88 protein-coding genes and 1 tRNA gene are annotated in these 94221 nt (G+C 33.9%); 50 read left to right on the forward strand and 39 right to left on the reverse strand.

All coding sequences use genetic code 11. The features are described 5' to 3' along the window. Positions 1-135: 135 nt before the first annotated feature. From yajC to nusB, 3 genes are read right to left on the reverse strand one after another with little or no spacing between them, the layout of a single operon-like run. Positions 136-507: a preprotein translocase subunit YajC gene (gene yajC / locus ASG22_RS04275; RefSeq protein WP_055981100.1), complete on the reverse strand. Its 372-nt coding sequence runs from the start codon at positions 505-507 to the stop codon at positions 136-138. Between the two features lie 4 nt (positions 508-511). Further along, positions 512-1027, reverse strand: coding sequence for a DUF1573 domain-containing protein (locus tag ASG22_RS04280; protein WP_055981103.1), 516 nt, complete (start codon positions 1025-1027; stop codon positions 512-514). An 11-nt stretch (positions 1028-1038) separates the two neighbouring features. Beyond that, the gene (gene nusB, locus ASG22_RS04285) at positions 1039-1944 is read right to left on the reverse strand and encodes a transcription antitermination factor NusB (protein WP_055981106.1); all 906 of its coding nucleotides are present in this window, start codon (positions 1942-1944) and stop codon (positions 1039-1041) included. A 90-nt stretch (positions 1945-2034) separates the two neighbouring features. Here nusB and ASG22_RS04290 point away from each other — a divergent pair, with 90 nt between their 5' ends. Together ASG22_RS04290 and ASG22_RS04295 are read left to right on the forward strand one after the other, a co-directional pair. Next, complete coding sequence (locus ASG22_RS04290) at positions 2035-3696, forward strand: ABC transporter ATP-binding protein (protein ID WP_055981109.1); 1662 nt, start codon at positions 2035-2037, stop codon at positions 3694-3696. A gap of 101 nt (positions 3697-3797) precedes the next feature. Continuing rightward, positions 3798-4133 (forward strand): DUF3276 family protein, encoded by a 336-nt coding sequence (locus tag ASG22_RS04295; RefSeq protein WP_034701927.1) that lies wholly within the window; start codon positions 3798-3800, stop codon positions 4131-4133. Positions 4134-4274: 141 nt separating this feature from the next. Here the strand turns inward: ASG22_RS04295 and ASG22_RS04300 are convergent. From ASG22_RS04300 to ASG22_RS04350, 11 genes are all read right to left on the reverse strand, one after another. Next, positions 4275-4350, reverse strand: a tRNA-His gene (locus tag ASG22_RS04300). Positions 4351-4386: 36 nt separating this feature from the next. Then, positions 4387-5106: a bacillithiol biosynthesis deacetylase BshB1 gene (bshB1, locus tag ASG22_RS04305; RefSeq protein ID WP_055981112.1), complete on the reverse strand. Its 720-nt coding sequence runs from the start codon at positions 5104-5106 to the stop codon at positions 4387-4389. Positions 5107-5188: 82 nt separating this feature from the next. Next, the gene (locus tag ASG22_RS04310) at positions 5189-6838 is read right to left on the reverse strand and encodes a tetratricopeptide repeat protein (RefSeq protein ID WP_055981116.1); all 1650 of its coding nucleotides are present in this window, start codon (positions 6836-6838) and stop codon (positions 5189-5191) included. Between the two features lie 95 nt (positions 6839-6933). Next, positions 6934-7806, reverse strand: a complete 873-nt coding sequence (locus tag ASG22_RS04315) for a PstS family phosphate ABC transporter substrate-binding protein (RefSeq protein WP_055981118.1) — start codon at positions 7804-7806, stop codon at positions 6934-6936. Further along, a complete protein-coding gene (locus ASG22_RS04320; RefSeq protein ID WP_055981122.1) occupies positions 7796-7984 on the reverse strand; it encodes a hypothetical protein in 189 nt (62 codons plus the stop codon). Before ASG22_RS04320 ends, ASG22_RS04315 begins: the two co-directional genes overlap by 11 nt. Before the next feature lie 78 nt (positions 7985-8062). Further along, entirely contained in the window at positions 8063-8902 is an 840-nt protein-coding gene (locus ASG22_RS04325) for an energy transducer TonB (protein WP_055981125.1), read from the reverse strand. Positions 8903-8926: 24 nt separating this feature from the next. Then, positions 8927-9496: an ExbD/TolR family protein gene (locus tag ASG22_RS04330; protein WP_055981128.1), complete on the reverse strand. Its 570-nt coding sequence runs from the start codon at positions 9494-9496 to the stop codon at positions 8927-8929. Positions 9497-9507: 11 nt separating this feature from the next. Next, positions 9508-10116: an ExbD/TolR family protein gene (locus ASG22_RS04335; protein ID WP_055981131.1), complete on the reverse strand. Its 609-nt coding sequence runs from the start codon at positions 10114-10116 to the stop codon at positions 9508-9510. 63 nt (positions 10117-10179) lie between these two features. Next, positions 10180-11043 (reverse strand): MotA/TolQ/ExbB proton channel family protein, encoded by an 864-nt coding sequence (locus ASG22_RS04340; RefSeq protein WP_055981134.1) that lies wholly within the window; start codon positions 11041-11043, stop codon positions 10180-10182. A gap of 240 nt (positions 11044-11283) precedes the next feature. Continuing rightward, entirely contained in the window at positions 11284-14097 is a 2814-nt protein-coding gene (gene leuS / locus ASG22_RS04345; protein ID WP_055981137.1) for a leucine--tRNA ligase, read from the reverse strand. A 170-nt stretch (positions 14098-14267) separates the two neighbouring features. Continuing rightward, positions 14268-14738 carry a lipocalin family protein gene (locus ASG22_RS04350; protein ID WP_055981140.1) on the reverse strand — a complete coding sequence of 157 codons (471 nt, stop codon included), beginning with the start codon at positions 14736-14738 and terminating at the stop codon, positions 14268-14270. Between the two features lie 199 nt (positions 14739-14937). Between ASG22_RS04350 and ASG22_RS04355 the strand changes: the two genes are divergently transcribed. The 3 genes from ASG22_RS04355 to ASG22_RS04365 are packed head-to-tail and all read left to right on the forward strand — an operon-like array spanning position 14938 to position 17321. Continuing rightward, positions 14938-15915: an acyltransferase family protein gene (locus ASG22_RS04355; protein ID WP_157844700.1), complete on the forward strand. Its 978-nt coding sequence runs from the start codon at positions 14938-14940 to the stop codon at positions 15913-15915. Positions 15916-15936: 21 nt separating this feature from the next. After that, the gene (locus ASG22_RS04360; RefSeq protein WP_055981146.1) at positions 15937-16695 is read left to right on the forward strand and encodes a glycosyltransferase family 2 protein; all 759 of its coding nucleotides are present in this window, start codon (positions 15937-15939) and stop codon (positions 16693-16695) included. After that, entirely contained in the window at positions 16695-17321 is a 627-nt protein-coding gene (locus ASG22_RS04365; protein ID WP_055981149.1) for a hypothetical protein, read from the forward strand. The genes ASG22_RS04360 and ASG22_RS04365 overlap by 1 nt, the downstream gene beginning before the upstream one ends. Here ASG22_RS04365 and ASG22_RS04370 read toward each other — a convergent pair. The 6 genes from ASG22_RS04370 to ASG22_RS04395 form a co-directional block, all read right to left on the reverse strand. Continuing rightward, the gene (locus tag ASG22_RS04370) at positions 17313-18545 is read right to left on the reverse strand and encodes a 3-deoxy-D-manno-octulosonic acid transferase (RefSeq protein WP_055981152.1); all 1233 of its coding nucleotides are present in this window, start codon (positions 18543-18545) and stop codon (positions 17313-17315) included. The genes ASG22_RS04365 and ASG22_RS04370 overlap by 9 nt on opposite strands. Before the next feature lie 3 nt (positions 18546-18548). After that, entirely contained in the window at positions 18549-19058 is a 510-nt protein-coding gene (locus ASG22_RS04375; protein WP_055981155.1) for a hypothetical protein, read from the reverse strand. A gap of 50 nt (positions 19059-19108) precedes the next feature. Continuing rightward, positions 19109-19576 carry a DUF1648 domain-containing protein gene (locus ASG22_RS04380; RefSeq protein WP_055981159.1) on the reverse strand — a complete coding sequence of 156 codons (468 nt, stop codon included), beginning with the start codon at positions 19574-19576 and terminating at the stop codon, positions 19109-19111. A gap of 18 nt (positions 19577-19594) precedes the next feature. Then, positions 19595-20311 carry a C40 family peptidase gene (locus tag ASG22_RS04385; protein WP_055981163.1) on the reverse strand — a complete coding sequence of 239 codons (717 nt, stop codon included), beginning with the start codon at positions 20309-20311 and terminating at the stop codon, positions 19595-19597. An 88-nt stretch (positions 20312-20399) separates the two neighbouring features. Continuing rightward, the gene (locus tag ASG22_RS04390) at positions 20400-21047 is read right to left on the reverse strand and encodes an O-methyltransferase (RefSeq protein ID WP_055981167.1); all 648 of its coding nucleotides are present in this window, start codon (positions 21045-21047) and stop codon (positions 20400-20402) included. 385 nt (positions 21048-21432) lie between these two features. Further along, positions 21433-22266 (reverse strand): OmpA family protein, encoded by an 834-nt coding sequence (locus ASG22_RS04395; RefSeq protein WP_055981170.1) that lies wholly within the window; start codon positions 22264-22266, stop codon positions 21433-21435. An 85-nt stretch (positions 22267-22351) separates the two neighbouring features. On the opposite strand from ASG22_RS04395, the gene tilS reads away from it, so the two are divergent. The 7 genes from tilS to ASG22_RS04430 all read left to right on the forward strand — a co-directional run bounded on the left by tilS (position 22352) and on the right by ASG22_RS04430 (position 29590). Continuing rightward, positions 22352-23683: a tRNA lysidine(34) synthetase TilS gene (gene tilS, locus ASG22_RS04400; protein WP_055981173.1), complete on the forward strand. Its 1332-nt coding sequence runs from the start codon at positions 22352-22354 to the stop codon at positions 23681-23683. A 1-nt stretch (position 23684) separates the two neighbouring features. Continuing rightward, positions 23685-25751, forward strand: coding sequence for a protein-disulfide reductase DsbD family protein (locus ASG22_RS04405; RefSeq protein WP_055981175.1), 2067 nt, complete (start codon positions 23685-23687; stop codon positions 25749-25751). A 288-nt stretch (positions 25752-26039) separates the two neighbouring features. Further along, positions 26040-26558 carry an ExbD/TolR family protein gene (locus ASG22_RS04410; protein ID WP_055981178.1) on the forward strand — a complete coding sequence of 173 codons (519 nt, stop codon included), beginning with the start codon at positions 26040-26042 and terminating at the stop codon, positions 26556-26558. Between the two features lie 60 nt (positions 26559-26618). Beyond that, positions 26619-27128, forward strand: coding sequence for a hypothetical protein (locus tag ASG22_RS04415; RefSeq protein ID WP_055981181.1), 510 nt, complete (start codon positions 26619-26621; stop codon positions 27126-27128). A gap of 10 nt (positions 27129-27138) precedes the next feature. Further along, positions 27139-27921 carry an alpha/beta fold hydrolase gene (locus ASG22_RS04420; RefSeq protein WP_055981184.1) on the forward strand — a complete coding sequence of 261 codons (783 nt, stop codon included), beginning with the start codon at positions 27139-27141 and terminating at the stop codon, positions 27919-27921. 3 nt (positions 27922-27924) lie between these two features. Further along, positions 27925-28749 carry a hypothetical protein gene (locus ASG22_RS04425; protein ID WP_055981187.1) on the forward strand — a complete coding sequence of 275 codons (825 nt, stop codon included), beginning with the start codon at positions 27925-27927 and terminating at the stop codon, positions 28747-28749. A gap of 46 nt (positions 28750-28795) precedes the next feature. Beyond that, a complete protein-coding gene (locus tag ASG22_RS04430) occupies positions 28796-29590 on the forward strand; it encodes a patatin-like phospholipase family protein (protein WP_055981189.1) in 795 nt (264 codons plus the stop codon). 4 nt (positions 29591-29594) lie between these two features. On the opposite strand, the gene ASG22_RS04435 is transcribed toward ASG22_RS04430, so the two are convergent. Further along, positions 29595-30602, reverse strand: coding sequence for a DHH family phosphoesterase (locus tag ASG22_RS04435; RefSeq protein ID WP_055981192.1), 1008 nt, complete (start codon positions 30600-30602; stop codon positions 29595-29597). A 233-nt stretch (positions 30603-30835) separates the two neighbouring features. Here ASG22_RS04435 and rpmH point away from each other — a divergent pair, with 233 nt between their 5' ends. After that, entirely contained in the window at positions 30836-30994 is a 159-nt protein-coding gene (rpmH, locus tag ASG22_RS04440; protein ID WP_039365072.1) for a 50S ribosomal protein L34, read from the forward strand. A gap of 154 nt (positions 30995-31148) precedes the next feature. After that, the gene (locus tag ASG22_RS04445; protein ID WP_055981195.1) at positions 31149-31859 is read left to right on the forward strand and encodes a cell division ATP-binding protein FtsE; all 711 of its coding nucleotides are present in this window, start codon (positions 31149-31151) and stop codon (positions 31857-31859) included. Between the two features lie 45 nt (positions 31860-31904). Here ASG22_RS04445 and ASG22_RS04450 read toward each other — a convergent pair whose 3' ends face one another. The 3 genes from ASG22_RS04450 to ASG22_RS04460 are packed head-to-tail and all read right to left on the reverse strand — an operon-like array spanning position 31905 to position 34643. Continuing rightward, complete coding sequence (locus ASG22_RS04450; protein WP_055981200.1) at positions 31905-32603, reverse strand: tRNA1(Val) (adenine(37)-N6)-methyltransferase; 699 nt, start codon at positions 32601-32603, stop codon at positions 31905-31907. Next, the gene (locus tag ASG22_RS04455) at positions 32603-34057 is read right to left on the reverse strand and encodes a sensor histidine kinase (protein WP_055981203.1); all 1455 of its coding nucleotides are present in this window, start codon (positions 34055-34057) and stop codon (positions 32603-32605) included. The genes ASG22_RS04450 and ASG22_RS04455 overlap by 1 nt, the downstream gene beginning before the upstream one ends. Beyond that, positions 34047-34643: a riboflavin synthase gene (locus tag ASG22_RS04460; RefSeq protein ID WP_055981337.1), complete on the reverse strand. Its 597-nt coding sequence runs from the start codon at positions 34641-34643 to the stop codon at positions 34047-34049. Before ASG22_RS04460 ends, ASG22_RS04455 begins: the two co-directional genes overlap by 11 nt. A gap of 49 nt (positions 34644-34692) precedes the next feature. Here ASG22_RS04460 and pdxA point away from each other — a divergent pair, with 49 nt between their 5' ends. The 12 genes from pdxA (at position 34693) to ASG22_RS04520 (ending at position 44396) form a co-directional block, all read left to right on the forward strand. Next, positions 34693-35784: a 4-hydroxythreonine-4-phosphate dehydrogenase PdxA gene (pdxA, locus tag ASG22_RS04465; RefSeq protein ID WP_055981206.1), complete on the forward strand. Its 1092-nt coding sequence runs from the start codon at positions 34693-34695 to the stop codon at positions 35782-35784. Positions 35785-35868: 84 nt separating this feature from the next. Then, on the forward strand, positions 35869-36393 hold the full coding sequence (locus ASG22_RS04470; protein WP_055981210.1) for a YceD family protein: 525 nt from the start codon (positions 35869-35871) through the stop codon (positions 36391-36393). A gap of 59 nt (positions 36394-36452) precedes the next feature. After that, positions 36453-36656 (forward strand): 50S ribosomal protein L32, encoded by a 204-nt coding sequence (rpmF, locus tag ASG22_RS04475; protein WP_055981212.1) that lies wholly within the window; start codon positions 36453-36455, stop codon positions 36654-36656. Between the two features lie 126 nt (positions 36657-36782). Beyond that, entirely contained in the window at positions 36783-37265 is a 483-nt protein-coding gene (gene accB, locus ASG22_RS04480; RefSeq protein WP_055981340.1) for an acetyl-CoA carboxylase biotin carboxyl carrier protein, read from the forward strand. 98 nt (positions 37266-37363) lie between these two features. Further along, positions 37364-38719, forward strand: a complete 1356-nt coding sequence (gene accC / locus ASG22_RS04485; protein WP_055981215.1) for an acetyl-CoA carboxylase biotin carboxylase subunit — start codon at positions 37364-37366, stop codon at positions 38717-38719. Positions 38720-38880: 161 nt separating this feature from the next. Then, on the forward strand, positions 38881-39360 hold the full coding sequence (locus ASG22_RS04490) for a hypothetical protein (RefSeq protein ID WP_055981219.1): 480 nt from the start codon (positions 38881-38883) through the stop codon (positions 39358-39360). Positions 39361-39447: 87 nt separating this feature from the next. Then, the gene (locus ASG22_RS04495; protein ID WP_131726144.1) at positions 39448-39951 is read left to right on the forward strand and encodes a hypothetical protein; all 504 of its coding nucleotides are present in this window, start codon (positions 39448-39450) and stop codon (positions 39949-39951) included. A gap of 16 nt (positions 39952-39967) precedes the next feature. Continuing rightward, positions 39968-40486 carry a hypothetical protein gene (locus ASG22_RS04500; protein WP_055981223.1) on the forward strand — a complete coding sequence of 173 codons (519 nt, stop codon included), beginning with the start codon at positions 39968-39970 and terminating at the stop codon, positions 40484-40486. 200 nt (positions 40487-40686) lie between these two features. Continuing rightward, a complete protein-coding gene (gene rocD / locus ASG22_RS04505; RefSeq protein ID WP_055981225.1) occupies positions 40687-41934 on the forward strand; it encodes an ornithine--oxo-acid transaminase in 1248 nt (415 codons plus the stop codon). Between the two features lie 132 nt (positions 41935-42066). Then, complete coding sequence (locus ASG22_RS04510) at positions 42067-42825, forward strand: glycosyltransferase family 2 protein (protein ID WP_055981228.1); 759 nt, start codon at positions 42067-42069, stop codon at positions 42823-42825. A gap of 69 nt (positions 42826-42894) precedes the next feature. After that, complete coding sequence (locus ASG22_RS04515) at positions 42895-43662, forward strand: glycosyltransferase family 2 protein (protein ID WP_055981231.1); 768 nt, start codon at positions 42895-42897, stop codon at positions 43660-43662. Continuing rightward, positions 43653-44396 (forward strand): polysaccharide deacetylase family protein, encoded by a 744-nt coding sequence (locus tag ASG22_RS04520; RefSeq protein ID WP_055981234.1) that lies wholly within the window; start codon positions 43653-43655, stop codon positions 44394-44396. Before ASG22_RS04515 ends, ASG22_RS04520 begins: the two co-directional genes overlap by 10 nt. On the opposite strand, the gene ASG22_RS04525 is transcribed toward ASG22_RS04520, so the two are convergent. Then, positions 44393-45472: a glycosyltransferase family 4 protein gene (locus ASG22_RS04525; protein WP_055981237.1), complete on the reverse strand. Its 1080-nt coding sequence runs from the start codon at positions 45470-45472 to the stop codon at positions 44393-44395. The two genes, ASG22_RS04520 and ASG22_RS04525, sit on opposite strands and share 4 nt — an antisense overlap. 62 nt (positions 45473-45534) lie before the next feature. Here ASG22_RS04525 and ASG22_RS04530 point away from each other — a divergent pair, with 62 nt between their 5' ends. From ASG22_RS04530 to ASG22_RS04550, 5 genes are read left to right on the forward strand one after another with little or no spacing between them, the layout of a single operon-like run. Then, a complete protein-coding gene (locus ASG22_RS04530; protein ID WP_055981240.1) occupies positions 45535-46515 on the forward strand; it encodes a hypothetical protein in 981 nt (326 codons plus the stop codon). Beyond that, positions 46512-47480, forward strand: a complete 969-nt coding sequence (locus tag ASG22_RS04535) for a glycosyltransferase family 2 protein (RefSeq protein ID WP_055981243.1) — start codon at positions 46512-46514, stop codon at positions 47478-47480. Before ASG22_RS04530 ends, ASG22_RS04535 begins: the two co-directional genes overlap by 4 nt. Further along, positions 47481-48521 (forward strand): hypothetical protein, encoded by a 1041-nt coding sequence (locus tag ASG22_RS04540; protein ID WP_055981246.1) that lies wholly within the window; start codon positions 47481-47483, stop codon positions 48519-48521. A 3-nt stretch (positions 48522-48524) separates the two neighbouring features. After that, positions 48525-49484, forward strand: a complete 960-nt coding sequence (locus ASG22_RS04545; RefSeq protein WP_055981249.1) for a glycosyltransferase family 2 protein — start codon at positions 48525-48527, stop codon at positions 49482-49484. Continuing rightward, positions 49481-50770, forward strand: a complete 1290-nt coding sequence (locus tag ASG22_RS04550; protein WP_055981252.1) for a glycosyltransferase — start codon at positions 49481-49483, stop codon at positions 50768-50770. The genes ASG22_RS04545 and ASG22_RS04550 overlap by 4 nt, the downstream gene beginning before the upstream one ends. On the opposite strand, the gene ASG22_RS04555 is transcribed toward ASG22_RS04550, so the two are convergent. Genes ASG22_RS04555 through ASG22_RS04565 form a run of 3 tightly spaced genes read right to left on the reverse strand, consistent with a single transcriptional unit; the run spans position 50767 to position 52927 of the window. Next, positions 50767-51411: a glycosyltransferase gene (locus ASG22_RS04555; RefSeq protein WP_055981255.1), complete on the reverse strand. Its 645-nt coding sequence runs from the start codon at positions 51409-51411 to the stop codon at positions 50767-50769. The genes ASG22_RS04550 and ASG22_RS04555 overlap by 4 nt on opposite strands. Beyond that, on the reverse strand, positions 51411-52574 hold the full coding sequence (locus tag ASG22_RS04560; protein ID WP_055981258.1) for a glycosyltransferase family 2 protein: 1164 nt from the start codon (positions 52572-52574) through the stop codon (positions 51411-51413). Before ASG22_RS04560 ends, ASG22_RS04555 begins: the two co-directional genes overlap by 1 nt. A gap of 8 nt (positions 52575-52582) precedes the next feature. Then, positions 52583-52927, reverse strand: a complete 345-nt coding sequence (locus tag ASG22_RS04565; protein ID WP_055981262.1) for a phosphomannose isomerase type II C-terminal cupin domain — start codon at positions 52925-52927, stop codon at positions 52583-52585. 121 nt (positions 52928-53048) lie between these two features. Here ASG22_RS04565 and gltX point away from each other — a divergent pair, with 121 nt between their 5' ends. Beyond that, entirely contained in the window at positions 53049-54773 is a 1725-nt protein-coding gene (gene gltX / locus ASG22_RS04570; protein WP_055981265.1) for a glutamate--tRNA ligase, read from the forward strand. A 48-nt stretch (positions 54774-54821) separates the two neighbouring features. Next, positions 54822-55778 carry an acetyl-CoA carboxylase carboxyltransferase subunit alpha gene (locus ASG22_RS04575; RefSeq protein ID WP_055981269.1) on the forward strand — a complete coding sequence of 319 codons (957 nt, stop codon included), beginning with the start codon at positions 54822-54824 and terminating at the stop codon, positions 55776-55778. 70 nt (positions 55779-55848) lie between these two features. Here the strand turns inward: ASG22_RS04575 and ASG22_RS04580 are convergent, their stop codons facing one another. Next, positions 55849-56565: a DUF6759 domain-containing protein gene (locus ASG22_RS04580; RefSeq protein WP_055981274.1), complete on the reverse strand. Its 717-nt coding sequence runs from the start codon at positions 56563-56565 to the stop codon at positions 55849-55851. Between the two features lie 146 nt (positions 56566-56711). Here ASG22_RS04580 and tsf point away from each other — a divergent pair, with 146 nt between their 5' ends. The 10 genes from tsf (at position 56712) to ASG22_RS04630 (ending at position 78161) form a co-directional block, all read left to right on the forward strand. Continuing rightward, entirely contained in the window at positions 56712-57536 is an 825-nt protein-coding gene (gene tsf, locus ASG22_RS04585) for a translation elongation factor Ts (RefSeq protein ID WP_055981277.1), read from the forward strand. A gap of 191 nt (positions 57537-57727) precedes the next feature. Next, positions 57728-61309, forward strand: a complete 3582-nt coding sequence (locus tag ASG22_RS04590) for a T9SS type B sorting domain-containing protein (RefSeq protein ID WP_055981279.1) — start codon at positions 57728-57730, stop codon at positions 61307-61309. 202 nt (positions 61310-61511) lie between these two features. Continuing rightward, positions 61512-64868, forward strand: coding sequence for a T9SS type B sorting domain-containing protein (locus ASG22_RS04595; RefSeq protein WP_055981282.1), 3357 nt, complete (start codon positions 61512-61514; stop codon positions 64866-64868). 78 nt (positions 64869-64946) lie between these two features. After that, positions 64947-68087 (forward strand): gliding motility-associated C-terminal domain-containing protein, encoded by a 3141-nt coding sequence (locus ASG22_RS04600; RefSeq protein WP_055981285.1) that lies wholly within the window; start codon positions 64947-64949, stop codon positions 68085-68087. Positions 68088-68312: 225 nt separating this feature from the next. Beyond that, on the forward strand, positions 68313-71156 hold the full coding sequence (locus ASG22_RS04605) for a T9SS type B sorting domain-containing protein (RefSeq protein WP_055981288.1): 2844 nt from the start codon (positions 68313-68315) through the stop codon (positions 71154-71156). Positions 71157-71269: 113 nt separating this feature from the next. Next, entirely contained in the window at positions 71270-74671 is a 3402-nt protein-coding gene (locus tag ASG22_RS04610) for a T9SS type B sorting domain-containing protein (RefSeq protein WP_055981291.1), read from the forward strand. A gap of 159 nt (positions 74672-74830) precedes the next feature. Continuing rightward, a complete protein-coding gene (locus ASG22_RS04615; protein ID WP_082504940.1) occupies positions 74831-75619 on the forward strand; it encodes a hypothetical protein in 789 nt (262 codons plus the stop codon). A gap of 204 nt (positions 75620-75823) precedes the next feature. Continuing rightward, positions 75824-76615 (forward strand): DUF6759 domain-containing protein, encoded by a 792-nt coding sequence (locus ASG22_RS04620; protein WP_055981293.1) that lies wholly within the window; start codon positions 75824-75826, stop codon positions 76613-76615. A gap of 62 nt (positions 76616-76677) precedes the next feature. Continuing rightward, complete coding sequence (trmB, locus tag ASG22_RS04625; protein WP_055981296.1) at positions 76678-77355, forward strand: tRNA (guanosine(46)-N7)-methyltransferase TrmB; 678 nt, start codon at positions 76678-76680, stop codon at positions 77353-77355. Between the two features lie 182 nt (positions 77356-77537). Further along, entirely contained in the window at positions 77538-78161 is a 624-nt protein-coding gene (locus ASG22_RS04630) for a DUF6759 domain-containing protein (RefSeq protein WP_055981299.1), read from the forward strand. Positions 78162-78239: 78 nt separating this feature from the next. Here ASG22_RS04630 and rpsB read toward each other — a convergent pair whose 3' ends face one another. From rpsB to ASG22_RS04650, 4 genes are all read right to left on the reverse strand, one after another. Further along, complete coding sequence (gene rpsB, locus ASG22_RS04635) at positions 78240-79004, reverse strand: 30S ribosomal protein S2 (RefSeq protein WP_055981301.1); 765 nt, start codon at positions 79002-79004, stop codon at positions 78240-78242. 183 nt (positions 79005-79187) lie between these two features. Continuing rightward, positions 79188-79574, reverse strand: coding sequence for a 30S ribosomal protein S9 (gene rpsI, locus ASG22_RS04640; RefSeq protein ID WP_045501218.1), 387 nt, complete (start codon positions 79572-79574; stop codon positions 79188-79190). 6 nt (positions 79575-79580) lie between these two features. Next, the gene (gene rplM / locus ASG22_RS04645) at positions 79581-80036 is read right to left on the reverse strand and encodes a 50S ribosomal protein L13 (RefSeq protein ID WP_047397369.1); all 456 of its coding nucleotides are present in this window, start codon (positions 80034-80036) and stop codon (positions 79581-79583) included. Between the two features lie 199 nt (positions 80037-80235). Next, on the reverse strand, positions 80236-80568 hold the full coding sequence (locus ASG22_RS04650; RefSeq protein ID WP_055981304.1) for a hypothetical protein: 333 nt from the start codon (positions 80566-80568) through the stop codon (positions 80236-80238). A 247-nt stretch (positions 80569-80815) separates the two neighbouring features. On the opposite strand from ASG22_RS04650, the gene ASG22_RS04655 reads away from it, so the two are divergent. From ASG22_RS04655 to ASG22_RS04665, 3 genes are all read left to right on the forward strand, one after another. Next, on the forward strand, positions 80816-84163 hold the full coding sequence (locus tag ASG22_RS04655; protein ID WP_055981307.1) for a methylmalonyl-CoA mutase family protein: 3348 nt from the start codon (positions 80816-80818) through the stop codon (positions 84161-84163). Between the two features lie 239 nt (positions 84164-84402). Further along, on the forward strand, positions 84403-85119 hold the full coding sequence (locus ASG22_RS04660) for a hypothetical protein (RefSeq protein ID WP_055981310.1): 717 nt from the start codon (positions 84403-84405) through the stop codon (positions 85117-85119). 94 nt (positions 85120-85213) lie between these two features. Continuing rightward, positions 85214-85927: a diphthine--ammonia ligase gene (locus ASG22_RS04665; protein ID WP_055981312.1), complete on the forward strand. Its 714-nt coding sequence runs from the start codon at positions 85214-85216 to the stop codon at positions 85925-85927. Between the two features lie 33 nt (positions 85928-85960). Here the strand turns inward: ASG22_RS04665 and ASG22_RS04670 are convergent, their stop codons facing one another. From ASG22_RS04670 to ASG22_RS04680, 3 genes are read right to left on the reverse strand one after another with little or no spacing between them, the layout of a single operon-like run. Then, on the reverse strand, positions 85961-86686 hold the full coding sequence (locus ASG22_RS04670) for a hypothetical protein (protein WP_055981315.1): 726 nt from the start codon (positions 86684-86686) through the stop codon (positions 85961-85963). Then, positions 86683-87303: a hypothetical protein gene (locus tag ASG22_RS04675; RefSeq protein ID WP_055981317.1), complete on the reverse strand. Its 621-nt coding sequence runs from the start codon at positions 87301-87303 to the stop codon at positions 86683-86685. Before ASG22_RS04675 ends, ASG22_RS04670 begins: the two co-directional genes overlap by 4 nt. Further along, positions 87300-87623 (reverse strand): PadR family transcriptional regulator, encoded by a 324-nt coding sequence (locus ASG22_RS04680; protein ID WP_055981319.1) that lies wholly within the window; start codon positions 87621-87623, stop codon positions 87300-87302. The genes ASG22_RS04675 and ASG22_RS04680 overlap by 4 nt, the downstream gene beginning before the upstream one ends. Before the next feature lie 80 nt (positions 87624-87703). Here ASG22_RS04680 and ASG22_RS04685 point away from each other — a divergent pair, with 80 nt between their 5' ends. Then, a complete protein-coding gene (locus tag ASG22_RS04685; RefSeq protein WP_055981320.1) occupies positions 87704-88231 on the forward strand; it encodes a 2'-5' RNA ligase family protein in 528 nt (175 codons plus the stop codon). A gap of 61 nt (positions 88232-88292) precedes the next feature. Here the strand turns inward: ASG22_RS04685 and ASG22_RS04690 are convergent, their stop codons facing one another. After that, positions 88293-89651 (reverse strand): M64 family metallopeptidase, encoded by a 1359-nt coding sequence (locus ASG22_RS04690; RefSeq protein ID WP_055981323.1) that lies wholly within the window; start codon positions 89649-89651, stop codon positions 88293-88295. A 2-nt stretch (positions 89652-89653) separates the two neighbouring features. Then, complete coding sequence (locus tag ASG22_RS04695; RefSeq protein WP_055981326.1) at positions 89654-90142, reverse strand: hypothetical protein; 489 nt, start codon at positions 90140-90142, stop codon at positions 89654-89656. Positions 90143-90244: 102 nt separating this feature from the next. Between ASG22_RS04695 and ruvC the strand changes: the two genes are divergently transcribed. Beyond that, complete coding sequence (gene ruvC, locus ASG22_RS04700) at positions 90245-90799, forward strand: crossover junction endodeoxyribonuclease RuvC (protein ID WP_055981345.1); 555 nt, start codon at positions 90245-90247, stop codon at positions 90797-90799. A gap of 1 nt (position 90800) precedes the next feature. Here the strand turns inward: ruvC and ASG22_RS04705 are convergent, their stop codons facing one another. Then, a complete protein-coding gene (locus tag ASG22_RS04705) occupies positions 90801-91205 on the reverse strand; it encodes a hypothetical protein (RefSeq protein WP_055981328.1) in 405 nt (134 codons plus the stop codon). Positions 91206-91374: 169 nt separating this feature from the next. Between ASG22_RS04705 and ASG22_RS04710 the strand changes: the two genes are divergently transcribed. Both ASG22_RS04710 and ASG22_RS04720 read left to right on the forward strand, forming a co-directional pair. After that, entirely contained in the window at positions 91375-92445 is a 1071-nt protein-coding gene (locus ASG22_RS04710; protein ID WP_055981331.1) for a DUF4407 domain-containing protein, read from the forward strand. A gap of 262 nt (positions 92446-92707) precedes the next feature. After that, on the forward strand, positions 92708-94221 hold a 1514-nt coding region (locus tag ASG22_RS04720; protein WP_055981336.1), incomplete at its 3' end, for a T9SS type A sorting domain-containing protein.

Raw genomic sequence — 94221 nt, forward strand, 5'->3', positions numbered from 1 at the left:
AATAACAATCATTCCTTTACGATATTGAGAATTGTTTTTATTTATAAAATAAAATTCATAATTCCTGTTTGGTTCAGATAACGGGGTGAGCTTTGCTCACCCCGCCGAAACGAAATATTTTAAAAACTGAAAAAATTATTTTTTCTCAGTTTCGATCTCTTTTTTGTCTTCTGTTTTTTCAGTAGTTTTAGCTTTATCACCAAAACGGCTTTCAGTAAATTCTCTTGAAACAGCAGCCTTCTCGAATTTCAATTTCCCTGATAATGTTTCAATTACGAAGCCATCCTCCTGAACCTGAGCAATTCTCCCGTGAAGACCTGAAGTAAGCACAACTCTTGTTCCTACTTTTAAGCTTTCCACAAATGCTTTTTCTTTTTTCTGCTTTTTCTGTTGAGGTAAAATCATTAAAAAATAAAAACCTACCAACATTACTCCCATCATGATCAACATCATAGGAGACGAACCTCCGCCCGGAGTTGCTTGTAAAAAAATTGATAATAAATTCATGATACTATGGTTGAATATTAGCAGTGAATGTTAATTTAACAGGAGCTTTTTCTACGTTAGCAAAAACGTCTGCAAATTTGCTTACGTTTCCGTCGAAATTTGAAGAATCGAAGTGTAATATAATTTTTCCTTTTTTACCTGGTAAAATTGGTTCTTTAGTAAAATCCGGCGCTGTACATCCGCATCCTGGCTTTACTTCAGAAATTACCAAAGGATTAGTTCCTGTATTCGTTACTTCATATACGTGCTGTACTTTATCTCCTTTTTTAATGTTTCCAAAATCAAAGTTGCTTTCAGAAAGAGCAATTGTTGTTAAAGGTTGGTTTGAAACTGGAGCAGCAGCCGGTTCTTCAGAAACACCACCACTAGTATTAGCAGGAGCCAAGTTTGTAGCTCCGGCAGTAGAATCTGTAATATTAGCAACTTCTGCACCCGCAGCAGCTTCCTTATTTTCTTTTTTACAAGAAACCAGACCTAAGCCTATAATTGATAAAGCGATAATTGATAACGTCTTTTTCATATTAAAATATTTTATATTCTGTTTAAATCTTTACAGTATTTATCTAAAATCCCGTTAATGAAAATATTGGAACGATCTGTCGCAAATACTTTTGCAATCTCGATATATTCATTAATAATAACTCTTGAAGGGGTAAAAGGAAAATTGTCCAGCTCAGCAATAGCAGATGATAAAATAACTTTATCCATTAGAGAAACTCTATCTAGATCCCAGTTTTCTAATCTCTCCTGCAGTTTCTTTTCGTTACTTTCCCAGCTGTCCAGCGTATTTCTCAATAATTTCATGGCGAAAGATTTATCTTCTTCATCTTTCAGCATTTTTATTAAAGTTCTGCTTTCTTCATCTTCTTTTAAGAAACCGATTGTTTTCTGAACCATAGAATTGGCAATGTGAATATCATCCGACCAGGAAAGTTCTTTATCACTAAGATAATCATGGAAATCATCATTTTCAGCAATATATCTTAAAAATAATTTACCAATGAATTTCTGATCTTCCTCAAAAGAATATCCTTCTTCTTTCATAAAATCCTGATAACGCTTCCCGGCAGACATTCTCTGGAAAGTTTTCACCAACAAATCATCATGAAGATCCCATTTCAATTCTTTGTGCTGACCTGTAAAGAATAATCTCTCAGGATTTTCTTCCAGCTTAATTAAAACTTGATTATTGATGAATTTTTGGTTAGGATTAATATCAGAATCAGACTTAAGATATTTGTTTTTCCCTATCTCGATCTGGTTTTCTGCCAGTTGTTTAAGAGAAACCAAGAAATTAATCTGATACATATACAGATGATAGATTTTCTCTATCCCGGCAAACATATTTTTCTCTAAAACATCAAACTTTATGGGATTCTGTTCGTAAGAATACACAGTTTGTACTACTTTTTCACGGATTTGTCGTCTTCCTAACATTCAAAGAGCTTTTTATGGGCGCAAAGATACAAAATTTAAAATTGATGAAATTCTATATGTGATCACATTTTTGTAATTTTGTAAAACTTTATGAAAGCGCTAAAAACCCTAAACCCCTATTTCTGGAAGCACAAAATATTATTATTTTGGGGGGTACTATTCATCATCACGAGTAATTTTTTCAATATATTTAAAGTTCAGTTTGTCGGAAAATCTGTAGACGAACTTACCAAAAATGGAAATCTGGGTTTTAACAATCAGGTTTTAATTTATGTTGCTATTATTGTTGGCTGCTCTTTATTAACCGGATTTTTCACCTTTATGATGCGACAGACCATTATTGTGGCATCAAGAAGAATTGAATATGAATTAAAAAATAAAATCTACAGACATTATCAGGATTTATCTTTAACAGATTATAAGCAGACAACAATCGGAGATTTAATGAACAGGCTAAGCGAAGATGTCGTAGCAGTAAGAATGTATTTAGGGCCTGGCGTGATGTATGTTGCCAATTTGATCGTCTTAGTGGTGATCACCGCAATTTATATGATAAAAACCGATGCATCGATGACACTTTGGACATTATTGCCACTTCCGATTTTATCATATGCCATTTATAAAGTAAGTTCGATTATTAATCAAAAATCGAAGATTATGCAAAAAAGCCAATCTGCGATTTCAACTTTTGTACAGGATAGTTTCTCAGGAATTCGTGTGGTGAAATTTTTTGCAAGAGAAAATTATATTAAAAAAAATTACAGCGTAAAAGTCACCGATTACCAGAACAAAGCTCTTGATTTGGCAAAAACTGAAGCGTACTTCTTCACGATTATTATATTCGTAATCGGATTATTGAATGTTGCTGTGATTCTAATTGGCGGACAAAAATATATTAACGGAGAATTAAGCATCGGTAAAATTGCAGATTTCTTCATGTATATCAATACACTGATTTTCCCTTTTTCAATGGTAGGTTGGGTAACTTCTGTTAATCAAAGAGCGGAAGCTTCTATGCAGAGGATTAATGAATTCATGGATAAGAAATCTGATATTGTGAACAAAAACTTTGATACATATGAGATTAAAGGTGATATCGAATTCAGAAATGTATCATACGTTTATCCAAATACGGGAATCAAAGCTTTAGATAATTTAAGTTTTAAACTGAAAGCAGGAGAATCTTTAGCCATTATGGGAAAAACCGGAAGTGGAAAGTCTACGATTGCTTTATTATTATGTCGATTAATTGATCCGACTGAAGGTGAAATTTTAATTGACGGTAAAAATCTTAAAGAACATAATTTAACAAATTACAGAAATTTTATCGGATATATCCCACAGGAAAGCTATCTTTTCTCAGATTCTATTGAAAATAATATTGGTTTTGCCATCGATAATCCTTCCCACTCAAAAGTTGTTGAATATTCTAAAATTGCAGACGTCGATAAAAACATTGTTGAGTTTAAAGAACAGTACAATACCATGGTGGGCGAACGCGGGGTGATGCTTTCGGGAGGTCAGAAGCAGCGAATTTGTATTGCCAGAGCTTTAATAAAGAACCCAAATATTATCATTTTTGATGATTCTTTGTCTGCTCTGGATACTGAAACCGAACAAAATATTCTGGAAAATATCGATCGTAAAATACGTAATGCGACATCCGTAATCATCACACATAGAGAGTCTAGCGCTCAGAGAGCAGATAAGATAATTAATCTAACCGAAATTGCCAATTCTGTAACTGCATAGCAAATTTATTCACAAATGTTAAATAAATCATAAAAAAAATTTTGTGATTAAAAGAAAACTTTTATATTTGTTCTTAACAAGATTAAAAAAAATATCTAACAATGAGTGAATACAAGGAACGCCATGAAAATGAAATTTTCACTAAGGTGTTAAAAGCAGGGAGAAGAACTTATTTCTTTGATGTGCGCGAGACGAAAGCAGGAGATTATTATCTTACGATTACAGAAAGTAAGAAAAATTTCGGAGAGAATGGAGAAGCTACATTTGAGAAACACAAAATTTATCTTTACAAGGAAGATTTTAAGAGTTTTCAGGAGATGTTTAATGAATCCACAGATTTCATCATTAACGAAAAGGGTGAGGATGTAATATCCGAAAAGCATGACAAAGACTTCAAAAGCAAATCATTTACAATTGATTCTGACGACGAAGTTTAATCAAAAAGAATATCTAAAAACACAAGCATCTGAAAAAAGGTGCTTTTTTTATGCCTGATTATTATTAATAATTTGCTTCAAATCTTGAATTAAAACAAATAAAAAAACACATTCTCAATATATGAAAATGTGTTTAAATGTGGGTGAATGAGGGGTCTCGAACCCCCGACCTCCGGAACCACAATCCGGCGCTCTAACCAACTGAGCTACAATCACCGTTTTTGGTGGTGCAAATATAGGAAAGAATTTTTAATTACCAAACAATTCCATCAAAATTTTTCAAAGCAATTAATTTTTCTGATGTAAACCCCTCAGCATAAGCAACTCCTGATAAACGACCTAAATCTTGCGCTCTGTACGTTAAGCTCTCATAAAAGTCTTTTGAGGTAATTGGGGTTTCAGGCTCTTTAGAAGTCGGATCATAAAACTGAGTTTTGAATGCCATACAAGCTTCGAGTTTTTTATCAAGGTGTTCTGATATATCAATTACAAATTCCGGCTCGATATTTTTCCATTGGATATAATGAAAAACTTGCTTCGGTCTCCACACTTCCTGATTTTCTCCATCCAAAACTGTTTCAATTTTTCTCAGTCCGGCCAAAAAGCACGCATCTGATACTAATTTCGCTCCTTTTGCATGATCTGGATGTCTATCATCAATGGCGTTCGCTAAGACAATTTCCGGGCGGTATCTGCGAATCATTTTTACAATCCTCATTTGATATTCTTCAGAATTTTCAAGAAAGCCGTCTTTCATTTCAAGATTTTCTCTGGAGGCTACTCCAAGAATTTTTGCAGAATTACCTGCTTCCACTCTTCTTGTTTCATCGGTTCCTCTTGTCCCAAGTTCCCCTTTGGTAAGATCAACAATAACACATGTTTTTCCTTCTGAAATTAATTTGGCAATTGTTCCGCCACATCCGAGCTCTACATCGTCAGGATGAGCTCCAAAAGCTAATACATCTGTTTTCATATTTCCAAAGATAAGATTTAAAACAAAAACTTCCCAAACATTACGAATGGGAAGTTTTAATATCTATAATTTAAATTTTAAATTACTTATTGATTTCTGCATTTAATTTTACAGCATCCTGGTAAGTAGGATCTAACTGAACAGATTTTGCAACATAATCTTTAGCTTTAGCAGCATCAGAATCTTTCGATAAATAGGCTACTGCAAAATATGCGTACGCCAATGTCTGTTTGTTTGCCTCCACTTCAGCAGGTTTTACCGTACTGATATATTTTTCGTAAGCAATTTTAGCAGCATCGTTATTTCCACCTTGTTGGTAAGAATATCCTAAACTATAATAAGCAGGTGCCCAATCAGGAAGAATTGTACTCATTTTCTGCCATGTAGCAATTGCCCCATTCCAGTTCTTAGCATCCTGATATGCAGTTGCCAGCTTGAATAATGCATCTGTATCCTGAGCATTTGCAGCCACTTGCTTCTTCAATCCCTCGATTGTAGGGTTAGTCGGTCCTGCATCAACATCAGCCTGAGAAGCTCCTCCACCAGCGATTTTTGCCAATTCCATATCCCATTTCATCGTTTCGTCTTTCGCACTTTTAGCAATCGCTATTTTTTGTTGTGCTTCAGCCATTAGAGCCGCTTTTTTAGCAGCATCTTTTTCAGTTTTAGCTAAACCTGCAGCGATCAGACCTTGTAAACCTTGGTCAGCAGGCAATAATCTTGTCTGCTCTGCTTTAGAAGTAAAGCTATCCAAATTTTGTTTTGCTTCGGCATAATTTCCATCAGCATAAGCTTGGTAAGCTCTTAATTTGAATTTAATCGGATCATTAATTTTATCAAAGATCTTATCTAAAACCTGCTTAGAGTTTGCATAATCTTCGTTGGTAAAATATAATTTAGAAATTTCTAATTGTGTATATGGATCTTCATCAGCATATTTTGTATAGTTGATAAGATCTTGAGTTGCCTTGGCATTTTGTTGATATCTGATGTCATAAGCAGCCATTGCTTTATAAGCCGGTGCATAAGAAGGATCTGTAGCAATTGCTTTTTCTATGCTCGTTTTGGCTTGTTGCCATTGTTGAGCAGCCATCCACAAAGTACCAATTCTTGTATATACCGAAGCTTTATTTTTAGCTAAAGGAAGTGCTTTGTCATATGCTGACATTGCATCTCCGGGAATTCTTTTTAGTCTGTAAGCATCCCCAAGAGTATAATAGTAATAAGCAGGAACACCTTTTCTCTCAGCTCTTTCAATGGCTTTATTTAAAAATTGAATCGCCAAATCAGGTGAATTATTTTTTTCAAATAATGTTAAAGCTTCTGCAGCTCTGAACAAAACTTCTGCATCTTTTTCTCTAGAATCAGTTACAATCTTCTGAATTTCCGCAACTGCATTTTTATCTCCTTTTCCAAGTTTTACAGCAGCTAAACCAATCTGGTTCAAATAACTTTTTTTATCAGCAGCGAGACCTTTGTTAAAATTATCTGTTGCTGAAGCAAAATCAGGCTCACTTTGTTTTAAAAATGTATTTCCTAAGTAAAAATAATTTTCAGCCGTAGGCGCTGAAGCAATCATGTTCGTAAAATTGGTTTTTGCCTGAGCAAATTTGTCACTGTCAATACTGTTAATACCATCCTGTACCGTTTGCGCAAAGGCAAAGTTGGTAAAAAATACCACTGCCGCTCCAAAAGCAATCTTCTTTACATTCATATTCATTATATCTTTCATTTTATATTTTCTTAATCTAAATTCGAGTATATTATAGACAATTATCAGACCAAAATACTATATTTATTTTGGTTAAAGGATTAATTTAATATATTTTAACGCATTTCAACTTCTCTTCCATAGATGTTGTAAGGCTGTAAACCTTCTTTCTGTACAATCTTCTGCCCCAAGTGAGTACATGAGTATCTTATAAAACCACTAGCAATATTGAAATTGCCTTCATTGGCTAAGAAATACAGAACTCTTGTAAAAGGATATTTCATTTCTCTTAGACCATCAGAGTCAGGTAAATAAGATTTACCATTACTTATAATCGGAAGAATTTTGATCATGTCTCTTAATTTCTCCGTTTCTTTATCGTATGGTCGGCTAATTGTATTTAAACCTATGACACCGATTTTATTCGGATATTTATTTAGTTCCTCAATAACGTTTGTACTGCCGGAAATAACTGAAAACTTAAGAACTTTAGGTTGTTTTTTAAGCTTTTGAGCAACAAAATTTAAGTTACTAGAATTAGTACCGTCAAAGACAAAATTTTTATCTTCAGATTGTAATCCTTCCTTAATTTCTTCCATCGTAATACTGGATTTTTCAGAATCTTTAGGAACAAAGAAAACCACTGCATCAGCTGCAAATTTTGCTGGAATAAATTTTAAATCTACTTTAGATTCGTAGGCTTTAATTTCTTCAGGAGACAGTTCTTTAGACATCACGACAAGTCTTGCTTTATTGTTAAGCAAATCAAGAAATCCTAAATCTTCTTTTTTAGTTTGAACATTAATTTTAGTTTCAGGATAACTGATCATATAGCCTTCTGCTAAAGCCTCAGTGACACTTTTAAATGATTCATCGGTCAAAATGGTCATTTCTCCTTTATTATAAGAATCTTTTGATTCTGTCTTTTTTGAACAGTTTACCATAAGTAAAGCCAGGAAAAATAATAGGAGATTGTTACTATTCTTCATCTTCTTCAGTATTTCTAAATTTAAAAATAACTCTCCATATTCTAAAAATACCATAAAGAATTAATACAGTTCCTAATGAGTAAGCGTAGATAGGTTCGATGAATTTATAAATCATCATTACGATACCTAAAACAACGTAACAAATTCCTGCAACCAGGGATAACCAATTGAACATCATATAACAAAAATACCAAAAAAAATAAAAAGAGAAGCATAAGCTTCTCTTTTTTAATTATTATTTAAAGATAAAATATTATTATCCTTCAAAATTCATTGTTAAAGGTAATCTGAATCGGTAACGTACAGATTGTCCGTTAATTTTAGCCGGAGTCCATTTATTTTTAATAGACTTGATAGTTCTCATCGCTTCAGAATTGAAGTCTGCATTCTTTCCGTTTGCCTTAACGTCAGTAATACTTCCATCTCTTTCAACTACGAAAGTGATTTCTGTTTTTACTGTACCTTCATCACCATTCATCGCAGAACCATCAAAGTTACTAGATACTTTGTTTCTAAATGCATTGATACCTCCCGGGAATTCAGCAGTTTGCTCTACCTCCGTATATACCTGAGTATCACTTACCTGAGGTTTAAGTTCAACAGCAGTACCTTTACCACTTGATGGCGGTGGCGGCGGCGGTGTGTAAGCCGGAGCTTTTACACCTTCCTGGTTCACTACACCTGTTGTTGTTTCTAATTGCTTAGAAATTGGTGGTGGCGGAGTTTCAATTTTCGGAGCCTTTACCGGTTCTGGAACCACATTTTGAATAATTTCAATTTTCTCTTCCACTTTTGGTGGCGGTGGTGGTGGCGGTTCTTCTTCTTTAGGTGGTTCTACAATTTTATCTTCCTGAATAATATCAACCAGATCTGCCTTAACTTCTACTTGCTTTTCAGCATTAAGATTTTTAATCGTTAAGTAAATAAGAGGAGATAAAGCCAGCAATAAAAATATAGAAGTACCAATGATAAAAGACTTGGTCAGTAATCTAGGATACTGATGTCTGATATCATATGCACCATATTCTTTATTTCTATTTTCAAATACAATCTCATCTAATGTAAGATTTCGACTGTAAACATTTTCATCTGCCATTGTATTGCAAATTTAATAATTAAATTACTTTGTTGCAGGTGCGGCAGCAGCCGAATTCCCTATTTTTCTTTCATAGATTGCTTTTTCCCAAGGCTTAACATCGGTAACACCGTATCTTTCGCTTTTGGTAATAGCCATCTCATCAAGAATATCTACAAAGTTTTTATATACTGCATCGTCAGTAGGCTTGATAATAACAGTAAACTTGTCTTTATCTGCCGCACCTGCTTTTGCTTGCTCAATAATCTTTCTTATTCCTTCTCTATCAAAAGATGTTTCTTTCAAATTTTCGTCATTTAAAGATGTATTATCTTCTTGATGCCAAAAAATTCTATTGTTTTTTCCTAATAATAGAGAAATTGAATTAGAAAGCTTGATTTCTGTCTTTTCAGGAATCGGGTCATTCGGTTTTGGTTTTCCCGGAAGACCTAAATCCATCACATTCGGTTTGCTAAACGTTGACGTAAACATAAAGAACATCAATAGCAAGAAATTCAAATCCACCATCGGAGTCATATCAACTCGGGGATTATTCTTCTTGGACCGTACCTTGCCGCCTTTGCCGCCTTTTTCCTGTACCTGTACTTCTGCCATTTCTTCTCTTGTTATTCGTTAGGTTTACCTTCTTGTGACGTTATCAACCAAAATTTAAGAAAATCAATATCTCTTAAACCCTCAAATAAGCTTTTAACCTTCGGATATTCAGTTGTAACGTCTCCTTTAATCGCTAACTTGTATTCAGGATTTACGTTTAAACTTTCTTTTACCCAGTCTACTAACTGCTTATCTGTACTGTCCATAGGAATACCTTTTGGACTTTTAAAATTCTTCTGCTCATCTTCAGACATAGAAAGATAGCTTCTAAGTTGATTCATAGGAACCCCAATTGTCTGAACTCTTTGAAAAGCAGCTTTTTGATTATTGTCAAAAGTAATACCATACTTTTTTCCCATATTATCTAAAAGCTCTAATCTTTCTGTTGCGTTTTCTACCGGCTGGAAATAAAATTTTCCATCTGGTGTAGCATTAATAGTCATTAAGCTCGCATCAGGAAGTAATTTCTCTGAGATTGAAGATGGCGGTTTGATCTGCTCCACATCAGGCTTCTTGAACTGAGTGGTCATGATAAAGAATGTAAGCAGTAGGAACGTAACGTCGCACATTGCGGTCATATCCGTAACTACCCCATGTCTTTTTGGTTTTATTCTCGCCATTATTTATTATCTAATTAATTTATAAACTTCTTTTTGTGTAAAAACACAGATTCACTTTAATTCTTAGTGAAATTCTGCAAAAGACTGCTGAATGCTCATTGCGATCTCATCGATCTTATAAGTCAATCCGTCAATTTTAGAAGTAAAGAAGTTATAAAGGATAATTGCTACAGCTGAAGTACCAATACCTAATGCAGTATTAATCAATGCTTCAGAAATACCGATTGATAATGCAGCAGCATCAGGTGTACCACCACTAGCTCCTAAAGCGAAGAACGCTCTAATCATACCAATTACAGTACCTAATAGTGCTACCAATGTTGCAACTGTACCTAATGTAGAAAGAATCATCATGTTTTTCTCTAACATTGGCATCTCAAGAGTAGTAGCCTCTTCAATCGCTTTGTTAAGCGCTACCATTTTTTGCTCTTTGTTAAGAGTTGTATCGTGAGATAAAGCTTTGTATGTAGTAAGACCTTCTTTTACTACGTTACCAACAGAACCTTGTTGTCTGTCGCATTCTTCTAAAGCCTCATCAACTTTGTTTTGATTTAACAAACCTCTGATAGTTACAACGAAGTTGTCAACGTTTCCTGCCCCTGATGCTTTCCCTAAAACGAAATATCTTTCAATTGAGAAAACGATTACAGTAATCATGAATGTTACCAATAATGGTACAATAATACCTCCCATGTAGATCATTCCCATGAAACCTTCAGGATGTAAATCTTTTCCTTCTACATCTGCAAAAGCTACTGAACCTCCTGTTAGCCTAGGATCAGCTTTAAAATTACCTGGGTTACCCAATACGAATAACCAAATACAAATTCCTATAACTAATAGAATAGGAATAATTATAGCAGGGTTTAGACCTCCCGCCTTTCTAGCAATTACTTGCTCATCATTTTTTGAAACATTCATTTCCATATTTAACTAAATTATATTGTTTTAAAATTTTACAGGGTGTAAATTAAAGGCAAAATTAATTAAAATGCAAGAGTCTTAAATAAACATTTTGCTTTTTTTTGGTAAAGAAAATTTAATACAATTTCGATATTATAATTATTTTTCAAATTTTTAAAAATTTTCTTCAATTTTACCAATTACGTTAAAAAATCAAAAAAATTACCCGTTGATTTTTTTAAAATTACCAATGTTAATTTTTATTTAAATTACTATATTCACGATTCTGTGAGGCACTACAATGATTTTTTTCGGTGCGTTCCCTTCTAAAATCTGTACCATTTTCTCATCCTGAAGCACTAATTCTTCCACTTCTTTTGCAGAAAACTGTGCAGAAAGCGAAATCTTAAACTTCATTTTACCATTTACGCTTACAGGATACAATATTTCGTCTTCTACCAGATAATCCTCGTTCAATAAAGGGAATTTCTCGAATTCAATAGACATATTATGTCCTAATAAACTCCACAGCTCTTCACAGATGTGTGGCGCATATGGAGAAATGATAACGGCTAACGGTTCTAAAATATTGCGTTTGTTACATTTTATTTTTTGTAATTCATTTACAGCAATCATAAATGATGATACAGATGTATTAAAAGAAAAGTTTTCGATGTCATAAACTACTTTCTTTATTAAAGTATGCAACACTTTATATTCTGCTTTCGTCGGCTCTTCTTCTGACACTTCAAAAACCTCACCATTGAAATATAAATTCCAGAATTTTTTCAGGAAACCGTAAACTCCACTCAAACCTTGAGTGTTCCAAGGCTTTGATTGTTCTAATGGACCTAAGAACATTTCATACAATCTCAACCCATCAGCTCCGTATTCTTCACAGATATCATCAGGATTTACAACATTGTATTTAGACTTAGACATTTTTTCTACTTCACGGTCTGTTATGTATTTTCCGTCTTCCAAAATAAATTCTGCGTTTGCATAATCTGGTCTCCAAGATTTGAAAGCTTCAGTATCCAATTCATCTGATGTTCCTTTTAATAATGATACATCAATATGAATTTGCTGAGTCTTATATTCACTTGCTAAATTTTTAGACACATATTGATTAGTCCCATCAATTCTATATACATAAGCACTCATCCCCAGAATCATCCCCTGATTGATCAACTTTTGGAAAGGTTCATCATGAGTAATATATCCTCTGTCTTTTAAGAACATATTCCAAAAACGGGAATATAATAAATGACCGGTTGCGTGCTCGCTTCCTCCGATATATAAATCTACCTGTCCCCAATAATCTGACAATTTTTTATCAGCAAAAACCTCACCATTATTAGGATCCATGTATCTAAGGAAATACCATGAGCTTCCCGCCCAACCCGGCATTGTAGATAATTCTAAAGGAAATACCGTTTTATCATTAATTAAATCTGTCGCAACAACTTTTTGATTCGCCTCGTCCCAAGCAAACGTTTTAGAGTTTCCCAATGGCGGATCTCCATCTTCGGTTGGCAAATATTTTTCAACTTCAGGAAGTTCCAATGGCAAAGCGGAAGTTGGCAACGTGTATGGCATTCCATCCTTATAATATATAGGAACCGGCTCGCCCCAATAACGTTGTCTTGAAAAAATCGCATCACGCTGTCTGTAATTTGTTGTTCCCTGACCAATTCCTTTTTTCTCAATCGCAGTAATAATTAATGCTTTCGCTTCATCGTAAGTAAATCCGTTTAAGAAATCAGAATTTACGCAAGTACTTGTTTTAGAATCAAAAGATTTTTCCTGAACGTCTTCTTCTGTTTCTACAACTTTTTTAATTTCTAAATTAAATTTCTTCGCAAACCTGTGATCACGCTCATCATGTGCAGGAACAGCCATTACAGCTCCCGTTCCGTAACCCATCAATACATAATCTGAAATATAAATCGGCATCTTTTCATTGCTGAAAGGATTAACCGCATAACTCCCTGTGAAAGCACCTGAAACGTTTTTCACGTCAGACATTCTGTCTCTTTCGGTTTTCTTGGAAGTTTCTTCAATATAGCTGTCTACCTCAGCTTTTTGTTCGGCTGTAGTAATTGTTTCCACTAAAGGATTTTCCGGAGCTAGTACCATAAAAGTTGCCCCAAAAATAGTGTCAGGTCTCGTTGTGAAAACCTCAACGATTTCGTTATGACCATCCACATTAAATTTCACCTGCGCTCCCTGAGATTTTCCAATCCAATACTCCTGAGAATCTTTCAAAGGCTGAGGCCAGTCCAATGTTTTTAAACCTTGCAATAATCTTTCGGAATATGCAGAAATTCTCATGCTCCACTGCATCATTTTCTTCTGAAAAACAGGGAAACCTCCTCTTTCAGATTTTCCGTCTTTTACTTCGTCGTTTGCCAGAACTGTTCCTAAAGCAGGACACCAGTTCACCGTTGTTTCCGCTCTGTATGCTAAGCGGTAATTTAAAAGAATATCTTCCTTATCCATTTCAGAAGCAGTTTTCCATTCTTCTGAAGTAAAATGTAATTCGTCATTTTGATTGGCATTTAATCCTTCTGTTCCTTTTTCTTCAAAGTGCTGAATTAAAGTTGAAATAGATTCTGCCTTGTCTGTATTTTTATTATACCAGGAATGAAACAATTCAATGAAAATCCATTGTGTCCATTTATAATAAGAAGCATCGGAAGTTCTTACTTCTCTGCTCCAGTCGAAAGAGAAACCAATTTTTCTTAGCTGCTCTTCGTATCTTGTAATGTTTTGCTCAGTTGTAATCGCAGGATGTGTTCCTGTCTGAATTGCATACTGCTCAGCAGGAAGTCCGAAACTGTCGTAGCCAACCGGATGAAGCACATTGAAACCCTGATGTCTTTTGTATCTCGCATAAATATCTGATGCAATATATCCCAGCGGGTGACCTACGTGAAGCCCTGCACCTGAAGGATACGGAAACATATCGAGAACATAAAATTTCGGTTTGTCTGTGTTATTGGAAGTTTTATACGTTTGATTGTCTTCCCAGTATTTCTGCCACTTTTTTTCTATCTGCTGATGATCGTAAAACACTTTTTTATAGATATTAGATGTTAGATGTTAGAATTTTTAATTTCAATTCTAATTTTCACAAAAATAATGAATTTAAAAGAAATGGAAATTTAATTTTAAATTAAATATATGAAATAAAAAATCCCATCCTAAGATGAGATTTATATATTGTATTGATTATTCAGAATGTGTTACTGAATTCTTTTAAGTGTAAAAGTTTCAGAATGAAATTCGGTAGGATCTGTTTTATCTTCAAACATAATATTCAATGAAGTTTCACTAACCGAGATTACTTTTCCTGTTGCCGGCTCTACTATTCCCTGATATTTTACCTGAATCGCTTTGCTTGTTTTATCATATGTATATGTAAAATTTCGGTCGAAAGTCGGAGTACAAGTTCCTGGTGTAGAACCATCCCCCACGTCTGTTCTTTTTCCAGTGGTTTCATTAATGAACGTCCATCTTGAAGTTTTCTGACAGTCTGTATCAAAAGAAATTCCATCTGAAACAGGGTCTTCGTCTATTGCAACTACTGTTACCACTTTTTTAATCGGCTGCCAAACACCTACAATTGGTGCTTCTACAACTACTTCATCGTCGTCATTACATCCCGTCGCCACAAATAATGATAAACCTGCAAATAATAATGCTAATTTCTTCATATATCAAATTTTTCAAGCGCTAAAATTATGATTTATTTATATTATTCTACAATTTTTTTAAAAAAATATTATTAAAATTTAATATTTACTGCTTATTGACTATATCCGATTCCGTATTTACCTTTATTTAACAAACATTCATGAACGTAAATAACCGCTATTCTGCGAAAAAAACTATTTTTGCACAAACAAAATGCAAATGCAAGACATTACGAAAAATAATTTTGACTTTTTACGTGTTCTCCTCGCCTTTATTGTTTTCGTGGGACATTTAGGAGCCTTAAGTGCTTCAAAAGATCTTAAAATCTTTGAAAAGAGTCCCATAGAAATTGCAGTTTTTGGCTTTTTTGTTGTCAGTGGATTTCTTATCGCAAGAAGTTACGACCGATCTTCCAGCTTAAAAAGTTATTTAAAAAAAAGAATCAAAAGAATTGTTCCTGCTTATCTTTTAGTGGTTTTTCTTTGCGCTATTTTATTAAGCTTGGTAAGCACATTTTCTTTTTCTGAATATTTCCAAAATACTCAGGTCTACAAATATCTTTTCTGGAATTCTATATTTTTAAATTTCAAAGCACCATGGCTTCCCGGAGTTTTTGGAAATCAGGCGGTAAATGGAGCTCTTTGGACATTAAAGATAGAAATGTGCTATTATTTCTGCGTTCCTTTATTATTCTTACTTTTTGGGAAGAACAATAAATACAGAAATATCAGTTTAATTATCCTGTATTTTTTATCGCTTGCCTATCTTAATTATTTCGAATTGCAAAATAAAATTTCACTTGCAAAACAGCTTCCCGGTACATTATCCTATTTTATTCCCGGAATGCTTATTTATTTTAACTTTGATCAATTTATAAAACATAAGCACCTTCTTTTCATCGTTGCCATCGCTACCGTTTGGATTGATTTAGTAATCAATATTCAATTATTTTCTCCCATGATGATCGGCATCATTACATTGTACATCGCTTATTCTTTCAAGTTTTTGAATAATTTCGGAAAATACGGAGATTTCACGTACGGAATTTACATCTTCCATTTCCCTATTATCCGGACTTTTCAGACATTAGGATTGTTTGAAGATTACAACCCTTTTGTTATGACATTTGTCTGCATGCTGGTAGTGATTGCTGTCGGTGTCAGTTCGTGGCATTTATATGAAAAAAAGTTTTTATAATTTTGAAAAAAGTAAACACGAATGAAAGACCTTGTTTCTATTATCACTCCTTCTTACAACTCCGCAGAATTTATCGAGGAAACAATACAGTCTGTTTTAAACCAAACCTACGAAAACTGGGAATGGCTGATTTCCGACGACCGTTCCAAAGACAATACTGCTGAAATCATTAAGAAATACAATGATCCTAGAATAAAATTACAGATTCTCGAGCAAAACGGAGGCGCGGGAAACGCCCGAAACAAAAGTCTTGAAAGATCTCAGGGCAGATATATTGCTTTCCTTGATTCTGATGATCTTTGGTATCCGGAATATTTGGAAACGATGGTTAACTTCTTACAGGAAAATAATGCAGAATTAGCTTATTGCAATTATTCAAGATGTGATGAACATACAATGGAACCAATTTTAAAAGATTTTGAAGCCGATAAAATCGTTACTTTTTCTAATTTGCTTAAAACCTGCAGGCTTGCTCCGGTTTCTACCATTTACGATACAAAAAGAGTCGGAAAATTTTTATTTCCCGTAAAAAGCAAGCGTGAGGATCACGTCATGTGGCTGAATCTCTTGAAGGTAATTCCTAAAGGATATCCTGTAAAAAAGACGATGGCAAAATACAGAATGCGGGAAAACAGTGTTTCCAGAAACAAAAAAAATATTATTAAAGACCAATATTTAGTTTATAAAGATTTCATGAATTTTTCTACCGTAAAATCTTTATATTACACGGCAAACTGGGCATTGAATGGATTTTTAAAATATTCAAAAATATTTAATTAATGGAGTACTCGAAAGAATTTAAGGCAGCTTTAAGCAATTTTTCTTCCATAGAAAAAGACCGTCTGATTTTCCGTTTGCTGAAAAAGGATAAGCTTTTATCAAAAAAACTGTATTTTGAATTAATTGATCCTGAAACAACAGATAATAAAAGAGATTCAATGGAAGAAATTGTATCTGAAAAAGTTTTGCTTGCTTCAAAATATATTGGAAATCAAAAATATTATCTGGGAATTATCCGAAAAATAAGTGCTGAAATTACAGAACATGTAAAAATTACAACAGACAAATTCGGGGAAGTTTCACTTAATATATTGCTGATTAATAAAATTTTAGAGTTTAATGATGATCTTTCCAGACAAAGATTTGACAATGTGTATAAACTGTATCTTTATCTAATCAACAAAACCGTAAAATCTTTACTATTAACTAAAAAATTAGATGTAGATTATTGGATGGAAATTGATGAACACTTAGAAAGCCTGGAAGAAAAAATTCATCAAAATCATTATCTTGAAAAACTTTTCATCAATAACGGAATTGATTTCAACTGGCTTACAAGCGATAAAATTCCCGATCACTTTGATTTAATCATAAAAGACATAAAGAATCAGGGGTTTTTACGATAACATTTTTCTGATAATCAGTTCTGTAGAATTTGGTTTATTGGACACAAATTTCTCCGCATTCTCAGACATTGACTGTAAAGTTTCGTTATTATTTAAAAGAAACAGAATAAAGTCTGTTGCAATTCCTTCTTTCTCAAACGATCTTCCTCCGTCAGCCAAAATTAACTCATCAGCTTCCGGGTTTTTTCTGTAATGGTTCCCGAAAATAACAGGCACTCCAAAAGTCGCAGCTTCCAGAATATTATGCAATCCGGCATCATGAAAACCTCCGCCTACAACCGCAATATCTGCATAAGAATATAGTTTCGACAGCAAGCCAATACTGTCAATAATTAACATCTGATATTGTTCAAGTGGCTTTTCTACACTTTGAATTTCACTATACAAAACGGCATCAGGAAACATTTCTTTTAATCCATTGACTCTTTTTAAATCGTGGGGAGCAACGATCAGTTTTGCGTAGGGATTTGCTGCAAAAATTTCATTTAAAATAATCTCTTCCGACTTCCAGGAACTCCCAAATACAACCGTTTGTTTTCCGTCTACAAAATCACTGATAAAATCTATATGATTATTACGATTTCTTAATTGTTTTACCCGATCAAATCTTGTATCTCCGGTTACAGAAGATTTCGTTAAACCGACACTTTTAGCCAAAGCAAAAGACATTTCAGTCTGATGAAAAAACCAGTCGACATTATTCTGCAATTGTTTTACAAACCATTTTCCGTAAGAAGTAAAGAAAGATTGCCTTTCATAAAACAAGGCCGAAATCACATACGTTTTGGCTCCTTTATTTTTTAATTCCTTCAAAAGATGATACCAATAATCATACTTCACCGTAAAAAATAGTTCAACCGTAAAGTGCGACACAAATTCTTTTACAATTGATTTTTTATCGAAAGATAAATAACAGATTACATCTGCTATATTTTTCTTTTTAACAACATTCTCATACCCCGAGGGAGAAAAGAAAGTAATCAAAATTTTATGGGTAGGAAATCTCTCTTTTAACTGCTCTAAAACCGGTGATCCCTGTTCATATTCACCCAAACTTGCAGCATGCATCCAAATCACTTTATCAGATGTAGAGAAAGCAGATTTTACTTTTTGTAAAGATTCTTTTCGTCCTTCAACGCCTTTTTTAGTTTTATCATTAAACAGCGAGAAAACCTTCATCCCGAAGATAAGCAAACTGACGAATATGTTATACAGGAAAGACATATGTTAGCTTTTCATTATACCTCTAAAAAACTGAATTCCGCCAAAAATTACAGCACCATAAGCGATAACACCACCACTGCCGCTGCTTAAAGAAACCAAAGTAACAATTAAGCCACCAGCAAACCATAACCCGCCATATAAAACATCTTTGCTAGCTTGTTTTTTATCCATTTGCTCTAACATGGCAATAGCGTTTCTTCTTTGTCTTTCTGCATGTAATTTGTCTTCATCGCTTTTTTCTAAAATATTAATCTTAGAATTATAATATTCGGTGTAATCTTTTACTCCTTTGCTTTGAAAAAAACCATTTTCAATTTCTGAGATCGTTTTTCCTTTACTTTGAGTAAATTCAGAAAGAATATTTTCCATCTGTTCGTTAATTGGAACATTTCTCTTTTTTAATTCAGACAACGAAAGAATGACTTCTTCTTCATCATAATTTTTCCAGTTGACTAATACTTCGGACAAGTTTCCATTTTTTGTTTGTGTAATTTCTAGTAGAGTTTTTTTCATTGGTTATTAATTGAAATATTATTTTTTATCATTAATGATTTTCGCTTTAATCATTTAAATTGTGCAGTAATTATAAAAACAGCCATTACACTTACTAAAACTGATAAAATTGCTGTTGTCATTTTAATCTTTGGTTTTACATTTTCATCAAATGAATATCTGAACATATAATCCTGAGTATTCAGGAAAATCATCATCAGTAAAGTATAAATCCATCTGATAAAGATATTCATGATAAGAAACTGTATCCATTTGTTTTCAGGTATAATTTTTACGGGAAAATTAGCAGATTCAGGATCTCGTACGACATAAGCAAAAAGTATAAAAAATGCAGTTCCCAAAACAGGCATCAGAAAAAAATATTTCTTACTTCCGAAATTGTCTGCTTTGCCGTCAAAATCAAAATGAACAGGAATGGTCTGAGGCAGAGTTTTATAATGTTTTACTGTAAACCACCACAAAAAAACAAGCAATCCAAAATTAAAAATATCAAAAATTGCAAAGAGAATATTTTCCATTTCAAATTGGGTTTTTATTTAAATTATACTTTTAATAACTCTTAATTTATGTGTGTGTTTATTCAGTTCTTTATTAAAAATTCCTGTAGAATCGAGTGTGTCAATTCTTACTTTCCCGGAAGCATGAATGATCTTTTGGTTGTCAAGCATAATTCCAACATGGATAATTTTGCCTTCAGGATTTTCAAAAAAAGCCAAATCACCCAGCTGACTTTCTTCCACAAAACTTAAAGATTCACCGACCTCAATTTGTTGAGATGTATCTCTTGGTAATTTTATATTATGAACTTTGTAAACCAATTGTGTAAACCCCGAGCAGTCGACTGCAAAGAAACTTTTTCCGCCCCACAAATAAGGGACATTTAAAAACTCTTTTGCTGTCATAGCGATACTTTCACGCACATCGTGACTTCTTCGTGAAGCCACCACAGGAAATTCTACTTCCGAACCCATCGAAAGCAGTGTTTTTCCATCATTCATTATTACAGAAGCGAAATCTTCCGTGACAACCGTAACTTTTCGCTTTGCCAGATCTTCGTCTGTTACAGGTTTTAATTGTTTCGTATCCATCCAACCTTCATAGCCATCGTAATGCATTTTTATTTTGGTCCAGTTTTTATTCACTTCCAAAATATCTGCACTTTCGCCGAACAATATTTCCGTAACAATTTCTGCTCTGTCAGAACCTTCTGCACGCACGGGAGCCACTGTAACAATACAAATTCCTTTATTCATCTTATAAATTTAGAGATTAAGAAATTTAGGAATTAAGAAAATCACATGCTTTTTAATTTCTAAATCTCTGAATTCTTTAATCTTTTACTTACTTTCTTCTCAGAAAATTCAGTCCGTCACGCAAAGGTAAAATAAGATTTTCAAAATCAGCGTCTTTGGCGATCAAATCATTGAGCCCCTTAATAACCTGTGTAGACTTCTGCTTTGGGTTTTCTTCCAACACTTTTCCATACCAGAGAACATTATCAAACATCACTACTGAACCCGATTTTGTTCTTGGTTTTATTAATTTGAAATATTCTGCATAATTTTCTTTATCAGCATCGATGAAAACCAAATCAAAAAATTCATCTGTTTCCTTCAAAAACTCTTTAGCATCCTGAAGTTTAAAATCAATCTGATTTGAATATTCACTTTCAGCAAAATATTTTTTAGGAAGATACGCTAAATCTTCATTTACATCTAACGTAGTAATTTTTCCGTCCTTTGCTAAACCTGCACTCAGACAAAGTGTAGCATATCCTGTAAAAGTTCCTATTTCCAGGATATTTTTCGGCTGCATCATTTGAGAAATTATGGTTAATAATCTTCCCTGCTGATACCCGGAAATCATGTGTGGCTGCGTTGTTTTCTGGTAAGTTTCCCTTCTCAGTTTTCTAAGAATTTCAGGCTCCGAGGAAGCGTGTGTTTCCAAATACCTGTCCATTTCGGGATTCTTCTCTTCAAAAAAGCTCATTCTTCAAATTTTAATCGTTCAAATTTACTTAAATATAAGCAAATAGAGCGGAAAAATCATTACTCCAACTGATAAAAAATCTGCATGGTAATTACCGTAAAAATACGGATGTTTTCGCACTCCATATAGTTATACATTTGCAAAGAAGGGTAAGAACACTAAACAAAAATAAAATGAATGCCGGGGAAAAACAAATTAAAAAAGAGTATCAAAAGAGCATCTCACCGAAAGATAAGCTCAGTTCTTCTTTGAAAAAAACTAAGCCAGGAATATCCAATTCATTTTTTCAGCGAATTATTTCATTATTGAAAAAAGAAGAATTAATTTGATTAAAAAAAATCCCGAATCGCTTCGGGATTTTATATATATAGAAAAAGAGTTTTCCTTATTTCTTGGGAGTAATATCCATTAATTTCATGAACTCATCCAATTTAGGCATAATGATGATTTCTGTTCTTCTGTTTTCAGCTCTTCCGGAAACACTCATGTTTGTCGCTTTAGGATTGTATTCAGAACGTCCACCCGCTGTAATTCTTGCAGGATCTACACCGAATTGAGACTGTAAAACCTTAGCCACCGCAGTACCTCTCAATGCAGAAAGATCCCAGTTGTCTTTTGGTAAAGTGGCAGAAGCCAATGCTACGTTATCTGTATTACCTTCAATCAATACAGAATATTTATCGTAATCGTTAATTACTTTAGCAACTTTTCCTAGCACTTCCTGAGCTGCAGGTAAAACGTTATAATCGCCTGTTTTGTACAACATTTTGTCTGAAAGAGAAATCATTACCACTCCTTTCAATACTTTTACCTGAACATCACCGTCAGCTACGTTATCCAAAGATCTTTTTAGTTTGTTTGATAAAGCCAAGTTCAAGCTGTCGTTTTTAGCATTGCTTGAAATTAACTGCTTGATATAAGAATTAGAAGAATTGATCTCTCCCACTAACTTATCAATATTTGCAGAACTTTTCCCTGTGTTTGATAAACAAGCATCAAGTGAAGATTTTAAAGCATCATGTTGACTTTTAAGTAAATTATTCTCACTTGTTAAAGATGAATTCTGAGATCTCAGATCCTGAATTTCTCTTTGTCTTTCGCCCACATTTTCAATACATTGCTTGTAGTTTGAGCTCAATGCGTCATATTGCTTTTTGCTGATACAAGACGTCATTCCCAGCGCCATTGCAGAAACTGCTAACATTTTTAAAAATTTCATAAATAATCATTTTTAGACGACCAAAGGTAACAAAATTCATTTTAATTATATGGATTATCTTTGCACAAAGAAATTCTCAACATAGATGTTGAAAAAATTAAGTTTTAAAAATCAATTACAGAATCTTATTCACCAAACAGAAAATGAAACCTTTCTTTTGGCGGTGAGCGGCGGTGCCGATTCTATGGTTTTGGCGTATCTGTTTAATGAATTACGAGATTCGGGATATAAATTTCAGGTTGCGCATATCAATTATCATCTTCGTGAGGAAGATTCTGATTTAGATCAAAAAGTAGTTCAGGATTTTTGCAAAAAGAATGATATTAAATTTCATTTATATGAAGTTTCCGAAAAAGATCAAAAACCGGAAAATTCCATTCAGCTTTGGGCGAGAGAACTACGATATAATTTCTTTAAACAAATTCAGGAACAGGAAAATCTGGAATTTTTAGTAACTGCTCACCATTTGAATGATCAGTTGGAAACATTTATCATTAATCTTTCCAAAGCGGCCGGAATTAACGGTTTGAGTGGAATTCCTGCGAATGACAATAATATTCTGAGACCTTTGTTAAATTTTACAAAAGAAGAAATCTACGAATTAGCAAAAGAAAATGAAATTGAATATCGAGAAGATCTTTCCAACAAAAAAAGTGATTATTTAAGAAATAAAATCAGAAATGAAATCGTTCCGAAGTTATTGGAAACGAATGAACATTTCTTAGATAATTTTAAAAAAAGCAGTTCTTATCTCAATCAAACTAAAGATTTTGTTCAGCAACAGATTCAGGAAATAGAAAATCGATCGACCACATTTAACAAGTACCACAAAATTTTATCAAAAAAACAACTCAATCAGGAAAGCGATTTTGTCAAATTTGAGATCTTGAAAAAGTATGGTTTTAACCAAGAAGAGGAAATTTCGAAAATTTTTAAAGCTGAAAAAGGAAGTTCTTTTTTTTCAAAAGATTATCAATTGATTATTGATCGAGATGAATTGATTTTAAAAACAAAAACCGAAGATGAAGAGCAAAATTGGGAGAAAGAAATCCTTTTAATTGAAAATTTTAACTTTTCGGAAAACCAAATCACAATTAATCTCGAAGATAATATTGAAGACATTGAAGAAATCAATAAGGACTTTGAATGGGATTTTGATGCCGAAAAACTTCATTTCCCACTGCGATTGAGAAGGCAAACAGATGGTGACGAATTTTATCCGATTGGATTTTCAGGTAAAAAGAAAGTTTCTAAGTTTTTTAGGGACGAAAAATTATCTATTTTAGCGAGGCAAAAAATCTGGCTCCTGACTGACAGCGAAAATTCTGTACTAGGAATTGTTCCTTACAGACAAGACAGAAGAAATTCTAAGGATGAGAATACGCAAAAGATTCTCAAAATTTATAATAAAAAGTAAAATGAAATTTAGAAACTGGTTTTTATTAATTCTGCTATTTTTAACAACGGCAATTAATGCACAAATCAAAAATCCTGTAAAATTTAAATTTACAATCAACGAATTAGGCGATAATCAATACGAAGCCGTTTTGAATGCCACAATGGAAAGTGGTTGGCATATTTATTCCAAAGATATTCCGGAAGATACAGGAATTCCTACTGACTATAAAGTTTCAGGAAAAAATATCGAACTGATCGGAAAATTTACAGAAACAGGAAAAAAACATGAAGAATTTTCTGAAGCTTTTGGCGGAAAGATTATTTTTTACTCCAATTCTGCAGGTTTCAAGCAAAAATTCAAGCTAAAAGATGGAACAAAGCCGAGCGATGTTGTTGCTGAAATTACCTATCAGACTTGCGACGACAGAGTTTGTTTGGCCCCCAATACACTAGAATTTAACAAACAAGTCACTCCAAAAGGTACGGCCGAAGAAATAAAAACAGAGACTGCAAAAGATTCTGTAATAACTCCGGCTACGACTGAACCCATTGTTGCAAATCCTGCAAAAGGAGAAGTTATTGTAAAAGCAACGACGAAACTTGATCCAAAAAACTTAAAAATAGAGTCTATTAATTTCCAGAAACCATTGACTGATTGCGGAACAGGTTCTACAAAAGTTGAGGAAAATTACTGGACGTATTTATTCTTAGGATTTATCGGTGGATTAATTGCATTGTTGACTCCATGCGTGTTCCCAATGATCCCATTAACGGTTTCGTTTTTCACAAAAGGAAATAAAAACAAAGCAAAAGGAAAGAGAGATGCATTAATTTACGGATTTTTCATCCTATTAATTTTTGTACTTTTAAGCGTTCCTTTCCATATTATCGATGGAATTGCAGGAAATATTTTTAACGAAATTTCTACAAGTGTTTGGCTGAATATTGCATTCTTTATTATATTCATTTTCTTCGCAGGAAGCTTCTTCGGATACTACGACATTACGTTACCAAGTTCTATTGCCAATAAATCTTCAAAAGCAGAAGAAGCTGGTGGAATCATAGGAATTTTCTTCATGGCATTAACGCTGGTAATTGTTTCTTTCTCTTGTACAGGTCCGATTTTAGGGAGTTTATTGGGAAGTGCAGTAACAGGCTCGGCAAACGTACCGATGTTGTTGACATTTGCTTTGGCCGGTTTCGGGTTGGCTTGGGCGATTATTTTCGGATTGTTGGCTCTATTCCCGCAAGCTTTACAAAGTCTTCCAAAATCAGGAGGTTGGATGAATACAGTGAAAGTAGTTTTAGGTTTTGTGGAATTGGCTTTAGCCTTAAAATTCTTATCAAAAGCAGATTTGGTTTCTAAAACTTTCTTAATTAAAAGAGAGCTTTTCATCGCCATATGGATTGTGGTTGCGATTGGATTGGCTATTTATTTATTTGGATTAATTAAATTTCCTCACGACGATAAAAAACCAAAAATTTCTATTACGAGAAAAATTCTAGGAGTATTGGGAATTGGTTTTGTTATTTATTTGATTCAGGGATTAATTCCTGCTGAACGTCCGAAACTGCAATTATTAAGCGGAATTTTACCTCCGTTAAATGTTAGTTATTTCCACGACGAAAAAGACGGAATTTTAGGAATGCATCCCGAGCACGATTTCTTTACAGCGATTGAATTAGCAAAAAAAGAAAATAAGCCTGTCTTAATTGACTTCACAGGTTATGGTTGCGAAAACTGTAGAAAAATGGAAGAATTTGTTTGGAGCGAACCGGATATTTTACCAATTCTACAAAACGATATTGTATTAGCCTCTCTTTATGTTGATGACAAAGAAGAACTTCCCGAAGATCAAAAAACGAAGATTGATTTAGGAGAAGGACAAGTAAAAAAAGTTAAAACAATTGGCGACCGATGGAGTTTGTTCCAACAGGTGAATTTCAATAATAATTCTCAGCCGCACTATGTTTTAATTACACCAGACGGAAAAGTAATTAACAGCCCGGTTTCCGGTTATATGCCAAAAGCCGATTTCAAGAAATTTCTGGAATGTGGCGTAAATTATTACAAAAAAAATAAATAAAACTTTAAAAATATTATTATAAAACTCATGTCGAAAGGCGTGAGTTTTTTTATTCTCCAACCATTTTTTAAAACAGAAAATCATGATTTTAAAAATTTATTATTAAAAAATCACAAAACCTTGTCGTTTTAGAAATGCTAAGTTCCTTTTTATATTAAAAGCGAAATAATTTTAAAAAATTATTATCATTTTTAATTTTTAGGTATAAACTTTGATGTGCTTTTTAAACAGAGTTAGTAAATTCTTAATATTTACAAAAAAAGCCTTTAAAATTTAAAAAACTAAGAGATGGCAGAAGTTATTACACAAGAGAAATCCGGAGGTAAACAAAAAAAGAAAAACATTAAAGTTGATATGACACCTATGGTCGATTTAAACTTTTTATTGCTCATGTTTTTCATGTTTACATCAAGCTTCTCAAAACCTAATGTGATGGATTTGGGATTGCCGGCGAAAGATCCAATTCATAAACATGATAAAATAATTGATGTAAAAAACCAGGTAACATTTATCCTGGGCAAAGACAATAGAATATTTTATCACCAGCAAGCCGCAGGCGATTTAAATAAAACCAACTTAAAAGAAACCAATTTCAGCGGAATCAATATAACTAAAGTTATTTCTGAAGCTTATAACAATGCTCCAATAAAAGAAAATTTCACGATTATCATTGAACCGACGGATGATGCCAACTACAAAAATTTCGTAGATGTGCTGGATAATATTGCAATTTCCAAACAAGAACGCTACGGAGTAACCGACATTAAACCATGGGAAAAGAAAGTTTACGAAGAATTAACCAAATAACATCAAAGGGCATTTTCAAAATGCTCTTTTTTTATTTATTTTTGGGTATAATTTTATTAAATGAAAAACTTTTTAGCCGCTATTGCAGTTTCCATTTTGATCGTTTCATGTTCCAAAAAAGAAACAACTTCTACTTTAAACAGGATTGACAGCACAAAAATTGTAGATTCCATTAATGCTGCAAGAACAGAAATTAATGACAGCATTAAATCTAAAAATCATTTCAAAGATTTTAGCGGAAATCATAAATTCACTCATAATGGCATTGAAAGTACAGGAACGGTTGAATTTCAGAAAATCAACGGAGAAGGTGACCATTATAATGTTTCGGGAAATATTAAATCCGGGAAAAATTCTGCTACAATAAAAGGTTTTATGGCCGTAGTTTCCGACAAACATATGAATTTCACAGGAGAGATCACCCAAAATATTTCTGCCAATAATAACGGAAAACCTTATACCAGAAAAGGTACCAAAACATTCATGTCTAAAGACGGCGGAAAAACGTACCGACTTCAGGATATGGTAAACGGTTCGGGATTTGTTGATTATATTGATATTCATTTTTAATTTTATCATTATGCTGAACTTTGAACGAAAAGGAAACGGAAAAGAAACTTTGGTTTTGCTTCATGGTTTCATGGAAAACCTAACGATTTGGAATGATATGGAACCTTATCTTTCTGACAATTTCTCCTTATTAAAAATCGATCTTCCGGGTCACGGGCAATCTGAAATTTTAGCAGAAGTTCAGACGATGGAAATAATGGCTGAAGAAGTAAAAAAAGTCTTGGATAATCAGAATTTAACACAAGTTCATTTGCTCGGACACTCAATGGGAGGTTATGTTTCTTTAGGTTTTGCCGAAAAACATCCTGAATATCTGAAAAGTTTAACCTTATTTTTTTCTACCTTTTTTCCGGATGATGCTGAGAAAAAAGAACAGCGTAAAAAAAGCTACAGAATTATCCAGGATGCCTTTGCTCATTATGTGAGAGCAGGAATTCCAAATTTATTCAACCCAAATGAAAGAGATATTCTCGAAGGAAAAATAGAAATCGCCTTGGAAATTGCTCTTTCTACCAACAATTTAGGAGCTTTGGCTTCGGTAAAAGGGATGGTAGACAGAACCGATAAAAAGCAGGTTTTGGAAAATTTGGATGCGAAAATTTTAGTCATTGCAGGAAAACATGATAATGCCGTGAAAACCGAAATGCTGATCGAAAATCTGCCTGACAAAACTAATATAAAATCTTATGTTTTGGATTGCGGACACAACGGACACTGGGAAAAACCAGCCATTTGCGCAGCGATTATCAACACAGAACTCCTTCACAATTTACCCAAACATTTAGTTTTTTAATGCATGAAGAATGTAATTTTCTCTATCCTGTTTCTTGCAATTTTCAGTTGTAAAAAAGAAAATACAGTTTTAGGTAATCCTCAGAATGATTCTATAAAAGTTGTTTCTGAAATTAACAAAAAAGATTCTACAGTTTTGCCACAAAATAAAGAGGAAATATTTAATTTTTCGACTGAGCTTTGTGACAATAAAGGATATTTTGATTCAAGCAAATATTCAAAAGTAGAACTTGAGGGCACTTACAAACTTTGGTTTCAGATGGGAGGCGTTTTATTAAGCACACCTTCTGTTTTTAATTTGAAAGGTCTACAGAAAGTACGAGCAGAAAAAGATGAAATTTTAGCTCAACTTAATCGGGATTTTACCAATCAGAAAAAAGTATTGGAAAATATAAAAGTTGTTCAAGATCCTTATTGGGAAAATGTAAGAAAACAAAAATTACTAGAACTTGCCGATGAATATGAGTTCAGAAAAACTGAAATTATGGCTTTTTCCGACCCATCAATTCTGGTGAATCATAAACTTTCCAAAGGCTGTGAAAATTTTGCAAGAGCTCTGAATTCAGACGATGCTCAAATGACGGAAGAATGGAGAAAACTCCGTGAAGTAATGAGTAAAAGAAACAGTGACCCACAAAGAATTATGAACGAATTTGAAGAACGTTTACATTCATCTGATAAAAAAGATTTTGCAACTATTGACTTAATTACTTTCGGATGGGGAAACTGTGCCAACGATCATATCAACAAAACGCTGCACGACGAAAAAATGACCGAAAAATTCAATTCGCTTTTCATCAAAATAGATTCTGAATGCGACGAGCCTTAATTGCTTTATAAAAATTCTCGTATCTTAGTAATCATTAAAATTCTCAATGGGTCTATTCTCTTTCAGTAAAAAGAAACCGATTATAGGTTTAACACTTTCGGGCGGTGGAATGCGCGGAATTGCCCATATTGCGGTATTAAAAGCATTGGAAGAATATAATCTAAAACCTGATATTATCTCAGGAACAAGCGCTGGATCTATTGTCGCCGCATTTTACTCTTTCGGGAAAACACCCGATGAAATGATGGAGATTGTAAGAGAAACCACTTTTTTTTCCAGATCATATTTAAGACTTTCAAAAAACGGTATATTCAGTTCAAATTTTATCTTAAAACTTTTTAAAGATCATTTTCCTGAAGATAATTTTAATATTCTTAAAATCCCCGTCTTTGTAGCTGCTACAGAAATGACACATGGTATTGTTGATTTCTTTTCGGAAGGCGAACTTTTCACACCTTTACTGGCTTCTTCAAGTGTTCCTTTTGTTCTTCCTCCTGTTAGAACCAGTGAAAAAATTTATGTAGACGGTGGCGTTTTAGATAATCTTCCCATTGAACCTATTGTTGACAAATGTGATTTTTTAATTGCTTCACACGTTAATTCCATCAGTTACGACAGTCTTGAAAATATGAGCTTAATGAAGGAATTTGACAGGATTTTACATCTTGCCATTGCAAAATCTGTTTATTCCAAAGCAAAATTCTGCGACATATTCTTAGATCCTCCAAAAATGACCAAATTCAGTTTATTCAACAAAAAATCGCTTGAGACGATGTTTCAGGAAGTATACGAATATACCTGTAAAGAATTGGAAAATAAAGGATATAAAAAATCTTTATAATTTATTACAGATTATCCTCTTGTTCTACTTTAGCTTTAAAAATTTCTATCGTTGCCTGTAATGATTCATCCGATTTTCCACCTGCTGCATTGATGTGCCCCCCTCCACTGAAATATTTTCTCGAGAATTGATTTACATCCATATCATCTTTACTTCTGAAAGAAATTTTGATAAAATCTTCATATAAATCTTCCATAAAGAAAGCAGCCATTTTTACGCCAAGAATACTTAATCCGTAATTTACAAAACCTTCGGTATCGCCTTTCTGGAAACCATATTCTTTCAGTTCTTTTCTCGTAAGATATAAAACTGCTACTTTACCGTCTTTTACCACTTCAATTCTCCCTAAAATTAAAGCTAATAAATGAAGACGAGAAACTGTATTTGTATCCCAGGTACTAGAAGTAATCATTGCAGGATCTGCTCCTTTTTCTATAAGATTGGCAACAATTCTATGTGTCGTTGCGCTGGTAGAACGGAAACGGAAACCGCCTGTATCTGTCATAATCCCGGTGTAAAGACATTCCGCAATATCTTGATTTACCAAATCTTCATCACCCATCGCTTCAATGAAATGATAAACCATTTGGCAGGTTGCCGGAATTACCGTATCAGAATATACGTAATCAAACTTTTCCGGCTGCTGATGATGATCGATAAGAATTTTCTTCGCTTTTGCTTTCGTCAGCCAGTCACCCAACAGACCGATTCTTGACGGAGAATTAAAATCAAGACAAAAGATTACATCTGCTTCATGTATTAAATCGGAAGCAACTTTTCTTTTGTACTCGGCGATCAAAGCTTTTTTCGCTTCAGGCATCCACTTCAGAAATTTCGGAAAATCGTTTGGAACGATCAACTCTGCATAAATTCCTTTTGCTTTAAGATAATGTTTCAACCCAAGACCAGAACCTATAGCATCACCATCCGGATTGTAATGGGTAAGGATTACTATTTTATTTTCAGGTGTCAGTAAGGTATTGATTTCTAAAAGTTCTGCCGGTGTAAACATTATCGTTTATTTTCTTTAAATTTGGGTTTCCAAAGATAGAGCTTTTAAATAAACCAATCCTATTATTTTTGAAGACAGAAAAATTCTGTCTGGTAATCGGCTTTTATAAATAGTTGATTATAAATCTGAATTAAATTCAAAAAAAAGATAGCTAATATTTGTATCTTATAAAAAAATCTATATCTTTGCAACCTGAAAAATTAATAGATTAATTACGATTTAAACATATAGTAATGAGTAAAAGAACATTCCAGCCATCAGAAAGAAAGAGAAGAAACAAACACGGTTTCAGAGAAAGAATGTCTACGCCAAATGGAAGAAGAGTTTTGGCTGCGAGAAGAGCTAAAGGCAGAAAGAGTTTAACTGTAAGTGCTGCGCGCGCTAAGAGATAATCTTTTTATTATCATATACAAATCATGCTTGAAAAGAAGTTTTTCAGGCATTTTTTGTTGTTAAAATTTCCTAAAAATTACTTTCTTTAAAGTTCTTTTTACTATTTTTAAAAGCTGAAAATATTTTTTAGAAACAGCACTTTAAAATTGAAATATGCCACATACAAATATCTCCGGAGATAACATCATAAGTTTGCAGCACGCAAAGATTGCGCAAAAAAACTTCACGGTTCTTTCTGATGTTAATTTGAACATCAAAAAAGGCAGATTCTGCTATCTTATCGGAAAAACAGGTTCCGGAAAAAGTTCACTTTTAAAGACACTGTACGGACATATTCCTTTGGCTTCTGGGCATGGATCTGTTGTTGGTTTTGATTTAGAAAAAATGAGAGCTTCAGACGTTCCCAACCTGAGAAGAAAGTTAGGAATTGTTTTCCAGGATTTCCAGTTACTTTCAGACAGAACGGTTGAAAAAAACCTGATATTCGTTCTTCAGGCAACAGGATGGAATGATAAAACAAAAATGGAAGACCGCATCAATGAAGTGTTAAGCAGCGTGAATATGAAGAGTAAAAAACACAAAATGCCTCATGAACTTTCAGGTGGTGAACAGCAGCGTATTGCGATTGCAAGAGCTCTTTTAAATCATCCTGATCTGATTTTGGCGGATGAGCCTACCGGAAACCTTGACCCGGAAACTTCTAATGAAATTATGACCTTATTAAAGCAAGTTGCATTGGAAAATGGAGCTGCGGTGGTAATGGCAACACACGATTATCACATGATTCAGAATTTCCCTGGAGAAGCGATCCGATGCGAAGATGGAAAAGTTTCTGTGCTTGATACAGCGGAATTATTTGAATAATAATTAAAAGATTTAGAGATTAAGAAATTAGTAAACTTCTAAAGTCTAACTTCTTTTGAAAACATGAAACTCTTTGGTGAGTTCAATATATTGGTCCGAGTATTGTCTCGGACTTTTTTCTATAATAAATCCCTGTTCTTCTAATGATTTTTCAGTTAAAGAAAATTCTAAAACTAATCTTTTCGTTTTTGAGTTTTCAATTCCTTTGATATTGATTCTTTTAATTAAAAACAGTTGATTTTCTTTAGCAATTTCAATAAAATCATTACCGACTTCAACAGGAATTATGACTGAAAAAATTCCGTTTTCAGAAAGTAAAGTTGATGATTTTGAAATTAATTGTTTGAAATTCAATTCAACAGTTTGTCTGGCAATTTTATCTTTTTTGGAATCAGAAGCTTCAAAATATGGCGGATTGGAAACAATCAAATCAAATTTATCTTCCGTTTTGAATTCTTTAAAATCCTGATAAATATTGTGTAATCTTGTACTAAATGGAGAATTCTGAAAGTTTAATTGAGTAAAATTTACTGCTTCTTCATTAATATCAATACCTAAAAATGCTGCGTCTGAATTTCGTTGAGCTAACATTAATGAAATTAATCCAGTACCAGTTCCCACTTCTAAAACTTTCGAAAAGCCATTAACGGTAGCCAAAGCGCCCAACAGAACACCGTCTGTTCCGACACGGAAGACATCTTTTGATTGTTGAATTTCAAACTGTTTAAATGTAAAAGGTTTCACTATAAATTAGTAGGTAATGTAATGGTAAATGTTGAGCCTTTTCCGACCTCAGATTTTACAATAATTTCACCTTTATAATCTTCTACCATTTTCCTTACCATTGACAAGCCAAGTCCCATTCCGCTGTTTTTGGAAGTAAAATTAGGTTCAAAAATTCTTTCGTACATACTTTCATCAATTCCAACTCCATTGTCTTGAATAGAAATCATCACTCTTCTCTGATGCTGCTCGACATCAACATTAATAATTAATTTTCTCTCATCACTTTCCGCTTGTTTTGCGTTGGTAACAAGATTGGTAATAATTCTTGACAGATAAATCCTATCCATCGTAATCATGATATTACTCTTGTTGGAATGCATGAAAATACTATCATCATTGAAAACCCGAAGAATATCATCAAATTCAGTATTCAGATTGATTATTTCATTATTTTTTTCGGGCAATTTTGCAAATTCTGAAAAAGCTGAGGCAACGGTTGCGATCAAATCAATCTGATCTACCATTGTTTTACTCATTTGCTTTACTCTTTCTCTGATATTCGGATCTTCGGGATCAAATTTTCTTTCAAAATTCTGAATCGTCAATTTCATTGGAGTTAGAGGATTTTTAACTTCATGTGCCACTTGTTTTGCCATTTCCCTCCATGCTTCTTCAGAAGCTTTGAAACGGAGCCTTTCTTTCTGATCCTGAATCTGAAGAATCATTCTGTTATAAGCTCTTGCCAAAGCATTTAACTCATCATTTTTATAATATCTGATGGGTCTCATTTCATTTTCAAACAATGTGATTCTTGTAATCATATCTGAAAATTTAGTGATATTTTTTGCCAGACTGTTAGACATCACCCAACTGATCCAGACACTGAACAAGATTAAAAAAACATCAACTAAAACAATGTATTTTACATAAACATTAAGAACTCCAAAATAAGCAGACTCGTCGTGATACAAAGGAATATAGACAATTGCAATCGGCTCAAGATCATTATTTTTCAATAATAAATAAGAAGAAGTAAGAACTGCATCTTTAGAAGCATCATATCCTTTAATATCGTACCTCGCTTTGGAAGAAAGAACTTTATTCACTATACTAATCGGAATACTTTTCTGTTCTGCTAGATTTTCTTCATTATTAGAAAGAAGGTAATTTCCTTTAAGATCATATAAAACAATATCGTGTTTATTGATGTCGGCAATTTCGAAAATTTTATTATCTAAAAGTTCCGGAAGATCTTTAGTTTGCGAGCGCTTCATGCTTACTGCATAATCCAGATACCGCATGACAGCACCTGTTTTATTCTGCATATCAATCTCACTTTGCCTGGTAGAATTTTCCCTCAGTACAAAATAAGGAACCAGAGAAGAAGCAACTACACTTAAAAGACATACCAGCAAGAAACCGAAAAATACACGGTTTCTCAAGCTATATCCTTTGTACATACTAATTGCCATTCTGTTTATTAATTAACCTAGCAATATACTTACCAATTATATCAAATTCCAGATTAACTTTATCTCCTATTTTTAAATTTTTCATATTGGTAAATTCCCAAGTGTAGGGAATGATCGCCACAGAAAATTGTTTGTCTTCGCTTTTTGCAACCGTTAAACTAATCCCGTTTACTGTAATTGAACCTTGAGGAACTGTAACAAAACTTCCGTTATCTTCATATTTCATGGTAATAAAATAACTTCCGTCTTTATTTTCAATACTTACTACTTCACCCGTCTTATCTACATGACCTTGTACGATGTGCCCGTCTAATCTTCCGTCCATTTTCATGCAACGTTCCAGATTTACAACAGAGCCCACTTCCCACTTTCCAAGATTTGTTTTTTCTAAGGTTTCATTAATGGCAGTTACAACGTATTTGTCACCTTCAATTTTCACAACCGTTAAACAACAGCCGTTATGTGCTAAACTTTGATCTATTTTTAATTCATTAGTGAACGGGCAGGTTAAAGTAAAATCAATATTACTTCCATTTTCTTCAATCTTCTCAATAACTCCTACTGCTTCAATAATTCCTGTGAACATATTTATTTTTGCTAAATTTGTAAAATTATAATCTTCAAAGATAATCAAAATGAACCCAAAAAACCATAAAGTACGAGTAGGAATTTCAATCGGAGATTTCAATGGCATAGGTCCCGAAATCATCATGAAATCGCTTGCAGACAAAACCATTACAGATTTTTTTACCCCTGTGATTTTTGGTTCGGGAAAATTGTTTACCTATCAGAAAAATATTTTTAAATTAAATTTAAATTTCAATTATATCAACGAAGCTTCACAAGCCCAAGCAGGAAAACTGAATATGGTAAATCTTGTGAAAGAAAACTCAACTGTAGAATTAGGAACTCCGACTGAGGAATCCACAAAAATGGCAATTGATTCTTTGGAAGCTGCAACAGAAGCTTTATTAAAAGGAGAAATTGATGTTTTGGTAACCGCTCCTATCAACAAAGACGAGATGATGAAGATGGGTTTCAAACATGCAGGTCATACGGGATATCTTGAAGAAAAATTCAACAAAAAAGGACTGATGTTTTTGGTAACGGACGATCTAAAGGTTGCCGTTTTAACGCATCATATTCCAATTTCTCAGGTTGCTGAAAATATTTCCAAAGAGAAAATTAAAAAGCAGATCAGAGTTTTAAACCAAACTTTAATTGAAGATTTTAACATTACAAGACCAAAAATTGCAGTTTTAGGATTAAATCCACACTCTGGCGACGGCGGCGTAATCGGAAATGAAGAAATTGAAATCATTTCTCCGGCAATCAAAGAACTTTCAGACAATGGGATCCTGGCTTTCGGACCTTTCCCGGCTGACAGTTTTTTCCAACCTAATAAATACAGAAGTTTTGATGCGGTTTTGGCAATGTATCACGATCAGGGATTGGCTCCGTTTAAAACATTAGCTTATGAAGAAGGAGTAAATTATACTGCAGGACTTCCTTTTATCAGAACTTCTCCCGATCACGGAGTTGCCTATGATATTGCGGGAAAAAATATTGCTGATGAGCAGAGTTTTACGGAAGCTATTTTCACAGCTATTAAAATATTTAAGAACAGAAGCGAATATAATGATCTGATGAGCAACCGTATGCAACCCCGAAGAATGGCAGTAGACAATGGTGTAGATGAAGATTTGCCGGATGAAACTGAAGGATAAATCTTTGGTGAAGATTTTAAATTAATTTGTTAGAAATTTTATTTGTTATTATAAAAAAATTGCATATTTTTGCACACTCATTTTATGGACAAGTTAAGAAACTACGACGTAAGCTTTTCCGGATTAAATACCGGGAAACACGAGTTCAGGTTTGAGATAGATAAAGAGTTCTTTCAATTATTTGACACTGAACAGGAATTTACAAATCCTAAAATAACAGCAGAAGTTTTCCTTGAGAAACATTCTACATTTTTAGAATTTGAGATAAAAGTAAATGGAACGGTAGAATTGGTTTGTGATATTACGAACGAAAATTTTGATCATCCTATTGAAAACCAAATCAAGGTCTTGGTAAAGTTTGGAGAAGAATATGATGACAGCGAAGAAGACGTAATCACCATCCCAACCAGCGACCATGCTTTTAATATAGCACAATTGACTTACGAGAACGTGGCACTTTCAATTCCAATGAAAAAAATATCACCGAACGTAAGCCAGGAAGATCTGGAAATTCTTGAAAAATTCAGTCCGAAAGAAACTGAAAAAGAGGAAGAACACGAAAGCGACCCGAGATGGGACGCGCTAAAAAATTTAAAGAATAAAAATTAAATAGTTTAATGATGGGATGATGAATCTCATCGCTCATCAATTAAAAAAGTTATTACAAAATGGCACATCCAAAGAGAAGACAATCGTCTACAAGAAGAGATAAGAGAAGAACTCACTACAAAGCTGTAGTTCCTCAATTAGCAAAAGATGCAACATCAGGAGAGCTTCACCTATACCACAGAGCTCACTGGCACGAAGGAAAACTATACTACAGAGGAAAAGTAGTATTGGAAAAAGAAGTAGCAACTACTGAAGAAAACTAAGAGTCGCTTTTCACTGAAAAACACTCATTTTAATACAAAAACCGCCCGATTTTCATAAAATTTGGCGGTTTTTTGTTGTTTTTTACGTTTTTTTGGTATCTTTGGCAAAAATCAAATATCAAATTTATGGACATTAAAGACATACAAAATCTTATCAAGTTTGTATCTAAAGCAGAGGTTTCTGAAGTGAAATACAAAACTAAAGATTTCGAAATCACTATTAAAACTCCATTAGCTGGAAGCGAAGTTGCGTATGCTCAACCTGCAGTTTACCATACTGCTCCTCAACAAGTAGCTGCTCAGGCTCCAATTGCAACTCCAGCTGCTGCACCTGCTGAAAAAGCTGAAGCTGCATCTGATGACAGTAAATACATCACAATTAAATCTCCAATGATCGGTACTTTCTACAGAAAGCCATCTCCTGATAAAGACGTATTTGTAAACGTAGGTGACGAAGTTTCTGTTGGTAAAGTTGTTTGTGTAATTGAAGCGATGAAATTATTCAACCAGATTGATTCTGAAGTAAGCGGAAAAATCGTTAAAATTTTAGTTGACGATGCTACTCCTGTAGAATACGACCAACCTTTATTCTTAGTAGACCCATCTTAATTAAGAAGTTAGATGTTAGACATTAGATGTTAGATTAAATTCTACATTAAAATAACATTATCTAATTTTCAAATTATCTAATTTTCAAACTGAAGAAGATGTTCAAAAAAATATTAATTGCCAATCGTGGCGAGATTGCAATGCGTATCTTACGTACTTGTAAAGAAATGGGAATCAAAACTGTTGCGGTATACTCTACTGCCGACAAAGACAGTCTTCACGTAAGATTTGCCGATGAAGCTGTTTGTATTGGTCCTGCAATGAGTAAAGACTCATATTTAAAAATTCCTAATATCATTGCTGCTGCAGAAATTACAAATGCAGACGCTATTCACCCAGGTTACGGTTTCTTATCTGAAAACGCTAACTTTTCAAGAATCTGCGAAAAGAACGGTATCAAATTTATCGGTGCTTCTCCTGAGCAAATTGAAAAAATGGGAGACAAAGCAAACGCTAAAGCGACCATGAAAGCTGCAGGAGTGCCTTGTGTACCTGGTTCTGACGGTTTGATCGAATCTTACGAACATGCTTTAAAGATTGCAGAAGAAACAGGGTATCCTGTTATGATTAAAGCGACTGCCGGTGGTGGTGGTAAAGGAATGAGAGCTGTTTGGAAAGCTGAAGACCTTAAAGATCACTGGGAATCTGCAATTCAAGAAGCTGTGGCTGCATTCGGAAACGGAGGTATGTACATGGAAAAACTGATTGAAGAGCCTAGACATATCGAAATTCAGGTTGCTGGTGACCAATTTGGTAAAGCTTGTCACCTTTCTGAAAGAGATTGTTCAGTTCAAAGAAGAAATCAGAAATTAACGGAAGAAACTCCTTCTCCGTTTATGACGGACGAGCTTCGTGAGAAAATGGGTGAAGCTGCTGTAAAAGCTGCCGAATTTATCTCTTATGAAGGTGTTGGAACGATCGAATTTTTGGTAGACAAACACAGAAATTTCTATTTCATGGAAATGAATACGAGAATTCAGGTTGAACACCCTATTACTGAACAGGTTATTGATTATGACTTGATCAGAGAGCAAATTCTTTTAGCTGCAGGAACTCCAATTTCAGGAATCAATTATTATCCTAAATTACATTCAATCGAGTGTAGAATTAATGCGGAAGATCCTTACGCAGATTTCAGACCATCTCCAGGGAAAATCACCGGATTAAACATTCCCGGAGGACACGGAATCAGAGTAGATACTCACGTTTATTCTGGATATACCATTCCTTCAAACTATGACTCAATGATTGCTAAATTGATCACAACGGCTCAAACCCGTGAAGAAGCAATTGCAAAAATGAGAAGAGCATTGGAAGAATTCTATATTGAGGGTGTAAAAACTACTATTCCTTTCCACAGACAACTGATGGATAATGAAGATTATCTTGCAGGAAACTATACAACAAAATTCATGGAAGATTTTGTTATGGATAGAAAATATGATAATCACTAAGATTATTTAAAAATAGATTTCAAACCGTCTCATTTCGAGACGGTTTTTTTATGCCTTCAAATTAAAAATCACCTTTTCGGGTGATTGCGGAACTCTCATCCTTATACTAACTTTGATACAAACCTCTTATCAAACATTTATAAACCTAAAAACTGTTACTCATGAAAAACTTAACTTTAATTCTATTTTGCCTGCTGGCAAATCTATTTTTTGGTCAGAAAAAATTTGACGATGAAAAGCTTATGGCTGTTCAGGATATTTTTTACAACTCTACGAAGAAAAATATCAATAATTTTATGACGGGTAAAGGCTATACTGTAGGAGAAGTCGAAAAAGGAGAAGGAGAAGATGGTGATGCTCATAGCTTCAAATCAGAATTCACCCGCGTACAAGTACAATATAATACAGATGGATCAAACGCCGGGGTGGTAATGTTATATGCAGGAGCAATAAACAATGCTTTTATCGAGATGAAAATTAAAGACGCTGGATATACTTTTGTTGAACATGAAAATGTAATTGACGGTGTGGATTTTAAAAGAAAGCAATGGTCTAAAAAAGGTGAAAAATATTCTTTTATAACCTATGCTGATGATACAGACAAAGTGGGATTTCTTGCCTTTGGAAAATTTCAGGAATAAAGAAATTACCTCATTAAAAAATTCAGAATCTCACAATTTCTTCGGTTGTGAGATTTATTATTTATATACCAAACAAAAAATATGGAAATGAAAAATACAGAAAGGTTTGTGCTAATTATCTTAATGTTAGGATTTTGGAATTTCAGTTTTGCTCAGGAAAAAGAAATTTTGAAAATTTTAAACCGTGAATTGAAAAGAGAAGTAAAAAGCCAATTTAAATCATCAAACTTTAATGGAGATACAATTAAAATTATTGAAGGATTTTCTATTACCAAAGATAAAATATTGACTTTTACAATTAGAAAAACAAGTCCGTATTTCAATGGTTACCAAATTATCAAACAACAAGTTCCGTTGAATAAAATAAAAAAAATTGGAAAAGACATCCAAATCATTTTGGAGACAGAAAAAAACGCAGTCGAGACACATTTTACAACATTCGATGAAAACCCAAAAGAACAAATCATCCATGAAAGTCTATTTTTCCTGTACTTTTCCAGCAAAAAAGAAAACGACGATCTTGGAATCGAATTGCAGGAAGCTTTTCGGAAAGCAGGTTATGAAGTTCAAAAAGGAAATTGGTATGATTGATTTTAATTACTAAAAAATGAAACTAAAAGGCAAAGAAAAAAATTTCTGGTGGGATTTTGCCAGAATTAAAGACTCAAAAAATATTCCGAATGAAATTTCGGGATTTTCAAGTATTGATTCTGTTGATGATGATGAATATTTCGCTGCACTTTTCGACAGAGTAAAAATCATCCATTCTATTTATTTTAAAGAAACCAAAATTACTGATGAAACGGTTCGTATGATTTCCAACATTCAACAATTGACAAGTCTGACTTTAATGAAACATCGCGACATTACAACAAAAAGCCTTCCTTATCTCAACAAATTAACTGATCTGGAATATCTCGACATCTGGAAAACAGAAATTACCATAAAAGATATTCATCACTTAAACCAGCTTCAAAATTTAAAAGAATTATATGTCGCTTCTTTGGGCTACGAATTTAGCAGCCATTCTCAAATGGAAAAAGATCTTATTTTAGAGGAAGTCATTACTTTAGAAACGATTTTACCCAATTGCAAAATTTATGTAGATCATCATCTTTATCATTAATTTTTATAGTTGATAAATTTATTCTCATTTATAATTCTTTGTGGAAAGATATTATAACTGCAACGCAATATTAATATCGATAATATTCTTAAATACTGAGATTTTAACCTTAAAATGAACTTAAATTAAGCTATTCTACAGTGTCTTTTCTGTTTATTCATCTCATTAATAATGTTTACATTTGCAGCAAACGTAAATTTATGTCAACAGAAACAGCAAAAAATTCTCAATATTTTATTGACCTTGAAGATAAACACGGCGCTCACAACTACCACCCTCTTCCTGTCGTTTTAGACAAAGGAGAAGGCGTTTTCGTTTGGGACGTGGAAGGCAAAAAATATTATGATTTTCTTTCAGCGTATTCTGCTGTTAACCAAGGACATTCTCACCCAAAAATTGTTGATGCTTTAGTAAAACAGGCTAAAAAATTAGCTTTAACATCAAGAGCATTTTACAACTCGAACTTAGGAGAATACGAACAAAAAATCACAACCCTTTTTGGTTTTGATAAAGTGTTACCAATGAATTCCGGAGCTGAAGCTGTAGAAACTGCAGTAAAATTAGCCCGAAAATGGAGTTATGAAATAAAAGGTATTGCTGAAAATGCAGCAAAAATTATTGTTTGTGAAAATAATTTCCACGGAAGAACAACAACAATTGTTTCTTTTTCTAACGATCCCGATGCTAACCAAAACTACGGACCTTTCACCCCAGGATTTATTAAAATTCCTTACAATGACCTTTCAGCTTTAGAAGATATTTTGAAAAATGATGCAGAAAATATTGCTGCATTCTTGGTTGAACCGATTCAAGGTGAAGCTGGTGTTTACGTTCCTAATGATGGTTTCTTGAAGAGTGCATCTGAGCTTTGTAAAAAATACAATGTTCTTTTCATTGCTGATGAAGTTCAGACAGGAATTGCAAGAACAGGAAAACTGATTGCCTGTCACCACGAAGATGTTCAGCCTGATATTTTAATCTTAGGAAAAGCACTTTCCGGAGGAATGTATCCTGTATCGGCTGTTTTAGCAGACAATGAGATCATGAATGTGATTAAGCCCGGACAACACGGTTCTACTTTTGGTGGAAACCCAATTGCATGTGCTGTTGCCATTGCCGCATTAGATGTTGTTGAGGAAGAAAAACTTTCTGAAAGAGCTGAAGAACTAGGAAAATTATTCAGAAGCGAGATTGAGAAATTAATTGAAAAATCTGATCTCATTACAAAAGTAAGAGGAAAAGGATTGCTTAATGCTATCCTGATCAATGATACTCCTGAAAGTTCAACCGCTTGGAATCTTTGTTTACAATTAAAAGAAAACGGGCTTCTTGCAAAACCAACACATGGTAATATTATCCGATTGGCACCGCCATTGGTAATCACTGAAGAGCAATTGTTAGATTGTGTTAAAATCATCGAAAAAACTATTCTTGATTATAAAAAATAAAGTAATTCCTATCAAATTATAAAAAAATAGCACTCACAATCAGAGTGTTATTTTTTTATTACAAAATTAAGCAATCGATTGATTAACTTTTTACGAAATTTGTCATCTAAGTTGTTTAATACGAAGTGAAAGATGAAAGATCAGAAAATAAGCGCATTATTAATTGTCTTTAATGAAGAAAAAAATATTGAGGAAGCATTAGAATCTGTAGAATTTGCAGACGAAATTATTGTACTTGATTCATTCAGTACCGATAAAACAGTGGAAATTATTAAAACCAAGTTTCCAAAAGTACAATTGTATCAAAATAAATTTGAAGACTTTACCAAACAGAGAAATTTGTGTATTTCGTATGCAAAAAATGAATGGATTTTATTTTTAGATGCTGATGAAAGGATAACACCCGAACTTAAAAAAGAGATACTGAAAGAAATTAAAAAGCCCGTAACTAAAAAAGCTTACTTTTTCAAGAGAAAATTCTTTTTTATGGGCGAGCAGGTTAATTATTCCGGAACACAGAATGATAAAAACATTCGTCTCTTTAAAAAAGAAGTTGCCCATTATGACGAAAACAAACGTGTGCATGAAGGCTTAGCAAATGTAGAAAACCCAGGAACACTTCAAAACTATCTTTTACACTTCTCTTTCGACTCTTACGAAGCCTATTATACAAAAGTTATCCATTATTCACGGCTTAAAGCAAAAGATCTTTACGAGAAAAAAACTCCTTACGGATTGATAAAACAACTATCTAAAAGCATCTTTAACTTTTTTAAAATGTATTTCCTTAAATTGGGTATTCTTGATGGTAAAAAAGGGATTATACTTTCCTATTTAAGTGCTCTCAGCTCATTTAAGACGTATGAATTTTTAAAGGAAGAGTATGCATAACGAATCTTATTTATTAGATATCAGATTCTAAAAATAAACTGTATTTTTGCAGCAGTAAGTCACCGTTTTATGAAGCTTTCTGTAGCAATAATAACCTTTAACGAAGAAAGAATAATCGAAAAAAACCTGAATGCTGTTCAGAATTTGGCTGATGAGATTATTATTGTTGACAGTTTTTCAACGGACTGTACCGAGGAAATCTGCAAAAAATTCTCTAAAGTAAAATTCATTCAACATCAATTTGAAGGGTTCGGAAAACAGAAAAATTTTGCAATCACTGAATGTTCTGGCAATTGGATACTATTTTTGGATGCCGATGAAATTCCTGACGAAACTGCAAAAGTTTCCATAAAAAATATTGTTTCTCAAGAAAACTCTGAATTTTTAGTTTATAATATTCAATTCAATAATATTTTCCTTGGAAAATCTTTAAAATACGGAGGCTGGGGCAACATAAAAAGAGAAAGACTTTTCAAGAAAGGCTTTGGAAAATATTCTGAAGATATTGTTCATGAATGTTTTATCACTTCAGAAAAAGTGGGCAAACTTAACGGCAAACTTAATCATTATACCTACAAAGATATTTATCATCACATTGAAAAATCAAACAAGTACACTTCAATGATGGCGGAGAAAATGTACAAAAATGGAAAAAGATCAACAATTTTTAAAATTCTGTTTAATCCTTTTTATCAATTTATAAAATCTTACTTTATAAGATTAGGCTTTCTGGATGGTTTGGTAGGATATTACGCAGCAAGTACAGCAGCTTTCTACACCTTTCTTAAATATAAAAAGCTTCATGAGATCACCAATGTAACCAAATCATGTTCATAAGTTTTTTTAAAAGAATATTCGGATTTTCAAAATCGGAAAGTATCCGCATTTTGATGTATCACAGTGTTTATCCGAAAAGTATGGACATCCAGAATGTTCTTACCGTAACATCTGAAAATCTTGAAGAACAGCTAAAATACATTAAAAAAAAATACAATACATTATTTTTCAAAGAGTTAGAAAATAATAAATCTTTGAAAAACAAACTTATTTTGACTTTTGATGATGGATATTATAACAATTTACAATATTTAATTCCGTTACTTGAAAAATACCAATTAAAAGCAACAATTTGTATTCCTACTGATTATATTCAAAAAAATGAAGGGAATACTGAGCGAAATTTTATGAGTTTCAATGAAATAAAATCTTTGAATCCTGAGTTTGTTGAAATTGCCTTGCACAGTCATTTTCATAAAAATTATTCTCAATTAACATTGGCTGAAGCTGAAGCTGATATCAGACAAAACATCGAAATTTTGGAGCAAAAACAAATCGATTTCACCAAAATATTGGTATATCCTTACGGTAAATTTCCAAAAGAAAATCAAAAGAAAAAGGAGTTCTTCAAAATTCTTGAAAGCTTAGGAATTATTGCCGCTTTAAGAATCGGAAACGCAGTAGAATCTTACCCCTGGAAAAACAAATTTGAGGTAAAAAGAATTGATATTAAAGGCGGTGACAGTTTTAAAATGTTTAAAATGAAACTGAAATTAGGGAAAATTAAACTTTAACTTAGAACTTTTTTGTATAGTTTTTCATAAGAATCTGCCATTTCTTTATACCCAAATTTCAATGCTCTTTCTTTTAACTTTTCAGCATATTGAATTGGATTTGAATTATAGGTTTCTATTCCTTCTTCATACACTTTCTGCATAGAATCTCCTTTGAAATCTTCAAAATAAAAAGCAAGCTCCCCTCCTATTTCCGGAAGACTTGTAAGTTTACTTAAAAATACCGGCTTTCCAAAATACATCGCTTCCACAGGCGGAATTCCAAACCCTTCGGCTAATGAAGGATGACAATAAGATTCACAATGTTGAAGCAGAAAATATTTCTTATTATTATCTATATTCTCAAGAATATGAACTCTGTTTTCCAGCCCTAGATATTTAACTTTTTGCAAAAATTTCTCTTTATATTCTGATTTGGCAGATGACGTAACCAGAACAAGATCTCTGTCATTATTTGCGATTAATTCCAGCAAAACTTCCTGATTTTTCTTGGGGAAAAGCACTCCGATATTCAGAATATATTTTTTATCCAAAAACTCATATTTAACTTCAGAATTAAAAATAATTTTTTCAGGAAATAGTAATCCGTTATAGATAACTTCAATTTTTACATCCGCCTTTAAAGTAAAAAGATGTTTGTTTTTAAGGAAATCTTCCTTTACAAACTGCGAAATACAAACGATGGCATCAGACTTGCCTATATTTTTCTGCACCAATTTGGTGCTTTTTAAGATTTTTTTTTCCGAACTGTTATCGTGAAGAAAATTAAGATCATGAAGAGTGGTTATTTTTCTCTGATTTTTAGAAATCTTATGAAAATAATCTGATAATTGGTGTGTTGTATGAATTAATGAAAAAGAGAAGGTGTTGATTGATATTTTTTTTTGCCAGAAATTCCAGTTGATAATATTAAAATTTGAATTAGTAACCGGAATATTTTTCTTTGGACCGTACAGAGTATAGTCAAAATCATGATTTTTTTCGTCAAGTCCTTTTATAAGAGAAATACATACGTTGGCAATCCCAGATTTGGGATATTTTAATCTTTCAACATCAATAAGAATTTTCTTTTTCATGAAAAACAGTGGCTTTTCGCCAAAAATATAAATTTAAATACTAATTTCTTTATTTTTGTTGGATGAAAATTTGTTTGATCAGCTTTGACTTTTGGCATTACGATGAACATATTGTTGAAAAACTTAATGAGAAGGGCATTCAGGCCTATCATATCAATATCGGAGCTTTTACCCACAAAAATTTGGGTGCACGACTAAAAAATACTTTTAGTAAAATATTTTTGGGAACAAACCCAAAATTTCACAAGAGACAAAATTTCATTATAGAGTCTTTAGAAAAAATAGGAAAACAGGATCAGATTCTGGTAATAAATCCCGAAGAGATTGAAGAAAGAGTGCATGAAAAAATAAGAGAATATACCGATAGAAATATTGCTTATTTATATGATAGTGTAGCCAGAAACCCTACAACTCATATTCTCCATTATTTCGACAAAGTTTTTTCTTTCGATGATGAAGATGTAAATACTTTTGGATTTGAAAAAATCACGAATTATAATTATCTTAAATATGTGCCTGCAGAAAGTCAAAAACCCAGACTTGATCTCTTTTATATCACTTCTTATGATAAGAGCAGGCTGGCTATATTAAATACCTTAGCAACAAAGCTTAAATCTTTAGGTGTAAAATTCAAAGCTACTATAGCAGGAAAAAAAGGGTGGAAAAACAAGGTAAAACAGATCGTTGACAAAACGAATGTTGATGTTTTAAGATTCAGGACTAAAAATATTCCTCATCATGAAGTGCAAAAATATTATAAGAACACCAAAGTAATTCTTGATCTGATGCGTGAGAACCAAACAGGTTTAAGTTTCAGAATTTTTGAGGCTATGGCTTTAGAGAAAAAAATAATCGCTGATAATCCGAATATAATACATTACGATTTTTATAATCCAAATAATATTTTGATATTAGATGAAAATTACGATAATATCAAAAAAGATTTTTTCGAAACACCATATGAAAAACTTCCTAAGGACATTTATGATAAATATACTTTGGATAATTGGGTGAATACTGTTTTTAATTTGAATTTGGAATGAAAATTTCTGTCGCATTATGTACTTATAACGGTGAAAAATTTCTTCGCCAACAATTAGATTCCATTTTAAATCAAACGGTAAAAGTTGATGAAATAGTAGTCTGTGATGATAGATCAAAAGATCAGACACAAAAAATTTTATCCGAATATAAAATTCAATTTCCGGATATTTTCAAAATACATATCAACGAAAAAAACTTACGCAGTGTAAAGAATTTTGAAAAAGCAATTTCACTTTGTACAGGCGATATTATTTTTCTGAGTGATCAGGATGATATTTGGGAGAAAAGTAAAGTAATCATTTTTCTGAGTTATTTTGATAAACATCCTAATGTAAATGCTATTTGTAGTAATGGCATTGCAATAGATGAGGACGGAAGCCCATTAAATAATTTAACAATTTGGGATGTTCCGAAATTATTACAAGATCAGGATATTAAAATTGATTATTTCAACCTTATTGCATTCATAGAAAATATTGCAACTGGTGCTGGAATAGCTTTTAGAAATACGATTAGAAAAGAAATTCTTCCTATTCCTCTTAAAGATGGATTTCATCATGATGAATGGATTGCATTATTAACATCATATGAGCAGAGTTTTATCATGATTAATGAAAAACTATTTCAATACAGAATTCATGCAAATCAGCAAGTAGGTGGTGTAATTTATAGAAATGATGATTCTACCAAGAAAAGACTTGTTAATCATTTTAACCTGTTTTCAGAAGAAAAAACATTTTCACAATACAAGAAATTTCTAAAAAGATTGAGTCAAAGCTATAAAAAGCATACTCATCTTTTAAATAAAGCAGGAAACGGAAATTCTGAAATTTCTCATGAAATTGTAAAAAGATGCAAACAGCTGTTTATCATTCACAGAAAAAATATGAAAAAGAAATATCCTTTGAAATTTTTTATTCTAAGTATAGCCGACAGTCTTAATGATAAAAGAAAGATAAAATAAATGCCAGAAAATCAATTTCTAAGAGATAAAACGATAATTATTGCTATTCCAAATGATTTTGGTCTTCCTGAAATGTTTAAAAAAAATCTTGAATTTTTGGGAATGATTGTTTATTTACTTCCCCATTCTGAAAACCATCATAAAATTTCGATTATTGACGAGTTAAAACATATTGGTCGGAAAATCTTTAAGAAAGATCGATCTTATAAAAATATAGCAAAAGAACAAAACCGTCTGAGGATAGAGCAACAAATACATCACAATTTATTAGATTCTATTTCTGAAGAAATAGATTTTGCACTTATAATACGTCCGGATCTGCTTAATAATGATATTATCGAAAAAATAAAAGGAAAGGCAAAAAAAATGGTCGGTTATCAATGGGATGGATTGGAAAGATATCCAAATATCTACAGAAAAATAAAATATTTTGATAGTTTTTTTGTTTTTGACCAGAAAGACTTAGCTTTCGACCCAAACTTTAAACTTATAACTAATTTTTATTTTGATTTTAATATAGAGGAACATTTATATCCAAAAAATGACGTATTTTTTATTGGTAGCCATATAGAAAGCAGAATGCCCAAATTGATAGAAATTTCTTCATTTTTAAAAAAAAATGGTTTTAAGATTGATATAAATGTTATTGGAAGCTCACGAAAATACATAGAAAAAAATTCAGAATCGGGAATAACTCATATCACGGAAATTTTTGATTTTGAAAAAAACTACAATAAGATTAAAAATGCAAAAGCTATTTTAGATTTATTAAATAATGTACATAATGGGTTATCTTTACGCACATTTGAATCTATCGGATTGAAGAAAAAACTAATCACAAATAATCTGGAAGTAAAAAATTATGACTTTTATAATAAGGATAATATTTTTATTATTGGGGAAAATAAAACAGATGATATCTCAACATTTTTGTCAACACCATATAATGACCTTAATTTCGAAATTTATAAAAAATATGGCTTTACAAACTGGATCTGCAATATTTTAGAAACTTCGGAATATTTGCCTATAATCAATTAAATAATGAAGATTTCTGTAGCACTTTGTACTTTCAATGGCGCAAAATATATAAAAGAACAATTAAATTCAATTTTAGATCAAACTCTTCCAGTAGATGAGATTATCATTTGTGATGATCTTTCTACAGATGGCACCTTTGAAATTCTTTCTGATTATCAGAAAAATAACCCGGAAATTTTAAGAATTTTTCAAAATGAGAAAACTCTTAAAAGCGTAAAAAACTTCGAAAAAACAATATCACTTTGTACAGGGGAAGTTACCTTTCTAAGTGATCAAGATGACTATTGGTATCCTGAAAAAGTAGAGATTTTTATAAATAAATTCAAAGAAGACACCGCAATGCTGGCTTTCTGTTCCAACGGATTCTTAATGGATGAAAATTCTAAAATAATGAATGATTATTTTACAAAATGGGATGTTTATGAAAAATATTCAGAGAGCAAACCTAATTTTGAGATGTTTAACTTTATTACTCAAAAAGGTAATTTTTCTACAGGAGCAACAATGGCTATAAAAACTGAATTTGCAAAATCTGTTTTCCCAATTCCCCAACTTCAAGATTTTCATCATGATGAATGGCTTACTCTTTTAGCAACTGTTGACGGAAAAATGGGATTTATTCCACAAAAACTTATCAATTATAGAGTACATTCTTCTCAACAGGTTGGAGGAATTGCATTTCATAATGACAGTAATTATTTTAAAGAAATATTATCATATTTTAATTTCAATAATGATACTGATGATTTTAAAAGTATAAAAAGCAGAATAAAAGCACAGGTTCAATGGCATAATAAATTCCTAATTAATTTTAAAAGCAATACTACACAATTTAAATTTCTACGAAATAAGTTTTTAGATGAATATAACAAAAATATTATACTGATGAAACAAAAATTTGGAATAAAATATTTTTTAGTATCCATAATAGATAAACTAACTAATAAAAGGCAATTGAAATGAATAAAAACATTGGTATAAATATTTCAGGATATATAAATAAAGTTTTTGGTCTGGGTGTAGCTGTAAGGGCAAATATTGAGGCAATAAGACAAGCAAATATTCCCTATAGCATTAATGATTTTAATCTCCAATTTTCAGATAATGTCAAAGAAACTCATCTAGAAGAGAGTTTCTCTTTAGAAAATCCTTATCCAATAAATCTAGTTCAAATAAATATAGATAGGTTAGATGAAGTTTTTAAAAATATTGACCATAATTATTTTAAAGGAAAATATAATATCGCATTTTGGGCTTGGGAGCTAGAGAACTTTCCAGATGCCGCAAAACCTTATTTCAATTTTTTTCAGGAAATATGGGTTCCCAGTAATTTTTGTGCGGAAGCAATTTCAAAAATATCTCCTATTCCTGTATTAAAATTTATGCATCCTATTTCTCTTGCAAAACCAAGTTATATTCGCAGTGAATTTAATATTTCCGAAGACAAATTTGTAATTCTTACGATGTTTGACTATTACAGTTCTATCTATCGTAAAAATCCTCTCGCAACTATAGATGCTTATGAGAAGGCTTTTGGTAAAAACCATACTGAAGCAATTTTAATAATTAAAACTTCTAAAAGCACGGATTTTCCAATGGAAAAACAAATGTTAATAGATAGAATAGCTGATAATAAGAGTATCACTATATTAGAGGAAATTTTAGATGAAGATAGGCTTTATAGTTTAATTAATTGCTGTAACTGTTTTATATCATTACATAGATCAGAAGGCTTTGGACTTACCATGGCAGAAGCAATGTACCTTGAAAAACCTGTAATTGCCACTGCTTATTCTGCCAATACTGAGTTTATGAATATCAACAACTCATTTCCTGTGAAATACTCCATGGTCAGTGCAGAAAATCAGTATTACTACAGCACAGAGAAAGATTATTGGGCAGACGCAGATACAGATCATGCCGCACAGCATCTTACATTTATTTATCAAAATCCAGATGAAACGAAGAAGATAGCTTTAAAAGGAAAAAAGCATATTGAGTTGTACTTATCACCTAAAACAATTGGCGAAAAAATCAAAGATAGAATTTCATATATTGATGAAACATTTTTAAACAAGGGAGAAAACAAAATATCTTCAGAGATTACTTTACTTGAATTCGAGAAAAAACAACTTCAGGAAAAAATTAATAGACTTAAAAACTATTTTCCAATCAGAATGAAACTTGCTTTTAAAAACCTACAAAACAAAATTACAGGAAAAGATAGAAAGTATTTCTGGGAAGATTAGTTAATTGTATCATAGAAAGCATTTTGTTGCTTTTGTTTTGTAATACTTTTCTTATGAATTAGGCAATAGGTATAATCTTTAGGAAGTTCTGTGGATCTTGTATTTCCATAGAAAACTTCGTGTACTTTATTTTTCCAGAATATTTTCTTATTATTTTTTATAATTCTTGGCTGATAATCTGGAAAATTGATATACCCATCCTCATTGACATTCCAGTTCATTTCTTTAATATACTCCTCAGAAATATCATCTACAATGTTAATTCTTGGAATAAGAAAACAATCAGATTTTTTTTCTTTGCGAAGATATGGTTTTATATTTTTCAGCAGTTTCTCAGCAGGATATTCATCTGCATCTATCTGAAACAGATAATCTCCTTTTGCATTATGAATAAGGATATTTTTGAATGTAGCAAAATCACCGTTCAATTTAGATTCCAATCTCACGACAGAAGAACCATAACTACTGATCAGCTCAGAAACTTTTTGATTTTGATTGGTAACATCTTGAAGAATAATAATTTCATCATTCTTATCAATTTGTGGCAGTAAAATATCTAGCAGTACTTTTAATTCATCGTACTCATTACATACTGTAATTCCATAAGTAATTGCAATTGGTTTTAATAAAAAATCAAACATTATTTCCTTATTATTAATTGTTGTTCGTAGGACTTTTCTTTCAGTACATTTATTTTCAATTGATTACTTTTAAACCAATTTTTGCTTTTAAAAAGTCTTTTCCAAAGACTTTTTTTTGATTTTTTTTCATTTTCAATAATATCTACAAGATTTCTAAAACTATGCATATTTTTTTCATTAAGTTTATTCGAATTAAATTTTATTATGACATCATCAATAAACTCTGAATCTTTAGTTTTAAACTTTTCTCGCAAATTAAATATCGTGTTTTTTTGCTCATCTGAAATATACTTTTCAGGTTTAAAATCGGAATAAATATGATCGACAAAGATTTCAAGTGCTCTAACCGAATCTTCGGTCGGGTTCTCCAGATAAAGACCATATTTTAGTTTCTTTTTGCTTTTAGATTGATTATTGAACCCCCATTTTCTTACAAAATTCCTCAAAGAATTTTCTTCGATATTTTGCGTTTTATATTTAAATTCATCAGAAAATCTTGAGGTTTTGCTCACAAAATGATATACTATCGCATTTGGGCATACAAAAATTTTTTCTCCAGATATTTTCAATCTCAAAATTAGATCATCATCTTCGCAAAACATCGGTTTAAAAATCGGATCTAAACCATTTATTTTAACTAAAATATCTTTTCTAGCTGCCAAAAAAAAGCTCACGTCTTCTGTAAATTCTCCCTTTTGGCTCGTTTGATTATTCTCAAATTGGAAAAAATCATCAAACCGAAACGTTTCAAAATCATCTCCGAAATCCTGAATCTCTTTCCAAAGCCTTTTATCTCCAGCAAAAATAGGAGGTTCTATTACTTTGTAATAAACAACATTGTGTATTGAAAGAGTATTTTCAATTTCTGATAAAAAGTTTTTACCAATTACCATATCATTGTGAAGAAAACAGATATAGTCTTTGGTTGCTATTTCTATTGCTTTATTGTAAGTATCAGAAAGAGTTTTCTCTTCTTTACTAAAAAAATAAATGCAATTTTCATCCTTTAAAGAATAGAGCCAATCATTTGTGCCATCCGTACTTCCATAACTTACAAAAACAATTTCCGTTTCAGGATAGTTTTCTCTTATAAACTCATAACAACGTTTAGAATATTCTAAGTTATTTTTTAATCCTATTAAAAACGAAATATTATTAATCATACAAGCAATTAATTTCGATCATACTCATCCTCAATCCTCACAATATCATCCTCACCAAAATAAGTTCCTGTCTGCACTTCAATGAAAACAACAGGTTTATCAGAAAGATTCATCATTCTGTGTTTGGCGCCTAATGGGATAAAAATACTTTCTCCGTATTTCAGGTTGATTTCTTTGTCATCTAAAACTACTGTTGCATCACCTTCAATGATCGTCCATTGTTCCTGTCTTTTGTAGTGATATTGGTAAGATAATTTCTGACCTGGGTTTACTTCGATCCTTTTCAATTTATAATTCGGTTCGTCTGCCAAAACAAAATATTTCCCCCAAGGTCTTTCGCCTATTTCTAACATGATGTATTTCTATTAATTTGTACAAATGTAGATATTCAAATCAAAAAAGGCAACAACCAAAATATTAATCATTCTTAAAACATATAATTTTAAGTAAATTTGCACCAAAATTTTAATTGATATGGAGAAAGTAAGAGTTCGTTTCGCTCCGAGTCCTACCGGACCTTTGCATTTGGGAGGTGTAAGAACCGCATTATATGATTATCTTTTTGCTAAAAATATGGGTGGAGAATTTGTATTGAGAATTGAAGATACAGATACCGCAAGATATGTAGAAGGAGCAGAAGATTACATTGAAGAGGCATTGGAATGGTGCGGAATCATTGCGGATGAAAGTCCTAAAAAAGGAGGAAAATTCGCTCCATACAGACAGTCTGAAAGAAGAGACATTTATGACCGATATACAGAGCAAATCTTAAAAACAGATTATGCATACATCGCTTTTGATACCGCTGAAGAATTAGACACAGTACGGGCAGAATACGAATCGAAAGGTGAAGTTTTCTCTTATGATAACAGAACGAGAAACCAGTTAAAAAACAGCATTGCGCTTTCAGAAGAGGACGTTCAGAAATTGCTGGATGAAAAGACACCTTATGTCGTAAGATTCAAAATGCCGATTGACAGAACTTTAAATCTTGTAGATATTATCAGAGGAAATTCTTCAGTAAATACGAATACTTTAGACGATAAAGTTTTGGTAAAAAATGACGGAATGCCTACTTACCATTTCGCCAACATTATTGATGATCATGAAATGGAAATTTCTCACGTTATTCGTGGTGAAGAATGGTTGCCATCTTTAGGTTTACACACATTACTCTATGAAGCAATGGGTTGGGAAGCGCCTCAGTTTGCCCACCTTTCTTTGATTTTAAAACCGGATATTTCTACATTAATCAACAAAGAAAATATTGACAGTATTACGAAATCTTTTGCGGAAGAATTTGTAACGAAAAATGATCAGTTTTCTTTTGATGAATCTGCAACAATTATTAAATCTTTCTTTTCAGAGGTGAAAAGCCCAAGATTTAAATCTATGTTGAATGAAAATGATAAGGATAACGAAATCACCGCTTCTGTAAAACAGTTTTTAAAGAAAGGTATTTCAGGAAAGTTGAGCAAAAGAGACGGTGATAAATTCGGATTCCCGGTTTTCCCATTAAACTTTACAGATCCTAAGACCGGAAATGTATCAAAAGGCTACAGAGAAAGCGGCTATCTTCCTGATGCATTCATCAACATGGTGGCACTTTTGGGTTGGTCGCCTGCGGATGATAAAGAAATTTTATCCCTTGATGAAATGGCAAAAGAATTTGATCTCAATAAAGTTCACAAAGCCGGAGCAAGATTCAGTAAAGAAAAATCGGAATGGTTCAATCATCAGTATATTCAGAAAACTTCGGATGAAGAATTGCTTTCGATCTTAAAAAATTCAGATTTAAATTTAAATATCGAAGTTGAAAAATTAGTAAAGATTATTCATCTGATGAAAGAAAGAGCAACGTTCCCGAAAGACATCTACGAAAACGGAAAATTTTTCTTCGAAGCACCTACTTCTTATGATGAAAAAGCATCAAAAAAGGCTTGGAATGAGGAAACTTCCGTAATTTTAGGTGAATTAGCGCAAAATTTAAACAGTACAGATTTCAACGCTGAAAACTTAAAGCAGATTGTTCATGATTTTGCCGAAAACAAAGGCTTGGGAATGGGTAAAGTGATGATGCCGCTACGTTTATCGTTGGTTGGAGAACTGAAAGGTCCAGACGTTCCCGACATCATGGAACTTATTGGTAAAGAGGAAACTACCTCAAGAATCAACAATGCGATCAATAATATTAAATAGATTTTCATAATTTTTCATACATTTGAAAGATTTAATTTACTTCAAGAAATGGAATATTTAAGTTTCGAACTCCCTATCAAAGAATTAATGGATCAGTACCAAACCTGTTCTTTAGTAGGAGAAGAAAGTGGTGTTGATGTAAAATTAGCATGCAGCCAGATCGAGGATAAGATTTTGGAAAAGAAAAAAGAAATCTACGGAAATCTTACCCCTTGGCAAAGAGTACAACTATCCCGTCATCCGGATCGTCCTTATACATTAGATTATATTAACGGCATGGCAGACAAAGGAAGTTTCCTTGAACTTCACGGAGACAGAAATTTTGCCGACGATCCTGCAATGATTGGAGGTTTAATCACTCTGGACGGTCAAAGAGTAATGATTATCGGAACTCAAAAAGGGAGAACAACTAAAGAAAGACAATACAGAAGATTCGGAATGCCGAATCCTGAAGGATACAGAAAAGCTTTAAGACTGATGAAGCTGGCTGAAAAATTCAAAATTCCTGTAGTAACTTTGGTTGATACACCGGGAGCATATCCGGGATTGGAAGCTGAAGAAAGAGGACAGGGTGAAGCCATTGCAAGAAATATTTTTGAAATGACAATGCTTAAAACTCCGATCTTCACTTATATTATCGGTGAAGGAGCAAGTGGTGGTGCATTAGGAATCGGTGTTGGTAACAAAGTGTATATGTTGGAAAACACATGGTACACGGTAATTGCACCGGAAAGCTGCTCATCAATTCTTTGGAGAAACTGGGATCATAAGGAAGATGCAGCCAACGCATTGAATCTTACTCCAAAAGATGCTTTACGAGAAAAATTCATCGATGGAATTATTGAAGAACCACTTGGGGGAGCACAATATGATAAGGAAACTACTTTTATTAATTTGAAAAGTTCGATTTTACAGAATATTAAAGCATTCTCAAAATTCACAGGACAGGAGCTTGAAACCCAAAGGCAAGATAAATTCATTGCAATGGGACAGTTTAAAGGATAAAAAATTAAAACGGTTAAGAAAAATTTCTTAACCGTTTTTTTATGACTTCTTCAAATATTTAGTTATGTTTTTACTCACCCAAATTCAATTCGATCTCAATATCTTTAACGATTTTCTTTACGGAAGTATATTTAGCATCACAAACCATCGTTGTTAAAATGTATTCACCTTTTTCTACCAATACAAAGTTTTGACTTTTTGACGGAACATCGAGATTATAATATTTTTTTCCGCTGATTTTCACAATCAGATTACATTTTGATCTGTTCTTAATATTAATATACGCTTCTTTATCCATAGGATCGTTGTTGAACATATGTGTCAATAAAGCCGCCGTCCTCTTTCCCTGTTCGCTCGGTTCCGCTTTCTTGCTTGCTGTTCCTGCAACACTTGCATAGTTTACTTTTCTTTCAGATCCTGCCGAATTTTTCGTAGTTGATGCATTTGATGCAATAGCTTTGGGATTATTCAGACTGTTATTATAAACAAGCTGTTTTAATTTATCTTCTTCGCTCAAAGGTTTTATAGTTGGTTTGGCTTCTGGAGAATTGTTCGCCATAATAAGCTGGATCAATTTCTTTTTAAAGTACTCCGTTTTTGCGTGTCCCGGATTTTGTTTTAGAAATCCTGCAATTATTCTGGCTTCGGAACTTGCTTCTGCATCATTTTCTGTATAAATGATTATCGTTTCTTTTTCTACAATGGCTTTGGATTTCGTCTTTTTCTTTTTCTGAGAAAATCCTAGCGCAAAAACTGATAAAAATAGGAGAAGAAATATTTTTTTCATTCATTAAGTATTTAAAAATTTCATTAAATATACAAATAACGCAAAAACTCATTTTTTAGTTTATCATTAAAATCATTATCTTTGCATCGCTTTAAAAATAAGCTAAAAATTAATACTAATCTTAAATAAAATAAATAATAGATATTATGTCTTACACACCAGCTGCTGCAGACGTAGCAAAATTGAGAAACCAGACAGGTGCAGGAATGATGGACTGCAAAAAAGCTTTAGTTGAAGCTGAAGGAGATTTCGAAAAAGCAGTAGATATCCTTAGAAAAAAAGGACAGAAAGTTGCGGCTAACAGAGCAGACAGAGATTCTTCTGAAGGTGCAGTTATCGCTAGAGTAAACGAAGACAACACATTGGGAGTTGTTATTTCTTTGAACTGTGAAACTGATTTCGTTGCTAAAAACGAAGCATTTATCGAGTTGGCTTACGAATTGGCTGAAATGGCAATTTTTGCTGCTACTAAAGAAGAATTATTGGCTACAGATTTCCACGGATTAACTGTTGCTGAAAAATTAATCGAGCAAACAGGTGTTATCGGTGAAAAAATCGAGATCGGTGCATTCGAAAGAATTACAGGACCTTATTTAGGAGCTTACATCCACGCTGGAAACAAAATCGCTGCAATCACTGCTCTTTCTGCTAAAGTAGAAGGTGCTGACGAAGCTGCTAAATCTGTTTCTATGCAGGCTGCTGCTATGAACCCGATCGCTCTTGACGAAACTGCTGTTTCTCAGGAAACTATCGACAAAGAATTAGAAATCGAAAGACATAAACTTACTGAAGAAGGTAAGCCTGCAAACATTATCGACAATATCTTGAAAGGTAAAATGCAGAGATTCTACAAAGACAATACTTTGGTACACCAGGATTTCATCAAAGACAGCTCTATTTCAGTTGCTGACTATGTAAAATCTGTAAATGCTGATCTTAAAGTAACAGGATTTGTAAGAGTAAGCTTATAATCTTTTAGATTTTAAAATATTGATCCCGATGATTCTTTCATCGGGATTTTTTTATGCCTGAATATGAAATTCGTCAAATATTAACTCATTATTAAATATTTAGTAATTACTGTTTCTATACAAATCCGTAACATAAAACACCGTAAAAATTAGTCATTAATACTTAGATTTGCAGCCCTTTATTATTAGACATGAAAAAATTTTTACTAATTATTTGTACCTTTTATTGCATAATTATTAATGCTCAGTTAGATACGGAACACTGGTTTGCACCAATGTCTGCAAGTTCTCTTCAGGGCACTCCGGAATGTTACCTCTATCTTTCTACCAATGAAACAACTCCTTTTTCTGTACAGATTTACAACAACAATACAGTATATTCTACCGTACAGGTAAGCAAAGGGAATCCCGTACAGGTGACGATCCCAAATAATTTTATGATCGCTTCTACGCTAACCAATCTTTTTACACAAAGAACGATGGGATTAAACGTAAAAGGCAATAAAAAGTTCTTTGCTAATTTTAGATTTGCAGTTCCCAATCAGGCTGAAATCATTACTTCAAAAGGATTGGCAGGCGTTGGTAAAAACTTTTTCGTAGGCTTAGCTCCCAACACGACAGCAAAACCTTACGTAAACTCAACCATCGGATTTATCGCCACTGAAGATAATACGACAGTAACTTTATCAGGGTACAATCCAGGAGTTGTTTTCTCTGATGGTGTTTCCGCTCCGTCAAGAACGTTTACCATTAACAGAGGAAAATCATATATTATTGAAGCTCAAAGTAATTTATCAACCAATAATTTAGCCGGATTGGTTGGCGCAAAAATTACTGCTAACAAGCCAATTTCTGTAACCAATGGAAATTTCAACAGTATTTATACCACACAAAATAACAGCAATGTTGATGTACTGATGGATCAGGCTGTCCCCGTGGAAAGATTAGGAAAAGAGTTTGTGATGGTAAAAGGAAACGGCCCCGCCAATTCCGGAATGGAAGCCGCTTTGGTCATCGCTACAGAAAACAATACAAAATTAACTGTAAATGGAAATCTTTTAGGAGGCGTTACTTTGAATGAAGGACAATATTATGTGGTACAGGGCACAAATTACATCAATCAAGGGAACGGGCATTACAATATGAGTATTTCTGCCACAAATAATGTTTATATTTATCAGCTTCTTGCCGGAACTTCGGGAAGCACAGTGTATGCAACCGGCGGAATGAACTTCATCCCACCATTAAGCTGTTTTTTACCTAAAGAAATCAACGAGATCGGATTCATCAACAGAATTGGAAGCGATACGTTCAATACAAAACTGAATATCATTACTCAGACAGGAGCTACAGTAACTCTTAACAACAACACTATTGCCGCAGGAAACGGTCCTTATCCGGTAAACGGAAATCCGGGATGGGTATCCTATTCAATTCCGAATGTAACAGGAAATATTACGGTCAACTCTACTCTACCTGTAACCGCAGGGATTGCAGCTGGAAATGGCGCCGTAGGTTATGGTGGATATTTTGCGGGATTTTCTTCTGTCCCAGCTATTACAAAGACCGGAGACTGCTATGCCGGAATTCTTTTGCAGGTTGATAATAATTATGATGCGTATCAATGGTTTTTAAACGGAACTGCGATTCCGGGAGCCAATTCTTTTTCTATTAATCCTGAATTGTACGGAGCCGGAGATTATACATGTTTAATTACAAAAAATAACTGTGAGACGAGATTAACAACCCCTTACAATTATACATTATGCCCACCGATTTCTACAACAACCTATAATATCGGATCTTGTAATACAAAAGTAATTACCCCCGCATTTACAAGTTCTGCACAGACAATTGTCCCTTCTATTACCAATATTATTGCTGCTCCAACATCAGGAACGGCAACAGTAAATTCGACGACAGGGCAAATCACTTATACGCCAAATCCGACAACAGTAAATGCAACAGATTCATTTACCTATTATATTCAGGGAAACGGAAATCCGTTTGACTTTGAATATTTTAAAATCATCATTAATACAAATGTTCTACAGGTAAACAATGGAACTTTAGTATCTTGCGCAGGAACAACTTACGATCTTACTTCAGTAAGTCTTTCACCAGATTCAGGAATCACGGTTACTTATTTCACAAATTCAAATTTAACTGGACAAATTACATCTCCTTCAACGTATTCAGGACCTGCGGGTAGTATTTATGCAAATGTAACTTCACAATATGGATGTTCAAAACCGGCTCAGATTACATTAACGACAACTCCAGCACCCAATATTACGAATGCGACTTTAGCATCTTGTACAGTAACAAGCGGAAATGGAACTTACGACCTTACTTCCGTGAGTGTTTCTCCTGATTCAGGAATCACGGTTACTTATTTTACCAATTCAAACTTGACGGGACAAATTACAAGTCCTGCAACGTATTCGGGACCTGCAGGAATTATTTATGCAAATGTAACCTCATCATCAGGATGTTCAAAAACAGCTCAGATCACATTAACAACAACTCCGGCACCGAATATTAACACAAGTGCTTACAACGCTAATCTTTGTGATGATAATTTAGATGGAATTATTAATGTAAATTTTTCAAGCATTACTCCTCAGATTGTTATTAATTCAGCCAACTTTATCGTTAGATATTATCTAAATCAGACAGATGCAAATGCAGGAAACAGCAATACTTTGCCAACCAACTGGACGTATTCTGCAAACACAACGGTTTACGTAAAAGTAGATGCAATTTCCGGAAGTTGTCCAGCTGCGGTTGGACAGATCAATTTTAAGATCGGAAACAAGATTACTTTATTGACTAATTCTGTCAATATGGAAGTGTGTGATAATGATCTTGACGGTTCTGAAAACGTAAATCTTAATGATTATAAAAACTTATTTATCACCAATCCTGCTATTACGATAACATTTCATTCGACGTTAGCTGAGGCTCAGAACGGAACGAATTCAATTTCACCAAACCAAACGATTAATACTCCAAAAACATTCTATGTAAGATTCACAAGCGCAACAGAATGTCCGAACACAGGAATTATTACTATAAAGATAAAGACTCCTAAAAAATCAACCACCCTAACTGATAAAGCTGTCTGTTCTACAGAGCAGGTTATATTAGATGCAGGAACAGGATTTACCTCTTATACATGGAGTACGGGAGTAACGACACAAACGATTACTGCAGGTGCGGGAAGTTATTGGGTTGATCTTGGCTTCAACGGTTGTGTTTATCGTCAAAATGTAAATGTAACGACATCGCAGGCTCCTGTTATTACAGGTATCAGCGTTACCGGATCAAATGCAACTGTAAATGTGACAGGAGGAACCGCTCCTTATCAATATTCATTAAACGGAGTTGATTATCAGACCTCAAATACCTTTACAGGTTTGACAAGAGGGCTTCATCATGTATATGTTTTGGGGAGAGATGGCTGTTCTCCTGTAATTAAAGAATTTTTAATTGTAAATCTTGTCAATGCAATCACACCCAACGGTGACGGAATAAATGATGTTTTAAATTACTCAGAGCTAAGAATAAAGCAAGAAGTATCTATTCAAATTTCTGACAGATATGGCGCTGTAGTTTATCAGTCTGAAGGCAAAAATTATACCTGGGACGGTAAACAAAACGGAAGAACTCTCCCTACCGGAACGTATTGGTATATTTTAAAATGGATAGAACCCGACACCAAATTGCCGGTTTCATATTCCGGATGGATTTTGATTAAAAACAGAGAGTAATTTTTAGCAATTTTAATAATTCAAAATAATAGTCCCGGGATTTTTTTACCGGGATTTTTCATACCACATGATTACGAAATTACCTCTCTTATTAAAAAAAGATTAAATATTCAACAATTTAAACCATTATAGAAATTCATTATCAACATTTATATAAAAAATTGATTATTAATACTTACATTTGCATCCCTTATTGAGAAAAATGAAAAAACTTTTACTAACCATTTGCACTTTTCTTTGTCTATTATTCAATGCACAGCTTGATACCGATCATTGGTTTGCTCCGATGGCGGCAAAAGCGGGAAATGTTAATCTTGAAGGATATTTATATTTATCCACCAATGAAACGACTCCGTTTAGTGTTCAGGTTTTTAATAATAACACATTGTACACAACGGTACAGGTTAGTAAAGGAAATCCCGTTCAGGTTAGTATTCCAAATTATTTTTTAATTACAACCAATCAGGCTGATCTTTTTACACCCAATTCTATGGGAATGTATGTAAAAGGAACGAAAAAGTTTTTTGCCAATTATCGATTTTCACTTCAGAATCATGCTGAAATCATTACCTCTAAAGGATTAGCCGGCTTGGGAACAAATTTCTATGCAGGAACGGTTCCTATAACCGGCAGTGCCTTTTATGTAAATGCGACAATAGGAATTACAGCAACGGAAGATAATACATCTGTTGTCGTTTCAGGCTATAATCCGGGTGTTGTTTTTTCTGATGGAAGCTCAAGCCCTACGAAAACTTTCACATTAAACAGAGGGCAATCCTATATCTTAGACGCTACAAGTACAGACTCCGGATATAATCTCGATGGATTGGTTGGGGCAAAAATAGAATCTACAAAGCCTATTTCTGTAACCAACGGAAATTTTAATGGAATTTATACCGATTTCAATTATACCAACAATGATGTTTTAATGGATCAGGCAGTTCCTGTAGATAGATTAGGAAAAGATTTCGTTTTAGTAAAAGGAAATGGTACGGCAACCTCCGGAATGGAAACAGCATTAATTATCGCAACAGAAAACAATACACAATTAACTTTCAACGGAGTTGCGTCGGGTATTACGCTGAATGCAGGTCAATATTTTAGAGTACCGAGCTTAAATTATATCAATCAGGGAGCAGGAAATTACAATATGGGAATTTCCTCCAATAAAAACATTTATGTTTATCAGTTATTAGCCGGAGTTTCCGGTACAACCGGAGCTAATGAATATGCGACCGGTGGAATGAATTTTATACCGCCTTTAAGCTGTTTTATGCCTAATAAAGTGGATGAGATTGGATTCATTAACAGAATTGGTAATCAAACCTTTACAACAAGGTTAAACATCATCACCCAAACCGGAGCAACTGTTACTTTAAACGGAAATTCAATTGCTGCAGCAAACGGTCCTTATCCCGTTAATGGAAATCCGAATTGGGTAACCTATACGATTCCAAACGTAACGGGCACAGTGGTTGTTAACTCCACAAAATCTGTGACAGCAGGAATTGCCGCAGGAAGTGGCGCTGTTGGCTATGGAGGATATTTTGCCGGATTCTCATCAATTCCTGTTATTTCAAAAACGGGAGACTGTTATGCAGGAATTTTATTACAGGTTGATAATTCTTATGATTCCTACCAATGGTATCTTAACGGAAACATTATTCCCGGAGCAACATCTTATTCAATCAATCCTGAATTATACGGAGCCGGGACATATACCTGTTTAATTATTAAAAACAATTGCGAATCCAGGCTTACGACGGGTTACAACTATACCCTATGTCCGCCGATTACAACAACAACTTACAATATAGGATCTTGTAATACGAAAGTGATTTCACCGGTATTCACAACTTCTACACAAGCTATTGTACCTTCGAATACCAATATCATTTCTGCACCAACTTCAGGAACAGCAACGGTAAATCCTACAACAGGAGAAATTACCTATACTCCGAATCCTGGATTGACTGCTGATACTACAGATTCATTTATTTATTATGTAGACGGAAACGGAACTCCTGCCGATTTCGAATATTTTAAAATAATAATCAATGTTGATGTTTTGCAAACAACAAATGCAGCTTTAACATCTTGTGCTGATGCCGCAGGAAACGGAACTTTCAATCTTTCTTCTGTCAGCCTTTCTCCTGATACAGGAACTACAGTTCAATATTACACGAATTCGGCGATGACAGGAACAGCGATTGCTGCTCCGGCGACATACAGTGGTCCTGCGGGAACAATCTATGCCAATGTTTCTTCCCAATATGGTTGCACAAAACAGGCTCAGATTACTTTGACAACGACTCCATCTCCCACTATCAATACAAGTAATTATAACGCTACGCTTTGTGATGATAATTTTGATGGAATTGTAAACGTCAATTTCGCTTCTATTTCTCCTTTGATTGTGACCGGCTCTGCTAGTTTTACCATAAGATATTATTTGGTTCAATCTGATGCAACTGCAGGAAACAACAATAATTTACCAGCAAACTGGACGTACACCACAGCCACAACTGTTTATGTAAGAGTGGATGCTACTACAGGAACCTGTCCTCCGGCTTTCGGACAAATTAATTTTAAAGTCGGCAACAGAATTACTTTAATTACTAATACTGTCAATAGTGAGGTTTGTGATAATGACATTAATGGTTCAGAAAATGTAAACCTTAATGATTTTAAAAATTTAATTACTACTAATACCGGAGTTACTGCAACATTCTATTCCACGTTAGCCAATGCTCAAGCAGGAACAAGTGCAATTTCACCGAATCAGACCATTACAACGACAAGCACATTCTATGTTAGATTTACAAGTGCTACAGAATGCCCTAATACAGGAACTTTAACAGTAACCTTAAAAACACCTAAAAAATCTATCATATTAAAAGATACCGTAGTTTGTGCCGATGATAGAGCTATTTTAGATGCTGGAGCCGGATTCACTTCTTATTCCTGGAGCAACGGCGCTACGACACAAACTATTACAGTTGGAGAAGGAAGTTATTATGTAGATTTAGGATTTAACGGTTGTATATATCGCCAAACGGCTAATGTGACAACGGCTCAGGCTCCGACTATTACAAAAATTGAAGTAACAGCATCCAATGCCACTGTTTCCGTTGCGGGCGGAACTACACCTTATCAATATTCATTAAACGGAATCGATTATCAGACATCAAATGTATTCGTAGGTTTATCAAGAGGAATTCATAAGATTTATGTGTTGGGATCAGACGGATGTTCTCCGGTAACTCAGGAATTTTTAGTGTTAAATCTTATTAACGCAATTACACCGAATGGTGACGGAATTAATGATGTCTTAAACTATTCAGATTTGAGAATAAAACAGAATGTTTCCATTGAGGTTGTAGACCGATACGGAGCTCCTGTCTACAGGTCTTCAGACAAAAATTATATCTGGAACGGAAAAATGAACGGAAGCCCTCTTCCTACCGGAACATATTGGTATTTATTGAAATGGACAGAGCCGGATACAAAATTACCAGTTTCGTATTCAGGATGGCTTTTAATTAAAAATCGTGATTAAAATTTTAACTTTATTTACAATTAATTAACAATATCTCAAATATTATGCTAATTTTGTAGAAATCCTAATTCCCAATATATGAAAAGATTTCTACTTAGCCTAGTATTGGTTTTTCTAACAATTAATACTGTTTTTGCACAGAGAGATACTGAACATTGGTTTGCACCGATGATGTCCCGCGCATCGATGACTTCGCAGGGTCAGGCGATATATTTTTCTACAGATTCTACTACACCGTTTCCTGTAGATATATACAATAACAATGTTATTATTGGTACTGTTACAATTTCCAAAGGACTACCGGCGACTTTCAATCTTTTGGCGGCTACTACCAATCCTGCAGGAAATGCCAATCTTGTTACCACTACGCAGTCCCAGGTTTTTACACCTATTACAAAAGGTATTTACACGAAAGGGACTAAACCATACTACGCCAACCTTAGGCTTTCAATTACCAGTCACGGTGAAATTTTGGTATCTAAAGGAAAAGCAGGTCTTGGTAAAAAGTTTTATGCTGCGTATGCACCCATTACTGAAGCTGGCAATAGTCTCTATAATTTTACAACAGGAATTTTAGCTACTGAAGACAATACTGTCGTTACTGTTTCAGGATATTCTCCTACCGTTGTTTTTTCTAACGGAGCTACAGGAGCTACCACTCCATCTCTATCATTTACTTTACAAAAAGGACAATCTTATATCATAGAAGGACAGGGAACACAGCCTGGAAACCAAACAGGATTTATCGGGGCTAAAATTGAATCCGACAAACCAATTTCTGTAACGAACGGTAACTTCAACGGCCAATTCTCATGGGGACCAGTAGGTAGTAGCTCTGATATTATTATGGATCAGGCCGTGCCTGTAAACAGATTAGGAAATGAATTTGTTTTAGTAAAAGGAAATGGTAATGTAACTGCTCAAATGGAAGATGCATTGATCATTGCTACTGAAAATGATACGCAAGTACAAATCAATGGAGGTCCTGTAGTGGCAACCCTTAATGAAGGACAGTTTTACAGAGTAAATGGTCCTAATAACGGAGCACCAGCGAATAATACAAACTATATAGATCAAGGAAACGGACATTCTAATATGTATGTTAAAACTTCTAAAAATGCATACGTATATCAGCTTCTCGCAGGTCTTGCAACAAGTATTGCAACCTTAGGATATAATTATATACCACCTTTGAACTGTTTCCTTCCAAGAAAGATTGATGAAATCTCAGCAATAAACGACCTTAATGGAAGTACAAACGATATCAAGTTAAATATCCTTACTGAAACCGGCGCTACTGTTAATTATAGCGTTAATGGCGGGGCACCAACTGTACCGACTGCGACAGAAGGGCCATATCCCGTTCAGGGAACATCGGCATGGGTATCATATTCTATCCCTGGATTATCGGGGAACGTTACTGTTACATCAACTAAAGCCGTTACAGCAGGGATTGCCGGAGGTAGTGGCGCTGTAGGTTACGGTGGATATTTTGCCGGATTCTCTTCTGTTCCTGTTATTGCAAAAAAGTCAGGAGAATGTGTACCAGGTATAGTTCTTGAAGTAGATGATGCTTTTGAGGGATACCAATGGTATTTAGAAGGAGTAGCAATTACTGGTGCAACACAAAGTACATATACTCCTGTAGCAGCCGGAAATTACACGGTGAAAGTAACAATGGGGACATGTCCTCCGATTACGACACCTATTTATAAAGTTTATTTTTGTTTAAGAAATACAACAGCCAATGTTAATGCCTGTGCAACTAAAATAATAGTTCCTACATTTTCATTTACAACTCAACAGACTCCTGTAGCAAGTACAGTGACAATCATTACACAACCAACGCACGGAACAGCAGTGATAAGTGCCAATACAGGACAGATTACTTATACTCCGACACCTGGATATTTTGGTCCGGATACGATCGTCTACCAATTCTGCGGTAATGGAGTTGAATTTATTGACTGTGAGCGTATTACGTTAAACTTAACTGTTGTACCGTTCGTTGTAACAGATGCAACAATCAGAGCTTGTCAGTATAACGGAAAAGCATATTTTGATCTTACCACGGCAACAGTTACTACGTATACTCCTGTAATCAAGAAATTCTATTTGACATTAAATGATCTTAATGCAAATATAAATGAGATAACAAATCCTACCAACTATCTTTCTACTGAAGGAACAGTTTATGTAAAAGTAACGACAGATGAAGGTTGTATGGCCATTGCAAAAATCACCTTGTCATTCCTTCCTACTCCGGTAGTAACTGAGGCTACATTGAGCGAATGCTTCCTTGAGATAGATGAAACAAAAGCTTCATTTGATTTAACAATCGCTGCCGTTACTGCTGAAACTCCTGTTACGAAGAAATATTATCCAACTTTCGTAGATGCGAGCAACGGAACAAACGAGATCCTTATTGCTTCACCTTATATTTCAGGAAACGGAACAGTTTATATCAGAGTGTACAACGGAAGTCTATGCTATGCTATTGCTAAAGTAAATCTCATTGTAATTCCTCCTAAGAGATCACCATTATTGGTTGACCAATATATTTGTATCGATGCAAAAACCACTCTTGATGCAGGACCTGGATATCAGTCTTACGAATGGAGTACAGGAGCAACAACGCAGTCAATTTCAGCATCAGTTGGAGATTACTGGGTAATTCTTGAAGACAACAATTGTTTTGTAAAACAAATTGTAAGTGTTAAAAAAGCAGTAGATCCGGTAATTACAGAAATTCAAATTTCCAATAATTCTGCAACTGTAATTGTAACGGGAGGAAAAGCTCCTTATCAGTATGCAGTAGACAGCCCGACAAACTGGCAGGATTCTAATGTATTCACGGGTCTTAGCAGAGGTCAGCACACATTTTATGTAAAAGATGCTTACAATTGTACGCCAATTAATGTAGAGGTTACTGTTCCAAATCTTATCAATGCAATTACTCCAAACGGAGATAATAAGAATGACGTTATCGATTACAGTGAGCTTGCTTATAAAGACAATCTTACTTTTGTGATCTACGACAGATACGGTAACAAGATCTTCACGGGAGATAAGTTCAACAATTATAAGTGGGATGGAAGACATTTCGACAAAAAAATTGTAACCGGAACGTATTGGTATCACATCAACTGGAATGAACCCAACAAAGACAAAACTCCAATTAAATATTCAGGTTGGATTTTAGTAAAAAATATAGATTAAATTTCCGGAAATAATTTAAAACCACGATTTCATAATCGTGGTTTTTTGTTTTAATAAAAAATGCTAAATCGATTGTAACAATACAACTTATTATTCAAGTACCACATAAAAAATAACATTTATTGAATTCCATTAAATAAAATGATTTAAATTTTAGTTTTTTTTGCTCTTTTTATAATTTTATAGAAATTTTATTCTATTTTTACCAAAACTAATTACTTTTCTATGAAAAAACACCTCTACAGTTTACTCATATTTTTGTTTGCATTTTTGCAGGTTTCAGCACAAAGAGATACAGAACATTGGTTCGCTCCGTTTTCGGCAACAAGTATTTCAACATTATCTAAACAGGCTGTGTATTTATCCACAGATTCAGTGATTCCGTTTGACGTTCAGATTTTTAATGATAATGTTTTATTAACGACCATCACCATCAGCAAGGGAAATCCTCAAACGTATGATATTACAACCGCAATGATGGTTGCAAACAGCAATAATTCAGATATTTTTACCGTAATCAATAAAGGTCTGTATCTAAAAGGAACAAAACCTTTCTTTGCAACATACAGATTTGCAATTCCTGCACATGGTGAAATTTTAACATCGAAAGGAAAAGCCGGTATCGGAACAAAATTTTATGCCATCGTTGCACCCATCACAAATCCAACTCAGACGATGAATTTCACCACCGGAATTCTTGCAACTGAAGACAACACAACTGTAACTGTTTCCGGATATTCTCCGACGGTTTCTTTCTCAAATGGAGTAACTGGAACGGCAAGCCCTACATTAACTTTTACTTTAAACAAAGGAAAATCATACGTCATTGAAGGAAGAGGTAACCAACCCGGAAATCTGAAAGGATTTATAGGCGCTAAAATTGTTTCTGATAAACCTATTTCTGTTACCAATGGAAATCACCTAGGTGAATATAATACTAATAATCTTCTTACAGGTGGCGATATTGTGATGGATCAATCTGTTCCTACAGACCGATTGGGAAAGGAATTCGTTTTGGTAAAAGGCTATGGAAATATTTCTTCAGCAACGGAAGATGCTTTAATTGTTGCTACCGAAGACAATACTCAGATTTATGTTAACAATAATCCGGTTGCGGTCACAACAATTAATGAAGGACAGCATTACCGAGTAAATGAACTTTCCAATACCAATTATATTGATCAGGGAAATGGTCATTACAATATGTATATAAGAACCAGTAAAAACGCTTATGTATATCAGCTTTTGGCGGGTTCTGCAGGTTCTAGTGCTACGGTTGGTTTTAATTATATTCCGCCATTAAACTGTTTATTACCGAGAAAGATTGATGAAATCGGAATGATAGAAATGCTTCCGCAGCTTTCAAATACAATTAAATTAAATATTCTAACAGAAAAAGGAGCAACAGTTACTTATACGGTAAACGGCGGAGCACCCATAACCCCTACCGCAATTCAGGGACCATATGATGTAACAGGAACTCTTGACTGGGTATCTTATACCGTTCCAAACATGACAGGAAACGTTGCCATTATTTCGACAAAAGCCGTAACAGCAGGAATTGCAGGCGGTAGTGGTGCCGTAGGTTATGGAGGATATTTTGCAGGATTCTCTTCAGTTCCGGCTATTTCAAAAAAGAACGGAGATTGTGTCCCGGGAATTGTACTTGAAGTTAATGACAGTTTTGAATCTTATCAATGGTTTCTTAACGGAAATCCAATCATAGGAGCCAATACATTCGAGCACACTCCTATCGCATTAGGAAATTACACCGTAAAAGTAGGAATGGGCGGCTGTTTTGCCACCACTCCAATTTATACTGTACAATCTTGTTACGAACAAACGGTAAAATCATTAATTGTATGTCAAAACCAAATCGTTGTAACTCCAAAATTCACAAATAATCAACAACCCGTCATTGTAGGAACAGTACAAATAGATACTCCTCCTACTCACGGAACGGCATCAATAGATCCAGCAACAGGACTTATTACGTATACACCTACTGCCGGTTACACGGGGAATGATCAAATTATCTATCATTTTTGTGGAAATCCTGCCGTAGTGGGATGCGAGCAGGTAACATTAACTTTAATTGTAGCTCCAAACCCTGTGGTAACAAATGCTACTTTGAGGACATGTTATTTAGAATCAGATCCTACCAAAGCTTCTTTTAATCTGGAATCGGCGGGAGTTAATTCTCAATCGGGAATGACTATACAATATTATCCTACTCTTAATGATCTTAATAATGGCACCAATATAATTTCAAGTCCTCAATCTTCCGCATATATTTCATCGGGAGCTACGGTATATGCCAAAGTAATCAATGCAAACGGATGTTTCAATATTGCACAAATTACTTTGATTGTATTACCACCCGTAAAATCTAATGTTTTAAGTGACAAAATTACTTGTATTGAAAATACCGCTGTCTTAGATGCAGGACCTGGATTTGACGGCTATCAATGGAGCACAGGAGAAACTACACAAACAATTACTGCTGAAGTGGGAGCGTATTGGGTAATATTAAAAACCGGAGCATGTTTCACAAGACAATTAGTAAAAGTAGTTCCTGCAGTACAACCCGTAATTTCAAATCTTGAAATAAAAAATAACACCATTACCGTAACTGCAATAGGCGGAACACCACCTTACAAATATTCTTTGAATGGAATAAACTGGCAGGATTCTAATTTTTTTGAGAACCTTCCAAGAGGTGAAAACAGCATTTATGTAAAAGATTTTTATAATTGCGAACCTATTGATGTGACGATTACAGTTCCGAATCTTTTGAATACCATTACACCAAATGGCGATAACAAAAATGATTATATCGATTATTCGGAATTGGCATATAAGAAGAATCTTGTGTTTAATATTTATGACAGATATGGGAACAGAGTTCATCAGGCAAAACAATTTAACGGATATAAATGGGACGGAACCATGTACGGAAAGAAAATACCTACTGCAACGTACTGGTGCGAAATCAGTTGGACAGAACCCAACAAAGCACAGACAGTTGTAAAATACAACGGCTGGATTTTAGTGAAAAATCTTGACTAACATTAAATAAATAAAACTCTGAAAACCATGATTTTGATATCATGGTTTTTTATTTTGTTTTTTTAAATTATAACACTTTTTATTATTAAATTTGTAATAAACGTGACCATTGAATGAAGAAATTTTTATCTTTTTTATTTATATTCTATTTTTTCACCTCTGCATTTGCACAATTGGACAGAGAACACTGGTTTGCGCCTATGGTCGACAGAACCGGAAATCCCAATCCTTATCAAAAATTATACCTGTCAACTAGCCGTACAACTCCTTTTCCGGTAAGTATTTACAACAATAATGTTTTAATAGGCACTGTAATTATAAGCAAAGGGAGCCCGCAGAAATTTGACATTTTAAGAGAATATCTTATTACGACACAACAAACTGATCTTTTTACCCCAACGACAAAAGGAATTTATGTAAAAGGCGAATTTCCTTTTTATGCCAATGTGAGATTCTCGGTGTATAATCACGCAGAAATTATTACTTCAAAGGGAATTCCCTCCACCGGAAAACTTTTTTATGCAGCCAACGCACCCATAACTGTCAACAGTAACATTCTGAATTTTATGACAAGTATTCTGGCGACAGATGATAATACGACTGTGACCATTTCAGGATACAAACCTACCGTACAGTTTTCTAACGGCACAAACGGAATCACTACGCCATCAATGACTTTTATGTTAAATAAAGGGCAATCGTATATCATCGACGGAATTGGAACAAATACAGGGAATTCAGATGGTTTTATCGGAGCAAAAATTGTTGCCGATAAACCTGTGAATGTTACCAATGGAAACTTTAACGGACAGTATGCTGGGAATATTCCAACAAGTTCAGACATTTTGATGGATCAGGCAGTTCCGGTAGATAGATTAGGAAGTGAATTTGCCTTAGTAAAAGGTAACGGAAGCATCGGTACCAATATGGAAGGCGCACTTGTTATTGCAACTGAAAATAATACTTTGGTCTATGTAAACAATGAAATTCCGCCTGTTGCGACTTTAAATATTGGACAATATTATATGATTCCCGACACAAAATATCAGAATCAGGGAAATAATCACTATAATCTTTATATCAGAACTTCTAAAAATGCTTACGTCTATCAGGTTCTTGCAGGAAATTCCAATGCAACAGGAAGTGAAGTCGCAACCGGAGGTTTTAATTTTATTCCGGCTTTGAATTGTTATTTACCAAAGCAAATCAATGAATTAGGTTTAATTGATGAAAATTTTGTGTATTCAAACGGTAACCCGAATGGAATTTTAAATATTCCGACAAAATTAAATCTTATTACGGAAAGAGGGGCAGTCGTAACCGTAAATGGAGGAGTTCCTCCGGCAGCAACTGGTCCTTTCAATATGACCGGGACAACAAACTGGGTTACCTACGGAATTCCTAATATAACAGGAACGCTCACTATTGTTTCTACTAAAGCTATTACTGCTGGAATCAACGCAGGGAGTGATGCCGTGGGATATGGAGGATTCTTTGCAGGCTTCCCCACTCAGCCTGTTATTTTAAATTCGGGAGGAGGTTGTGCTCCGGGAATTATTCTTACAATAGACCCTCTCATTTATGATTCATATCAATGGTATGTCAATGGAAACATTATTCCGGGGGCTACAAATTCAACGTACTCACCTACCCAATCTGGATATTATACCTGTTCTGTAACAATGGGAAACTGTGCTCCTTTGATATCAGAACCTTTTAAAGTTTTAAACTGTACCAAACTGTCTACAGCTACGTATGGCGTTTGCAACATTCAGACCATTACCCCTACTTTTACAAGTTCAACACAAATTCCGGTGCCTTCCACTGTTTCGATTTTAACGGCTCCTACTTTAGGTACAGCAACAATCAATGCAACAACAGGAATCATTACTTATACTGTAACCAATCCCGGAACAGTAGGAACAGACACTTTCACTTACACATTTTGTGGAAATGATGTTAATTTAACGGATTGTGAAACAGTAACAGTAACGATTAATATTCAAGCTTTAACAGTAAATAATGCAACCTTGAATGCATGTGATATTTCAGGACAGGGAACATTTAACTTAACAACAGCAAATGTTACCAGTAATTCTCCGGTTACAATCACCTATTACACAACATTGCTGAATGCGCAAAACGAAACAGCCGGAACATCAATTACGGCACCGACTACTTATAGCGCACCGAACGGAACTATTGTTTATGCAGTAGTAAAAAATTCAATTGGATGTAAAAGTATTGCTCAGATCACACTGAACCTTTTCCCGCTTGCCGTTGTTTTAAATAATTATACCGGAATTTTCTGTGATGATAATTTGGATGGAATTGTAAATATCACTCTTTCAAATATTACTCCAATTGTTTTAACTAATTCCACTTATTTTCCGATTGTAAGATATTATGCAAATATCAGTGATGCCAATATTGGAAACAACAACACACTTCCTAACAACTGGAGTTACACCGCAACGACAACGATTTATATAAGAGTAGATTCTCCCGATGGCTGTGCAGCGGTAGTGAAACCTCTTACTTTTATCATTGGTGCCAAAGTCCCATTATTAAGAAACACTCTTTCCCTAAATGTTTGTGATGATAATTTAGATGGAATCAAGCAGGTTGATCTTATGCCTTATATCAACCAATATACACCCGATCCTCTGGTAACAGTAAGTTTTTTCGGAACATTGGCAAATGCTCAGAACAACGTCTCTCCTATTGGGAATCCTGCTGACTTAACTGGAAACCAAACTGTTTATATAAGATTCGAAAAACCTGGAGTTTGTCCGGAAATTGCGTCGATTACCGTTAATATTAAAATTCCTAAAAGCTCAAATATTTTAGTGGATAAAGTAATTTGTCCTAAAACTCTTACAACATTGAATGCAGGTCCCGGATTTGATTCTTATCTGTGGAGCACAGGCGCAACAACTCCTTCTATTGATAATGTAAGTGCTGGAAGCTATTGGGTAGATCTTACATTCGATGGCTGTACGTATAGACAGGTTGTAAATGTTACAGAATCTACTCTGCCTATCATTACTTTAATTGAAATTAACGGAAGTACGGTAACAGTAACGGCAGGCGGCGGAACTCCTCCTTATGAATATTCCCTTGATGGTTCTAATTGGCAAACTACCAGTGTCTTTATGAATGTACCAAGAGGAAATCACATAATGCATGTTCGCGATTCTAATAATTGCCAGGAAGATACAAGACCTTTTGTGATCATCGATTTAATTAATACAATTACTCCAAACTCAGATGGTTACAATGATGCGATTGATTATTCTGCTCTGATGGATAATGACAATATTGTGTTCCGTATTTTTGATAGATATGGCGCTGAGGTTTTCCGTGGAAGCCGCACCAATAGATTTATCTGGGATGGAAGAATAACCGGCAGACCTGTAAATACAGCTACTTACTGGTATTTTATCAGTTGGACGGAATTCTCCGGAACAACCACCGTAAAATATTCAAGCTGGCTTTTAGTAAAGAACTATTAATTTCAATAAAACAGAAAGATTTTCACAAAGTATTAATTAAAAGTGAATCTTATAACATTCCTTAACAATTTTACAGCAAAGTTTAATATAACTTTAACCACTTTTCGTGAATTAATCAGGTTTAAATTATTGGTTTTCTGCGTAATTTTGCCTCACAATATGAAGAAGCTATTTACCCTATTGCTGTTGGTTTTTCTGGCAAAAATCAATGCTCAAACCTACTCAGGAGAAGTTTTCCTTAGGGATAATTCTGTATTATACCTGAATCAGGTATATGTAACCAACCTTAATACATTGAAAACCGTTCTTACAGATTACAACGGAGATTTTTCCATTCCTGCAAATACCGGTGATGTGATCCGTTTTACCTCGATTGTTACAGAGCGAAAAGACATTAAATTGACTCCCCAGATGATGGAGCAGAAAAATTTAATGGAACTTAAAATTGCATATCATGATATTCAGGAAGTAGTCATCAACAGATTCAGACCCACCGGGAATTTAAGATATGATGTGAATGTTCTGAGAAAAGAAGACAAAGGACTTGCCATTAAAAAAGTAATTGGTCTGCCAGAACCTAAAGGTGACGGAACTTCTCCACAACTTCCTGTTGCAGGGTTTAGAGACGGCGGGCTTACCTTCAGTCTGGAAAGCATTTATGATATTCTTTCAGGTGAAAGAAAGAAAAAGCAGCGTTATATGGCGTATGAAAAAATGAGCAGCTCTGTGGCTCAGATTAAAAATTATCTGGGTAAAGATTATTTCACAAGATTTAAAATTCCTGAAAACCTTATCGATAATTTCCTTCAATTCGTTTATACATCAGAAAATATAGAACCGTATGTGATGATAGGTAATTTTGAAGCCGTAAAAATTCCTATCGAAAAATATTTACCTATTTATCAGCGAAGACTGAAAAACTCGCATCTTCAGGATGTTATAAAATAAATTAATCTTTTGAGATAAAATTCATGAAATGTATATTACTAAAATTGTGATATACATTTTTTGTTTTTTTAAATTATGTTTAATTTTAGCAAAGATTTAAGTTTTAAATATAAGATGGTGTGATTTTCGCTGAGTTTTATAGATTAATGCATTGAAAAAATCAACAAAAAGAGAAATATTTACTTTCTAACGCAATACAAATGAATGAAAAAGTTAATCCTATTTTTTAGTACAATTCTATTTATTAATCTTTCCGCACAGAGTAAGGATTACAGCCAGATTTTAAAAAGTAAAAGTATTTACGAGATCAATGCTTTCTTAAGAGATGCACATCCCGATGATCCCAGAAGATCTGTATTGAAACCACGTGTGATGGGCATGATGAAAGAATATATTCAATACGCAAAACCGGGAGATCCAAAAGTAAAACAAATGCAGACCTGGCTTGCCATGCTTAGAAGCGGAACTTCTACCAAGATCAGTTTTGAGCAGATGAATGCTGCCATTAAACAGAAGCAAATATTAAAATTCCAAAGAGAATTGCAGGTCGGGCAATCTGCTGTAGCTTATATCCCGAGTTCTCCTCAAAATGTGTATGTAACCACTCCTTCTGTTTCATCTTCAGAATCATCAAAACCCATTGCAACAATTCCAGATACAGAAGCTTCAGAATTTAATTCATTGATGGCTGAAAACCCTACGGAACATAAAGATAAAACGGTAAAAATACTAAATTCTCTTTTCGACAACGATCCGAATACAAAAGAATGTATCGTGATGATTGAAAACAAATCTGACTGTAATATCATTGTAAGAATGGATGGTATAGGAACAATAAAATACAGACTCCCGGTTCCTGCACATGGTGACAATTCCGTTGTTGTGCAGAAAGGTGATTACCTTTTTACAAGTATCGTTTGCGGTGCTGAATACGCTTCTCAAAAAACAATTCAGAAACCTTTAATGGTTGCCTTGGGAAGTTCTGCAAGAAAATAATCTTGACATAAAAAAGAGCATTTATATAAAATTCGTTATTTTTACAGGATTTTAAAATTCTCATGGGTAAAAATAAATTAGCAAGATTCGCAGAAAACAAAATACTACCAAATGTAATTCAGCCGACAAGAGATGAAGCTCTGACAGGTTTTAATCTTAAAGGAAAATGGAGAGCAGATTTCTTTAAAAATGACAATCCTATTGTTCTGGAATTAGGCTGCGGAAAAGGAGAATATTCAGTGGGTCTTGCAAAAACTTTCCCTAAGAAAAACTTTGTCGGAATTGATATTAAAGGCGCAAGATTCTGGTTTGGAGCAAAAGAAGCTATTGATAACGGCATGAATAATGTTGCTTTTTTAAGAAGTCAAATTGAACTTGTAGACCATTTTTTTGATGAAAATGAAGTAGACGAAATCTGGATCACGTTCCCCGATCCACAGATTAAATACAGACGTACAAAGCATAGACTGACACATCCTGATTTTCTAGAACGATACAAAAAGTTCTTAAAACCGGGCGGAATTGTTCACCTTAAAACAGATTCTGAATTCCTTCACGGTTATACATTAGGATACTTGCAAGGTGCCGGTTACGAAATCATTTCAGCTCACCACGATATTTACGGCGCTGCTGAATATGATCCTGATACTCCACACTTAAGAGATATCAAAACGTATTATGAGGAATTATTTTCTGCCAAAGGAAAAACAATTACTTATATTAAGTTCAAAATTAATTAAAAACTAAACAAATGATGAAACCTACTAAACACTACAACAGAAGTTTACAAATTTAACTTATTACCTATTTTGAAGTAATAAAGTTTGCTCAAATGATAAAGGGTGTGAAAATTTCACATCCTTGTATTTTCGTTTATTTAAGTCAACAAACACAAAAAATTTATTCAATAAAATAACACATTATGAAAAAAAGATTCCTACTTATTGTCTTAGTTACGACATTGATATCGTGCAAGTCAAGTAACATTAAAAGCAATTCACAAAATATCCTCGAAAGTAAAAATATTAGTGAAATAGAAAAATTTCTGAAAACAGCCCATGCAGACGATCCGAGAAGAACAGTTCTAAAGCCTAAGTTAATCGCACTGAAAAATGCAGAATGGACAAAAGGTAAAAACAACGCAAAAGCCATGGAAGCGAGACCTGTAATTTCAGAAATACCTATTATTAACCCCAACTCTTCTGAAGCCGAAGAATTTAAGCGCTTAGTTACTTCCACATCAAAAGAACACAAAGATAAAACCATAAAACTTCTGAATACAATGTTTAATGAAGACATCAGCAGCAAAGAAGTTATCTTTCTGTTTAAAAATGAATCTGATTGTAATTTGGTTTTAAGAATTCAGGGAAAGGATTTTTACAACATGGCAATTCCTGCCAAAGGTGAAAATTTTATCGTCATTAATAAAGGGACTTATACTTTAACAAGTAACGTATGTGATGTATCTTACACTTCAAAAAAGGACATCAACAAGAGTCTTTTATTAACCATCCAAAATCCTAAACAGATTAATAAAAAGAAATAATGTTTACGCATTTTAGTCAAACAAAAGACCGCTGAATCTCAGATTCAGCGGTCTTTTTATTTTAAAGAAAACCTTTAATTATTCAGCAGAATCGAAATCTGCATCTTTATCAGCAGATACTACTTCTCCTTCTTCTTTAGATTTTTCTTTGTCAGCTTTTCTTTGAGTCTGACCGTCTTTGATAGATTCTGAAACAATGCTCAAGATCATATCGATAGACTTAGAAGCATCATCGTTTCCTGGGATAACGAAGTCAACTTTTCTTGGGTCAGAGTTAGTATCAACAATACCGAAAACTGGAATACCTAATTTCTTAGCTTCAGTTACAGCGATGTGTTCTCTCATGATATCTACAACGAAGATCGCAGAAGGAAGACGAACCATGTCTGAGATAGAACCTAAGTTTTTCTCTAAGTTAGCTCTTTGTCTGTCAACTTGTAATCTTTCTTTTTTAGATAAAGTTTCGAACGTACCGTCTTTTTTCATTTTGTCGATATGGTTCATTTTCTTTACCGCCTTTCTGATAGTAACAAAGTTTGTTAACATACCACCTGGCCATCTTTCTGTAATATAAGGCATATTAAGTTCAGCAGCGTGCTTAGCAACTACTTCTTTCGCTTGCTTCTTAGTCGCTACGAAAAGAACTTTTTTACCTGCAGAAGTTAATTTTTCTAAAGCGCTACAAGCTTCATCCAATTTAACTGCTGTTTTATGTAAGTCTACAATGTGAATACCATTTTTCTCCATAAAAATGTATGGAGCCATATTTGGATTCCACTTTCTAGTCATGTGACCGAAGTGTACACCAGCCTCTAGAAGGTCTTTTACATTTGCTTTTGCCATGTTTTCTGTTTTTGTTAGTTTACTTTCCGCTTCTTATGCAATCAACAGCTTCTTTAGATGGGAGAAGTGTTTGGATGCTAAACGTAACGGGCAATTTTTTTGTTTTGATAAATAGATTTTAGATATAAGAAAACAGATTGAATAAATTCTGAAATCTGAAAACTTGCATCTGAAGTCTGAAAATTAACGTTTTGAGAACTGGAATCTCTTTCTTGCTTTTTTCTGACCTGGCTTCTTTCTTTCCACCATTCTTGCGTCTCTTGTAAGTAAACCAGCAGGTTTCAATGCCAATCTGAATTCAGCGTTGATTTCGCATAAAGCTCTTGAAATACCTAATCTGATAGCTTCTGCCTGACCTGTATTTCCACCACCGAAAACATTTACGGTAACATCATACTGACCAACAGTTTCAGAAAGGATAAACGGTTGGTTTAATTTGTAAACCATCACGTCTGTAGAGAAATAAGTTGCAGCATCTTTACCGTTTACTGTAATAACACCAGAACCTGGTCTTACATAAACTCTAGCTACAGAAGTTTTTCTTCTTCCGATTTTGTGAACTATAGACATAATTAATTATTTAAATTCGTTAACATTAATTGTTTTAGGCTGTTGAGCTTCATGCTTGTGCTCTGTTCCTTCATATAAATAAAGGTTTTTAAGCAATGCAGATCCTAATCTGTTTTTTGGAAGCATTCCTTTTACAGATTTTTCCAATACTTTTAAAGAATCTTTTTTCTGAAGTTCAAGAGCTGTCATAGACTTCTGTCCACCAGGGTAACCTGTATGCCAGATATAAGTCTTATCGTTCCACTTGTTTCCTGAAAGAGTTACTTTCCCAGCGTTCAAAACGATTACGTTATCACCACAATCTACGTGAGGTGTAAAGTTCGTTTTGTGCTTACCTCTCAAAATCTTTGCAACCGTAGAAGCTAGTCTTCCTAACGGCTGTCCTTCAGCGTCTACCACAACCCATTCTTTATTAGCAGTAGCTTTGTTCGCTGAAACAGTTTTGTAACTTAATGTATTCACACGTTTTAGTTAAAGATTAAACATAATTTGCCCCTAAAAGGGTGTGCAAAGGTACACATTATTTTCGGAATGAAAAAACATATTTTGTTTAATCTATTGATTAACTGTTTTATTTTGAAAAAAAATTCATTGAGTTTATCGTAAGGCAAACCTTACAAAAGTATAAATAATTAGAAATGTGAAGATTATTTAATGAATATTAATTACGAAGTGATTTATTCGCTCTGAAACTTGCTATTAAATAATACGCTACAAATACTGTAGAGAATTTCAGGATAGAAGGAATTGCTAATTCTAAAGTAAATAATAACGTTCCAATTACGACTAAAATCCCCATCGCCACAAAAGATAATCCTAATTTTTGAGGTAAAGTAAAATTGGGCGTATCCAAATAATAAGCAATTCCCCAGGCAAAACCGAACGCTAAGGCATAATAAATATCCAGTCCAAGGTTTTCAGAACTGTAAAAGAAATAATTAATCAAAAAACTCAAAACTGTTCCCAATGCAAAATACATCAACGCTTTTTTCATACCTTATATATATGGTGCAAAAATAGAGAAATTAATCTGAGAATTTAAATGCACTAATTTGAAAATAAACATCACAAATCGAATCCATTTGATTCTGCTAAACCTATTTTAAACGAATGTTTGTTAAGTTGGTTAAAATTCAATTGACCGATTTTATTTAAATGTTTAAAATTCAAATCATTAAACTTAAATTACGGGTTTCCATTTTATTGTTATATTTGAGAATTCAGAAATTTTTTAGATTTTTATGGAAACCCAAAAATATACTCCAAAAAATAAAGTTAGAATCGTGACAGCTGCGTCGTTATTCGACGGTCACGATGCCGCTATTAATATTATGCGTCGTGTGATTCAGGGAACAGGATGCGAAGTAATTCACCTTGGTCACGATAAATCTGCAGAGGAAGTTGTTAATACTGCGATTCAGGAAGATGCAAATGCCATTGCACTGACTTCTTATCAGGGTGGTCACAACGAATATTTCAAATACATCTACGATCTTTTAAGAGAGAAAAATTCTCCGCAAATCAAAATTTTTGGTGGCGGTGGCGGCGTAATTCTGCCCGAAGAAATCGAAGATATTATGGCGTACGGAATCGACAGAATTTATTCTCCGGACGACGGCCGTGAACTTGGTCTTCAGGGAATGATCGATGATTTGGTGAAAAGATCAGATTTTGCGACAGGAAAAGAAGTTACAGCAAGCGATTTAGATTCAATCAATTTTGAAAATTCTACGAGTATTGCCAAAATTATTTCTGCGGTTGAAAACTTCTCAGAAGAAAAATCTGAATTAGTAAAAGCTATCGACGAAAAATCAAAGGACTTAAATATCCCAATCATCGGTATTACAGGAACCGGCGGAGCGGGAAAATCTTCATTAACAGACGAATTGGTAAGACGTTTTTTACGCTCCAATACAGATAAAAAAATCGCTATCATTTCAATCGATCCTTCGAAAAAGAAAACAGGAGGTGCACTTTTGGGAGACAGAATCCGTATGAACGCGATTAATGATCCGAGAGTTTATATGCGCTCGATGGCAACTAGAGAAAACAACGTTTCTGTTTCTCCGTTCATTCATTCTGCTTTGAATGTATTGAAATTAGCTCATCCTGATGTTATCATCCTTGAGACTTCAGGAATCGGACAATCCGGTTCGGAGGTTTCAGATTTTGCAGATGTTTCAATGTACGTGATGACCCCCGAATATGGAGCTTCCACACAGTTGGAAAAAATCGATATGTTGGATTATGCAGATTTGGTGGCGCTGAATAAATCTGATAAAAGAGGTGCTCTTGATGCACTTCAAGCCGTTAGAAAACAGTTCCAAAGAAACCATTTGTTGTGGGAACAGCCATTGGATGATATGCCGGTTTACGCAACAAAAGCATCACAATTCAACGATCACGGAACAACAGAATTATACAATAGATTAGTTGAAAAAGTTAATGAGAAATATTCTGAGTTAAATTTACAAGGCTTTGTTGAACAGGAAATTACAGATGAAGTAACGATTATTCCTCCAAAAAGAGTCCGTTACCTTTCTGAAATTGTTGAAAACAACAGAATATATGATGCTAATGTTGAAAAACAAGCTGAATTAGCAAGAAAAATGTATCATATTGAAGGAGTGAAAAATTTCCTTTCCAATGAAACTTTAGATGCTGAATATCAAAAAGCTGAAAAAGAACTTCAACAGGAAAATATTGACTTCCTACAAAACTGGGACAGTACGAAAGAAGCTTTTAAAGCTGAGTTTTATTCTTATTTCGTTCGCGGAAAAGAAATTAAAGTTGAAACCTCAACAGAGTCTTTATCTCATTTAAGAATTCCAAAAATCGCATTACCAAAATATACAGATTGGGGTGATTTAATTAAATGGAAAGGTCAGGAAAATCTTCCGGGAGGATTCCCTTACACAGCCGGAATTTATCCATTCAAAAGAACCGGAGAAGACCCGACGAGAATGTTTGCCGGAGAAGGCGGACCGGAAAGAACCAACAGAAGATTTCACTACGTTTCTGCAGAAATGCCTGCAAAACGTTTATCTACAGCATTTGACTCAGTAACTCTTTACGGACAAGATCCAGCTTTACCACCAGATATTTACGGTAAAATCGGAAATGCGGGAGTTTCCATTGCAACATTGGATGATGCTAAAAAACTCTATTCAGGATTTGATTTGGTGAATGCATTGACTTCAGTTTCAATGACGATCAACGGACCAGCTCCGATGTTGTTGGCTTTCTTTATGAACGCAGCTATCGATCAGAATGTTGAAAAATACATCGCCGAAAATGGTTTGGAATCTAAGGTTGAAGCTGTTTTAAAAGCAAAATTTGATGATAAAGGTTTAGCAAGACCAAAATATAACGGAGAGCTTCCACCATCTAATAATGGTTTAGGACTAAAATTATTAGGAATTACAGGTGATGAAGTGATTCCTGCTGATGTTTATGCTGAAATTAAGGCTAAAACAATTGCAACCGTTCGTGGAACTGTTCAGGCCGATATTTTAAAGGAAGACCAAGCTCAGAATACGTGTATTTTCTCTACCGAATTTGCATTGAGATTGATGGGTGACGTTCAGGAATATTTTATCACAGAAAAAGTAAGAAATTTCTACTCGGTTTCGATTTCTGGTTATCACATTGCGGAAGCGGGAGCCAATCCGGTTTCTCAATTGGCATTTACCTTAGCAAATGGTTTTACGTATGTAGAATATTATTTGTCAAGAGGAATGGACATCAATGATTTTGCACCGAATTTATCTTTCTTCTTTTCCAACGGTATCGACCCGGAATATTCAGTAATCGGACGTGTAGCAAGAAGAATCTGGGCAAAAGCTATGAAACTAAAATACGGAGCAGACGAAAGAAGCCAGATGTTGAAATATCACATTCAAACTTCAGGACGTTCGCTTCACGCCCAGGAAATTGATTTTAACGATATCAGAACAACTTTACAGGCGCTTTACGCCATTTATGATAACTGTAATTCATTGCACACGAATGCTTATGATGAAGCGATTACAACTCCGACCGAGCAATCTGTAAGAAGAGCGATGGCGATTCAGTTGATCATCAATAAAGAATTAGGTTTGGCGAAAAACGAAAATCCGCTTCAAGGTTCATTTATTATTGAAGAATTGACAGATTTGGTGGAAGAAGCTGTTTATGCAGAATTTGATAGAATTACCGAAAGAGGTGGCGTTTTGGGAGCAATGGAAACGATGTATCAGCGTTCAAAAATTCAGGAAGAATCAATGCATTACGAGTGGCTGAAACACACAGGAGAATATCCAATCATCGGAGTAAATACTTTCCTTGGAAAAGATGGTTCGCCAACGGTTCGTCCAGGAGAAGTCATCCGTTCTACTGAGGAAGAAAAGCAGGTTCAGATTGAAACGCTTCATAATTTCCAGAAATCTAATGAAGATAAATCCGGAGCCGCTTTAAAAACATTACAGCACGCGGCCATCAATCAGCAGAATTTATTTCATGTCATGATGGATGCCGTGAAATACTGTTCGCTTGGGCAGATTACAAATGCTTTATTTGAAGTAGGCGGTAAGTACAGAAGAAATATGTAGTCCGTAGCCGAACGGGCAATTTTTGCTGCTGACCATTTTAAAATTATAAATAAAACCTCAAGGATTTTCTTTGAGGTTTTTTACTAGTAATAAAAATAAACTAACATTTTGTAATAAAATAAGTACACGTTTGTAATATTAATACTACAAAGATCTGCCGTTTATAAATTCCCTTTAACCTTAACTTTGGCATTATTTACTTTAGTTATTGTGAATTTCTTAAACCTAAAATCAAAAAAATGAAAAAACTAATTACATTCTTTTTACTGACAACCGCCATACTCTCATATGCACAAATAGGTATTAACACACCTACTCCCGACGCATCTTCTGCACTAGAAATCAGTTCTGCAAATAAAGGATTTCTCCCTCCAAGAATGACACTAATCTCCAGTACTGACGGTACTACAATTCCTAATCCAGCTTCAGGATTAACAGTCTATCACACAGGAAATTCTGCTTTAGAGGCAGGTCTTTATACGAATATAGGAACGCCAGCAGTTCCAAACTGGACCCGCGGTGCTATCATTAATGAAACTCAGGGAAGTTTAGTTAAAAAAATAAAATATGAAGGTACATCTTCTGATGGAACCAAAACCGTTCAAATTGGTCCAGTGGAATTCAGATTCAGCCCTGTAAGTTATACAGTTCCAGAAATGCGTTTTCTTGCCCCACTTACTTCAAATACTATAGCAAATTATCATTCCGGTCAATTTGTACATGCTACTAGTGGAACTAGTATTGCTTACCAGAGCCAAAATAGAACATATACTTCTGCAAATTGGAATGTCTGGCAAAATTTAGCCTTTAGCGGAAGTGATGGATTAAACACATTAGAGCGTAATGAAGTCTGGCTGTCTATTCAGAATGATCCTGATGCTATCTATTGTGTTCAGTTTGTTATTCTGACTAAAGGAGCTTCTAATATATACAGTATCATTGCTACGAGATATTAATTTTCATTAATCGTCGATTCTAAAAAACACATCACTATATAAATCTCTCCTTTTTATGAGAGATTTTTTAGTTTTGTAAAGACAAATAATTTTAATGAAACCAAAAGCCATCTTCAACTGGAGTAGCGGAAAAGATTCTGCTTTAGCTTTATATAAAATTTTACACGAAGATCAATTTGAAATTACATCTTTACTGACAAGTATTAATAAAGAATTTCAGAGAATTTCCATGCACGGCGTTCCTGTCCCCTTACTGCAAAAACAAGCCGAAAGTTTAGGCTTTCCGTTAATTAAAATGGAGCTTCCGAAAGAGCCTTCAATGGAGGAATATCGTAAAATAATGAGCAAAACAATGAATGAAATCAAATCTCACGGGGTTACCCATTCTATTTTCGGAGATATTTTTCTGGAAGATTTACGACAATATCGTGAAGACCAATTGCAAACCATCGGGATGAAAGCAGTTTTCCCACTTTGGAAACAAAATACAACCGACCTCATCCGTGAATTTTTAGATCTCGGTTTTAAAACAATTATCACCTGCGTGAACGAAACGTATCTTGACAAAAGCTTTGCGGGAAGGATTGTTGATGAAAATTTCATTAATGATCTACCCAAAAATGTTGATCCTTGCGGAGAAAATGGAGAATTTCATACGTTTACGTTTGATGGTCCTATTTTTAAGACTCCAATTGATTTTGAAATTGGAGAAACAGTAAAAAAAACGTATCCGAAACCAAAATCCAATGAAAATGATGAAGAAGGAGAATATGTTTTCTGGTTTTGCGATTTGATTTTAAAAACTTAATTAAAGTCTTTGTATGCTATGAAATAATTTATTCTATCCAGCAGAAACACCAATGAAATTCTGCATTCTGGCTAATGTTTTCTTATGCTCAAAAAAAATAATCAAGCCAAAAATAACCATCACCTGAATGAAAAAAGGAAGAATTAAAGTCGCCAAAACAAATAGGAGTTCACTGTGATCATGAGCTCTGAAAAACAGATACGGATAGATGCCTTCTTTTGAAACAACCTGTGCCATTAAGCTCATGGAGACAACCAGTAATCCCATATTCTGCTGATACATCGAATAGAAAAGTCTGCCTCTGTATTTAAAATCCTGTTTTACATATTTCCAGATCTTATAATTAAAAGCCCAAACACCAACCGTAAAAAGGACAAATGAAGCATTCTGTATTCTGAAAAGTGCTGTGTATACTTCCTGATTATCAGCCAGAAAAATAAAAAGGATGTTCACAGCAAAGGAAATCAACGCTAATAATAATGACTTTTTAAGAAGACTATTATATTTTGTCTTTACTATTTTCTTGACAATAACAGGAATTTCTTCACTGAAAAACACTGCATATTTGGTCATTTTAAATTCGCCTTCCCACAATTTTTGCGTTTGATGAAAAGCGTCATCAAAAGTCAGGCTTTCATTTTTTTGCATATCTAAAACCTGTGAAATCATGTGATCTTTTACTTCCAACAAAATATCTAACGGAAGCTTATGGAGAACCAAATAATTGGTTACCTGTTGGTCTTGTTCTTCATTAATCATGTCAGCAAAACGTTTATTTTCTTAGTTCTAAAGTACAGTAACTGAATCTGAATAAGTATTCCGTACGTTAGAAACATTTGGCTCAGCGGGGATTCCCAAGGATTATCTTTCGGGGAGAATATCATTCCAGCAACTGGAATAATGAGTAACATCATCAATATATTTCTTAATAATAACGGATGAAAAGACATTCGCTGAAATTCTGAAAATTTCATTTTTTTGAAGAAGAAATTATAAAAAGTGATTGATATATAGACTAATAGCAAACTCACCTGAACATACAGGTATAAATTTTCATTAATACTCAAAACAATCCCTATTAGTAAAGAAACGGCAAGCGCAAAAAACATTATTCTACGGAATATCGGTTTCATTATATTTCTTTCTAATCTTGTTATTTTCCTGAAAGATAAAAGGTCTGCATTTACCATTTCCAATTCATTTTTCCAGCTTGATTTAGTTTCTAAAAAAGCTTCCTGAAAATTCAGATTCTTAGTTTCCATCAAATTAGAAATTTGTGAAATAAAATGATCTTTCACTTCAATAATTATCTGAGAATGCAGTTTTTTTGAAACCAAGTATAACGCAATCTGTTTTTCCTGTTCTGAAGAAATCATATATTAAAAATAGTATTTAGATTAAACAAATAATTTTTCATTTCCTGCTCCTGCTCCACCTGCTGCTTTTTTCCCTTATCGGTCAGCAGATAATATTTTCGGTTTCTGCCGTTAATTTCCTGAACTTCAGATCTGATAATTCCGTCTGCTTCCAATTTGTGCAAAAGCGGATACAGCGCGCCTTCCGTCATTTCAAGTTCGCCTTCCGTCAATTCTTTAGCCCGTTGAGTAATCTGATACCCATACATCTTCACTTCTTTTGAAAGCAGTTTTAAAATAATATTCTGAAGCGTTCCTTTGTAGAGACTGTTTTTTTTCATCTCAATATTTAATGCCTCACAAATCTATGCATAATTTTCTTATGTATTAAAATATTTTTAAATTTCTTTACATTCAGGGTATGAAAAAATTATATTTTATTGCCATTTATCCACATCAGCAAATCATTGATGAAATAAAAATCTTCAAACAAGATTTGGCTTTACATTATGAGAATTCAAAAGCACTGAAAAACGATGCACACATCACTTTGTTTCCACCATTTTCCAGAGAAATGGAATTGGAGAGTGACATTCACGAAGCATTTCAGAAAATTGACACCAACATTTCTCCTTTTGAAATTGAGCTCAATGGTTTCGGAAGTTTTGCGAATCCTACAAATCCGGTTCTCTTTGTAAAACCTGAACCCAATGAACAACTGAATGAACTTTATCTAAAGGTTAATGAAAAATTTAATTTCATGAAATATTCATTCAATCCACACATAACCGTTGGCTACAGAAATCTTACGTACGAAAATTTTCTTAAAGCCTGGAACACTTACAAAGACAGAGAATATAAAACTAAATTCTTAGTTGATAAAATAACTTTGTTAAGACATGATCATAATTGGGTTCCAATTGCTGAGAAAAAATTGCAAACTCTTTAAGTATTACAATAAAAAAAATCGACTATATAAGCCGATTTTAAGATATTCGTTTGATTAAGCATTATTCGATAACAATCTTCTGAGAAATAATCAATTCTTTATTTTCTTCTACATTCAGCATATAATTTCCGGCAGGAAGTTTATTAATATCAACATAAATCGTTGCAGAATCTTTCAATTCAGATTTTACAGGAATCAATTTCCCTGAAACATCATATAACATTACATTGGTATTTTTAGAAAAACCCTGTTTTCCTTTAATATAAAATTCATTATCTGCGGGATTCGGATAAATAGCAAATCTGCGTTCTGTTGCTTTCACTTTAGAAGTTCCCAACGTAGATTTATTTAAAGTCCATGTGATATTGGTAAAATGAACCGTACTGTGATTATTTACTTTTACCAAAGGATTATTATCATTCACCGAAAAAAGAAGTGTATTTCCTCCGTTATTCAACTGGCTTGGGGTAATAGTAACCGTATTAGTTGTTGAAGAAAGCGCATTTCCATTTAATTTCCATGAATTAACTAAAGTATTAGGAATGGGAAGAATTTCGTTAACTGTAAATGTTACGTTAGCATTTGCATTTACATTCGTTGTATTAGCCGGAATAAAAGAATCTACCGGCGAAACCAGCGCATGGATTTTCTCAATAATAGCTTCCTTACAAACCGAACAAAACTGCTGGTTCAGGTACCTCATCTCACAGCTTTGATGCGGACGGTACCAGCTAGGGCTTTCAGCATGCGGATACACTCCTACTCCATTCAAACCCACCCAATTTGCCCATTTAATGGTTGCAGGATTTGAAGTCTGTGTTTTATTGGCTTTTTCACCTGTTCCGGAAAACCAATATTCATCAGCTAAATTACCAAAAGAATGCCCCAATTCATGAACAACAATTTCATTAGCTGACGAATTTAATGACGCAAAAGCATATGTTCCACCGCAGCCTCCGTATTGAGAAGTATTTCCTAAAATATAAGCAACATCAAAATCAGGAATATTAGCCGCTAAGACCTGAGTAACTTTCGTTGTATTGCCGTAATAACATCTGTGCACTCCGTTATCAAAAGAGGAATTGAAATAATTATTGGGATTAGCAACCGGAAAAACAGGTTCTGTAACATCAGTGGCAGTTCCAGGATGTTTGACACCCGATTCTGCCGAAACAACTTTTATAGCATACACATTAAAGTAATTTTTATATTCCGTGTAAGGACTTTTGGTGAAAAGATAATTCACCGTATTCTGTGCAGAAGTTACAAAAGATGTAAGTTGTGAAGTGGTAAATCCGTCTCCCAAAACTGCAATATTGATACGTTTATCATTCGCACCATTCTGCAAAACCGGAACAGTCTCAAAAACCTGAGCACAGCAGAAACCTCCGATAAAAAGTGATAATATAATTTTTTTCATGGTTATAATCTTTGAGTGAATACTAATTGTTTTCCTGATTTTGTAATCTTTTCAACTTTCACCGTCTGATTTTCTTCAGAATGTGAATATCTTACGCTAAATTCAGCATCTTGTAGTGAAATTTTATTTCTACTGACGTCTTCACCATACACTTCTCTTGTCGGATTAAGCGGATCTTCTACCACTTGTCTCGTAATTTCTTTTCCGTTGGCATCATTGATAGAAACAACAAAATCTCCAATTTCACCACTGTTTTCATTGGAAATTAGATTTGACTTTAATTTTCCATCAACAATTTTCTTTTCCTGTAAAGTAACTTTTTCCGAACCGGAATCTGTTTTTTCTACTTTAAAAAAAAGATAAAAAATCTTAGAACTATTCGTAAGATTTGTGATAGCAGCACCTTTATTACTTTCTTTTATATCTTTAACTTGCAGAAAGTTGGATACAAAATAGAAGGGCAGTGTTAAAAAGATAATTAAATTTTTCATAGTTATATTTTTGTTTGAGTTAAAAACTTTTTAATTATACAATTGCGTTCAATTTATTTTTTTTCCATTCCTGAACGTTTAGAAAGTCATATCTTTGAAGCAATGATTGCAGAGAAAATTATTTTAGGTATTGACCCGGGAACTACAGTGATGGGATTTGGAATTATTTCCGTAAAAAAAGGTAAAATGGAAATGGTTTCCATCCATGAACTTTTATTAAAAAAATATCCTAACCACGAAACCAAGCTCAAATATATTTTCGACAAAACATTGGCATTAATTGACGAATTTCATCCCGATGAAGTTGCCCTGGAAGCTCCTTTCTACGGAAAAAATGTTCAGAGTATGCTTAAACTGGGACGGGCGCAGGGCGTTGCGATGGCAGCAAGCCTTTACAGAAACATCCCGATTACAGAATATTCTCCGAAAAAAATTAAAATGGCAATCACCGGAAATGGAAATGCCAGCAAAGAACAAGTTGCGGGAATGCTTCAAAATCTACTAAATTTAAAAGAATTCCCAACAAAATATCTTGATGCTTCCGACGGTTTAGCGGTTGCGGTTTGCCACCATTTCAATTCCGGAACAATTGCTGACACTAAATCTTATACAGGCTGGGAAAGCTTTCTAAAACAAAACCCAGGTCGTCTTAAATAATTTATTTATACTCGTTCGGGGATATTTTAAAATCAGAGGTTTTCTTTCCGTTTTTATCGTAATACACATATTCCATTGTAACTTCTCTGTCACGGAATTCTTTAATTTCAGCAGACGTTTTTATAACTTTCAAAGCCCCTGCTTTTGACTCCTTTTTAAAAGATTCTATTTCTGCAGGAGTAACATTTTCTTTTATATCATCCGTTAAAGTATAATTGTATCTCAAAGTTTTGCCGGGTTGTGCAGAAACGCTGTCGAGACGTACACCGTCGCTTAAAATCTGCGGTGTCATTTTATTCATACTTGCAGCGACTTCTTTGAGTTCACTGTTTACGATATCCTCTTTTTTACACGAGGCAAGAGCCAATGGAATACAAAACAATGATAGTTTTACAACATTTTTCATAAGTAAATTTTTGTGGGTTGATTATCTAAAGATAAGATTATTTACATTAACATTCTAATCAATTGAATATCAAAATTTTAAATAATTTCGTTAAATTACTTGGTAAAACATAATACTATCTTTTACATTGGTATAATTTTTAGTAGTACATTTGTATAAATTTTCTATCATGAAAAATAAGCAACAAACTATAAATCAGGTAAATCATAGCATCAATTGGTTTCAGAAATTTCTGATGGTGTGCTCTGGCGGAAACATTCATATTTTAAGAAAAACACCCAGCGAATGGAACAAATTTGCAGGGATCGGAGGAATTGTACTTTTCACCGCTATATTTGCTACGCTATCCGCAGGGTATGCAATGTACACGGTATTTGACAACATCTGGACATCCATTGGATTCGGAATTTTATGGGGTTTAATGATCTTTAATTTAGACAGGTACATCGTTTCTTCCATTAAGAAAACAGGAACTTGGTGGAACCAGATTTTAATGTCAATTCCACGATTGATTCTGGCTACTTTCTTAGGAATTATTATTTCTAAACCTTTAGAACTTAAAATTTTTGAAAAAGAAGTGAATAAGCAATTAAACACCATTATTCAAAGAAACAAAAAGCAGCTTCAGGGGGAAATGAACGGAAGAATCCTTCAGCAGAGCGGACCGTTTGAAACCGAAAAGAAACAGATTGCTGAAAAGATCGCTCAATATCAAAAATCGTACGATTCTGCATCAGTAGAATTGGAAAAAGAAATTTTAGGTAAACAATCCGGTCTTACCAGCGGAAAAGAAGGTTTTGGGCCTAATGCAAAACGCAAGCAGGAATTAAAAGAGCAGAGAAAAAATGATCTCGAAAACTACCAAAAACAAGTCGCTCCAAGATTGGAATATTTAGATAAAGAAATCTCAAAAGTATATTCTAATCTTGAAACCGAAAGAAAATCCACAGAAACTTTTGAAGATAAATTTAACGGATTTGCGGCAAGATTACAGGCGTTGGATGAGTTAGGAAAAAATTCTGCAATTATTGGTCTGGCAGCAACTTTTATTATGGGACTTTTCATCTGTCTTGAAATTTCACCGGTTTTAGTGAAACTGATTTCTCATGTAGGACCTTATGATCATCTTTTGGAAAAAACTGAAAATGATTTCCGATTGTACTCAAAAGAAAAAATTAAAAAAGGAAATGCTCTGACCGATTTCAGGATTGATGATTTTAAAGATAACTTGCACAAATAAATTTTCTCTTTAAAATATTAAACCTTTCAGATTTCACTGAAGGGTTTCTCTTTTTTATCGAAATAATAAGTCTGTTTACAACTCTTTTCACTTTTTCTGCATCTATCATAATACGACAGGTTCTGTCGTATGGGTAAGCTATTTTTGCAGTGATGATGAAATTCATATTAATAGTCATTCATACATCTAGGATGTGAAGTAAAATCGATATTTTTGCGGCGTTTTAAAAATTAATAATTAACCACTCAAAATAAACACGGGAATGAAAAAATTCTATACAGGTGCAGTATTCTTGGGCACTGTTTTGGGCTTTTCGGCTCAGGAAATTCTCTGGCAGAAAGACATCCAATCCTCGACACAGGATTTTCTTTCACAGGTCACCACAACCATTGACCAGCAATATCTGATTACAGGAAGCTCGATTCAATCGAAAAAACTTTCAACAGACAGCAAACAAAATAATGGCTACGATTTCCATTTAGTAAAGTTGAACCAACAGGGTGAAGAAGTCTGGGAAAAGTATTTTTCAGGAAAAAACCATGATTTTCTTTCGGCGACGGTGAATACTCAGGAAGGCGGGTTTTTACTTTCCGGAACGAGTTATTCAGGGAAAGGGTTGGATAAAAAAGAGGATTCCAAAGGCGGATCTGACATCTGGTTGATCCGGATCAACGAATTCGGGGACGAATTATGGCAGAAAACCATTGGAGGAACTTCTGATGAAGAAGCCCGAGCCGTGATTCAGACGACGGATTTGGGATTTTTTGTAGCAGGAAATGTTCAAAACTCTGCTAAAAGTTATGGTTCTAAGGATGTTTTGGTTATACGATTAGACAAGAACGGAAAAGAAGTATCGCAGGTTATTGTAGGCGGAAAAGGCTTGGATGAAGTGGAGAAAATGATTCCCACCAAAGACGGTGGCGCTTTATTAGGGATATATTCCAGAAGTAGTATTGGAGGATCAAAGAAAACGGAAAATTTCGGTGAGGGAGATTATTGGATCATTAAACTTTCAAAAGAGGGAAAAGTAGAATGGGAAAAGAATTTCGGAGGAAAAGGTGATGATCATTTGAGAACCTTGGCACTGACTTCAACAGGCTATTTAATCGGAGGAGAATCAAGATCGGAAAGATCGGGAAATAAAACCGTTGGCGTTGAGGAAGGAACAGACTTATGGCTGATTTCACTCAATGAAAGAGGCGAAGAAATCTGGCAGAAGTCTTACAATTTCAAAAACAGAGATGTTTTGATGGGAATGAGCGTGATTCATTCTTCAGATGCCCAATCTTCCAAAGGAATTTTACTGGGAGGATATACTCAGGCAGAGGGAAAAATTGAAGCTGATGATGAAACATTTTGGATGCTGTATTTGGATTCCAATGGAAAAGAACAATGGAGAAAACATGTCAAAGGCGAATCTAGAAAGAGAGAGGAACGATTATCTGATATAAAACTGAACAAGGACGGCTCGATTATTTTGGCAGGAACCAGCGCAGAAGAACTTGGCAAAGAAAACTGGAAGATCGTAAAACTGGGCGACAAACAAATAGATCAGTTGATAGAAAAACAGGACATCAAAATTTATCCGAATCCTGTCTCTGATTATGCATATGTGGAAATTGGCTTTGATTTCAAGGAAGCTGATATTACACTGTATGATATGGGAGGAAGGCGGTTTTACACAATGAAAACAAAGAATAAGGTAACCAAGATCAATACCCAGGCTTTGATTCAGGGGGCTTATCTGGTGGTGATAAAGACAGACAATGACAAAAC

The sequence above is a fragment of the Chryseobacterium sp. Leaf405 genome (assembly GCF_001425355.1).
GTDB lineage: Bacteria > Bacteroidota > Bacteroidia > Flavobacteriales > Weeksellaceae > Chryseobacterium.

Bases quoted from the DNA above. Each gene is read 5' to 3' on its own strand.
- yajC (WP_055981100.1), bottom strand. From the start codon at position 507: ATGAATTTATTATCAATTTTTTTACAAGCAACTCCGGGCGGAGGTTCG.
- ASG22_RS04280 (WP_055981103.1), bottom strand. From the start codon at position 1,027: ATGAAAAAGACGTTATCAATTATCGCTTTATCAATTATAGGCTTAGGT.
- nusB (WP_055981106.1), bottom strand. From the start codon at position 1,944: ATGTTAGGAAGACGACAAATCCGTGAAAAAGTAGTACAAACTGTGTAT.
- ASG22_RS04290 (WP_055981109.1), top strand. From the start codon at position 2,035: ATGAAAGCGCTAAAAACCCTAAACCCCTATTTCTGGAAGCACAAAATA.
- ASG22_RS04295 (WP_034701927.1), top strand. From the start codon at position 3,798: ATGAGTGAATACAAGGAACGCCATGAAAATGAAATTTTCACTAAGGTG.
- bshB1 (WP_055981112.1), bottom strand. From the start codon at position 5,106: ATGAAAACAGATGTATTAGCTTTTGGAGCTCATCCTGACGATGTAGAG.
- ASG22_RS04310 (WP_055981116.1), bottom strand. From the start codon at position 6,838: ATGAAAGATATAATGAATATGAATGTAAAGAAGATTGCTTTTGGAGCG.
- ASG22_RS04315 (WP_055981118.1), bottom strand. From the start codon at position 7,806: ATGAAGAATAGTAACAATCTCCTATTATTTTTCCTGGCTTTACTTATG.
- ASG22_RS04320 (WP_055981122.1), bottom strand. From the start codon at position 7,984: ATGATGTTCAATTGGTTATCCCTGGTTGCAGGAATTTGTTACGTTGTT.
- ASG22_RS04325 (WP_055981125.1), bottom strand. From the start codon at position 8,902: ATGGCAGATGAAAATGTTTACAGTCGAAATCTTACATTAGATGAGATT.
- ASG22_RS04330 (WP_055981128.1), bottom strand. From the start codon at position 9,496: ATGGCAGAAGTACAGGTACAGGAAAAAGGCGGCAAAGGCGGCAAGGTA.
- ASG22_RS04335 (WP_055981131.1), bottom strand. From the start codon at position 10,116: ATGGCGAGAATAAAACCAAAAAGACATGGGGTAGTTACGGATATGACC.
- ASG22_RS04340 (WP_055981134.1), bottom strand. From the start codon at position 11,043: ATGGAAATGAATGTTTCAAAAAATGATGAGCAAGTAATTGCTAGAAAG.
- ASG22_RS04350 (WP_055981140.1), bottom strand. From the start codon at position 14,738: ATGAAGAAATTAGCATTATTATTTGCAGGTTTATCATTATTTGTGGCG.
- ASG22_RS04355 (WP_157844700.1), top strand. From the start codon at position 14,938: ATGCAAGACATTACGAAAAATAATTTTGACTTTTTACGTGTTCTCCTC.
- ASG22_RS04360 (WP_055981146.1), top strand. From the start codon at position 15,937: ATGAAAGACCTTGTTTCTATTATCACTCCTTCTTACAACTCCGCAGAA.
- ASG22_RS04365 (WP_055981149.1), top strand. From the start codon at position 16,695: ATGGAGTACTCGAAAGAATTTAAGGCAGCTTTAAGCAATTTTTCTTCC.
- ASG22_RS04370 (WP_055981152.1), bottom strand. From the start codon at position 18,545: ATGTCTTTCCTGTATAACATATTCGTCAGTTTGCTTATCTTCGGGATG.
- ASG22_RS04375 (WP_055981155.1), bottom strand. From the start codon at position 19,058: ATGAAAAAAACTCTACTAGAAATTACACAAACAAAAAATGGAAACTTG.
- ASG22_RS04380 (WP_055981159.1), bottom strand. From the start codon at position 19,576: ATGGAAAATATTCTCTTTGCAATTTTTGATATTTTTAATTTTGGATTG.
- ASG22_RS04385 (WP_055981163.1), bottom strand. From the start codon at position 20,311: ATGAATAAAGGAATTTGTATTGTTACAGTGGCTCCCGTGCGTGCAGAA.
- ASG22_RS04390 (WP_055981167.1), bottom strand. From the start codon at position 21,047: ATGAGCTTTTTTGAAGAGAAGAATCCCGAAATGGACAGGTATTTGGAA.
- ASG22_RS04395 (WP_055981170.1), bottom strand. From the start codon at position 22,266: ATGAAATTTTTAAAAATGTTAGCAGTTTCTGCAATGGCGCTGGGAATG.
- tilS (WP_055981173.1), top strand. From the start codon at position 22,352: ATGTTGAAAAAATTAAGTTTTAAAAATCAATTACAGAATCTTATTCAC.
- ASG22_RS04405 (WP_055981175.1), top strand. From the start codon at position 23,685: ATGAAATTTAGAAACTGGTTTTTATTAATTCTGCTATTTTTAACAACG.
- ASG22_RS04410 (WP_055981178.1), top strand. From the start codon at position 26,040: ATGGCAGAAGTTATTACACAAGAGAAATCCGGAGGTAAACAAAAAAAG.
- ASG22_RS04415 (WP_055981181.1), top strand. From the start codon at position 26,619: ATGAAAAACTTTTTAGCCGCTATTGCAGTTTCCATTTTGATCGTTTCA.
- ASG22_RS04420 (WP_055981184.1), top strand. From the start codon at position 27,139: ATGCTGAACTTTGAACGAAAAGGAAACGGAAAAGAAACTTTGGTTTTG.
- ASG22_RS04425 (WP_055981187.1), top strand. From the start codon at position 27,925: ATGAAGAATGTAATTTTCTCTATCCTGTTTCTTGCAATTTTCAGTTGT.
- ASG22_RS04430 (WP_055981189.1), top strand. From the start codon at position 28,796: ATGGGTCTATTCTCTTTCAGTAAAAAGAAACCGATTATAGGTTTAACA.
- ASG22_RS04435 (WP_055981192.1), bottom strand. From the start codon at position 30,602: ATGTTTACACCGGCAGAACTTTTAGAAATCAATACCTTACTGACACCT.
- rpmH (WP_039365072.1), top strand. From the start codon at position 30,836: ATGAGTAAAAGAACATTCCAGCCATCAGAAAGAAAGAGAAGAAACAAA.
- ASG22_RS04445 (WP_055981195.1), top strand. From the start codon at position 31,149: ATGCCACATACAAATATCTCCGGAGATAACATCATAAGTTTGCAGCAC.
- ASG22_RS04455 (WP_055981203.1), bottom strand. From the start codon at position 34,057: ATGGCAATTAGTATGTACAAAGGATATAGCTTGAGAAACCGTGTATTT.
- ASG22_RS04460 (WP_055981337.1), bottom strand. From the start codon at position 34,643: ATGTTCACAGGAATTATTGAAGCAGTAGGAGTTATTGAGAAGATTGAA.
- pdxA (WP_055981206.1), top strand. From the start codon at position 34,693: ATGAACCCAAAAAACCATAAAGTACGAGTAGGAATTTCAATCGGAGAT.
- ASG22_RS04470 (WP_055981210.1), top strand. From the start codon at position 35,869: ATGGACAAGTTAAGAAACTACGACGTAAGCTTTTCCGGATTAAATACC.
- rpmF (WP_055981212.1), top strand. From the start codon at position 36,453: ATGGCACATCCAAAGAGAAGACAATCGTCTACAAGAAGAGATAAGAGA.
- accB (WP_055981340.1), top strand. From the start codon at position 36,783: ATGGACATTAAAGACATACAAAATCTTATCAAGTTTGTATCTAAAGCA.
- accC (WP_055981215.1), top strand. From the start codon at position 37,364: ATGTTCAAAAAAATATTAATTGCCAATCGTGGCGAGATTGCAATGCGT.
- ASG22_RS04490 (WP_055981219.1), top strand. From the start codon at position 38,881: ATGAAAAACTTAACTTTAATTCTATTTTGCCTGCTGGCAAATCTATTT.
- ASG22_RS04495 (WP_131726144.1), top strand. From the start codon at position 39,448: ATGAAAAATACAGAAAGGTTTGTGCTAATTATCTTAATGTTAGGATTT.
- ASG22_RS04500 (WP_055981223.1), top strand. From the start codon at position 39,968: ATGAAACTAAAAGGCAAAGAAAAAAATTTCTGGTGGGATTTTGCCAGA.
- rocD (WP_055981225.1), top strand. From the start codon at position 40,687: ATGTCAACAGAAACAGCAAAAAATTCTCAATATTTTATTGACCTTGAA.
- ASG22_RS04510 (WP_055981228.1), top strand. From the start codon at position 42,067: ATGAAAGATCAGAAAATAAGCGCATTATTAATTGTCTTTAATGAAGAA.
- ASG22_RS04515 (WP_055981231.1), top strand. From the start codon at position 42,895: ATGAAGCTTTCTGTAGCAATAATAACCTTTAACGAAGAAAGAATAATC.
- ASG22_RS04520 (WP_055981234.1), top strand. From the start codon at position 43,653: ATGTTCATAAGTTTTTTTAAAAGAATATTCGGATTTTCAAAATCGGAA.
- ASG22_RS04525 (WP_055981237.1), bottom strand. From the start codon at position 45,472: ATGAAAAAGAAAATTCTTATTGATGTTGAAAGATTAAAATATCCCAAA.
- ASG22_RS04530 (WP_055981240.1), top strand. From the start codon at position 45,535: ATGAAAATTTGTTTGATCAGCTTTGACTTTTGGCATTACGATGAACAT.
- ASG22_RS04535 (WP_055981243.1), top strand. From the start codon at position 46,512: ATGAAAATTTCTGTCGCATTATGTACTTATAACGGTGAAAAATTTCTT.
- ASG22_RS04540 (WP_055981246.1), top strand. From the start codon at position 47,481: ATGCCAGAAAATCAATTTCTAAGAGATAAAACGATAATTATTGCTATT.
- ASG22_RS04545 (WP_055981249.1), top strand. From the start codon at position 48,525: ATGAAGATTTCTGTAGCACTTTGTACTTTCAATGGCGCAAAATATATA.
- ASG22_RS04550 (WP_055981252.1), top strand. From the start codon at position 49,481: ATGAATAAAAACATTGGTATAAATATTTCAGGATATATAAATAAAGTT.
- ASG22_RS04555 (WP_055981255.1), bottom strand. From the start codon at position 51,411: ATGTTTGATTTTTTATTAAAACCAATTGCAATTACTTATGGAATTACA.
- ASG22_RS04560 (WP_055981258.1), bottom strand. From the start codon at position 52,574: ATGATTAATAATATTTCGTTTTTAATAGGATTAAAAAATAACTTAGAA.
- ASG22_RS04565 (WP_055981262.1), bottom strand. From the start codon at position 52,927: ATGTTAGAAATAGGCGAAAGACCTTGGGGGAAATATTTTGTTTTGGCA.
- gltX (WP_055981265.1), top strand. From the start codon at position 53,049: ATGGAGAAAGTAAGAGTTCGTTTCGCTCCGAGTCCTACCGGACCTTTG.
- ASG22_RS04575 (WP_055981269.1), top strand. From the start codon at position 54,822: ATGGAATATTTAAGTTTCGAACTCCCTATCAAAGAATTAATGGATCAG.
- ASG22_RS04580 (WP_055981274.1), bottom strand. From the start codon at position 56,565: ATGAAAAAAATATTTCTTCTCCTATTTTTATCAGTTTTTGCGCTAGGA.
- tsf (WP_055981277.1), top strand. From the start codon at position 56,712: ATGTCTTACACACCAGCTGCTGCAGACGTAGCAAAATTGAGAAACCAG.
- ASG22_RS04590 (WP_055981279.1), top strand. From the start codon at position 57,728: ATGAAAAAATTTTTACTAATTATTTGTACCTTTTATTGCATAATTATT.
- ASG22_RS04595 (WP_055981282.1), top strand. From the start codon at position 61,512: ATGAAAAAACTTTTACTAACCATTTGCACTTTTCTTTGTCTATTATTC.
- ASG22_RS04600 (WP_055981285.1), top strand. From the start codon at position 64,947: ATGAAAAGATTTCTACTTAGCCTAGTATTGGTTTTTCTAACAATTAAT.
- ASG22_RS04605 (WP_055981288.1), top strand. From the start codon at position 68,313: ATGAAAAAACACCTCTACAGTTTACTCATATTTTTGTTTGCATTTTTG.
- ASG22_RS04610 (WP_055981291.1), top strand. From the start codon at position 71,270: ATGAAGAAATTTTTATCTTTTTTATTTATATTCTATTTTTTCACCTCT.
- ASG22_RS04615 (WP_082504940.1), top strand. From the start codon at position 74,831: ATGAAGAAGCTATTTACCCTATTGCTGTTGGTTTTTCTGGCAAAAATC.
- ASG22_RS04620 (WP_055981293.1), top strand. From the start codon at position 75,824: ATGAAAAAGTTAATCCTATTTTTTAGTACAATTCTATTTATTAATCTT.
- trmB (WP_055981296.1), top strand. From the start codon at position 76,678: ATGGGTAAAAATAAATTAGCAAGATTCGCAGAAAACAAAATACTACCA.
- ASG22_RS04630 (WP_055981299.1), top strand. From the start codon at position 77,538: ATGAAAAAAAGATTCCTACTTATTGTCTTAGTTACGACATTGATATCG.
- rpsB (WP_055981301.1), bottom strand. From the start codon at position 79,004: ATGGCAAAAGCAAATGTAAAAGACCTTCTAGAGGCTGGTGTACACTTC.
- rpsI (WP_045501218.1), bottom strand. From the start codon at position 79,574: ATGTCTATAGTTCACAAAATCGGAAGAAGAAAAACTTCTGTAGCTAGA.
- ASG22_RS04650 (WP_055981304.1), bottom strand. From the start codon at position 80,568: ATGAAAAAAGCGTTGATGTATTTTGCATTGGGAACAGTTTTGAGTTTT.
- ASG22_RS04655 (WP_055981307.1), top strand. From the start codon at position 80,816: ATGGAAACCCAAAAATATACTCCAAAAAATAAAGTTAGAATCGTGACA.
- ASG22_RS04660 (WP_055981310.1), top strand. From the start codon at position 84,403: ATGAAAAAACTAATTACATTCTTTTTACTGACAACCGCCATACTCTCA.
- ASG22_RS04665 (WP_055981312.1), top strand. From the start codon at position 85,214: ATGAAACCAAAAGCCATCTTCAACTGGAGTAGCGGAAAAGATTCTGCT.
- ASG22_RS04670 (WP_055981315.1), bottom strand. From the start codon at position 86,686: ATGATTAATGAAGAACAAGACCAACAGGTAACCAATTATTTGGTTCTC.
- ASG22_RS04675 (WP_055981317.1), bottom strand. From the start codon at position 87,303: ATGATTTCTTCAGAACAGGAAAAACAGATTGCGTTATACTTGGTTTCA.
- ASG22_RS04680 (WP_055981319.1), bottom strand. From the start codon at position 87,623: ATGAAAAAAAACAGTCTCTACAAAGGAACGCTTCAGAATATTATTTTA.
- ASG22_RS04685 (WP_055981320.1), top strand. From the start codon at position 87,704: ATGAAAAAATTATATTTTATTGCCATTTATCCACATCAGCAAATCATT.
- ASG22_RS04690 (WP_055981323.1), bottom strand. From the start codon at position 89,651: ATGAAAAAAATTATATTATCACTTTTTATCGGAGGTTTCTGCTGTGCT.
- ASG22_RS04695 (WP_055981326.1), bottom strand. From the start codon at position 90,142: ATGAAAAATTTAATTATCTTTTTAACACTGCCCTTCTATTTTGTATCC.
- ruvC (WP_055981345.1), top strand. From the start codon at position 90,245: ATGATTGCAGAGAAAATTATTTTAGGTATTGACCCGGGAACTACAGTG.
- ASG22_RS04705 (WP_055981328.1), bottom strand. From the start codon at position 91,205: ATGAAAAATGTTGTAAAACTATCATTGTTTTGTATTCCATTGGCTCTT.
- ASG22_RS04710 (WP_055981331.1), top strand. From the start codon at position 91,375: ATGAAAAATAAGCAACAAACTATAAATCAGGTAAATCATAGCATCAAT.